We start from the raw sequence: 110,714 nt of genomic DNA on the forward strand, positions 1-110,714 counted from the left end.
GGCGGGGCGGCGGCTCGCGCGACCCGGGCGGGCGGCGGCGCGCTCGATCTGCGCGCCCTCGCCGCCACCGGCGCGGACTTCAAGGCCGCGAGCGCGGCGGCGGGGGCCGCGGAGACCGTGCGGCTGATGCGCTTCGTGCGTTCGGGCGACGATCTCGCCGACCTGGCGCCGTTCGCGCGCCGGTTTGGAGCGCGCTCGCGCGCGGTCGCCGAGCTGGTGGGACGCGCCAGCCTAAGGGCCTTCCGCGCCACGACGCGCCTGACCGAGCTGCTGCTCGAATGGCTGGGTGCCGTGATCGCGTGGTTCGCGGCGCTCGCCGCGGGCGCGGTCGCCGATCTCGGACGCCGCGGCGCGCGGCTCGTCGCCGCGCGCGTCTGACGTCCCGCCGCCTTAGCGGAGGGCGGCGCTCTTCGACTCTTCCGCCTTCTTCAGCAGCGCCTCGAACTTCTTTTTCGCGACGCCGGTGAACTTCACGCTCTTGGCGGCCTCGAGGTTCGGGTAATTGGAGCCCACCGCGATCAGCGCGACCATGCCCATGCCGAGATGCGGCAGGCACTTCACGCCGTAGACGCCTTCCTTGTCGACGGTGACCGAGATGTCCTTCGAGAACTCGCCCTTGAACGCCTCGGCGCCCTCGGGGATGAAGCCGGGAATGCTCTCAGCGTTGTGGCTTGGGTCGGTGGCGACGAACTTGATGACGTCGCCCGGGTTCGCCTTGATGAAGGACGGCTCGAACACCATGCGCCCTTCGGCGCCCTGGTTCAGCATCTTCACCTCGATCTCGGCGGCTTCGGCGCCCGCGACCATGATGATCAGCGAAGCGGCGGCGACCATAAGGCCTTTCAGCATGCGTCCTCTCCTACAGCACGGCGACCAGTCGACAGCCGGTCGATCCTTGGAGGCGAGACGTATTCCCGTCCGCCGGACGCGAGTAATAACGTTCTCGTGACAGATTTCAACGCCAAATAGCTAACACATAATTCGCTTATAAGAAGTTCTTACTTCCAGAATTTTAATAACACCAAGGCAGGCGAAGCATCTTTTGCAGGACGGGGACTTAAGCGCGCGCCGACGCGGCTGAGGAGCGAGCGCTTGCTCCGCGGCCGCAGGCCTTCGCGTCAGTACGCCGCGGCGGCGCTCACAGCCGCTGGGCGGCGAAGGTGTTGCACTGGCGCGGGTCGCCGGTCGTGAGCCCGGTGCGGAACCATTGCACCCGCTGGGCGGAGGAGCCGTGGGTGAAGCTGTCGGGCACGACCTCGCCGCCGGAGCGCCGCTGCAGCGTGTCGTCGCCGATCGCGGTCGCCGCCTTCAGCGCGCCCTCGACGTCGCCGGGCTCGATCACGTTGAAGCGCTTGTTCGCCCAGTAGCCCCAGACGCCGGCGAAACAGTCCGCCTGCAGCTCGATCCGGACCGAGATGGCGTTGGCCTCCTCCTCCGAACGCGCCTGCCGGCGGCGGTCGTTGGCCATTTTCATGATGCCGAGCTCGTTCTGCACGTGATGCCCGATCTCGTGGGCGATGACGTAGGCGCGGGCGAACTCGCCGGGCGAGCGGAACTTGCGCGACAGCTCGTCGAAGAACTCGGTGTCGAGATACACGCGCTGGTCGCCGGGGCAGTAGAACGGCCCCATGGCGGCGCTGCCCATGCCGCAGGCGGTGCTGGTGCGGCCGGAAAAGAGCGTCAGGCGCGGGCGCTCATAGCGCTTGCCGGAATCCTGGAACAGCTTGTCCCAGACATCCTCGGTCTGGGCCAGCACCGCGCGCACGAACTCGCCCTGGCGCTTCTCCTCCTCGGAAAGCTGGCTCGGATCGCCCTGCGGCCTCTCCTGCTGGGAATAGCCCGACCCGCCGCCGCCCTGGATGGTCTCGAGGCCCGCGAGGATCAGCCGCGGATCGACGCCGAGCGCCCAGGACACCAAGCCCACCACGATCAGGCCGCCGATGCCGACGCCTCCGCCGCCGCCGGGAAACCGGAATCCTCCGCCTCCTCCGCCGCCGCGCTCGTCGTCGACATTGTCGCTTCGGCGGAAATCATCCCAACGCATGGCCGGCCCTCGGAACGCCCTCTCGGTTCCGGAAACTAGCGCGCTTCGCGTCGGCGCACACGGGAGGAATCCGACGGAGGTGTTCGTTCGTTGACAGCGGCGAGAGCGGGATGTGAACCTTCCGAGCAGACGACGGGGGGAACAACCACAAGATGAGCCATCCTGCGCCATCCGTCCCGGCTTCGGCGAGCTTTCCCGTCGTCCCGCCCGACCAGCACGCCCATTTCAAAGCCAACGGCTTCAGCCTGCGCCGCAGCCTTCTGGACGCTGACGAGACGCAGGCGCTCTCCGCGCGGCTGCGGGAGACCTATCTCGGCGAGCAGCTCAAGTTCCTGCGCAACGACATCGCCAACAACGTGCCCGAAGTGACCCACTACATCTGGGACCCGCGGGTGGTGGAGTTCGTCGCGGCCTCGATCGGCGGTCAGCCGAAGTTCCTGCAGGCCTCGGACTTCCAGATCAATCACAACGTGTTCGGCTGGCACCGGGATTCCCCGAGCCGCAAGTTCGGCGGGGTGGACTGGCAGGAGTTCGACGGGCCCTACGCCTGCGTCAAATGCATTCTCTACCTCGACGCCACGGATTTCGGCCTCGGCGTGGTGCCCGGCAGCCACCTGCACCCGATCCCGGTCGAGGACGTGCATCGCTACAAAGGCGAGACGGTGACGCTGGCGGAAGGCGACGCGCCCGACTTTGGCTATGGGCTCGACGACTGGCGCACCGTCAACGTGGTGGTCCAGCCGGGCGACGCCCTGCTGTTCGACCAGCGGCTCTATCATCGCGGCTGGCCCACCGCCCGCCGCAGCGCCGAGGAGCGGCGCCTGCTCAGTCGCACGGGCCAGTACAAGTATTCGGGCGGCAAGATCACGCTCGCCCTGTGCTACGGCCTCGATAACTTCCACTCGCACCGCTACTACAGCGCCTTCCGCTTCCACCGCGTGGACCTGAAGTTCCAGGACCTGCCACCGGAAACGATCGAGAAGCTCGACGAGCACGACCTGCTGCTGTCCAGCATGGGCCGCAATCTCTTCGAGGACGACGAGACGGCGAGCCAGGATCTCTACTCCTCGCTCAAGATGGCGCTGGCGGTGGAGAAACTGCCCGAGGCCGAGGACGTGGTGTTCGAGACCCCGCCGGCCACGCGGGCGGATGGACGGATCAAGGGCGAGGCCCTGACCCGCCCGTTCATCCGGTTCCACCGGCAGGCGTGCCCCGCCTGCGGCTCCTCCGAGCCTGCGCTCACCAGCAACTATCCCTCCGGCAATCAGGAATTCTTCGCCAACCTGACCGTGCACGGCTGCGCCGACTGCGGCTTCGCCTTCGTGCCGAACCGGGTGCTGGGCCTGTCCCGCTTCCGCCGGAGAGCCGCGCCGGAGGGCGCGCTCGAAGACCCGGCCGCCATCGCGCGGTTTCGTCCCGACCATTCCTTCGCCGCCGCCTGGCCGGACGTGACCGCGAATCTCGACGGCCGCACCGTGCTCGACATCGCCTGCGGCTACGGCGCGGCGCTCGCGGAGTTCGCCGGCGCGCGCCGGGTCGGCGTCGAGTTCGATCCGGAGATCGCGGCGGTCGCCCGCGCGGGCGGCGTCGAGACGGTCTCGCGCCTGTCGCAGGTGGAGCCCGGCTCCGTCGACATCGTGATCGCCGACCGCTGGCTCGAATCGCTGCCGCCGAAGGAGCTTCTGGAGGAGCTGAAAGAGGCCCGCCCCAAGCTCAAGCCCGACGGCGCGCTGCTGCTGAAGGTCAGCAACGCCTCGCTGCTCCGGCTGAACGCCAAGCGCGCCCGCCACAGCCCCAATCTCAGCTTCTTCTCCGCGCGGTCGCTGAGGGCGACGCTGAAGAAGGCTGGCTACGGAGCGACGGTGGTGCGCTCCGCCGGCGAGGACTTCCAGCTCCATCGCGCGCCGATCCACACGCCGGCCGAGCCCGACGACGACGTGCGCGGCGAATGGCTGATGGCGCTCGCGCGGCCGGCGCCGGACCCGAAGCCGCAGCCCACGCCAAGAACCGCGCCTCGCAAGGGGTTTCTGGCCCGGCTGAAGCGCAAGATCTACCGGGGTTAAGCGTCGCGCGCGGCTGCTCTTAGGGAGCCGAAGCCGGCTCCGGGCTGGGAGCGCCCGCGGTTTCGAACCGTTCAAAGGGAGGCCTGTCCAAGCCGGCGCGGCGTCCCTATGGTCGGCGCGGAAGGCCGCGGCGCCGCGCGGCCGACTGAACCGGAGACGCCGGATGGACTTCGACGCCACCTTTCTCGCGCGGCTTCAGTTCGCCTTCACGGTCTCGTTCCACATCGTGTTCCCGGCGTTCTCGATCGGCACCTCGGCCTACATCGCGACGCTGCTGCTGCTGTGGTCGAAGACGGGGGCGGAGCGCTACCACCGGCTGGCGCGGTTCTGGACCAAGGTCTTCGCCGTGTCCTTCGCCATGGGCGTCGTCTCCGGCATCGTGCTGAGCTACCAGTTCGGCACCAACTGGAGCCGGTTCTCGGAGGTCGTCGGCAACGTTATCGGGCCGTTGATCGGCTACGAGGTGCTGACCGCCTTCTTCCTCGAGGCGACCTTCCTCGGCATCATGCTGTTCGGCTGGACGCGGGTTCCGTCCTGGCTGCACGTCACCTCGGCCTGCGTGGTCGCGGTCGGAACCGCGATCTCGGGCTTCTGGATCCTGTCCGCCAACAGCTGGATGCACACGCCGGCGGGCTTCGAGATGAAGGACGGCGTCGCCCACCCGGTCGACTGGCTGCAGATCGTCTTCAATCCGTCCTTCCCCTATCGCTTCACGCACATGATGATCGCGGCCTATCTCACCACCGCGGTGGTGGTTCTCGCGGTCGGCGCCCGCTACCTGCTCGCGAACAGGTTCGGCGAGGACGCCCGCACCATGGTGCGCATGGCGGTCGGCATGATCGTTGTGGTGGCGCCGCTGCAGGCCCTGGTCGGCGACGCCCACGGCCTCAACACGCTCGAGCACCAGCCGGCCAAGATCGCGGCGATGGAGGGCCACTGGGACGGCTCGGAGCCGGTGGCGCTGTCGCTGTTCGGCTGGCCGAACGCCGCGACCGAGCGCACCGACTTCGAGCTCGCAATCCCCAACCTGTCGAGCCTGATCCTGACCCACCACTGGGACGGCAAGATCAAGGGGCTGAAGGATTTCCCGCCGGAGGACCGGCCGCCTCTGCTCGCGCCCTATTTCGGCTTCCGCATCATGGTCGCGATCGGGATGCTGTTCATCGCGACCGGCGTGGTCGGAACCTGGCTGCTGTGGAAGGAGCGCCTCTGGGAGGCGCGCTGGTTCCTGTGGCCGGCCTCGCTGATGTGGCCGCTCGGCTTCGTCGCCATTCTGTCGGGCTGGATCACCACGGAGGTCGGCCGCCAGCCCTGGGTGGTGCACGGCGTGCTGCGCACCGCCGACGCGGTCTCGCCGATCTCGCTGACGAGCGTCGCGATCTCGCTCGCGCTGTTCGTGGTGGTCTACTGCGTCGTGTTCTCGATGGGCGTGTTCTACGTCAACCGGCTGATCAACCGCGGCCCGGACGCCACCGTCACCGCCCCGCCGCGCCACGGCCAGCCGAGCCGCCCGCTGTCGGCGGCCGAAGAGGCCACGCGCGGCGCGATCGAACCGGCCCAAGGCTGAAGGAGCGCCGCCCATGGAATGGTACCTGCCGCTCGCCTGGGGCCTGATCATCGGCGCCGCCGTCGCGATGTATGTGGTGCTCGACGGCTTCGACCTCGGCATCGGGATCCTGTTCCCGTTCACCAGGAACGAGCACGAGCGCGATCAGATGATGAACACGGTCGCGCCGTTCTGGGACGGCAACGAGACCTGGCTGGTGCTCGGCGGCGGCGGCCTGTGGGTGGCCTTCCCCAAGGCCTACGCGGTGATCATGCCGGCGCTCTACCTGCCGGTCATCGTGATGCTGCTGGCGCTGATCTTCCGCGGCGTGTCGTTCGAGTTCCGCTGGGTGGCGAAGCCGAACAAGGGCGTGTGGAACATCGCCTTCGCCGGCGGCTCGATTGTCGCGGCCTTCTGCCAGGGGCTGATCCTCGGCGGGCTGCTGCAGGGCGTCGAGACGGAGGTGGTCCCCGGCCGCGGCGCGCAGTTCGCCGGCGGCGCGCTCGACTGGCTGACGCCGTTCTCGCTGCTCTGCGGCGTGGGGGTCACGCTCGGCTACGCGCTGCTCGGCGCCACCTGGCTCAACATGAAGACCGATGGCGAGGTCGCCCGCCGCTCCCGCGCGCAGGCCGTTCCGCTGCTGGCGGCCACGCTCGTCGCCATGGCGCTGGTCAGCCTCTGGACCCCGTTCGCGATCGACCGGATCTGGGAGCGGTGGTTCTCCTGGCCCAACATCGGCCTGCTGTGGCCGATCCCGCTCGTCACCGCGGCGGTCGCGTGGGGCGTGTGGAAGGGGCTTGAGAACGGGCGCGAAATCGGCCCGTTCCTAGGCTCGATCGCGCTGTTCTTCCTCGGTTTCCTCGGCCTCGCGATCTCGGTCTGGCCCTATCTGGTGCCGCCGACGCTGACCTTCTGGGACGCCGCCGCCGCCCCCGCCTCGCAGATCTTCATGGCGGCCGGCACCATCGTGCTGTTCCCGATCATCATCGGCTACACGGTGTTCGTGTACTGGCTGTTCCGCGGCAAGGTGCGCGAGGGCGAGGGCTACCACTGAGTCTCGCGGGGCGCGGCGGGGCCTCCCGCCTCATTCCCCGTCGAGCGCGCGGCGGATCGCCTTCAGGTCGCGCCAGGCGAACTTTTTCTGCGCGGGGCTGCGCAGCAGATAGGCCGGGTGCAGGGTCGCGATCGCCTTGATGCGGCGCGGGCCGGCGTCGTAATCGAGCCAGCGGCCGCGCAACCTCAGAATGCCTTCCTTCGCGCGGAACAGGGTCTGCGCCGCGGCGCCGCCGAGCGCCACCAGGACGTCGGGCTCCGCGAGCTCGATCTGCCGGCGGATGAAGGGCAGGCAGGTCTCCGTCTCCTGCGGCGTCGGCGTGCGGTTGCCGGGCGGGCGCCACGGGATCACGTTGGCGATGTAGGCGCTCGAACGGTCGAGCCCGATCGCGGCCAGCATGCGGTCGAGCAGCTGCCCGGAACGACCGACGAAGGGCAGCCCGGACAGGTCCTCCTCGCGCCCCGGCGCCTCGCCCACCAGCATCACCCGCGCGCCCGGCGTGCCGTCCGCGAACACGGTGCGGCTCGCGGTCGCCTTGAGCGCGCAGCCGTCGAAGCGCTCCAGAATGGCGCGGAGCTCGTCCAGCGTCTCGGCGCCGGCGGCCGCGGCGCGAGCGGCGGAGGCGGTCTCCTCCGCGGAGCCGAGCGCAGCATCCGCAGGGCCCGGCCGCAGCAGCGGCGCGGGCTCGGCGGCGGGCGCGCGCGGACTTTGCGTCGCGCGGGGCGGCGGAGCGGCGGCCTTGCGCGCGGCGGTCTCGGCGAAGCGGTCCTGCGGCGTCTCCTCGATCCCGACGTCGACGCCCATCGCCGCGTACCAGTCGAGCAGCGCGCGGGCGTCGTCGGGGGAAAGAGGCGAGTGTTGGTCCATCGCCGCGCACCCTAGAGGCTGTCGGGGAGCATGGACAGCCTCCCGCGCTGTCGCGCGCTCAGGCGGCGACAGCCGTTCCCGCCAGTTCGGCCGCGAGCGCGTCGACCGCCCGCTCGGCCTCCTCGCGCGAGCGTGCGAAACGACCGTCGCCGAACTCCTGATATTCGACCGCCACCGTCCGGATCGCGCCCGGCGCGACGCCGAGATAGGGCGCGACGGTCGCAAGATGCGGGTCGAGATGGTTGCGCGCGGCGCGCTCGCCCCCGGCCCCGAAGCCGAACTCGCCGCGCGCGCTCAGGACCACGAGACGCTTGCCCGCAAGGATCGGCTCGATCGGCTGGTCGCCGCGGGCGAGGTCGAAGGAGAAGGTGCGGCCGACCCGCACGACCTGATCGACCCAGGCCTTCAGCGCAGCCGGCATGCCGTAATTGTACATCGGCGCGCCGAGCACGATCACGTCCGCCGCGGCGAGTTCGTCGATGGCGGCGTCGGAGTAGCGCAGCGCCTCGCGGGCCGCGGCGTCCCGCGCCTGCGGCTTGGCGAAGGCGGCGGCGATCCACGCTTCCGACATCAGCGGCGGCGGGTCTTTGGCGAGGTCGCGGCGGATCACCCGGTCGCCCGGCCGCGCCGCCAGCCAGCCCTCGACGAAGCGGCGCGACAGCGCCCGGCTGAGCGAGCGCGTAGCGCGGCCGCTGGCGTCGATGTGGAGCAAGGTCGACATCGCTCCTCTCCCCGTCACGCCGAAGCGAGCTTCAGGCCGGCGACGCCCCCGACGATGGCGAGCGCGGAGACCACCTTGACCGCCGTCAGCGCCTCGCCCAGCAGCGCGACGCCGAGCACCACCGTGCCGAGCGTGCCGACCGCGGTCCAGATCGGATAGGCGACGCTGACCGGCAGCGTCTTCAGCGCGAGCGTGAGGAAGCCGATGCCGCCGGCGACCGCGACGACGGTGACGAGCGTCGGACCAAGCTTCGAGAAGCCGTCCGCATATTTCATGCTGAGCGCGAAGATGACCTCGAACACCGCCGCGATCCCGAGAAACACCCAGGCCATGGACTGAACTCCCGTGACTGGACTGAGACAGGCTCAGTCGTTTTTTCATGCCGGAGAGCTAGGCGCTGGTTTCCGAGGCGACAAACGACGATTTCTCAGGATATGAATGAATTTGAATCATCTATTATGAGGGAGACGCCGCGATGCGCCGCCTGCCGCCGCTGGGCTCGCTCCGCGCCTTCGAGGCCGCCGCGCGCCGGCTGAGCTTCAAGGACGCCGCGGCCGAGCTCGGCGTGACGCCGACCGCGGTCAGCCACCAGATTCGCCAGCTCGAGGACGGGCTCGGCGTCGCGCTTTTCGAGCGGGGCCCGCGCCAGGTCGCGCTGACGCCGAAGGGCGAGGCGCTGCTGCCGCCGCTGCGCCGCGCCTTCGACGCCATGGCCGACGCGGTCGAGGACGCGCGCCGGCGGCCTTCGCGGCGGGTCGCGACTCTCTCCGCCACCGTCGCCTTCACGGCCAAACTGCTGGTGCCGAAGGCCGCGCGGTTCCGGGACCTGAACCCGGACTGGGACCTGCGCCTCCACGCCGCCGACAGCGTGGTCGATCTCGCCGGCGGCGAGGCCGACGCCGCGATCCGCTACGGCGTCGCGCCGCGCCCCGGCCTCACGAGCCTTCCGCTGATGACGGACCTGTTCGCGCCGCTGGCGAGTCCGCGGCTCGGCCTCGCCACGCCGGCCGACCTCGCGCGCGTCGCGCTGATCCATTTCGACTGGCGCGTCAGCGGCGCGAGCACCGTGCCGTCCTGGCGCCTGTGGGGCGAGACGGCCGGCGTCTCCGGCGTCGACTGGGAGTCCGGCGTCGCCTTCAACGACGAGGCGAGCGCGATCCAGGCCGCCGTCGCAGGCCAAGGCGCGGCGCTGCTCAGCCGCGCCCTCGTCGCGGACGAACTCGCCTCCGGCGTGCTGGCCCAGCCCTTCGGGCCCGAACTCGGCGGCTTCAGCTACGATTTCGTCTGCCCGCAAGGCGCCGAGGACCGCCCCGCCGTCGCAGCGCTCCGCCGCTGGATCGAGGCGGAAGTGGCGCCGGGTCGACAGCCGCCGTCCGATTTGCTGTAAAACGGACCGCGCTTCGCGGGGAGGCGACGGGGGGACGATGCAGCCGGACGCGCTGAAGACGGGCGGGGAGCCCGCCCGCCGGCCGATCGCAAGCAGGTCCTCCGGCTGGGCGATCGCGCTGTCGCGGCGGCTCGCGGCCTCCTCGGTCACGCCGAACCAGATCTCGGTCGCCTCGGTGGTTTTCGCAGGCTTCGGCGCCGCGCTGATCGCGCTCGGGGCGACGCCGCTCGCCTGGCTCGCGGCGGCGGTCTGCGTCCAGCTCCGGCTCGTCTGCAACCTGCTGGACGGCATGGTCGCGGTCGAGGGCGGCAAGAAATCGGCGGTCGGGGCGATCTACAACGAGTTCCCGGACCGCGTCGCCGACACATTGCTGCTCGTGCCCGTCGGCTACGCCGCCGGCTTGCCCTGGCTCGGCTGGGCGGCCGCGCTTCTCGCCGCGCTAACCGCCTATGTGCGCGTGTTCGGCGGTTCGCTCGGGCTCGCCCAGAGCTTCGACGGCGTGATGGCCAAACAGCGGCGCATGGCGGCGCTGACGCTCGGCCTCGTGGCGCAGAGCGTGGAGTGGACCGTCTCCGACACGCGCTGGTCGCTGCTGATCGCGATCGCGGTCGTCGCGGCGGGGAGCCTCGTCACCTGCTGGACGCGCTCCGCCGCGATCGCCGACGGACTGCGCCGCGCATGACCGACCTCGTCCGCCAGATTCTCGTCATCCTCGTGCGCATCCTCGTCGGCGCGCGCGGCGAGTGGATCGGCTCCGCGCCTGAAACCCGCAGCCGGATCTACTTCGCCAACCACACCAGCCATTTCGACACCCTCGCCATCATCTCGGCGCTGCCGCTCGGGGTGCGCCGGCGCACCCATCCCGTCGCCGCGCGCGACTACTGGGGCTCGTCCGCGTTCAGGCGCTTCATCGCCGAGGGCGCCTTGCGCGCTGTGCTGATCGACCGCGACGGCTCCGGCGGCGGCGACCCGCTCGCGCCGGTCCACGCCGTGCTCGACCGGCGCGACAGCGTGCTGATCTTCCCTGAGGGCACCCGCGGCGCCGGCGAGGAGATCGCGCCCTTCCGCAGCGGGCTGCACCGGCTGGCCGAGGCCTATCCGGACGCCGAGCTCATCCCCGTGCACCTCGAAAACCTCGCCCGCGTCATGCCGAAGGGCTCGTTCCTGATCGTGCCGATCACCTGCACCGCCCGCTTCGGCGCGCCGCTCACCCAGATCCCCGGCGAACCGAAGGCGGCGTTTCTCGAGCGCGCGCGGGCCGCGGTCGCAGGCCTCGCGCGCCCGCGCAACGGAGGCGCGGCGTGAGCGGCGCGTTCGGCTGGGTCATCGTCGGCGTCATCGCGATCCTCACGGTCGCGACCGTGGTCGGCCGCACGCTGGAGCGGCGCGCGACCACTCCGGAAGGTCGCGCCACGATCGCGAACCTCAACGCCCGCACCCGCTCCTGGTGGGTGATGGCGGTGGTGTTCGGAGCCGCGCTCGCGCTCGGCCCCGTGGCCACCACCCTGCTGTTCGCCGGCCTGTCCTTCATGGCGCTGCGCGAGTTCTGGACGCTCGCCCCCTCGCGCGCCGGCGACCACCGCGCGCTGTTCCTGTCGTTCTTCGTCGCGCTGCCGATCCATTACCTGCTGCTGGGCACAAGCTGGTACGGCCTCTTCGCGGTGTTCATCCCGGTCTACTGCTTCCTCGCCCTGCCCGCGGTCTCCACGCTCGCCGGCGACGTGACCGACTTCCTCGCGCGCCAGGCCCGGGTGCAGTGGGGGCTGATGCTGACCGTCTACATGCTGAGCCACGCGCCGGCGCTGATGATGCTCGACACCGGCGCCGACCCCGCCCTGCTGGTGCTCTACCTCGTGGTGGTGGCGCAGCTTTCCGACGTCGCGCAATACGTCTTCGGCAAGCTCGTCGGCCGCACCCGGTTCTCGCCGAACGTCAGCCCGTCCAAGACGGTCGAGGGGCTCATCGGCGGCTGGGCGACGGCGGTGCTGATCGGCGTGGCGCTGCACGGGCTGACGCCCTTCACCGCGCTGCAGGCGGCGGGCATGAGCCTCGTCATCGTGGTGGCCGGCTTCTTCGGCGGCTTCGTGCTCTCTGCGGTGAAGCGCGACCTCGGCGCCAAGGACTGGGGCTACGTCATCGCCGGCCACGGCGGCGTGCTCGACCGGGTCGACAGCATCATCTTCGCCGCCCCCGTGTTCTTCCACCTCACCCGCTACTGGTTCACGCCGTGACAGAACGAGACCTTTCGTCTCAGCCTGTTTTTTAATCACGCCCTTTTAATCAGCCGATAATCATCGCTCCGCCAACGTGCGCCCGCGGGACTTCTTGATCGGGGCGGATGACATGACGGAGCAGGCGGGCGACCGTTCGCTGGCGCAGATCGTCGGCGGCGCGGCGGACACGCTCAAGGACGCGGCCTGGGCGAACATCGCGGCCATTCGCGGCATCACCGGGCGCATGCGCCTCCTGGCCCTGAACGCGCTGATCGAGGCGGCCCACGCCGGAGACAAGGGCGCCGGCTTCTCGGTGGTGGCGCAGGAGGTCAAGGAGGTCGCCGCCGAGATCGAGCGTCTGGCGGCGGGGCTCGGCGAGGACGTCGGCGCGCGGGCCGAGAATCTGCGGCAGGCGGTCGCCGCGCTGTCGGCGGAGGCGCAGGCCGAGCGCTACACCGACCTCGCGCTCAACGCCGTCGAGATCATCGACCGCAACCTTTATGAGCGCACCTGCGACGTGCGCTGGTGGGCGACGGATTCGGCGATGGTGGACTGCGCGCTGGCGCCCACACCCGAGAACGCCGCCCACGCCTCCCGCCGGCTGGGCGTGATCCTGTCGTCCTACACGGTCTATATCGACCTGTGGCTCTGCGATCTTTCGGGCAAGGTGATCGCCAACGGCCGCCCCGACCGCTTCCCCGGCGTGATCGGGCGGGACGTGTCGTCGGAGCGCTGGTTCGCCGCGGGCCGCAACCTCGCCTCCGGCGACGAGTTCGTGGCCGCCGACATCGAGCGCTCGGCCGGCCTCGAAGGCGCGCAGGTCGCGACCTACGTGGCGCAGGTGCGCGAGAACGGCGACGCCCACGGCCGCCCGCTTGGCCTGCTCGCGATCCATTTCGACTGGGAGCCCCAGGCCCGCGCCGTGGTGCGGGGCGTACGGCTGGCGCCGGCCGAGGCCGCGAACAGCCGCGTGCTGCTGCTGGACGCCCGCGGCCGCGTCATCGCCTCCTCCGACGGCCGGGGCGCGCTGCAGGAGATGTTTCCGCTCGAAACCGCCGCCGGCCCCTCCGGCGCCTACCGGACGCAGAACGGCCGGCTGATCGCCTATCACCTGACGCCCGGCTACGAGACCTATCGCGGGCTCGGCTGGTACGGCGTGATCGAGCACCATCAGGAGCGCGGCGCCGCAGCGCATCGATCGGCCGCGTAAGCGCCCGGTCGACGCGAACTATCCGCAGGTCGGATAAACGAATTGCTCGTCTTCGACGATCCTCCCGATAGCCTCGGGCGCGCTAAAATGCGAACCGTTCCAACGTGCTTCGCAGCGCAACAGGATTTGTCGAGGGAGTTTCGCGGATCATGACCGACACCACGGCTTCGGCGGAGCTGCCCGAGCGGGAAGGCATGGACTACGACGTCGTCGTGGTCGGCGGCGGCCCGGCCGGCCTCAGCGTCGCGATCCGCCTGAAGCAGATCGACCCCGAGCTCACCGTCGTGGTGCTGGAGAAGGGCTCCGAGGTCGGCGCCCACATACTCTCCGGCGCGGTGGTCGATCCGATCGGCCTCGACGCGCTGCTGCCGGACTGGCGCGCCGACGAGAGCGCCTTCACCCGGACGCCCGTCGCCGACGACCGCTTCCTCTACCTCACGGAAAAAGGCTCGTTCCGGCTGCCGAACTTCGGCATGCCAAAAATCCTGTCGAACCACGGCGCCTTCGTCGTCTCGCTCGGCGACGTCACGCGCTGGCTGGGCCAGCAGGCCGAAGCGCTCGGGGTCGAGATCTATCCCGGCTTCGCCGCCAATGAGATCCTGTTCGACGCGGCCGGCGCCGTCACGGGCGTCGCGACCGGCGACATGGGCGTGGGGAAGGACGGCGAGCCCGGCCCGAACTACACCCGCGGCATGGAGCTGCGCGGCAAATACGTGATCTTCGCGGAAGGCGCCCGCGGCCAGCTCTCCAAGCAGCTCATCGCCCGCTTCAAGCTCGACGAGAACGCCGAGCCCCAGAAATACGGCATCGGCCTGAAGGAGCTGTGGCAGGTGGCGCCGGAAAAGCACCAGCCCGGCCTGGTGCAGCACTCCTTCGGCTGGCCGCTCGACGACAGGACCGGCGGCGGCTCGTTCCTCTACCATTTCGGCGACAACCTCGTCGCCGTCGGCTTCGTGGTGCACCTCAACTACGAAAATCCCTACCTCTCGCCCTTCGACGAGTTCCAGCGCTTCAAGACCCATCCCGCGATCCGCGACGCCTTCGCGGGCGGAAAGCGCCTCTCCTACGGCGCGCGCGCCATCACAGAGGGCGGCTTCCAGTCGGTGCCGAAGCTTAGCTTCCCCGGCGGCGCGCTGGTGGGCTGCGCGGCCGGCTTCGTCAACGTGCCCCGCATCAAGGGCAGCCACAACGCGGTGCTGTCGGGAAAGCTCTGCGCCGAGCACGTGGCGGAAGCCCTGAAAGCCGGCCGCGCGCAGGACGAGCTCGCGGGTTACGACGCCGCCTGGCGCGACAGCGCCATCGGCCGCGACCTGAAGCCGGTCCGCAACGTCAAGCCGCTGTGGTCGAAGTTCGGCACCCGCGTCGGCGTCGTGCTGGGCGGCCTCGCCATGTGGGCGGAGCAGTTCGGAATCCGCCTGTTCGGCACCCTGCCCCACGGCAAGCCGGACTACGCCGCCACCAGGCCGGCCAAGGAGTTCGAGAAGATCGCCTACCCCAAGCCGGACGGCGTGCTGACCTTCGACAAGCTCTCGTCGGTGTTCCTGTCGAGCACCAACCACGAGGAGGACCAGCCGCCGCACCTCAAGGTGAAGGACCTGTCCCTCCAGAAGTCCTCGGAACACGACGTTTATGCCGGCCTCAGCCAGCGCTACTGCCCGGCCGGCGTCTACGAATGGGTGGAGGACGGCGCCTCAGGCCCCCGCTACCAGATCAACGCGCAGAACTGCGTGCACTGCAAGACCTGCGACATCAAGGACCCGAATCAGAATATTGTGTGGGTCGCGCCCGAGGGGGGCGGCGGGCCGAATTATTCGGGGATGTGATTAGTTTCTGCGCATTGCACGATAAACGTCGCGCCTTCAGCTCTCCGCACAGCGTCTGTTCGTGCAGCTGTGTAGAGGTAAATACAGCAGACGAACGCTTCCATTTAGGAGACCGGATGTGGAAATCGACGATGCTGTTCGGTGCGCACTGGATGGAAACGCAGTTTTGTTCGTGGGCGCGGGGGTCTCGTTCTTATCAAAGAACAAGTCGGGCTCGGTCATTCCCGATGGACGCTCGCTCGTCGATCTTTTGCTTGAACAATCTGAAGGAACGGGCTCGCCGCACCCTCTAGAAAGAGTTGCTGGCCATGTTGTTCGCAAAAAGGGCGTTGATTTTGTTGTTGATTTACTAAAAAAACACCTGAACTGCGGCGTTGTAGATGAGCGGCTATCACGTCTTTATTTGTTGCCTTGGCGCCGAATTTATACAACGAACTACGATAACGTCATTGAGGAAGCATTGAAAGGTCATAGACCCGTATCCAGTATCACGCTGGATAACGAGATTGGTAATGCGGGCCCTGGATCGGTTGTGCATCTTAATGGTTATGTAGGAGATGTGTCTCCAGCGACACTTCAGCAGAGGCTTGTCCTCACGGATTATGCCTATGGCACATCGCGCCTTCGTGACTCGGAGTGGTTCAAATTTTTCCTCCGAGACCTTAGAGCGGCACGCGCGATCATATTTGTGGGTTACAGCCTTGCTGATTTGGACATTCAACGCGCACTTATTGTAGACGACAGCCTCACGCGGAAGACATTTTTCTTCATATCCCCTGATGCCGATGAACTTGAGACGTCGGCGCTATCGGACTACGGCACCCTTTGTCCTGGGGGTTTTGATGAACTTTCACAGACCGTTGATCTTGTAAGCTCAGATTATCAAAGTGTTCGGTTTTCTACGGCTTTTCTATGTCTCTCAGAGATTACTGTTGATGCTGCGCAGCCAATAGGTTCAACCAACGTCGAGAAACTGACTTCTCAGTTGGTTTACGGGCGCCTGCCTGAGCACGAAATTTTGCTCAAGACACCTGTTTTCGGATCTCAACGCTTTACCGTCGTACGAAAGCAAGATGCGAACGCAATGGAAGCCGTACGAGTTGGACCGTGGCGGGACGTCCTTTACACTGGTGAGCTCGCGTCAGGGAAGACTGTGAGTGTCCTTAATCTAACATCTCATTTCATAGATAATGGCTATCGGGTTTTCTACGCAACAAAAGGCAGAACGCTCAACGATGAGTTGCGGAAAATCTCAAGAATAGCGGACAAAATCGTAGTTATATTTGAAAATTACTACTCCCTAAGAGAAGAAGTAAGAGAATATGTTGCCTCTAGGCCAATGAATCATAGAGTTATTCTGACTGAACGAAGCGTAACTCATGATTTAATTTCCGACTTTGTTGATCAGACACCTCATCTTGGCCCGACTTTTGAGGTGACGCTCGATCGTATAGAGGCGAGCGATGTTCCAGCCTTTGAGGCTTTAGTAAACTTCGGTGGTTTTTGGGGCGATCGATCCGGGGCTGGCGAGAGCGCTCGCCGAGCTTTCATAAGCACCAAACTCGAGAGTTCGCTCTATAAGCTTCTAATCGAGATCATTAAATCTGAAAAAGTACAGAACGAAATTCGACTTTTGCTAAACCCTCTTCGAAAAGACAAAAGAGTTTTGAAGCTTTTTGTGTCGTCATTCATAGTAAATGTTCTTGGTTTTAGATTTTCGCTGAACGACTGGCAAACTGTTTTCGACGGCCAATGGGTTAGACAAACCATGCGAGCCTATCACGAACAGGTACAGCATTTTCTCAGCATGCAAGGTGACACAATATTCCCCCGAGCAGGTCTCCTCAGCGCGCACATCCTAAGTACGGTATCAGATGACAGTTTGGTCAAAGAAAGTCTAGTCGACCTTTACGAGCGTGCATCGCGTGCGGGAGACGCAGATCCTGAATTTGTGTCTCTGAGGATCGCACTCACACGGTATGGCTCCATAGAGCCGGTGTTCTCCGGTACTAAGAAAGCTGATTCGATATTGCAATATTATGAAGACATCCGAGTATTTGGTAATACGCGGAATAATTCGGATTATTGGCTGCAGGTTGGGATTGCGGCAACGATACACGACCGATTGGGTATTGCGGAGACGGCTTTCTCGAACGCTTATGCGCGGGAGAAGGCGAAGACGAGGCCGAATCTCGTTAAAATCGACAATTACTTTTCTCGTTTTCAGATGAGAAAGGCTATCGAGACTAATGATCATAAGGAGGCCTTCACGACTTTCGTCCAGGCGAACGAGCGGCTTAAGAAGCAAATATTCTTAGAAGAGAACCGACATTATCCATTCAAGACCGGACGTTACTACACTGACATAGCAGCAAAACACTACAGATGTTGGAATGAAAATCAGCAGAGGCAATTTGTACAGGAGGCGGAAGAAATTAGAGAGCGCGCCCTATATTGGAGACAAACACATAAAGAATTTAGTACTGACGTAGAGATACTAATTCGCGAAACGTCGACTTTGCTGGAGAAGGTCGACGAAAATCTGTTGTGACGTCGGCAGGCTTTATCTCCCGCCGGGCTCTCCAGAATGTGGAAGGCGGAGAACGCTGCCACTGCCGACGTGTCGACGCTATAGCTCTTCAGCTCAGCTCCCTGTGAAGGACATGAATACAAGATGTGTAATCAGATCGCGGACATCGCAACGATCATCGGTGGCGGCGGTGCTCACTAAACAACGATCTCGCCCTCGTCCTCGCCGTCCCACCAGTGGATGCGCTCTGCGCGCACCTTGATCAGCACGATCCCGGGCGTGTCGATCCCGTTCGGGAACCAGCGGTCGATGTCCTTGGTCCAGTGCGCCGCGAAGGCGGCGCGGTCGCGGATCAGCTCGGCTTCGCCTTCAAAGCAGGAGAAGAACGGGCGCAGGCCGATGGATGCCCGGGTCAAGCCCGGGCATGACGACGGAGGCGGCTCGCGCAGCGGTCCAAGGAACATATTCCTTGACATTCCCGCCATCCGCGCGCAGGGTTCCAAGACCCTTCCCCGTCACGGGAGGCGTGTCCGGACCGGCCGGCCATGCGGGGACAGGGGCGGCGCCTGCGGGTTCGGCTCTACCGGAAGCCGCGCCCCCGGGACGTCGGACGGAACGTTCGGCGCGCTACGCCGGTCTGGGGGAGGTTCAAATCCCCTCGGACGGAGGTTCGCGCCGGGCGTGAGCGACCCGCCCTGCACTATGACGGGGCCGCGCCTATGCAGAGGCGCCATAAGGCCGGAGACGGTCTCGAAGCCCTTGGGCTCAGACCGTCTTCGACGCCGGAGAGCCGCTTTCCGTCCGATGCGAAACCGTCGCGCGTGGAACGCCGGGCGACCGGCATTCTGAACTACAGAGCATTCGGTGGCCCGGCGTTCCGCGCCTCCTCCGACCTCGAGCCTGCGTGCCGAACCAGCGTTTTGACCGCCAGCACCCGCCCGCCGCCGGAGGCTTTCGCTCCCGCGACGGCGGAGACGCGCGCGCTCGTCTCACGCTCAGCCATCATGGCCGGGCTTGACCCGGCCATCCATCCCTCGCACGGCCGCGTCCGCGCCGATGGATCCTCGGGTCAAGCCCGAGGATGACGGAGAGTGAAAGGCCTCAGATCAGGCCGCGGTCGGAGGCGAGCTGGCGGAGTTCGACCAGCGGGCGGGCGCCCACATGGGAGATGACCTCGGCCGCGGCGAGGGCGCCGAGCTCGGCGGAGCGCTTGAGGCCGAGGCCGCGCACATGGCCGAACAGGAAGCCGGCCGCGAACAGGTCGCCGGCGCCGGTCTTGTCGACGATCGCGCCGTCGACCGGGGCGGCGGGGACCGCCACGCGCTCGCCGTCCGCGAGCACCACGCAGCCCTCGGCGCCGAGCGTGACGGCGGCGAGCTTGGCGTCGGCCGCGACCGCCTGCAGCGCGGCCTCGATGTCGCCGGTCTCGTAGAGCGACTTGAGCTCGCTGTCGTTGGCGAACAGCAGGTCGACGGTGCCGCCGCGGATCAGCTCGAGGAACTCGGGCCGGTAGCGGTCGACGCAGAACGAGTCCGACAGCGACAGCGCGACCTGCCGGCCGGCGGCGTGGGCGATCTCCGCGGCCTTGCGGAACGCCTCCTTGGCCGCGGGCGGGTCCCAGAGGTAGCCCTCGAGATAGGTGACGCTCGCGGCCTCGACGGTCGCGGCGTCGATGTCGTCGGGGCCGAGCGCCTGCGCCGCGCCGAGGAAGGTCGACATGGTGCGCTCGCCGTCCGGCGTCACCAGGATGAAGCAGCGGGCGGTGGCCGCGCCGCCGGCCGCGGCCGCGGTCGGGAAGTCGACGCCGATCGCCCGGATGTCGTGGCCGAACACCTCGCCGAGCGGGTCGGCCTTGACCTTGCCGATGAAGGCGGCCCGCCCGCCGAGCGAGCCGAGGCCCGCGAGCGTGTTGGCGGCCGAGCCCCCGGAGGCCTCGATCGCCGGCCCCATGCGGCCGTAGAGCGTCTCCGCGCGGGCCTCGTCGATCAGCGCCATGGAGCCCTTCACCAGGCTCTCGGCGACGAGGAAGTCGTCCTCGGTCCGGGCGATCACGTCGACGATCGCGTTGCCGATGCCGAGGACGTCGTACTTCGCTTCAGACATGCGGAAAGCTCTCCGATCGGGGCGCGCGCGCGGGGCGGGAGCGGGCCTTGCGCAGGGGACCTCCGGAGGCCATAACGCGGCCTCGTTCACGAGGCAAATGCGAGATGGCGAGCGTGTCCCAGCGGGTGTTCTCCGGCGTCCAGCCGACCGGCAATCTCCACCTCGGCAACTATCTCGGCGCGATCAAGCGCTTCGTGGAGCTGCAGAACGGCTTCGACTGCATCTACTGCGTCGTCGACCTGCACGCGATCACCGTCTGGCAGGATCCGGTCGAGCTGAAGCGTTCGATCCGCGAGGTCGCGGCGGCCTTCCTCGCGGCCGGCGTCGACGGCTCCAAGCACATCGTCTTCAACCAGAGCCAGGTGCCGCAGCACGCCGAGCTCGCCTGGGTGCTGAACTGCGTCGCCCGCCTCGGCTGGCTGAACCGCATGACCCAGTTCAAGGAGAAGGCCGGCAAGGACCGCGAGAACGCGAGCGTCGGTCTCTACGCCTATCCCAACCTGATGGCCGCCGACATCCTGGTCTACCGCGCGACCCACGTGCCGGTCGGCGAGGACCAGAAGCAGCATCTGGAGCTCGCCCGCGACATCGCGCAGAAGTTCAACAACGACTTCGCGGCCTCGATCGCGGCGAACGGGCTCGCGGAGAAGTTCTTCCCGCAGCCGGAGCCGCTGATCGCGGGCCCGGCGACCCGCGTCATGTCCTTGCGCGACGGCGCGAAGAAGATGTCGAAGTCCGACCCGTCGGACGCCTCGCGCATCAACCTGACCGACGACGCCGACCAGATCGCGGCCAAGATCCGCAAGGCCAAGACCGACCCGTTACCCCTGCCGGAAAGCGTCGAGGAGCTGAAGGCGCGGCCCGAGGCGGACAATCTCGTCGGCATCTATGCCGCGCTCTCGGACGGCGACGCCGCGTCGGTGCTGAACGCCTTCGGCGGCGCGCAGTTCTCGGCCTTCAAGCAGGCGCTCGTCGACCTGACGGTGTCGAAGCTCGGGCCGATCAACGCCGAGATGAAGCGGCTCGTGGCCGATCCCGGCCACATCGACCGCGTGCTGGGCGACGGCGCGGCCCGCGCCGAGGCGATCGCGGCCGAGACCATGACGCACGTCAAGGACATCGTCGGCTTCGTCCGGCGCTGAACGGCGGATTGCGGCGAGGCCCCGCCTCGCGCATCCTCGCGCCATGACCGCAGCGCCCCGCCGCTCCTACGAGGCCGGCCACCGGCCGAAGTTCCTCGTCGTCGTGGACGACACCGAGGAATGCGACCGCGCGGTCTATTTCGCGGCACGCCGCGCCGGCCGCGTCGGCGCCGCGCTCGCGCTGCTCTCTGTGGTGACGCCGGGCGAGTTCCAGCACTGGTTCGGCGTCGGCGACGTGATGCGGCAGGAGGCCGAGGCGACGGCGCGCGCCCACCTCGCCCGCGTCGCGGACCGCGCCCGGGACGTCTCCGGCGTCGAGGCCGAGCAGGTGGTGCGCGAAGGCCAGCGCAGCGACGAGCTGGTCGCCTTCATCAACGAGGACGAGGACATCGCCCTGCTGGTGCTCGCCGCCGGCGTCGGCGCGGAAGGTCCCGGCCCGCTGGTGGCCTCGATCGTGGGAAAATGGGCCGCGACCTTCCCGATCCCCGTCGCAGTGGTGCCCGGCCATCTCAGCGACGCGGAAATCGACGCCCTCGCCTGACCTTCTATCCGACCGGACGCCGCACGCTCGTCACCGGCCCATCGCTCGCGAGGATGCGCGCGAGCGCGGCGTCGAGCGGCTCGAGCGCCGTCGCCATGTGGAAGGCGTTGGCGTGCACCAGCGTGCGTTCGTCGCGCAGCATCGCCACATGGCCCTTCCAGAACAGCAGGTCGCCGCGGCGGGCCTCGGCGAGTTCGATCGGACGGCCGACCGCGCGCTCCTGCATGTCGGCGTCGCGCGGCGCGGCGACGCCGCAGGCGGCGAGCGCGGTCTGGACCAGGCCGGAGCAGTCGAGTCCAAGGCTGGTGCGGCCGCCCCAGAGATAGGGCGCGCCGATGAAGCGCTCGGCGACCGCCGCCGCGTCCGTCTCGACGGCGTCGAGCGGGGCGAGATGGCGGGCGATCGCGAAGGCGCCGGTGTCGAGGGTCGCGAACCGACCTTCGCTCGCGACGACGTTCAGCCGCGCGCCGGTCGAGAGCGCGTCGAGCGGCGGAACCTTGATCGAGGGCTCGGGAAACAGCAGCGTCCGCAGCGCCGCGACGCGGTGCGTCGGGCCTGAGCCGAGCTCGGCGCTGAGCGCGGCCGAGGGCATGTAGCCGACATAGCCGTCGCCCGAGAGCTGCGCCCAGGCCCATCCCTCGAGCTCGTCGTAGACGACGACCTCCTCGCCGAACAGCGCCTCGGTCTCGAGCGAGGCGTCCGGCTGGGGCGCGCGGCGAAGGCCGGCGTGGCCGACCGCGACGCGGCGGCGCTCGCCCTCGACGAGGCGCAACGCCTCCACCTGCCCGCGCAGATGGGCGGCGGCGACGTCAGGACGGGCGGGCGTGAGGCGACGGTCGAACGGCGTTGTCATCGCGCGGAAGTCTAGCCGGAATTCGTCAACGGCGCGTCGCCGCGGTCATCCCTTGAACAGGTAAGGCGCCGCGACGAAGCCGAGCACGACCAGGACAAGCGAGACCCAGAACACCTGGTTCAGCCGCGTGTCCATCAGGCGCTTGGCCTGCGGCCCGAACTTGTAGAGCAGCGCGCAGGGCAGGAAGAAGCGCACGCCGCGGGCGACGACGCTGGCCGCCACGAAGGTGACGAAGTCGAGCTGGGTGAGGCCGCTCGCGATGGTGATCACCTTGTACGGGATCGGCGTGATCCCGCCTCCGATCAGCACCATCAGCCAGCCGTACTCGTTGTACTTGCCGGCGATCTGCTCGAAGTCGCCGGTCATGCCGTAGAGGTTCAGGATCGGCTGGCCGACGGCCTCAAACAGGAAGTAGCCGATGAGGTAGCCGGCGACGCCGCCGATCACCGAGGAGATCGTGCAGATCGCCGCGTAGCGCCACGCCTTCGCCCGTTCGGCGAGGATCATCGGCAGCAGCATCACCTCCGGCAGCGCGGGGATGAACGAGCTCTCCGCGAAGCACAGCGCGGCGAGCGCCCGTTCGGCGTGCCGATGGCGGGCCATCCTCAGCGACCAGTCGTAAACCCGTTTGAGCATCGTACCCCGCGCCTGTTTGCGCGAGGGTTATGGCCGATGCGGACGCCGCCCGTCCGCCCCGAAACGTCGCTCCAACGCCTTCGTGAAGGCGGGAAACGTTCAGCTCCGCGCCTTGACGGCGCCGGACACGTAGACGGAATCGTCGTGCGTCTTCGTGGCCAGGTCAAAGTCGTCGACGTCGACGAAGCCGCCGAGCCACGCCAAGATCTCGTCCGCGCTATGGCCGCGGTGGGCCGCAAGGTCGATCGACAGCGGCGCCTCGAACGCGACGTCGAAGCGCGAGCCAAGCTCGGTCTCTCCCTCGGCCTTGACGGCGAACACGCCCCCGCTCCGATGATCGAGCGCGATCCGCGCCGAGCGGAAGCCTTCCTGTCCGTAGAAGGTTACAAGGCCCGGCGTTTCGAACCAGTCCTCCTTCGTCAGGGCGTTCAGCGTACCGAGGCCTGCAAAGTCCACCCGCAGCCCGTCGAGGTCGCGAAAACTGCTATTCGGGAAGGCCTTCGCGGGAAGATCGAGCCATTCGGTCAGCAGGTGCGGACTGAGCCAGCTCGCCACATCGTCGTCGTCGACAGTCGCGGTGTCCGCATTGTTGGGGTTGAAGAAGAACCTGGGCGATTGCACGCTGATCACAAGGTTTACGGTCTCTCTCGGCGTCTGGCCCGGCCAGCGGCCGAGGCCTCCACGCAGCGAGACGGCCGCCGCCTCGACAGGCAGGTCGAGCGGAAAGCCCTGGTAGGTCCCACGGAAGCTTGGCATCGGCTCCGCCCCTCAGCCTGCGCGACCGTAGCGCGCGGCGAGCAGCGCCGTGAGCGCGCGGGCGCCCTGGATCTCGCCGCCTTCCGGCCGCCCCGGCTTCGCCGAAGGGTTCCACGCGAACACGTCGAGATGGGCCCAGGTCCTGGCGCGGCCGACGAAGCGGCGCAGAAACAGCGCCGCCGTGATGGAGCCGGCGAAGGCGCCGCCCGAGATATGGTTCACGTCGGCGATCTTGGACGACAGCAGGTCGTCATACGGGTTCCAGAGCGGCATGCGCCAGAGCGGGTCCCGTTCGGCGGCCGCATGGGCCAGAAGCTCGGCCGCGAAGGCGTCGTCGTCGCAATAGAGCGGCGGCAGCTCCGGGCCGAGCGCGACGCGGGCGGCGCCGGTCAGCGTCGCGGCGTCGACGATCAGCTCGGGCGCCTCCTCGTCGGCGAGCGCGAGCGCGTCGGCGAGCACGAGGCGACCCTCCGCGTCGGTGTTGCCGATCTCGACGTTCAGGCCTTTGCGGCTCGGGATGACGTCGCCCGGCCGGAACGCGTCGCCCGAGATCGCGTTCTCGACCGCGCCGACGATGAGCCGCAGCCGCACCGGCAGCTTCGCGCCCATCACCATGTCGGCCGCCGCGATCATGGCCGCCGAGCCGCCCATGTCCTTCTTCATCAGCAGCATGGAGGCGTCGGGCTTGATGTTCAGTCCGCCGGTGTCGAACACCACGCCCTTGCCGACGAGCGTGATCTTCGGCCCGTCTTCCGGCCCCCAGACGAGATCGACGACGCGGGGGCCGCGATGGGCCGCGGCGGCGCGGCCGACCGCATGGACGAGCGGGAAGTTGGCCGCCAGCAGGTCGTCGCCGACGATCGAGGTCACGGACGCGCCATGGCGCTCGCCGAGCGCGCGGATCGCGGCTTCGAGTTCGGCAGGGCCGAGATCGTTCGCCGGCGTGTTGACGAGATCGCGGCCGCGGGCGACCGCCGCGACGGTGCGCTCGACCTCGCCCACGTCGACGCCCTGGGGCGGGACCAGCCGGATCGCCTCGGGCGCTGGCTTGCCGTAACGCCGGAAACGGTACTGTCCGAGCCCGATGGCGAGCGCCGCCAGCCGCGCGTCGCCAGCCGCGCCTTCGAAACGATAAGTCCCCTCGGGAAGCGCGCCGACGAGCTTGCCGGCGAGAAAGGGATCGCGGTCGCGGGCGTCCGTCGCCTCCACGACGAACACCACGCCGGCGAGCCCGCCCTCCGCGGTCGGCGTGACGAGGATCTTGCCCGGCCCCGGCTCGAAGCCGGTCGCCGCGGCCCAAGCGCGCGCTGCCTCCGGCAGCGGCTCGCCGGCCGGCGTCAGCCAGATCGGCGTCGAAGCCTCGGAAGCGGCGGCGAAGATGGTGGACATGAGCGCTCCAGCGTCGGATCGGGACCCGCGCCCTATTCGCATATTTTGCGCCCGCCGGGGACACTGTCTGGGAATGCGAGGCTTGCCCCGTCGCGGCGGGCGCGCCAAACCATGCCCCCCGTCCGCACAACGAGGATGAACGTCCCGATGACCAGCCTGCCTTCCGACATGGCCTTCGTCCGCGCCGACGGCGCCGGAGCGCCGGACGTGCTCAAGCCCGCCCGCGGTCCCCTGCCCGAACCCAAGGACAGCGAGGTGCTGATCGAGGTCGCGGCGGCGGGAGTGAACCGGCCGGACGTCATGCAGCGCAAGGGCATGTACCCGCCGCCTCCCGGCGCGCCGGAGACTCTCGGGCTCGAAGTGGCGGGCCGGGTCGCGGCGCTGGGCGCCGGCGTCGACGCGCTGAAGGTCGGCGACGAGGTCTGCGCGCTGATCGCCGGCGGCGGCTACGCCGAGTACGCGGTCGCCCACGCGTCCAACTGCCTGCCGGTTCCAAAAGGCCTGTCGCTCGTCGAGGCGGCCGCGCTGCCCGAGACCTTCATGACCGTGTGGTCGAACGTGTTCGAGCGCGCAGGCCTGAAGGAGGGCCAGAGCTTCCTCGTCCATGGCGGCACCAGCGGCATCGGCGTGACCGCGATCCAACTCGCGCGAGCCCGCGGGGCGACCGTGTTCGCAACCGCCGGCGGCCCGGAGAAGGTCGCCTTCTGCGAGACGCTCGGCGCGAAGGGGATCGACTACCGCGCGCAGGACTTCGTCGAGATCGTCAAGGAGGCGACCGGCGGCAAGGGCGTGAACGTCATCCTCGACATGGTCGGCGGCGACTACACGGCGCGGAACATCAGGTCGCTGGCGCCGGACGGCGTGCTGGTGCAGATCGCCTTCATGCAGGGGCCGAAGGTGCAGATCGACCTCACCCCCATCATGCTGAAGCGCCTCACCGTCACCGGCTCGACGCTGCGGGCCCGGCCGACCGCGCAGAAGGCCGCCATCGCCGAGGTGCTGAAGCGCGAGGTCTGGCCGCTGATCGAGGACGGCCGGATCAAGCCCGTCGTGCACGCGACCTTTCCGCTGGAGCGGGCGGCCGAGGCGCACGCGCTGATGGAGGCGAGCTCCCACATGGGCAAGATCATGCTGACGACGGGGAAGGCCTGACCGCAGGCCTCACGTTCCGCGCGGCTTGGCGCGGCTCGTGGCCGCGGCGGACGCCGGGTCCTCCGGCCAGACGTGCTTCGGGTAGCGGCCGCGCATCTCGGAACGCACGTCGCGCCACGAGCCCGCCCAGAACGCCGGCAGGTCGCGCGTCACCTGTATTGGGCGGTGCGCGGGCGACAGCAGCCGCAGCACCAGCGGCGCCCGGCCGCCGGCGACCGCGGGGTGCCGGGTGACCCCGAACAGCTCCTGCACCCGCACGTCAAGCGCAGGCCCGTCCTCTCCGGCGTAGTCGATTGGCAGCCGGGAGCCGGACGGCGCGTCGAAATGGGTCGGCGCTTCGGCGTCGAGCCTGCGCCTCAGGGCGTATGGCGTCAGGGCGTCGAGCGCAGCCGCGAGGTCGCCTTCGCCGATGTCGCGAAGCGCCGTCGCGCGGAAAAGGAAGGGCGCGAGCCACTCCTCCACCGAAGCCGACAGCGCGGCGTCCGACAGATCGGGCCAGCCGCCGTCGGGCTCGACGCGGCGCAGGAAACGGACGCGTTCGATCAGCGCACGCATCGGCGGGGTCCAGGGCAGCCGGTCGAGCCCAACCTCGGCGACGCCTCGGGCCAGCGCTGACGCGGTCTCCGGACCGGGCGACACCGGGGTCGGCGCCTCGCTGAGCGTCAGCGCGCCCAGCCGCCGCCGTGCTCGGCCGCGCACGGCCATCGCCTCGGCCGAGAAGGCGACGTCGACGCGGCTCTCGATCGCGCCGCCTGCGGCTTCCGCCACCGCGGCCTCGTCGAGCGCCGCGGCGAGCAGGATGCGGCCTTCCTGCGCGACGCCGGTGAGATCGACGACGGCGAGATAGGACGCGCGAGACAGCGGGTCCGCCGGGTCGACCGCCGCGCCGCGCCCGTTCGCGAGCAGGAAGGCCCCGTTCCGGTCGCGCGACTTGGCGATCCGGTCCGGAAACGCCCGTGCGATCACGAGGCCCGCCCGCGCAGGATCCACCATGCCGGGGCGTCCGCCCGCGGCCGCGAGCCAGCCCGCCGCCAGCCGGCGCGCCGCCTCGGCCCGCGGCCCGCGTTCGCGCCGAAAGCGGTCGAGGCGCGCGCCGATGTCGGCGCTGTCGCCGCCAAGGCCGCGCTCCACCGCAAGCAGCGCGATCTCGGCGCCAAGCGCGCCGTCGCCGGTCGCGACCGCGTCGACGACCAGTCCGCTAAGCCTCGGCGGCAGCGCGATCCGCCGCAGCGACCGGCCGCCTGGCGTGATCCGGCCGTCGGCGTCGAGCGCGCCGAGCGCGCGAAGCGTGACCCGCGCTTCGGCGACCGCGGCCGCAGGCGGCCGGTCGAGAAACCGCAGCGCGGCCGGATCGGTCACGCCCCAGGCCGCGAGATCGAGCAGCAGGCTCGCGAGGTCGGACGCCAGGATTTCAGGCCGGGCGAACGGCTCGAGGCTCTGCGTCGCGGCCTCTTCCCAGAGCCGGTAGCAGACGCCCGGCTCGGTCCGGCCCGCGCGGCCGCGCCGCTGGTCCGCGGAGGCGCGCGACACCCGCACCGTCTCGAGCCGCGTCAGCCCGAGCGCCGGGTCGTGCGCCGCCACGCGGGCGAGGCCGGAATCGACCACGACGCGCACGCCTTCCAGCGTCAGCGAGGTCTCCGCGATCGACGTGGCGAGCACGACCTTGCGGTGTCCCGGACCGGCGGGGGCGATCGCCTCGTCCTGCGCGCGCGGATCGAGCCCGCCATGGAGTTCGATGACCTCCACCTCCGGGCCGAGCTGCACCTCCGCGAGCCGCTCGGCGACCCGACGAATCTCGCCGCGGCCCGGCAGGAAGACCAGCACGCCCCCGGGCTCCTCGGCGAGCGCGCGGCGCACCGCCGCCGCGACGGCGTCCTCGATCCGTCGCCGGGGATCGCGCGGCAGATGGCGGGTCTCGACCGGAAACGACCGGCCCTCGCTTGCGATCACTGGCGCGTCGTCCATCAGCGCGGCGACGCGCGCGCCGTCGAGCGTCGCCGACATCACCACCAGCCGCAGATCCTCGCGAAGCCCGCCCTGCGCGTCGAGCGCCAGCGCGAGGCCGAGATCGGCGTCGAGCGAACGCTCGTGGAACTCGTCGAACAGCACCGCGGCGACGCCCGAAAGCTCGGGATCGTCGACGATCATGCGCGCGAAGACGCCGTCGGTGACGACCTCCACGCGCGTGCGGGAACTGACCTTCGACCCGAGGCGGACCCGAAGCCCGACGGTCTCGCCAACCGATTCGCCCAAGGTGCGGGCCATCCGCTCGGCCGCGGCGCGGGCGGCGAGGCGGCGCGGCTCCAGCACGAGGATGCGGCCGTCCCCTCGCCACGGCGCGCCGAGCAGGGCGAGCGGCACGCGCGTGGTCTTGCCGGCGCCGGGCGGCGCGGCCAGCACGGCGCTCGAACGCCGCTCCAGCGCCGCGAGCAGCTCCGGCAGCACGTCGTCGATGGGCAGGCGATCAGAGGTCATGCGCGTCTTGCCATGCCCGCGCGCGGCGGGCCGCGCAAGCCGGCGTCAGGAGTCGTCGGACAGCGGGCGCGCGCGGGCCGCGATCCGGCGCTTCAGGTCGACCCGCTCGCGAGTGGAGACGCCCAGCAGCTCGGCGACGCGCCACACCACATTGTCCTCAAGCTCATGCACGGCGCCGTCGGCGAACACCAGCTCCCACATCATCTCCACGACGCCGGCCCGCCCCGGCCCGTCGAGCGCACGTTTCAGGACGCTGGTGAAGGCGTAGAGGTCGACCGACTCCTCGTCGCGCCGGCGCGCCAGGGCGATGAGTTCGTCGGTCTCGGCGTCGGAAAGACCGAAGCGGCTCTTGAGGATGTCGTGGAGCCGCTCGCGTTCGTGCGGCTCCGCGACGCCGTCCACGTCGATCAGGTGCACAAGCAGCGCGGCGGTCGCGACACGCGGGTCGGAGGCCGCGAAGCGGGACCCGAATTCGTCGCCCGCGCCGGCGAGCTCGGCCATGAAGGAACGGATGGAATCGAACATGGGCGCCCACGGCAGGATCGGGGCTCGCGACGCGCGAGCCTTATCATCCGATATATGCCGAAGGCCCGCGGACGCGAGGCGCCGCGGCGCAACACCGCCGGGTAAAACGTCACAGATCGAGGAGATGGTGCCGCTTACGTGACTCGAACACGTGACCCCATCATTACGAATGATGTGCTCTACCAACTGAGCTAAAGCGGCGACGGCGCTGTCCTAGCGAAACCGTCGCCGCAATGCAAGGCGGCCGCGCTCAGTACGTCGGGCGGTTCGCCGGAAAGGCGCGGGCGGCCGGCGCGTCGACAGGCTCGACCGCGTTCGGTCCCGGATCGTCGGGCGCACGCGGCAGCGGGAACACCGCGGCGGTCGGACGCGGCGGCGCGGCGCGCGGCTCGATCACCTCCACCTTGGCCGGCGCGACGAGCGGAGCGGGCTCCGGCGCGGGCGGCGCCTTGGCTTCGGGCTTCGGTTCAGGCTTGGCCTCGGTCTTCGCCGCAGGAGCGGGCGACGGCGCGGCCGGCGCGTCGTCCTTGAGCTCCGGCATCCTGCGCGGCAGCACCGACGCCGGCGCGGACACCGCGACCGGCAGGTTCGCGTCGCGGGGCGCCTGCTCGAGCCAGGCGTCGGCCGCGAGCTTCGGCCTGCTCTCCTCGACAGGCGTCTTCCAGACGAAAGCGTCGAGCTGGCCCGTCACCGGCGACACCGGCGCCCAGATCTCGCTCGCCACGCCGTCCGCGACCCAGATCGGATCGCGCGGCGCGCGCAGCGCTCGGGCGAGCCATTCGCGCGACGCGCCGGCGTCGCCGCGCTCCAGATCCTCGAGCTCAGCCATCAGCAGGCAGGCGCGCGCCGTCGGGCGCTTCGCCAGCAACTTGTCGAGCGAGCCGCGCGCGACATCGAACTCGCGGGCCGCGAGAGCTGCCCTCGCCACGGCGATCAGGCCCTCCGGATCGTCGCCGGACCGCTCGCACAGCGCCTTGGCGCGCTTCAGCTTGTCGCGCGCCGGATCGCCCGGCCGAACATGGACATAGACCTCGGCGAGATCGGGATGGGTCGCCTTGCTCCACGTCGCCTCGACGATCTTGGAGGCCTTGCGCGGCTCGCCCTGCTCGGCGAGCAGCCGGCCGGCGAGCGCGGCGGCGGGCGCGAAGTCGGGCGCAAGGCCATGCGCCTCGCGCGCCCGCTTGATCGCGAGGGTCGGGTCGGACACGGCGCCGTCGGTCGCCTGGGCCGTCAGCAGCACGGCCCGGCGGCGCTTGGCGTCGGCCTTCTCGATCAGACGGTTCGCGGACATGCGCTCGAGCGTGGACAGAGCGCCGGCCCAGTCGCTCTCGGCGCACTGGAAATCGAACAGCGCCTGCGCCGCCCACGGCGTCTGCGGCGACTGGCGGGCGGCCTCCTCGGCGAGCTGCTTGGCGGCGGCGCGGTCTCCCCGGCGCTCAGCCTCGATGAAAAGGCCGCGCAGGCCGAGCGCGCGGGTTTCCGGCGCGTCGGTCATGGCGCGGAACGCGGCCTCGGCGCCGTTGCGGTCGCCGGAGAGCTGCGCCGCCTGCGCCGCGAGCACCAGCGTCAGCGGCTCCTTGCCGAGCAGCTTGCGCGCTTCGGAGGCTTCACGGTTGGCGAGGCGCGCGTCGCCCGTGCCGACCGCGACCACGCCGCGGGCGATCGCCTGATAGCCCTTGGAGCGCCGCCGGTTGCGCCGGAACAGCGCGAAAGCCTCCGGCCCCGCCAGGATCCAGCGCATCACGTTCCAGAGGATCACCGTCGCGCCGGACACGACCGCGATGAAGGCCGCGGCCACGGCGACGCTGGTCTCCAGGCGGTAGCCCTGCCAGGTCAGCACGATCTCGCCGGGCCGGTCGACGATCCATGTGGCGGCGAAGGCGAAGACGCCGACCAGAGCGAGGTACAGCAGGACGCGGATCATTGTCGGCGGACCCTCAGTTCGAGCCGAGACGGGAGAGCGCGGCGGATCGGGCGTCGCCCACCGCCGCTTCCGCGTCGAGGCGGGCCTTGGCCTTGGCCGCCCATGCGTCCGTCGCCGATTTCGCGGCGTCGTCGAGCCCGTCGCGCTCGGCGAGCGCCCCGGCGAGGTCGCCCTTCGCGGCCTTCGCGACGATTCGCAGACGGACCTCCGCGGGCGAAGAGCCGGCCGGCGCTTCGGCCGGCGTGACCTTCACGACCGATCCCGCGCTAGCGAGGAAACGGTCGAACACCGACGCGCCTTCGGCCGGACGGATGGGCGGGAGCGCGGCGACGACGTCCCGCAGTTCGGCCGCGAGCGCGGCGCGCGTGGGCGCGCCGGCGGCCGCGGTCGCGTCCAGCGGAGCGAGCGGATCGCCGCCCCCGGCCGCCTTCGCCGCGGCGAGCTCGTTCGCGAACGGCCGTCCGGCGGCGAGCGCCTGGTCGAGAGCGCCGAGCGCCACCACGAGCCGGGCGTCCGGATCGCCCACCGGCCGGGCCTTCAGCTCGGTCTCCAGCGCGCCGATCTTGTCGGAGATCGGCCGCAGCGCCTGCTCGATGGCGGCGCCGATCCCGTCGATGCGCGCCCCGACCTGCTGCAGGGCCTGCGCCGAGGCGGTGTCGCCGAGCTTGCCCTCGATCGTGTCGATCCGCTTGCCGAGCGCGTCGACCGCGCCGGTGTCGACCTGAACGGCCGGGGATCGGTTCGCGATCTCCTGAAGCTGCGCTTCCAGCGCCCGCGAACGGTCGGCCGCAGCCTTCGTCAGTTCGTCGATCTTGGCGTCGATGGCGCTGGTGTCCGCCGCCGGCGCCGGCTGGCCGGACTGCTCCCGCAGCGCCGCGAGTTCCCGCGCGACCGCGTCGAGCTTCGCCTCGGTCGCGACGAGCCGCGAGCTATCGGCCGGCGGCGCGCCGATCAGGTCGCGCCCGAACAGCGCGACGGCGCCGACGGCGACGCCCGCGCCGATCAGTCCCGCAAGAGCGAGACCGAGGACGCCCGCGCCGCCCGAAGTTGCGGGCGCCGGTTCGGTCTTCGGCGCAGACGACGGAGACGTGACGCCTGCGGACGGCTTCGCCGACTGCGAAGCGGACGAAGCCGAAGAGGTGGTCGAAGGGCCGGACGTCGGCTTGGCGGCGGCGGACGAAGCGCTCGTCGCGCCCGGCGCGGCGGCGCCCGAGGCGGCGGGGCCTGACGAAGGCTTCGCTCCGGTCTCGCCCGGCTTCGGCGCGGACCCTGTCGCCGCCGGCGCGGTCGACGTCGACGAGGGGGAAGCTCCCGTCCCGCCGGCCGCAGGGGAAACCGGCGTCGTCCTGGCGGCGCCCGTCGAGGCCACAGACGCCGCAGCGGCCGTCGAGGGCGCGGCGGCCGGCTTCGACTCGGCCGGCTTGGGCGCGGGCTTCGCGTCCTCAGGCTTCGCAGCGGCCGACGGCCCGGACTTCGGAGCCTCCTTCGGCGTCACGTCGGTCGCGGAAAGGTCGAGCGTCGGCGACTTCGGCCGGGCGGGAGAGCCGGTCGATCCCGTCTTCTGCTCGGGGCCTTTCGGATCGGCCATGGGGGCTGCTCCTTCGAGTCGCGGAAGACGAAGACTGAGCCGCGGCGCAGGCTCGACGCCCTACTTAGAACGCCCCGCGCCGGAAGGCGAGGCGTCGCGGATCAATCGGTCGAGCGCGGCGAGCAAAGCAGGCTCGTCGGGACGGTCGGCGACCGCGACCGATGGGCAGCCCGCGGCCAGCAGAGGTTCGGCGACGCGCAGCGCGAGCGCGGCGTGCGGCAGCGCGCGGACGGCGTCGCCGAGCCCGATCGCTTCCGTGAGCGAGATGAAGGTCTCGGCGATGCGCCGCGAATGGTGCAGCACAGCGGCGGGCCGCCCGGCGCGCAGCGTCTCGATCGCCGGCTCCGGCAGTCGCGTCGCCGCGACGGCGCGGTACAGCTCGACCACGTCGACCCTGTGACCATGCGTCCCGAGCGCGCCCGCGACGTCGAAGGCCCGGTCGGCGCCCGCCGCGTGCAGGAACCGCGCGGGCGCTGAAAAACGCGCGACCGCCTCGGCCACCAGCGACCGCCCGTCGCCGTCGGCGACATGGACGACGGCGAATCCGGCCTCACGGCCCGCCGCCGCGGTGCGGTCGCCGACCGCGATCAGGGGAGCCTCGACGAGGCCCGCGATCTCGGACCGGTTTCTCAGCTTGCGCAGGCCGTTCGCGCTCGTGGCGAGCACAGCGTCGAACGGACCTTCGGGTATGGGCGAATCCATCGCCTCGATCGACAGCACCGGCGCGAGCACGGCGCGGAAGCCGAGCCGGTCGAGCGCCTCCGCGGTGCGGGCCGCGGCGCGTTCGGGCCTTAGAACCAGAACGTCCATCGGTGTCCGCCTCAGCCGAAGGCCGCGAGCAGGTCGGGCGGCGTGCGCCCCTTCACGTCGCGCCCGACCTCCGCGCCGATCAGCGCCGCGTCGGCCGCCGAGCCCGCCCCCTCGCCCTCGACTGTCCGGGCGCCGTCGCCGGAGAGCACCAGCCCGCGGAACGAGAGCCCGCCGCCGGCGTCGACCCGCGCGAGGCCCGCGATCGGCGTGCGGCAGGAGCCGTCGAGCACGGCGAGGAAGGCGCGTTCGCAGGCGAGCGCCGCCGCGGTCGCGAAATGGTCGAGCGGCGCCAGCGCGGCGCGGACGCGGACGTCGGCGGCCCGCGCCGTGACCGCGATCGCGCCCTGCCCGAGCGCCGGCGGGAAGATCGCCTCGTCGAGGATCTCGGTCGCGTGGTGGGCGAGACCAAGCCGCGTGATGCCGGCGAGCGCGAGCAGGGTGGCGGCCACCTCGCCGCGGCCGAGCTTGTCGAGCCGCGTCTGAACGTTGCCGCGGAACGGCACGATCTTCAGATCCGGGCGCCGGCGGAGCGCCAGCGCGCCGCGCCGAAGCGAGGCGGTGCCGACGATCGCTCCTTCCGGCAGCGCGTCGAGCGTCGGCGCCGCGCCGCCGATGAGGACGTCGCGCACGTCGGCGCGCTCGAGCGTCGCCGCAAGCGCCGTTCCCGGCGCGAGCTCCGTGGGCAGGTCCTTCGCCGAATGCACCGCGAGGTCCACGCGGTCGTCGAGCAGCGCCTCGTCGATCTCCTTGACGAACAGACCCTTGCCGCCGGCCTCGCTCAACGGGCGGTCCTGGATGGCGTCGCCGGTGGTCTTGATGCTGACGATCTCGACCGCCTCCGGCGCAAGGCCGTGCGCGGCGACCAGGTCGTCGCGCACGCGGTTGGCCTGCCAGAGCGCGAGCGGGCTGCCGCGCGTGCCGATGCGGAAGGAAGAAGCCATGTCGGGAACCGGGACGCCTCGAACGCCTATTGGGAAAACGCGGCCTGTTTTGAGGGGCGGCGCGGAGCGGGTAAACCCCCAGGGTGAGGAATTCGTCCTTTCGTTAATTCCCTAAATCGTTAAGTCCTGCGCTCGCGATCCCGCAATCCCCGCCTGTCCGGGGCAATCGAAGCCTGAAGCCCATGCTCGTTCTCGGCATCGAGACCACCTGCGACGAGACCGCCGCCGCCGTCGTGCGCCGCGAGGGCGAAGGCCCCGGCGTGGTGCTTTCGAACGTGGTGCGCGCGCAGCTCGACGAGCACGCGCCGTTCGGCGGCGTGGTTCCGGAGATCGCCGCTCGCGCCCATGTGGACGCGCTCGACGGCGTCACGGCGAAGGCGCTCGCCGACGCCGGCGTGGCCTTGAGCGATCTCGACGGCGTCGCGGCGGCCGCTGGGCCCGGTCTTGTCGGCGGCGTCATTGTCGGCCTCACCGCGGCGAAGGCGCTGGCGCTGGCGGCGGGCAAGCCGTTCTCCGCGGTGAACCATCTCGAAGCGCACGCCCTGACCGCGCGGCTGACCGACGGCGTGGGCTTTCCCTACCTGCTGCTGCTCGCCTCCGGCGGGCACACCCAGCTTCTCGCCGTGCTCGGCGTCGGCCGCTACGTCCGGCTCGGAACCACGCTCGACGACGCGCTCGGCGAGGCGTTCGACAAGGTCGCGAAGATGCTGGGCCTCGGCTATCCCGGCGGCCCGCACGTGGAGAGCCGGGCCGCGGCCGGCGATCCCGCGCGCTTTTCCCTGCCGCGGCCGATGTTCGGGCGGGCGGAGCCCAACTTCTCGCTGTCCGGCCTCAAGACCGCCGTGCGGCTCGAGGCGGAGCGCGCGGCGCCGCTTTCGGAAGGCGACGTCGACGACCTCTGCGCCGCGTTCCAGGCGGCGATCGTCGACGTGGTGGCCGACCGCGCCGGCGCCGGCGTCCGCGCCTTCGCCGAGCGCTTCGGCGCGCCCACGGCGCTGGTGGTGGCCGGCGGGGTCGCCGCCAACGGACCGATCCGCGCGGCGCTGAAGAACCTCGCGGAGCAGATCGGCGCGCGGCTGGTCGCGCCGCCGCTCGCGCTCTGCGGCGACAACGGCGCCATGATCGCTTGGGCCGGCGCGGAGCGTCTGGCGCTCGGCCTCGCCGATCCGCTGGACTTCGCGCCGCGCCCGCGCTGGCCGCTCGACGCCGCGGCCGCCCTGCCCGGAGCCAAGGCGTGAGCGGCGTCGCCGTCGTTGGCGCTGGCGCCTGGGGGACCGCGCTCGCGAACGTGGCGGCGGACGCCTCCGCGGCGCCCGTCACCCTGATCGGCCGCGACGCCGCGGCCATGGCCACGATCGCGGCGGCGCGTGAGAACGCCCGCTATCTGCCGGGCGCGCCCTTGAACCCGCATGTGACGCCGACGGCCGCGCTCGACGCCGTCGCCGGCGCCGAGATCGTGCTGCTCGTCACGCCGACGCAGACGCTGCGCGCCGTCGCGGCCGAACTCGCGCCGCGGCTCAAGGCCGGCGCGGCGGTCGTCGCCTGCGCCAAGGGCGTCGAGCGCGGGGCCAACGCGCTGCCGCCCGAGGTGTTGGCCGAGGCGCTGCCGGGCGTCGCGCTCGCGCTGCTGTCGGGCCCGAGCTTCGCCGACGACGTCGTCCGCGGCCTGCCGACCGCGGTGACGCTCGCGGCGTCCGACGAAACGCTTGCGGCGCGGCTCGCGGCGCGGCTCGCGACCCGCAGCTTCCGGCCCTACACCTCGACGGACATGACCGGCGTCGCGCTCGGCGGCGCGGCCAAGAACGTGCTCGCGATCGCGGCCGGCGCGGCCGAGGGCCGCGGCCTCGGTGCCTCGGCGGTGGCGGCGCTGATCGCACGCGGCTTCGCGGAGCTCGCGCGTCTAGGCGCGGCGCTCGGCGCGCGGCCCGAGACGCTGTCCGGTCTGTCCGGCCTCGGCGACCTCGTGCTGACCGCGACGAGCCCGAAGTCCCGCAACTTTGCGCTCGGCCGCGCGCTCGGCCGCGGCGAGCCGGCGCCGGCCAAGCTCGCCGAGGGCGCCGCGACCGCGAGCGCGCTGGTGGCGCTGGCCGACGCCCATGGTGTCGAGCTGCCCATCTCGCGGGCCGTCGCCGCGGTGGTCGCGGGACGCGTCAGCGTCGCGGAGGCGATCGAGAAGCTGCTCGCCCGCCCGCTCAAGGCCGAGGCCTGAGCGCGCCCCGGATGACGCGGTTTTACGGATGGCCGCGGCCTCCGTCGTTCAGGACTTGGGGGGCGGCGTCCGCACGTCGCCCCTTCTGCCAGTCCCACGACCATCGCGGAGGAGGAATGGACGCCATCATCCGGGCCATGCGGGCCGAAGACGTCAGCGACATCTACGAGATCGTCAGCCAGCGCGCGTTCCGCTACTGGACGCTCGCCCTGCCATACGAGTCCTTCGAGGCCGTGAGGCGCTGGCTGGAGACCACGTCGCCGCGCGACCTGCTGCTCTCGGCCGAGATCGACGGCCGCGTCGTGGGCGCCTCGGCGCTGCGCCCGTTCTACGGCCGCCGCTCCCACGCGGCGGAGTTCTGGATCGGCGTGCGGGAGGAGCACGCCGGCAAGGGCGTCGGCTCGCAGCTCCTCGCGGCGATGATCGACACCGCCGACAACTGGCTGAACGTCACCCGGCTGGAGATGACGGTGTTCACCGACAACGAACGGGCGATCGCCCTTTACAAAAAGTTCGGCTTCGAGATCGAGGGCACCCACAAGGCCGCGACCTTCCGCGACGGCGCCTTCGTTGACGCCTACGCCATGGCCCGCCTGCGCTGAGCCCGGCCTCCACCCGTACGGGGCGTCCTCGGCTCAGAGGATCTGGCCGAGGAAGGCGCGGGTGCGTTCGTCCTTCGGGGCGGCGAAGAATTCGGCGGGGGGGCCGTGCTCCACGATCACGCCGCGGTCGGTGAAGTAGATGTGGTCGGCGAGCGAGCGGGCGAAGCCCATCTCGTGGGTGACGAGGATGCAGGTCATCCCCTCCTCCGCGAGCTCGCGGATGGTGACGAGCACCTCCTTCACCGTCTCCGGGTCGAGCGCCGCGGTGACCTCGTCGAACAGCATCACCTCGGGCCGCATGGCGAGCGAGCGGGCGATCGCCACGCGCTGCTGCTGGCCGCCGGAGAGCTCGCCGGGATAGGCGTTCTCCTTGCCCGACAGGCGCACCTTGGCGAGCAGGGCGCGGGCGCGGGCCTCGACCTCGCGCTTGTCCTGCTTCAGCACCTGCACCGGCGCCATCATGACGTTCTGCAGCGCGGTGCGGTGCGGGAACAGGTTGTACTGCTGGAACACCATGCCGACCGTGCGCCGGAGCGCGAGCTTGTCGAGCTTCGGGTCGTTGACCTCGCGGCCGGCGACCGTGATCGAGCCGGAATCGACGCCGACCAGCGCGTTGACGCAGCGGATCAGCGTCGACTTGCCCGAGCCGGACGGGCCGATGACGCAGACCACCTCGCCCTTGCGGACGTCTAACGACACGCCCTTCAGCACTTCGAGCGCGCCGAAGGACTTGCGCACGTCGCGGATGCTGACGATCGGCTGGTCCGGCGTCCATCCGGGCGCCGCGGGCGAAGCTGGGCTGGTCAGGGCGTTGGCTCCCATTGCGTCAGGACTTGACGTTGAAGCGGCGTTCGAGGCGCTGCGTCAACCGCCCGATCGGGTAGCAGTAGAGGAAGAAGCACAGCATCGCGAAGCCGTAGAGCGGCGCGAGCAGCTCGGGCCGGCCGCCCTCGGCGGCGTGGACCTCGGAGGTCAGGGTCAGCATTTCCGACACGCCGACGATCGAGGCCTGCACCGTCGCCATCGTGACGAGCGAATAGAGGTTCATCCACGGCGGCAGCATGCGCTTCACGCATTGCGGCAGGATGATGCGCCACAGCGTCTGCCGCCGCGAGAAGGCGAGCGACTCCGCGGCCTCCCACTGGCCGCTCGGCAACGAACGCACCGCCCCGCGCAGGATCTCCGAGACGTTCGCCATCACCGGCAGCGAGAAGCCGATCACCGCCTTCACCCAGTCCGGAAACGGGATGACGTAGCCGAAGACCCGGAACTGGAACGGGATCATGAACATCGCGAAGAACAGCAGCACCAGCCAGGGCGCGTTGCGGAAGAACTGGGTCGCGGCCCAGGCGACCCGGGCGAGCGGACGGTTCGTCCCGATCTGCGCGAGGCCGAGCGCGAGGCCCGCGACCGTGCCGAGCGTCATCGCGAGCAGCGAGATCGCGACGTTGAACAGGAAGCCCTGCAACAGCAGCGGGGACCATTTGAGGATCACCTCGAACGCGGAGGGCGCCGCCGGCGCGCCTTGCGCGTGCGCCGCGCCGCCGACCAGCGCGAGCGCGCCGACGATCCCGACGCAATGGACCAGCGTCAGTTTCGGGAAGCCGCGCGGCGCGGGCGGCGCGACCGGATGCAGAACCGCGAGGGGCCGGCCCGTCATCGCGCCGCCCCCTGGCCATAGCCCGGAATGGCGAGCCGGCGCTCCCAGCGGTGCATAATCCAGACCAGCACGCCGACGAGCGCCACGTAGACCAGCAGCAGCACGATCATCATCGTCGGCACGTTCTGCGAATCCGTCCATATCTGCTTCGAGACGTAGAGCGTCTCCGGCACCGCGATGGCGTAGGCGAGCGTGGTGGTCTTCAACAGGTTGACAAGGTTGTTGTTCAGCGCCGGCAGGCAGACGCGCAACGCGAGCGGCAGCACCACATGCAGGTACACGCCGAGCCGGCTGTAGCCGAGCGACTCCGCCGCCTCGATCGTGGAGCGCGGCACGGCCTCGATCCCCGAGCGGAAGATCTCGACGTTGAACGCGCCGGCGAACAGCGACAGCGAGATGATCGCCCACTGCACGTTGCTGAACAGCGGCGCCCGCATGCCGTCCATGTCCTCGACGTAGGGCAGCAGAGGGCTGAGGCCGAAGTAGAAGAAGAAGATCTGCACCAGCGGCGGCGTGTTGCGGAACACGACGACGAAGCCGTCGACCAGCCCGCGCAGAAGCCGCAGCGGCGAGCCCTGCGCCCAGGCGCCGACCGCGCCGATCACGATGCTGATCAGCACGCTGGCCGTGCTGAGATAGATCGTCATGCCGAGACCGGAGACGAACCTCTGCCGGTCATAGGCGTCGTAGACGATGGTGAGGTTTACGCCCGTGGTCTCATAGAGCGTGCGGAACCACTCAGCTAACGCGTCCATCGATGCTCGCGGTCAGACGACATGCGGCCGGGCGCGGGAACGCGCCCGGCGGAAGACGTTCGCACAGGGCGCTCAGCTGCCCTTGTGCTGCTCGTGCATGCGCTTGGAGTAGTCGGTCGGCTCGATGCCGTACTTCTTCTCCAGCGCGACGACGGCGCCGGTCTTCATCCAGTCGAGAGTGATCGTGGTGAGCTCCTTGGCGAAGGCGTCCTCGCCGTTCTTCACCGCCATGATCCACGGCGCCTCGAGAATGCCGGGCAGCGGCATCCCGTAGCCCTCGTTCCATTCGGCGTCGATCAGCTTCCCCTGCACGAAGGTCTGGTCGTAGAGGTAGCCGATGCACTCGCCCTGCTTGAGCGCGAACAGCGGCTTCTCAGACCCGTCGAACGCCTTCACGTCCACGCCGTACTTCGCCGAGACCTCCTTGTTGTACCAGGCGCCGGAGGTGGCGCAGAGCGTCTTGCCCTTCAGCTCGTCCCAATTCGTATACTTGGCCTTCTTCGACATCAGCACGTTGACGCTGTCGGAATAGTACTGCGGGTCGATCGCCTGCACGCTCTTCCGCCGCTCCGGCTTGTCCGACATGGTGGCGATCATCAGATCGATCTTGCCCTGCTGCAGGAACTCGATGCGGTTCGCGGACATCACGGGAACCAGCTCGAGCTTCACGCCAAGGCGCTTGGCGACGTCGGCCGCGAGATCCGGCTCGATGCCGACGATCGCGCCGGTCGGGTCGCGATATCCGAAGGGCTTGTAGTCGGCCTTCACCCCAACGACGAGGACGCCCTTCTCCTTGACCTGAGACAGAACGTCAGCCGCGGCGGGAGCGGCGCCGGCGACCAGCGCCGCGCAGGCCGCGAGTACAAGCTTCATCATTGGGTAGGCCCTCAACCATGCGCGACCGCCCGCATCGGCGGCTCGCCTAAAGTCTAAGCCTACTCAATTTGACGCCTGCGTCAATACGCGGGTCCGGATTGTCCGACGTTTTGTGATCGGCCGGCCCGGCCTCAGGCGCCGGACCAGGCCGGAATCCGGCGCCCCAGCCGCTCCTCGATCGCCTCGACCGTCGGGCGCAGCAGGCTTCGCAGTTCGGCGATCGTCGCGGACGAGACCGGATTGCTCTCCCTCAGCTCCGCGTCGCCTTCGTTGGAATGCGGAAAGCCGACCTTTGCCGGCGCCCGGACGCCGAGAAACCCGAAGGTCTCCGCGATGTCGGGTCGCGCGCCCTCGAGCACCTCCTCGAAGATCAGGATCCGCATCTGCCCGCTCGGGAAGCGGGCGAAATTGTCGAGATGCTTCTGGTACTCGGAGCGATAGACATAGGCCGTCTTGGCGTTGCGGCGTTCGAGCGCCACGCGGTTGTCGATCGCGTGCTCGAGCGCGGGCGCGTCGTCGCGACGGCGCCGGGCGTGGTAGTAGTTCGACACCGCGCGCGCCACCGGGTCCCTGAAGATCCAGAGGATCCGAGCGTCCGGATTGTAGTCGGCGATGCGCGCCGCCCCTTGCGCGGAGAAGCCGTAGGACGGGCTCTTCTCGCCGCGCCGCACGCCGGGCCGCGCCGGCCCGAACTGGGCGTGGTACCAGTCGAACCCGCGCGCGAAATTGTCGTCGTTGTCGAAGAAATGCATCTCGCGCGGACAGGCGTCCACGTCCGGCGAGCGCCCCAGCACCGACCTCAGGCTGGTGGTCCCGGACTTCATCGCGCCCACGATGAAGAAGTCGACCCGATCGCTCGTCATAGGTCCCGTCCCCGAGCGCCCGCCGTCTTTGTCACTCAGCCGCGTCCTTGACGGGGCGCGCCGTGGCGAGCTTGAGCCGCGCCCGGCGCCCGGCGGGCACCTCGACCGTCGCCCCGGATCGATCGACCCGCGTGCGGGCCGGCGTTTCGCGCATGTCGAACGCGCCGAAGCCGCGGATGTTGACGATGCGGCCCTGGTCGAGCGCCTCGGCGATCAGGTTGAAGGTCGCGTCCATCACCTTGAGCGCCTCGGCGCGCGGCACGCCCGTGGTCTTCACGACGGCGTCCGCCAGATCGCGTCGGGTGACTTTGCCCAGGTTGTCGCTCATGTCCGTCTCCTCATCGTCTTGTCCGGTCGGCGGCCGTCACTCGTCGTCGAGCGCGACATCGGTCCGGCCGGCTTCGAAGCGCCCGCTCTTGATCTTGTCGCGCAGCTTCTGCGCGCGCGTCTGGCGCGGCCTTATCTCGACGGCGTCGTCGAGCAGGCGAAGCGCGATCTCGGTCCGGCCCGCGCGGGCGTGCAGCGAAGCGAGCGCGCACAGCGCCGCATAGTGCTTCGGCCGCACTTCGAGACAACGCTCATAGGCCGCCAGCGCCTCGTCGTACATTTCGCGCCGCAGGAACAGGTGGGCCTGGAAATCGGCGAAGGCGATCGAGCCCGGCGCCCGCTTCGTCGCCTTCGCCGCCTGCTTCGCGGCCTCCTCGAGCTTGCCCTGGTCCGCCCAGACGCGCGCCAGCATGTAGTTCGCCGCCGGCCAGTCGGGCTGGAGCGCGAGCGTCGCGCGCGCGTAGCGTTCGGGGTCGTAGGCCGGGTCCTCACGGTAGACGCCCTCGACGAGGCGTCCGACCAGGCCGCGCAGGAGGGGATCGTCGCAGCGGCGGTCGAGCGGCGTGGAGCACGCGTAATCGCGACCCGCGAGGATCGCGTCGACGCACCGCTCGAACTCGCCGTTCTTCATCAGGTGATGCATGACCATGTGGTCCTGGCCCGCGATCGGCAGAAGCGTCAGGCCGTCCTGCGGCATGCGGTAGACATTGTAGATGTCGACCATGTCGGCCGAGCCGAAGAACACATAGGTCTTCCGCCTCGGCGCGGGAGCGGGCAGGCCGGACAGGTCATCGTAGGGCCCGTTTGGGGCCGCCGCCGGCGTGTGCGGCAGGCGCGGGTCGAGCAGCGTCTGCGGGCAGATCGACACCACGGCGTCGACGTCGAGCTTCTGCCCGAACAGCAGGCTGGCGTAGCCGCCCATGGACGAACCGAAGGCGATCGTCGTGGAAGGCTTCAGGACGCGCAGAACCTCGGCGAGGTAGGCCGCCAGCGGCTCGACGCCCGACAGTTCGGCCGACACGCCACGCTGGTACCAGAGGTTGTCCGGATCGCGCAGGAAGACGCGGTTCAGGGGCCGCGCCATGAACATCTTGTAGTAGCTGAACGAGCGCGCGTTGACGGCGCTGAACACGATCGCCGTCGGCGCGCCGGGCTCGACGACGTCGATCAGCGCCGTGTCGCCGATCGTGATGCGCTCGGGACCGCGTCCATGGGGCAGCGGCGCGCCCCGCGCGGCGAGGCTGACCACGCTCACGACACCGCCTCGAACGGAACGGCCATGCGCGCGCGACGCGCACGCTCCGCGGCGCGCACGAGATCGTCCATGGCGATCTTCCCGATCTCGAGACCGCCGCCGACGGTGGCGTCGACCATCTCGACGCCGCGCCGGGCCAGCGCCTCGCTGACGACGTCGTAGGCGAAATGGCCGGCGCCGCCGGGAGCCCATGTCGCGGTCAGCGAATCCGCCCGCGTCGAAGGCGAGGTGTGCAGCGTCGCATCGTAGAAATAGTTCGAGCCATGGCCGGCGCCGCCGGCGTTGTAGTTGCTGTCGCAGCCGACCAGAGCCATCCGCCGGAAGCCGAGCGCCGCCGCGATCGGCGCGCCGAAGCTCAGGACGCCGGTGCGCCCGTCGTCGAGAAAGCCATCGATGTCGCAAGGCGTCGCGCCCAGGCTGTCGATGAAGCGCTTGAACGGCTTCTCGAACAGCAGGTAGTTGACCTCGAACTCTTGCGACAGTCCGAGCTCATCGAACAGCGGCTTGAAGTAATAGGACGTCCAGAGCGCGGGCCTGTGCTTGAGCTCGCGCAGGCGCGCGAGGTAGCCGGACGGGAAGGCCGGTTTCTGCGTGTTCCAGCCGCCGAAGAACATGTGCGACGCCAGCACGAGATGCTCCGGCGCGACCTGCTCGAAGCGCTCGTGCAGGATGAACCAGTTGAAGCAGAACTTCTCCAGCCCGTGCAGCCGCTCCAGCGGCGTCTCCGCGATCGACGGGCCGTTGCCGATCATGACGCAGGTCGGCTCCTCGCCCGCGATGGGCGCGAGCACAGGCGTCCGGCGGTCGTTCGCCGTGTCCCGGCGGAAGGATTTCAACCTGCTGCGATACAGCAGCCGCCTGTACTGGTCCGTCCAGATCTTCGGATAGGGGAGCGCCTTGACGTTGTATTCCTGCACCAGCTCGTCGTTCAGATAGAGCTGCGTGTTCCAGGGCTTCGCGCCGGCGAAATGGACGATCGACACGCCCTCCAGATTCCCGCCGAGATGCCGGATCACGTACTTCACATTGCAGTTGTAATTGGTCTCCAGCAGCGTCAGCGGCTTGTCCCGCAGCAGCATGTTCCAGGTCTTCTGGTCGGCGAAACGGTCGATCAGATCGTTGAGCGGGAGAAGGCTGGCCTTGGCCGTCTCCCTCGCCTCCTCGAAAGCCTCGGCGGTGAGCTGGCTCTTCGGGATCGAGATCACCCCGCTGTTGACGATGTAGGCGCCGGTGTAGGGCGACATCGCGACGTACTCGCGGTCGCCGCAGTCGAGGCAGGCGCGGAAGTCGTCGCCGCCGCCCTCCCACAGCGCGCTGATGTCGTCGATGACCAGAAGGTCGCTGTCGAAGACGACCACGCGCTCGTATTCGCCGTGCGTGAAGGCGAACAGGTTCATGTAGCCGAGCTTGCCGATGCGCTTGTGGTTGTCGCTCTCGCGGGCGGTCAGCTCCAGCCAGTCCATGTCCGGCGTGAAGAAGCGGATGCGGGGATAGACGTCGAGCAACTGGCGCTGAAGGAACCCGGTCAGCGTGCCGTCGTGGTAGACGAGCACGTCCGACGCGAAGTCGGGATAGACGTCGAGCAGCGACAGCAGCAGTCCTGTGAGGCCGGGCGCGAAACGGTCGTTCGCGACGGTCAGGAACGCGACCTCTGCGGGCGGCGTGCGCCGTTCCGGAAGGCGCTTGTGCATCAGCGGCGTGTGGCGCTGGACCAGCAGCTCCTGCTCGGTCGTGCTGAGCTTCTCGCCCTGCTCGAGCCTCGCCCGCACTTCGGGCGCCCGCTGCCGCCGCAGATGCTCGAGCCGGTGGAAATTGGCGTAGGAGAACAGCTTGGCGGCGAGCTCCGCCGGGGCGAGCGCGACGGGCTTCGCCGTTTTCTCGCGCGCCGGCAGGCCAAGCTCCCGGCCGAGCCGGTCGAGCGCCGTCTGCAGCGCGTCGACGCCGGACGCGACCCGCTTGGCGTCGAAGTTCTCGAGGACCGGACGGGCGGCCTCCGCGGTTTGGCGCGCCTCGACGTCGAGCATGCGGAGCTCGAGCTCCTTCAGCCGCTCGCGCAGTTCGTCGCGCTGCTTGCGCATGCGCGCGCGCTCGACCTTGGCCTCGTCGCGCTCCGCCCGCGCCTTGTCCCGCTCCGCGATGGCCTTGTCGCGCTGGCGCGCGGCCTTGCCCGGACGCTTGATCTCTTCGGAGAGCCCTTCGCCCGCCTCGCCGGACGGGACGTCCTGCTGGGATGATGCGGAAACCGTAGGTTCGCCGTCGTAGGACCGAGACTTTTCGTCGGCCTCCGGCTTGGGCGCCGCGGCGCGCCGTTCCGCAGCCGTCGGCTTCAGTATCGCCGACACGACCGATCCCATCCCCATGCGCCGGGACACGAGCTTCACAAGACCGCCGGAGCGAGCGGGCGCAGGGCTATCCTGGGGCGTGCTCGTGGCGTCGGCGTCCGGCCCCGCAGCGTCATGCTCGGCCTGCGTCTTCGACTGGGCGTCGTGTGCGGTCATGCATCCGGACTGTTGCGCGATCGTGCCAGGCCGGGCGCAATCGCCAGCCTCGCCGCATCCGACAGTGCGACGCACGATCTCTTGAGCCCCAACTCATCTATCATCGTGGGATGATCTCGTTCAACCATGACGTCCTCATGGCCGCCCAAGCAAGATCACGAATGTCACCTTATTTTTTCTGTCATTTATATATAGATATAAGCCTCCCGAAGTCGCGAGAAACCAGACCGGCATGCTGACCCGGCGCAGATTCGCGGCGCTCGGCGCCGCGGCTCTCGCCTCGCCGGCATGGGCGCGGACGGGCGCGGGGCTGGACCTGAAGGCGTTCGGCGCGGTCGGCGACGGGACCTCGGACGATGGGCCGGCGCTTTCCCGAGCGCTCACGGCCGCAGCCGAATCCGGCGCGCCGCTGATGATCCCGCCGGGCCGCTACCTCATCGCCTCGCCGGTCGGGCGCGCGGCGCCGGGCGATCCGCGGCCGGCGCTAAGGGGCGGCCGGATCGAGATCGTGGGCGCCGGCGCGGACCGGACCACGCTCGTCGGCCCGCCGCTCGAATCACGCGCATCCGGAATCGACCCCGTCTCGCGCGCGCTGCTGCGCATGGTCGGCGTGGAACGCGCGCATATCCGCGACCTCACTCTCGACGGCGGCGTCGGCGCGGCGGAGCGTCGGGCGGCCAACGGCTTCTCCGCCGAAGACGCCTCCGCCCTGCTCGAGATCGACGGAGCGGCGGACGTGAGGCTCGAGCGGGTGACGACGACGCGCAACCGCCACATCCGCCTGCGGGACGACCGCACCGGCCGCCTGATCGGCCGCAGCGGTCCGGTGCTCGTCATCGGCTCTTCGAACGTGCGCGTCGTCGACTGCGCCTCGGTCTATCCCTCCTTCACCGAGGGCTGGTGGATCTTCGACTGCCGCGGCGTCGTCGTGGAGCGCTTTCGCCACGTCGGACCCGAGCGCTTCAATCCAGCGGCGACCACGAGCCCGCTCAACATCTTCGGGCCGCGGACCGAGGATGTCACGATCCGCGGCTGCGATGTGCGGAACGCGCTCGGCTCCTCGCTCAATCTCGGCGGACGCGGCCGTTTCCGCGTCGTCGACAACCGCTTCGCCGGCGTCATCGCCGCCGAGGGCGGCGCGCCCGGCCGGGCCGCCGCGCGCCCGCACGAGGGCGCGTTCGGCAAGGGGATAGATCTCGGCTCCGAACACCAGGAGGACTACTTCCCCGATCATCCGCCGATGCGCGACGTCGAGATTTCGCGCAACCGCTTCGAGAACCTGTTCAGCTACTCCGTCGGGATCACCAAGACGGCGGCCTGCCCGCTGACGGGCTTCGTCTTCCGAGACAACGAGATCGTCCACGGATTCCGCGGCCTGATGCTGCGGGGCGTGAACGAGGCGCAGATCGCCGGCTGCGGCTTTCGCCGGATCGTGCGCTACGAGGGCGCCGACCGCCGCGCCTTCGGCGTGACCATGAGCGTCGAGCAGTGCCGCGGCGTCGCGTTGGAGAACGCGACGCTCGACGGTTCGGCGCGGCCGCGGCTCGGAACCCTGGGCGAAGGCGTCTCCGACGTCGGCCTGATGATCAGCCGCTCGGACGACGTTCGCCTGACGGGCAACCGCTTCGGAGGCTACGACAGCTATCAGTTGCTCGCGGACGTCGGCCCCGACGACGACCTGCGCCATGGCGGCTTCGAGGTGCTGGACAACGCCTTCGAGGCGGCGCCCGGCGAAAAGTACCAGCCGATCGCCATGCGCCTCGGCCGGTCCGCTGCGCGGCGGCTCGCCCGCGTCACGGTCCGCGGCAACCGCTTCGCGCCGGAAATCGAAGACCGCGTCTCGGTGTTCTCGGGATGAAGCGGTCTCAAGCCGCCGTCAGATAGAAGGTGGCGTAGCGCGAGTTCGGGTTGATGTGGTCGATCTTCAGCACCGCGAAGCCGGCCTCCCCGCAGGCGGCGCGGAACTCGTCGATCCCGTAGGCCGTCGCGGTGACGAAGCGGCGGGCGTAGTCGGCGAGATCCGGCTCGCCCGCGGCGTGGGCGTCGTCGGCGAAGCGGATCTGAATCAGCCCGATCGCGTCCGGCGCGGCGAGCTTGCGCATGGTGCGCAGCACCCGCAGGCCGTAGGCGCGGGAAGGAAAGTGCTGGAACACCGCGGTGCTGAGCAGGATGTCGATCGGCTCGGTCACGGCGGCCTCGACCTCCGCCGGCTCGCCCTCAACCAGAACCGGCCGGAAGCCGGAATAGCCTTCGAGGGCGATCATGCGCTGCGCCTCGTCCAGGTTCCGCTGCGAGATGTCGACGCCGTAGTAGCGCGCGGCCACGTCGCGGAAGGCGAAAAGGTTCGCGCCTCCGCCGGGGCCCCATTCCAGCATGGCGCGCGGCCGGTCCCACAGCGTCCGCCCGGTCAACGCGGCGAGCCGTTCGAGCCGCCGGCGCGAGCGCACGCCCACATTGCGCCACTTCTCGTCGTCGGCCCATTTTCCGGCGCCGCGCCAGTGCGACAGCTCGGCCCGCCGCGCCTCGTCGTCGTAGCGGTCCCAGACGGCGGCGCTGACTTTGGTTTCGTCGGAGAGGTTCGGCATGCGGTCCTCGATATGCGCTCCCGCATCCTGGCGCGGGGGCGCCACTTTACCCGCGAACGGCCGGATGGCGATGACGCTTCAGGGGTACGGCTAAGTCCGGAGCGCAGCGTAGGACGGCGGTCCGGCTACCCGGCGCCGCCCGTCGCGGATGACGATCCGGTCACTCTGGGGACGCGCGAGCACCTGATCCATGCTCCAGGCGTCGAGCAGGATGAGGTCCGCCGGCCCGCCCGCGCGGATCACGCCGTGATCGGACAGGCCCATCACGTCCGCCGGGACGGGCCCCGCAAGCGCGGCCGCTCGGCCGAACGGATGGTCGAGGTGCAGGATCTTCACACCCTGGCGGAAGGTGTCGAGCATGTCGTGGTCGCCATAGGCGTAGAACGGGTCGCGGCAGTTGTCGCCGGCCACCGCCACGCGCACGCCGCCGGCCATGAGCTCCTGAACCGGCGTCACGCCGCGCCAGCGGGGCGTGCGGCCGGCCCGCCGATCCTGCAGGTACATGTTGACGGTCGGCAGCGTCACGACGGCGACGCCGGCGTCGCCGACCAGCGCGACATGGTCGGCGAGCGTCGCATCGTCCTGCAGCGCCAGGCTGCAGCAGTGGCCGCAGGCGACCCGGCCCTCATAGCCGTGGCGCAGCGTCGCCCGCGCGATCGTCGGCAGCGTGGCGCGCGCCGTGTCGGCCGATTCGTCCACATGCAGATCGACGTCGAGGCCGCGCGCGGCCGCGAGCGTGAACATGCGGTCGAGCAGCGCGTCGAGCGCCGCGAGATCGTCCTGCGGCGAAGCCCCGGCGAGACGCGCGACGCCGCCGAGCAGGCCGCCTGTGTCGGCCACGATGTCGGCCAGCGTCTCGGCGTAAAGGGTGGCGTAGATCTCCATCGGCGCGAGCGCGACCGCCTGCAACGCGACGCGTCCGGCGAAAGCGTCGCGCGCCGCCCGGAACGCGCCCCAGGTTTCGGGGCCCTGCCCCTCATGGCTGTCGAGATGGGTGCGGATCGCGGAGACGCCGTGGGCTTCCGCGCAGGCGAGGCCGAACGACATCCGTCGCACCAGGTCGTCGTGATGCCAACGCGCCTCGCGGTCGACCCCGGTCGCCGCGGCCGCGGCCTCATGCGTGCCGTCGGGATTGGGCGCGCGGTCGACGATGTGGCCCTTGTCGAGATGGGCGTGCATGTCCACCAGCGTCGGCCAGACATGGCGGCCGTCGAGATCGACCTCGATCGTCCCCTCCGGCGCAGGCGCCGCGCCGGAGCGCGCGACCGCGGCCACCCGTCCGTCGGCGACCAGAATGTCGACCAGCGCCGCGCCGTCGCGATCGACCGGCGCGTCGCCATGATCCGGCAGAAAGGGCGCAGGCGTCCGCGCGCCGCGCAGCACGACGGGGCGCCCGGACTCGAAGGCATGCTCCGGCAGTTCGATCATGACGGCGCCCACGCTGTGAAAGAGAGCGGCGAGGCCTTCCGGCGGCTCCGCCCCCGCATGTCTATGGCGCATTCCGGGGCCGATCAAACGACCGCGTCCCTGCCCGACTGAAACAAATCGCCGGAGCGCCCCCGCGGCGGCGGGACCGGGGTAAAACGTTCGCGGACGAGGTCGGCGGAAGGCTACGTGTTCCATCCCCGCGACGCGTCGGGCCGCTGAGCTGACGCCCGCCGCGCGAAAAGAAAAAGGCGGCTCCGACATCGCCGGAGCCGCCTTTTTCGAATGGTGGGCGTGACAGGGATCGAACCTGTGACCCCTACGATGTCAACGTAGTGCTCTCCCGCTGAGCTACACGCCCGTGACGGCCGCGAGGCGTCCGTCGAAACCTAGTTTGCGCCGCCTGCGGGCGACGGCGCGAACAGAGTGGCGGCTATATCGGATCGCCCCGAGGCTGGCAAGCGGGGAAGCGAGGATCAATCCCGACCGCCTTTTTCGGACCGGCTACGACGCCAGAGACCGAGCAGCCAGATCGGCGCGCACACGGCCGCGCCGAGGAGCAGACCATCGCCGAGGCCTTCGAGGCCGGGACGGTCCAGCACACCCGAAAGCCCGAGCGCCACGGCGACGACCAGCATCGCCGGCGGCGCGATGTCGCGCGGGCCCAACGTCAGCTGCGCCCGGACGTCACGCCGCGAGCAGCTTGTCGACCTCGCTCACCAGCTCGCGCAGGTGGAACGGCTTCGACAGGATCTTCGCGTCCTTGGGCGTCTGGCTGTCGGGGTTGAGCGCGACCGCGGCGAAGCCGGTGATGAACATCACCTTGATGTCGGGGTCGAGCTGGGTCGCGCGGCGCGCGAGCTCGATGCCGTCCATCTCGGGCATCACGATGTCGGTCAGCAGCAGTTCGAACGGCTCTTCGCGGAGCCGGTGATAGGCCGAGAGGCCGTTGTCGAACGACACGACCGAGTGGCCGGCGTTCTCGAGCGCCTTGACCAGGAAGCGACGCATGTCGTCGTCGTCTTCGGCGAGCAGGATCTTGGTGTTCGGAGTCACTGAAATCGAACCGGATTGCGAGGAGCCGCAACGAGTCATTCCATAAGTCACCGCTTTGGTAAACAGAACGTTGCCGGTCTGGCCGATGGACAGGAGCGTCATCCATCGGCAACAATCGGGGAACGCCAGCGCCTTGCAGACCCGGATCGCCGCCGACGTGACGATGTCTTCCCCGACAGACCTACCGGACCCGCCGTTCGACGTCGCGTCGCCGGCGCAGGCGACCTCGCCCGCCATATTCAATTCGCCGCACTCCGGCTCGCGCTATCCCGCAAGCTTCCTGGCTTCCTCCCGGCTCGACGCGCGCGCGCTGCGGCGGTCCGAAGACGCTTATGTGGACGAACTGTTCGCGGCGGCTCCGAGCTACGGCGCGACCCTGATGCGCGCGCATTTCCCGCGCGCCTTCCTCGACGTGAACCGCGAGCCCTACGAGCTCGATCCGCGCATGTTCGAGGGGCGGCTGCCGCCCTTCGCCAACACGCGCTCGGTGCGCGTCGCGGGCGGTTTGGGAACGATCGCGCGGGTGGTCGGCGAGGCGCAGGAGATTTATGGCGCGCGGCTGCCCGTGGAGGCGGCGCTCGCGCGGATCGAGACGCTCTACAAGCCCTACCACCGCACGCTCGGGAGGCTGATCAGCCGCGCGCATCGCAGCCACGGCGTGGCGCTGCTGATCGACTGCCACTCGATGCCCTCGACCGGCGGCGTGCGCGACGAGCGTCCGGTCGCCGACGTGGTGCTGGGCGACCGCTACGGCACGAGCTGCGCCCCGGCGATCGTGGATCTCGCCGAGCAGACCCTGCGCGAGGCCGGCTTCGTCGTCACCCGGAACCGCCCCTACGCCGGCGGCTACATCACCGAGCATTACGGCGCGCCCGCGAGCGGCTTCCATGCGCTTCAGGTCGAGATCAACCGCGGGCTCTACATGGACGAGCGCACGCACGCGAAGACCGCCGGCTTCGAACCGCTGCTCGACCTGCTCACGACCTTCGTCCGGGTCATGGCGCAGGCCCCGCTTGGCGCCCTCACGACGGTGCGCGCCGCTGCGGAATGAGGCGTTTCCGCGGCTTGACGCGATGCGCCTATCGTCTGATCGGAAAAACGCTTGCAAACGCGACGAACTGTCGCCAATGTCCCGCCTGCCTGGACGCCAATAAGAAAAAAGGGCCGCCTGCAAAGCAAGCGGCCCAAGTCTAGGGAGGAAACGCCCAAGGAGGGCAGCGGCATCGCGAGGGATCGCATTGCCGCGCTGCAATAAGATGCGGCCGCGCCGCACAAAAAGCAAGGCCTAAGGCCACCTATCGCCGGCTGCGACCGCGTGTCGCGTAAGCCGGCGTTTTATTTTAAGCGTTTCGCACCTCGTGTCCGGCCGCCGCTCCGCCGCCTCTTGCCCGCCGCGCTCTTTCGCGCTCTTTCGAGCCGCCGGCTTTCCTTCGCCGGCGCGGAACCGGAGCGCCCCTCATGACGGCCGTAGACTTTTCCGCCTTCGTCGACCGTCTGGCGCAGGATTCCGGCGAGGCGATCCTGCCGTTCTTCCGCACCTCGATCGGCGTCGAGAACAAGCTGCGCGAAGGCTTCGACCCGGTCACCGCCGCCGACAAGGCCGGCGAGACCGCGATGCGGGCGCTGATCCGGCGGACCTTTCCGGAGCACGGCATCGTCGGCGAGGAACATGGCGACGACCGGCCGGACGCCGAGTTCGTCTGGGTGCTCGATCCGATCGACGGCACCCGCTCCTTCATTCTCGGCATGCCGATCTGGGGCACGCTGATCGGGCTCACGCGCGGCGGAACGCCCTGCTTCGGCATGATGAACCAGCCCTTCATCGGCGAGCGCTTCTTCGGCGACGGCTCCAGCGCGAGCTATCGCGGGCGCGGAACGGAACGCCGTCTGCGGACGCGGGCCTGCACCCGGCTCGAGGACGCGATGCTGATGTCCACCTCGCCGACCATGTTCACGCCGGAGGAGCGCGAGACCTTCGAGCAGGTCTCGACGGACGTCCGCCTGACCCGCTGGGGCGGCGACTGCTACGCCTATGCGATGCTGGCGAGCGGCCATGTCGACCTCGTCATCGAGGCCGACCTCAAACCGTTCGACATCGTCGCGCTGATCCCGATCGTCGAAGGCGCGGGCGGCGTCGTCACGACCTGGGACGGACGGCCTGCGACCGATGGCGGCCGCATCGTCGCCGCGGGCGACAAGCGCCTCCACGAACTTGCGCTCGAACGGCTATCGAAGCTCGATTGAGGCTTCAAGCCAGCGCGCCGCTTCCGGGCACGAAGGCGTCGAACGCCGCCCAGAACAGGCCCCGCAGATCGTCCCGCTCCATCAGAAGCTCATGCTTCGCGCCGCGGAGCTGCAGGTGGCCACCGCCGCGGATGCGAGCCGCGAACCGCTCGCTCGCCCGCGGATCCACGATCCGGTCGGCCCCGGCCGTCAGCACCAGCGTCGGGGTCCTGACGCTTTCCGGCACGCCGGGCAGCGCGGTTGCGGTCATCGCGCGGAAGGCGGCGTGTACCCAGCCGATGGTGGGCGAAGCGATCGCGAGCCGCGGCTCGCGGGTGATCAGGCTGACGGAGCGCGCGTAGCGCGCCGCGTCCGACGTCACAGGATTGGTCTCGAACGGCCGCAGCGCGAGAATCCGATCCGCCCCGCTCGGGATGTAGGAGCCGGAGAAGCCGAGCCGCCCGAGGCCGGTGGCCAGGCCGCGGGCGAAGAATTCGGCGCGGGCGAGCGGCAGGCCGATCATCGGCGCCGCCAGCACCATGCGGTCGAACCACTGCGGCTGCCGGAGCGCGAGCGCGATCAGCACCGGGGCCGACATGGAGTGGCCGAGCGCGAAATAGGGCGGCGGACAGTGCGGCATCACCGCCTGCCGCATGAAGGCCTCGGCGTCGGCGCGGTAGTCGCCGAAATCGTCGACGTGGCCTTTGAGCGGATTGGACACCAGCCGCTGCGAGCCGCCCTGCCCCCTGAAATCGAAGGTCGCGACCGCGAAACCGCGCGCCAGCAGGTCGTCCGCCACTTCGGCGTATTTCTCGACGAACTCCGCCCGCCCCTGGAACACGCAGACCGTGCCGCGCGGCGTTCCGGCGGGCCGCCAGGTCGCCGCGCGCAGCCGCACGCCGTCGGCCGACGTCACCACATGGAGCGACGCGCCGGGCGTCATCGCCGCGTCGGGCGCCTCGACGAAATCCTCGCGCACGGGAAGCGGCTGGGGGCGGGACGGCATGCGGGCGGGCGGGGGCTCGGAGCAGGAGGTCGTGCGTCCTGCCTATCAGACGGCGCGCGCCCGAACCACGCCGCGATGGCGGAGCCGGCGCCCCTTGCAGGCCGGATTTCGCGTTCCTAACTCAGTTTCGTCGCAGGCCAAACGGCTGCGGCGCTTGAGAAAAGGCCCGGCCAAACCGGCGGGCCGAACCATGTCGCTTGATCAAAGGATGTGACCCATGCGCCAGTTCGATCTTTCCCCGCTCTATCGCTCGACCGTCGGTTTCGACCGCCTGTTCTCGCTGCTCGACAACGTCGCCGGCGGCGCCGAGGCCGCGCCCGGCTATCCGCCCTACAACATCGAGCGCACCGCCGAGAACGCCTACCGCATCACGGTCGCGGTCGCCGGCTTCGCCGAGCAGGACCTTACGATCGAGGTCAAGGAGAACGCGCTTTCGGTCCGCGGCGAGAAGCAGGCGGAGGAGCGTAAGGGCGAAGTGCTTCATCAGGGCATCGCCGCCCGCGCCTTCGAGCGCCGCTTCCAGCTCGCCGACCATGTGCAGGTGACGGGCGCGAGCCTCGAGAACGGCCTGCTGCATGTGGAGCTGGTGCGCGAGGTGCCGGAGGCCAAGAAGCCCCGCACGATCGCGATCAACGCCAGCCAGCCGAAGGCGATCGACGCCAAGGTCGCCGAAGCCGCGTAAGCGCGCCGGCCCCGTATAAAACGAACGAGCGCCCCGGGAGACCGGGGCGCTTTTTTTACGCCACGCGCTCGCGATCGATCACGGCGAGAAACGCTGCGATATCGTCGTCCGGCGTGGCGAACGAGCAGATCAGGCGCGCGAGGCGGTCGCCGACGCGGCCCGAGCGTTCGGGCGCGATCGATTCGCTCGACCAGGCGTAGAAGGCCGCCCCCGCCGCGCGCAGGGCGTCGTCGGCCGACGGCGGCAACCAGACGAAAACCTCGTTGGCCTCGACCGGGAAGGCGAGCCGCAGGCCGCGGCTCTCCAGCCCCGCCGCCAGACGGCCCGCCGTCGCGTTGGCGCGCGCCGCAAGGTCCAGCCACAGCCCGTTCTCCAGCAGCGCCTCCACCTGCGCCGCGATGAAGCGGCCCTTCGACCACAGGTGGCCGCCGCGCTTGCGGCGCTCGGCGAGGTTCTTCACGAGATCCTCGGCGAACACAATCACGGCCTCCGCCGCCATCGCGCCGTTCTTCGTGAAGCCGAACGACAGGATCTCGACGCCGGACCGCCAGGTCAGCTCCGCCGGCGCCGCGCCGGTCGCGGCCGCCGCGTTCGCGAAGCGCGCGCCGTCCATATGAACCCGGAGCCCATGCGCCTTCGCCACATCCGCGATCGCCGAGATCTCCGCCGGCCGGTAGAGCGTGCCGGCTTCGGTCGCCTGGCTGATCGTCACGGCCGCGGGCGCGACGTGGGTCGGCGGCGTCCAGAAGTCGCGCGCGAGCAGCGCCTTCAGCCCGTCGGCGGTCATCCTGCCGTCGAGTCCCGGCACGCCGACAATTTTGGCACCGGCAGTGAAGAACTCCGGCGCGCCGCACTCGTCGTGCATCACATGCGCTTCGGCGTGGCCGATCGCGGCGCCCCAGGGCGGCGTGATCTGCGCCAGCGCCAGCGCGTTCGCGGCGGTGCCGGTCGTCACGAGAAAGACGCCGACCTCGCGCCCGAACAGCTCGCTGAACATCGCCTCGACGCGACGCGTCGGTTCGTCGCGGCCGTAGGGCGCGGACGCGCCCGCATTGGCGCGCGCGAGCGCCTGGAGCACTTCTTCCGCGGCCGGAGCCGCATTGTCGCTGGCGAGATACATGCGCTTACGCCTCATAAACGAGCGACCGCTTTTAGGCGCGGAAGCGCGCAGCGTCGATGCGGAAGGCCGAAAGTCGGGCGTATGCGCCGAAAGTTGCGAAATGACCTCCAATGACGACATTTTGTTGCGGCGGGACGCTTCGTCACGGCAGAAAAACGCCGCGCGACCTCGCATCGGCGCTTGTCGCCACCCACCTTTTCTGACAATGTGCGCGGCGCAATAGGACAGTAAGGCTGTCCATTTGCGCATCGGCGTCGTTCCTTATTCACTCAAGAACGGTTCCAGGCAGGAGCGTGCGGCGCGTCCTGACCGGGCCGATCGCGTGTGGCGGGACCGCGCGCAGCATTCGATGCGGGACGACTGACACGCCGGCTTCGCGGCCGGCGGCATCTTGGGGTTGGCCATGACCGACGAGAGCAAGAGCGACATCCGCAACATCGCGCGCGAAAGCGTCGCGACCGACGCCGCTCGCGCCGCCGCGACCAAAACCGTCGCGCTCGACCATGGGCTGCCGCAGGCGCACGGCCTCTACGATCCGCGTCACGAGAAGGATTCGTGCGGCGTCGGCTTCGTGGCCGACATGAAGGGCCGCAAGAGCCACGCCATCATCGAGCACGGAATCCGGATTCTCGAGAACCTCGAGCATCGCGGCGCCGTGGGCGCGGACCCGCGCGCCGGCGACGGCGCCGGCATGCTGGTGCAGATCCCCCACAAGTTCTTCGCGGCGGAGGCCGAGCGGCTCGGCTTCGCGCTGCCGGAGCCCGGCTTCTACGCCGTCGGCCACATCTTCGCGCCGCGCGATCCGGCCGCGGTCGCGAACGTCAAGGCGGTGTTCGAGCGCGTCATCGTCGAGGAGGGCCAGACCTTCCTCGGCTGGCGCGACGTGCCGACCGACAACTCCTCGCTCGGCGAAAGCGTCAAGCCGACCGAGCCGGTCCAGCTCCAGATCTTCATCGGCCGCTCGCCCTCGATCGACAACGAGGACGATTTCGAGCGCAAGCTGTTCATCCTGCGCAAGGTGGTCTCCAACGAGATCTACGGCGCGGACCCGCGCGCCTCGTCCTACTACCCCGTGTCGCTGTCGTGCCGGACCATCGTCTACAAGGGCATGTTCCTCGCGGATCAGCTCGCGGCCTATTACCCCGACCTGAAGGACGAGCGGTTCGAGAGCGCGCTCGCGCTCGTGCACCAGCGCTTTTCGACCAACACCTTCCCGGCCTGGTCGCTGGCGCACCCCTACCGCATGGTCGCGCACAACGGCGAGATCAACACGCTGCGCGGCAACGTCAACTGGATGGCGGCGCGACAGGCGTCCGTCGACAGCGAGCTCTACGGCAACGACATCTCGAAGCTCTGGCCGATCTCGTATGAGGGCCAGTCCGACACCGCCTGCCTCGACAACGCCCTCGAGTTCCTCGTGGACGGCGGTTACGGCATGGCGCACGCGGTGATGATGCTCGTGCCCGAGGCCTGGGCCGGCAACCCGCTGATGGACGACGAGCGCCGCGCTTTCTACGAGTACCACGCCGCCGTCATGGAGCCGTGGGACGGCCCCGCCGCGATCGCCTTCACCGACGGCCGCCAGATCGGCGCGACGCTCGACCGTAACGGCCTGCGTCCGGCCCGCTGGTACCAGACCGACGACGATCTCGTCGTGATGGCCTCCGAGATGGGCGTGCTGCCGATGCCGGAGGAGAAGATTGTCCGCAAGTGGCGGCTGCAGCCCGGCCGCATGCTGCTGATCGACCTCGCCGAAGGCCGCATCGTCTCCGACGAGGAGATCAAGTCGAGCCTCGCCAAGGCCCGCCCCTACAAGGAGTGGCTGGCCAAGACGCAGCTCGTGCTCGAGGACCTGCCCGACGCCCCGCCGCCGCGCCCGCGGCCGGCGGTGAGCCTGCTCGACCGGCAGCAGGCCTTCGGCTACACGCAGGAGGACGTGAAGCTGCTGATGGCGCCGATGGCGACCACCGGCCAGGAGGCGGTCGGCTCCATGGGCACCGACACGCCGCTGTCGGCGCTCTCCACGCGCTCCAAGCTGCTCTACACCTACTTCAAGCAGAACTTCGCCCAGGTCACCAACCCGCCGATCGACCCGATCCGCGAGGAACTGGTGATGAGCCTCGTGTCCTTCATCGGACCGCGGCCGAACCTGTTCGATCTCGACGGCTCTTCGAAGAAGAAGCGGCTCGAGGTGCGCCAGCCGATCCTCACCAATGAGGATCTGGAGAAGATCCGCGCGATCGACGATCTGGCCGAAAGCCAGTTCCAGTCGCGCACGCTGGACACGACCTACCCGGCCGAGAAGGGCGCCGGCGGCATGGAGGACGCGATCGAGCGGCTCTGCGAGCGCGCGACCGCGGCCGTCCACGGCGGCTTCAACATCGTCGTGCTGTCCGACCGGCTCGTCGGCCCGGGCCGCATCGCGATTCCCGCCGCGCTCGCCACCGCCGCCGTGCACCATCACCTGATCCGCAAGGGCCTCCGCACCTCGGTCGGCCTCGTGGTGGAATCGGGCGAGCCGCGCGAGGTGCATCACTTCGCGGTGCTGGCGGGCTACGGCGCCGAGGCGATCAACCCGTATCTCGCCTTCGAGACGCTCGCCTCGATGCATCAGGCGCTGGACTTCCCCGAGCGCGTCGACGCGACGGAGGTGCGCACGCGCTACATCAAGTCGATCGGCAAGGGCCTGCTGAAGGTCATGTCCAAGATGGGCATCTCGACCTACCAGTCCTATTGCGGAGCGCAGATCTTCGACGCGATCGGCCTCTCGAAGGACTTCGTCGACAAGTTCTTCACCGGCACCGCGACGCCGGTCGGCGGCGTCGGCCTGGCGGAGGTCGCGGAGGAGACGGTCCGCCGCCACACGCTCGCCTTCGCGGACGTCCCCGTCCTGCGCTCGGCGCTCGAGGTCGGCGGCGAATACGCGTACCGCATCCGCGGCGAGGACCACGCCTGGACGCCGGAATCGGTCGCCGACCTGCAGCATGCGGTCCGCGCCCGGTCCTTCGCCAAGTACGAGGACTTCGCGCGCGACATGAACGAGCAGGCGGAGCGGCTGCTGACGCTGCGCGGCCTGTTCCGCATCAAGTCCGCGAAGGAGCGCGGCCGCGAAGCCGTGCCGCTCGATCAGGTCGAGCCCGCGGCCGAGATCGTGAAGCGCTTCGTCACCGGCGCGATGTCGTTCGGCTCGATCAGCCGCGAGGCGCACGAGACGCTCGCCGTCGCCATGAACCGGATCGGCGGCAAGTCGAACACCGGCGAGGGCGGCGAGGAGCCGGAGCGCTTCGTTCCGCTCGCCAACGGCGATTCGAAGCGCTCGGCGATCAAGCAGGTCGCCTCGGGCCGCTTCGGCGTGACGACCGAGTACCTGGTCAACGCCGACACGATCCAGATCAAGGTGGCGCAGGGCGCGAAGCCCGGCGAAGGCGGCCAGCTGCCCGGCCACAAGGTCGACGCGGCGATCGCCAAGGTCCGGCGGTCCACGCCGGGCGTCGGCCTGATCTCGCCGCCGCCGCACCACGACATCTACTCGATCGAGGATCTGGCGCAGCTCATCTACGACCTGAAGAACGTCAACCCGGCGGCTGACGTGTCGGTGAAGCTCGTCTCCGAGGTCGGCGTCGGCACGGTGGCCGCGGGCGTCGCCAAGGCGCGCGCCGACCACATCACCATCTCCGGCTTCGAGGGCGGCACGGGCGCGTCCCCGCTCACCTCGCTGAAGCACGCCGGCGGCCCCTGGGAGACCGGCCTCGCCGAGACCCAGCAGACACTGGTCATGAACCGCTTACGCGGTCGCGTCCGCCTGCAGGTCGACGGCGGCCTGCGCACGGGCCGCGACGTGGTCGTCGGCGCGCTGCTCGGCGCGGACGAGTTCGGCTTCTCGACCGCGCCGCTGATCGCGGCCGGCTGCATCATGATGCGCAAGTGCCACCTGAACACCTGCCCCGTCGGCATCGCCACGCAGGACCCGGTGCTGCGCAAGCGCTTCAAGGGCACGCCGGAAAACGTGGTCGACTACCTGTTCTTCGTGGCCGAGGAGGTCCGCCAGCTCCTCGCCGAGATGGGCGCGACCACGCTCGACGAGATCGTCGGACGCTCCGACCTGCTCGACAAGCGCGAGGCCGTAGCGCACTGGAAGGCCAAGGGACTCGACTTCTCGAAATTGTTCGCCAAGCCCGTGGTCGGCGCGGACGTCGCGATCCGTCACGCCGAGCTTCAGGACCACCATCTTGAGGCGGTGCTCGACCGCGACCTGATCGAGGCCGCGAAGCCGGCGATCGAGAACGGCGAAACCGTCGTGATCGAACGCGCGATCAAGAGCCGCAACCGCTCCGCGGGCGCCATGCTCTCGGGCGCGGTGGCGAAGGCGCACGGCGCGGCCGGGCTGCCGGACGACACCATCACGGTGAAGCTGACCGGCACCGCCGGCCAGAGCTTCGGCGCGTTCCTCGCCGCCGGCGTGACCTTCGACCTGACGGGCGAGGCCAACGACTATGTCGGCAAGGGCCTTTCGGGCGGACGCATCATCATCCGTCCGGCGGCGAACGCCGGCGTGGTGGCCGAGGAGTCGATCATCGTCGGCAACACCGTGCTCTACGGCGCGATCGAGGGCGAGTGCTACTTCCGCGGCGTCGCGGGCGAGCGCTTCGCGGTCCGGAACTCCGGCGCGATCGCGGTCGTCGAAGGCGCCGGCGACCATGGCTGCGAGTACATGACCGGCGGCGTGGTGGTGGTGCTCGGCAAGACCGGCCGCAACTTCGCCGCGGGCATGTCGGGCGGCGTCGCCTATGTGCTCGACGAGGCGGGCGACTTCGCCGCGCGCTGCAACCTCTCGATGGTCGATCTCGAGCCGGTGCCCGAGGAGGAGGAGCTGCTTGAGGAGCTGCACCACCACGGCGGTGATCTCGAGTTCAAGGGCCGCATCCATGTCGATCCGGACATGACCCGGCACGACGAGGACCGCCTGAAGCATCTCATCTCCGCGCACCTCGCCCACACCGAGTCCACGCGGGCCAAGGCGATCCTCGACGACTGGGCGAGCTACCGGAACAAGTTCGTGAAGGTGATGCCCGTCGAGTACCGCCGGGCGCTCCGCGAGATGGAGAAGGCGCGCGCGCTGCAGGCGGCGGAGTGAAGAGCGGGCTTCCGGCTCGCGCAGGACATCGTCGTTCCGGACGGCCCCCGAGGGTCGCTCCGGGACCGTCATCAAGGTAGAGCTTAACGCCGTGGACGATCGGCCTTGCGCTTCCGGCGCAGGGCCGGACGCCACCTGCAGGCGGGCTTGCGACAAGGACCTCCGGGCGGAGGAGACCATACGATGGGCAAGGTCACAGGTTTTCTCGAGATCGACCGGCAGGAGGCGCGGTACCAGCCGGCGTCCGACCGCATCCGGCATTATCGCGAGTTCACGCTGCCGCTGTCGGACGCGGAGGTCGCCGGCCAAGCGGCGCGCTGCATGGATTGCGGCATTCCGTTCTGTCACGGGCCGCAGGGCTGTCCGGTCAACAACCAGATCCCGGACTGGAACGACCTCGTCTACGCCGACGACTGGGAGGAGGCCTCCCGCAACCTCCACTCCACCAACAATTTTCCGGAGTTCACCGGCCGCATCTGCCCCGCGCCGTGCGAAGAGGCGTGCACGCTGAACCTCGAGAACATTCCGGTCGCGATCAAGACCGTCGAGCAGGCCATCGCCGACAAGGCCTGGGCCAACGGCTGGATCGTGCCCGAGCCCGCGGCCGCGAAGTCCGGCAGCCGGGTCGCGATCGTGGGCTCCGGTCCGGCCGGGCTCGCCGCCGCCCAGCAGCTCGCCCGCGCGGGGCATGAGGTCCATGTCTACGAGCGCGAGCCACGCGCCGGCGGCCTGCTCCGCTACGGCATCCCGGACTTCAAGATGGAGAAGCGCCATATCGACCGGCGCGTCGAGCAGATGGAGGCCGAGGGCGTCACGTTCCACTACGGCGTGAACGTCGGCGTCACCCTGCCCGTCTCGGAGCTGACCGACGGCTACGACGCGGTCCTGTTCGCCGGCGGCGCCGAGAAGCCGCGCGATCCGCAGCTGCCGGGGCAGGACCTGCAGGGCGTGCACTACGCCATGCCGTTCCTCGTGCAGCAGAACCGCCGGGTCGGGTTCGAGAACGAGATTCCCGAGACGACGGTCGAGGCGACCGCGAAGCACGTCGTCGTCATCGGCGGCGGCGACACCGCCTCCGACTGCGTCGGAACCTCGTTCCGGCAGGGCGCCATCGTGGTGACCCAGCTCGACATCCGTCCGACGCCTCCCAAGGTCGAGGACAAGCTGCTGACCTGGCCCTACTGGCCGACCAAGTTCCGCACCTCCTCGAGCCAGGCCGAGGGCGCGGAGCGCGAGTTCGCCGCGGTCACGCTCGGCATCGAGGGCAAGAACGGCAAGGTCGTGGGCGTGCGTTGCGCCCGCGCGGACGCCAAGCGCCAGCCGATCCCCGGCACCGAGTTCCTGATCAAGGCCGACCTCGTCTTCATCGCGCTCGGCTTCTCCGGGCCGCGGATCGAAGGCCTCGTCGAGCAGTCGGGCGTCGCGCTCGACAAGCGCGGCAACGTGCTGGCGGACGAGAGCAGCTACGTCACGTCGAATCCGAAGGTCTTCGCGGCGGGCGACATGCGCCGCGGCCAGTCGCTGGTGGTGTGGGCCATCCGGGAAGGCCGTCAGGCCGCGGCTGCGATCGACACGTTCCTGACCGGCTCGACCAAGCTGCCGCGCTGACGCCCTAAGCGGCCATCCGGGCCGCGCCGGTCACGGACGAGGCGCGGCGTCGGGTTTCGGCGGCGCATCGCCGTCGGGACCCGCCGCGGCGGGCCAGCGGTGGTCGTCGAGCCGTCCCGGCGTCGGCGCCGGCGCTTCGCCGCGGACCAGCAGCGTTTCGGCCGTGGCCGGCGACCCCGCTCCCAGCAAGGCTCCGCCCTGCGTCGTCCGCGGCGCGGTCAGCACCATCAGCGGGCCTGCGAGCGGCTTCGGCCGCACCGCCAGCGGAGCGGCGTCCGGAGCGGCGGCGTCGGTCGCCGTCCCCGCGGCGACCGCCTCGGCGGGAGCGATGGGCTTCGGCGTGTAGACCTTGCGGAGCTCCTGCTCGACATAATGCGCGAGCTTCCGGGCGCCGGCCTTCGAGAAGTGCACCCCGTCGTCCAGCCTCAGCTTCGCGGTCTGGCCGTCGAGCTGCGGTCCGACCGCGGCGTAATCGCCGGCTTCGTCGACGAAGCCCTCCCAGACATCCACGTAGGTGCCGCCGGCGGCCTCCACGCGCTCGCGCGCCAGCGCGTTGAGCGCCGTGTGGTCGGAGCTCGCCCGGACGCTTTCGCTCGGCGCGAGCCCCACCCAGTAGATCGGTATTTTGCGCTCTTTGAACGGCGCCAGCAGCGCGTCGATGCGTTGCGCGTAGCGCTCCTTCCACCGCGGCGACAGCGGGGCTGCGTCGCGCATGTCCAGGAAAGGCTGGCGATCGTTCACGCCGACGTCGAACACAGCGTAGGTCACCGGACCCGCACCGAGGGCTTCGCGCGCCGCGGCGACGAAGTCGTGGTAGTCGACGCGCACGAGCCCGGCGTTGGGCTTCGTCACGCGCTTCACGGCGAGGTCGGGGGCGTCCACGAAGGCTTCCGTCAATCCCGCCGCCAGCCCGTCGGCGATGCTGTCGCCGATGACGGCCACGAAGGTCGACGGCGGCGCCGCGGGCGGCGCGGCCGCGACCTCGGGCGGCGTGACGGCGGGAGGGGGCGTCACCGCCGGCGTCGCTTCCGGCGGCCGGCGACGGATGCGCTTCGGCTTCGGGCGGACCTCGACCGCGCCGGGATCGGTCCGCGCGCTCCAGCGCTCGTCGACCTCGGGGCGCGATCCGCCGAACAGGCGCTGCAGCAGAGGCACCCCGAAACCGCTGCGCCGGCGCTGCTCGCGCTGCGCCGCCTCATAGGCCGCGCGCCGCTCGGCCTCACGGCGCAACACGGCGCTGTCGCGGCGCATGGCGCGCAGCCGCTGCTGAACGTAGCGCTCGTCCTCGTCGTAGTAGCGGCGTTCGACCCGCGGCGGATCGTAGTAGCGGCGCTGGTAATAGCCGTCCTGCGCCAACGCGCCGGGAGCCGCCGTCAGAGAGGCGAACGGCGCGATCAATGCCACCAGGAGCCAACGGACGAGCCGTGTCATGGTCGACAGATTAGCACGGCGGCGCGGCGGCGGCCACGCCCCGCTCAGCGAGCCGTCCGCAGCCGCCTCAGCAGCGAGACGCCGGCGTAGCCGTCGGGCGCGAGGCCCTGCGCCTGCTGATAGGACATGATCGCCTCGCGCGTCGCCGGACCGATCTTGCCGTCGGGCTCCCCGACGGCGAAGCCGCGGCGGGCGAGCAGCGCCTGCAGCTCGAACCGCTCCTGCTCCTCGAGCGGCTTGTCGTGGTTCGGCCACGGGGTGCGGATGGGGCCGCCGCCGCGGATCCGGTCCGCGAGGTGGCCGACCGCGAGCGCGTAGCTGTCGGCGTTGTTGTAGCGCTTGATGACGCGGAAGTTGCCGGTGAGCATGAAGGTCGGGCCGTTCGGCCCCACGGGCGCAAAGCGCTTCGACGCCGCCGCCGGCAGCGCGCCGCCGTCGACGCGGCGGGAGCCGCCGGGCGTGACCTCGTAGCCCCAGCTGTAGCCGCTGCGCCAGCCGTGCTTCTTCAGGTAATTGGCGGTCGAGGCGAGCGCGTCGGGGATCGAGGTCCAGATGTCGCGCTTGCCGTCGCCGTTGTAGTCGGCGGCGTAGGCCTTGAAGCTCGTCGGCATGAACTGGGTGTGGCCCATGGCGCCGGCCCAGGAGCCGATCATGTTCTCGGGAGAGACGTGGCCCTGCTGCAGGATCTGCAGCGCCGCGATCAGCTCCTTGCGGAAGAACTCGGGCCGGCGCGTCTGGCAGCACGCGAGCGTCGCCAGCGCCTCGATGACGTTGTGGTTGCCCATGGAGGCGCCGTAGTTGGTCTCCATGCCCCAGACCGACAGGATCACGTAACGGTCGACGCCGGTCGAGCGCTCCAGCCGGGCGAGCGTGTCCTTCCACTGCTCGTAGTTCTGCCGGCCGGCCGCGACGCGGGTGTCGGACACGCGGGTGTCGACATACTGCGCCATGGTGGTCCGGAATTCCGGCTGGTACTGCGACTTGGCGATCGCCTCCTGGTCGACCTTCAGGCCGCGGAAGGCGCGGTCGAAGGTCGCCGGGCTGACGCCCGCGGCGACCGCCTGCGGCTTCAGGCGGGCCACGAAGGCGTCGAAACGGGCGTCCAGCGGGCTAGCGGCGGCCGGCGCGCTCCACGCTCCAAGGACTGCGAACGCCGCCGCGGCGGCTTGGACGATGATGCGGTGACGCGCGGACATCTCGCGTTCTCCTCGCGCCTCCGCGGGGCGACGGCGGCGGATCGGGTTCAGACTGCGTTCACCAAATTTACGCTTGAGAGTTTGCATTCGGTTAACCGCGTTGGTCACCCCCGCGTGAGCCTGACGACGGCATACGTGGAAACCTGACCTTTACCTCAGCGCCAGACATGCCAGTTTACGCGCCGACCGCGGCCATTGTTCGGCGGCGGCCGCGTGACCAGAAGCCGGAGACCTTATGCCCCGCCCGATTCGTAAAGCTGTGTTCCCCGTCGCCGGCCTCGGCACCCGTTTCCTGCCGGCGACCAAAGCCGTTCCGAAGGAGATGCTGACCGTCGTAGACAAGCCGGTGATCCAGCATGTGGTGGACGAGGCGCGCGAAGCCGGGATCGAGCACTTCATCTTCGTGACCGGCCGCAACAAGGCGGTGATCGAGGACCACTTCGACAAGCAGTACGAACTGGACGACACGCTGCAGCGCCGCGGCAAGACCGAAGCAATCGAAATTCTGCGCAAGCAGCTCCCCGCCGCCGGCCAGACCAGCTTCACCCGCCAGCAGGAGCCGCTCGGGCTCGGGCATGCGGTTTGGTGCGCCCGCGACATCGTCGGCGACGAGCCGTTCGCCCTGATCCTGCCCGACATGCTGCACAAGGCGAAGCGCGGCTGCCTCGCCGAGATGATCTCGGTCTATGACGAGGCCGGCGGCGGCAACGTCGTCGCGGTCTACGAGGTGCCCGACGACCAGACCCACCAGTACGGCATCGTCGGCCGCGGCGAGGCGATCGGCAAAGGCTTCAAAATGACCTCGATGGTCGAGAAGCCCGCCAAGGGCACGGCCCAGTCCAACCTCGCCATCTCCGGCCGCTACATCCTGCAGCCCGAGATCTTCGACCTGCTGTCGAAGCAGAAGCCGGGCGCAGGCGGCGAGATCCAGCTCACCGACTCCATGCTCACGCTCGCCGAACAGCAGCCGTTCTCGGGCTACGCCTTCCCCGGCGACGTCTACGACACCGGCTCCAAGCTCGGTTTCCTGAGCGCGAACGTCGCCTATGCGCTCGCGAGCGAGGAGCTCGGGGCGGCGTTCCGCAAGGAGCTGGAAGCCCTGCTCAAAAGCTGAGGCGCCTCCGCCTCAAGGCGTCAGGTTCATCGGCAGCGAGCCGGGGGACGCCGTCAGCGAGATCGTCACGCGCCTGTTGGCGGCGATCTGCGGCGCGTCGGCGAACATCGGCTCGCTCGCCGCCTTGCCCTCGACACCGGTGAAACGCGCGTCCGGAACGCCGGAAGCCGCGATCAGCTCGCGGACCGCGTTGGCGCGGTCCGCTGACAGCTTCCAGGGGTCGGTGTTCTGGCCTTCCGCCATGCCCGACGCAGTGTGGCCCGCGATCGAGATCGGATAGGCGAGCGCGCGGAAGGTCGGTCCCATAGCCATGACGGCTTCGGCGATGCGCCGGGACGGCGCGGCCGAGCCCGGCGCGAACATCGAGCGCCCGTCCTGGTCGACGATCGAGATCGCGACGCCCTCGGACGAACTCTCGATCATGATCTGGTTCGAGACCTCGGCGATCTCCGGCATCGACCGCAGCGCCTGACGCAGGCTTGCCGCGGCCTGGGCGAAGCCGCGCGCGGCGGCCTCCGTGTCGGCGCGGTTCTTGGACAGCGGCCCCGCGAGGTTCGCCGCCTCGCCCGGCGTGCGGGCGGAATTGTTGAGCAGCTCGGTGCGGGCCGGCGTTCCGCCGATGTCGACGATGCCGGCCGCCATGATGTCGCGCTGCGAGCCGAAGGCCTCGCGCATCGAGCCGGCCACGATCTGCATCTTCTTCTTGTCCTGCGTCGAGAAGGCGACGAGCACGACGAAGAAGGCCATCAGCAGGCCCATCAGGTCGGCGAAGGTGACGAACCAGCCATGGCCGCCGCCGTGATCGGCGTGCTTTTTCTTCGCCATCTCAGGCGGCCGCCTCGACCAGCTCGGCCCGATGCTTCTCGGGCAGATAGGCGAGCAGCATCTCCTTCACGACCGCGGGGCTTTTGCCCTGGCGGAGGCTCAGCACGCCGTCGATGACGAGGGTCTGGTTCAGCTCCTCATGGCCGAACTTGATGGTGATCTTGTCGGCGATCGGCAGGAAGAAGAAGTTCGCCACCGCCGCGCCGTAGAGCGTCGCGAGCAGCGCGATGGCCATGAAGGTGCCGAGCTTCGACGGGTCCGACATCTCGGCGAACATCTGCACCATGCCGATCAGCGTCCCGATCATGCCGAAGGCCGGGGCGCAGTCGCCGATGCCGCGGAACACCTTGGCCGCCATTTCGAGGCGGTGCAGGTTCAGGTCGCGCTCGCGCTCCAGCGTCTCGCGGATGAAGGCCTCGTCGAAGCCGTCGGCCACGTAGCGCACGCCCTGCGCCAGGAACTTGTCGTGCGGCGTCGCCTTGTCGAGGCCGACCGGACCGGACTTGCGCACGATGGCCGCCATTTCGGCGATCTCGGCGATCAGGTCGCGCGGGCTCGAATGGCCGCCGCCGAAACAGGTCTTGATCGCGGTCGGGAACGAGCCGAGGAAGGCGCTCATCTCGAACCGGATCAGGGTGGCGGTGACGGCGCCGCCGAAGATGACGATCGCGGCGTGGGACGACCAGTAACGCTCGACGCCGCCGCCGTCGTAGATCAGGAAGCCCAGCACGCCGACGCCGCCGACGAAGCCGATAATCGACGCGATATCCATGGTCGCCCCTTGAGCGCCGCGACGGAATCCTTCCGCGGCTTCGGGGGCGGATGGTGAAGATTTCCGGTTAAGGGGCGGTGAAGGCGCAGGTTAACTCAAGCGCAACGGCCTCTGGCGTCACGCGATCCCGAGCTTCAGCAGGTCGTGGATGTGGACCAGCCCGACCGGCTTGCCGCGATCGACCACGAACAGCGCGGTGATCGCGCGGCCCTGAAGCGAGCTCAGCGCGTCGGCCGCGAGATCGTTGGGACGGACGACCTTCGGAGACCGGGTCATGACCTGGTCGACCGCCATGCCGGTGAGGTCGGGACCCATGTGGCGGCGGAGGTCGCCGTCGGTCACGATGCCAACGAGCCCGCCGTCCCGGTCGACGACGCCGACGCAGCCGAAGCTCTTGGCCGTCATCACGAGCAGCGCCTCGGACATCCGCGCGCCCTCCCCGATCAGCGGGACGGCGTCGCCGGAATGCATGACGTCGCGCACGAAGGAGAGCACCGCGCCGAGCTTGCCGCCGGGGTGGAAGCGCTTGAAGTCGGTCGGCGTGAAGCGGCGGCTCTCCAGCAGCGCGACCGCGAGCGCGTCGCCGAGCGCGACCTGCATGGTGGTCGAGGTCGTCGGCGCGAGCCCGTGCGGGCAGGCCTCGGCCGACCGCGGCAACACCATGACCACGTCCGCCGCCTGGCCGAGCGCGCTGTCCTCGCGGGAGGTGATGGCGATCAGCGGCACGCGGAAGCGGCGGGCGTAGTGCAGCATGTCGCGCAGTTCGGTGGTCTCGCCGGACCACGACAGCGCGAGAATCACGTCGTCCGACGTGATCATGCCGAGGTCGCCGTGGCTCGCCTCGCCGGGATGGACGAAGAAGGCCGGCGTGCCGGTGGAGGCCATGGTGGCGGCGATCTTGCGCCCGACATGGCCGCTCTTGCCCATGCCGGTGACGATGACGCGCCCGCGGGCGGCCGCGATCACCTCGACGGCGCGCGCGAAGGGCGCCCCGAGCTCTCCGGCGAGCGCCTCCGCGAGCTGCGCCATGCCCGCCGCTTCGAGCTCCACCGTGCGCACGGCGGAGGCGATCGCCTCGTCGGGCATGGTCGCGCGCGGCGGCGCGGCGACGTCACGCCCCTGCGGGGGCGTCGCGAACGGCGGGACGGGGGAAGGAGTGTTCATGCGGACCACGGATCAGAAAACGCGTTGGCCGACTACGAGCCAATCGGGCGCAAGCTCTACCACCATGCCGCGAGGCGCGCCAATGCCGGGACCGGGAGGCCGTCTCCCCGGGGGCGGCGGCAAGCCTTTCTTAACCATGCCCGTTTCAAAGTCGTTAACCATCCGGCTCGGGCGTCGCCGCCTGCCGGTCGAACGACCGTGGTGACAAGGACGGCATGCCCACGCGCCGCGCGCTTTCCACAGCCGCCCTGGCACTCGCCGCGCTCTGCGCGGCCGCCGGCGCGCGCGCGCAGGAGAGCGGCGACCTTGGCCTCCGGGGCGGCGCGACCACGGCCGATGCGGCCAACGCCGGCGCCGCCGACGAACCCCTGCGCCGCCTGGACGACCGCGCCCTCGCCGGCGGCGACTATGGAACCGCCGACGCGCCGCTCGCGGGCGGCGGCTATGGCGGCGAGCCCCAGCCCGACCGCCGCGCGACGGAACCGCCCGCCTCCGCGATCGACGTCGGCGATCCGTTCGCCCGCCGCCCGGCGCTCAGCACGGGCGCGAACGCGCTGCGGCCGCGGCGCAGCATCCCGGCGGACGACCCCTACGCCCCCACCGGTGTGCGCGCGGGGTCCTTCACGCTGCGCCCGACGCTGGAAAGCGCCGTCGGCTATGATTCGAACCCGGATCGCGATCCGGTCGGCGGCAAGAGCTCCAAGTTCTACCGCCTGCGGGGCGACATCGAGGCGACGTCGGACTGGTCGCGCCACGAGCTGAGAGCGCAGGCCACCGGCCAGATCCGCCGCTATGTCGACCTGGACGCGCCCGGCTACGAGCCCGAGGTCAACGCGACCGCGGACGGCCGGATCGACGTCACCGAACGCACCCAGATCGTGACGCAGCTGCGGGCCTCGATCACCACCTCGCGGCCGGGCGACCCCGACACGCCGACCGACATCGACGGCGACGAGATCTCGCGCTCCTACGGCGCGACGCTCGGGGTCGCGCAGCGCTTCAACCGCCTGAGCCTGCGGCTCGACGGCCTCGCCGACCGCTACCTCTACGACGACTCCAAGCTGCTCGACGGTTCGACCCTCGACAACTCCGACCGCGTCTACAACGCCTACCAGCTTCGCCTGCGGGCGGCCTACGAGGTCTCCCCCGCGCTCGCGCCCTTCGCCGAGGTCGCCGTCGACACCCGCGACTACGACCGGCGCTTCGGCGACGACATCGTCGGCGACGGCGCGGACGCCTCCCGCCGGCGGCTCGGCTCGGACGGCTGGGCGCTCAGGGGCGGCGCGCGCTTCGAGGCGACGCGCCTCGTCACGGGCGAACTCGCGGTCGGCTACGGCCGCCAGACGCCGAAGGACGACCGGCTGAAGCCGGTCGACGGCCTGCTGTTCGACGGCAGCGTCGCCTGGGCGCCGACCGCGCTGACCACGGTGCGCCTCAACGCCCGCAGCTCGATCGACGAGACCGTCACGGAAGACTCCGGCGGCATTCTCCGCCGCAGCGTCGGGGTCGCGGTCGAGCACGCGCTCCGCCGCAACCTGCTGGTGACCGGACGGGTCGATTACGAGAGCGCGGACTACAAGGGCGCCGACCGGACCGACGACACGCTGGTGCTTGGCCTCGAGGCGGAATACCGCCTGAACCGCACGCTGGCGTTGATCGGCAGCTTCCAGCACGAGCGGCGCTACAGCAACCTGCCGGGCGAGGACTACGACGCCTCGATCATCGAGTTCGGCCTCAGGGTCCGGCAGTAGGCAGCATCGCTCAGGCGTAGGCCGAGATCAGCCGTCCGGGACCAAGCCCCCGCGCCGCCGCGCGCTCGGCGTAGAGCCGCGAGGCCGGCGAGCCTTGCGCCCGCGCCAGCATTTCGGCGGCGTCCCGGGCCTGGCGCAGCGCGACCGCCGCCTCCGCGGGCGTCACCGGCGCCGCGCCCTTTACGGCGGCGACCAGCGTCGACAGCTCGCCTGCGGCCGGATCGGCGCTCACGACCGAAAAGACGGAAGCCTGCCGGACCACGACCGTGCGGGCGTCGTCGTCCGGACGGCCCGGCTCGCGGGCGGCCTGCGAAGAAGGGGACACCGTCATGCGCGCTCCCGCGACAGCGGCGTCGTCCGCCACGCGGAGACGCTCCGGCCGATGGTTCAGCCGGAGGTCCGAAGAAAGCGCTTCAGATTTCGTTAGGATTTAAGAGACCGCGGGTCTCACCAGTCGAACGAGTAGGCCGCGCCGAGACCGAAGGTGAAGTTGTCCTTCGAGTCCAGCCGCTTCACGATCGGGCTGTCTTTGGCGTCGCCGGTCAGACGGTTGTAGGCGCCGAAGGCGGTCGTGCTCCAGTTCGGCGTCCAGTCGTAGGTCACGGCGCCCGCGACGCCGACCGACTTCACGCCGCCGTCCGCCTTGTAGGCGTCGAGCCGGCCGTTGCGCGCCGACTCGCGGGCGCTGACGCCGTAGTACTCGTTCATGAAATCGCTGTCGCCGAGGGCGAGGCGCGGACCGAACGACACGGTGAACCGGTCGAACCTCTCGATCCAGTCGGCCGCGATGTCGCCGACGAAGCCGTCATGGCCGCCGATGCCGTGGCGCACCTCGGCGCGGATGCGGGTCTTGGTGGTGGGGTAGAACTCGACGAACAGGCCAGGCTCCACCGCCCAGTCGATGTTGGACAGGCCACGGATCTTGCGCTCGTCGCTGCTGTCGCGCTCGCTGCGCAGACGGGCGACCGGACCGATCTGGAACAGGTCGGTGTCGATGATCGCGAAGCCGAAGCCGTCGTCGGGCGCGCCGAACTTCCACGGCTGGCCGGGACGGCGGATGCTCAGGCCGGGATAGCCGGAGATCGCATAGTCCTTCGCGCCCTCGAACTCCGGCTGGATGACGCCGGTCGCCTTGATGGTCACGCGCCAGTCGGCCTGGCCGATGCCCTCCGCCGGCGCCACGACGCTCGTCCCATAATCGGCGGGCGCGTCGGCGGCGAACGCCGGGGCCGCGGCGGCCGCGACGACGGCGGCGAGCAGGACGACGGTACGATGGCTCATCGGCGGAACGCTCCGAAGGAGACCCGTCCCGGACAGGACCGGGAAAACGCGGGAGATGGTGCTGTGATAACGCCTCCATTGTCGCTTGAGCACCCCCTGGACACAAACTAATCGACAGCGTGGCGGAACCGCCGCACTGCGGCGCCAGCGCGCACCCCGCCGCCGCGCTGCGGCGGCTTGCCCGGCGGAGGTTTCCCCTCCTAGGGTCGCTCATGCCATCAGACGCCTGCCCAGCTCCCGTCGCGCGCGCCGTCCCCGCATGAAGCGCCGGACGCTCGTGACCGGCGGCTGCGGCTTCATCGGCTCTGCGCTGACGCGGCGGCTCGTCGCGGACGGCCGCGACGTGCTGAACCTCGACGCCCTGACCTACGCCGCCAGCCCCGAAGCGGTCGCGGAGTGCGCGACGTCCGGCCGCTACGCCTTCCGGCGCGCCGACATCTGCGACGCGGACGCAGTCTCGGAGGCGCTCGCCGCGTTCCGGCCGGACGGGATCGTACACTGCGCCGCCGAGACCCATGTGGACCGTTCCATCGACGCGCCGGAAGCGTTCGTTCGGACCAACGCGCTCGGAACGGAGCGCCTGCTGAGCGCGACGCTGGCGCATTGGCGCCGTCTGCCGCCGGACGAACGGGAGAGCTTCCGTTTCGTGCAGGTGTCGACCGACGAGGTGTTCGGCGCGCTCGGTCCCGACGATCCGCCGTTCACGGCCGCGAGCCGCTACGCGCCGCGCTCGCCCTACGCCGCGTCGAAGGCCGCCGGCGACCACATCGCGGAGGCCTTCCGCGCCACCTTCGGCTTGCCGACGCTCACCGTTCACGGCTGCAACGCCTACGGGCCCTGGCAGGCGCCGGAGAAGCTCGCTCCGCTGACCATCGCGCGGCTGAGGGCGGGCGAGCCGGTCGAGCTTTACGGCGACGGCCGCCAGCGGCGCGACTGGCTGTTCGTCGACGACGTCGCAGAGGCGCTGGAGCGCGCGCTCGACCGCGGCGCGCCCGGCGACCGCTTCCTGATCGCCGGCGGCGCGGAGCGCGAGAACCGCGAGATGGTCGGGCTGATCTGCGATCTCGTCGACGCACGGCTCGGTCCCCTGCCCGGCGGCGCGCGGCGGCGGACACTGATCCGGCGGGTGGCGGACCGGCCGGGCCACGATTTCCGCTACGCGCTCGACGACGCCGCGACCCGCGCCGCCCTCGGCTGGACGCCGCGCGTCGGCTTCGAGCAAGGCCTCGCCGCGACCGTCGACTGGTGCCTCCAAAACGCCGAATGGCTCGACTCTGCGAGCCTGCGGCTCGGACGCGGCAGGCGCGGCCTCGGCGGCGGCTGAACGGCGCGGCCGGACGCCCTGCCGAACGTCGCGATTGCGGCGGCGCTCCAGCGTGTCATCCTCCCGGCAAAAGAATGAACAATCGGGAGGACTTCGCATGGACCGGCTGACGCCGCGACAACAGGAGATCGTCGCGCTGGCGCGCAGCACGGGGCGCGTGGTCGTCGACGATCTCGCCGCGCGCTTCGACGTCACGCCGCAGACGATCCGCAAGGACCTGAACGAGCTCTGCGACCGCCGCCTGCTCGCCCGCACCCATGGCGGAGCGACCGTCGCCGGCGGGCTCGACGACGTCGACTACGAGGCGCGCCGCTTCCTGGCGCAGGACGCCAAGCGCGCCATCGGACGGGCGGCCGCGCGGCTGACGCCGCAGGGGGCCTCGCTGTTCCTCAACGTCGGCACCACCACCGAGGAGGTGGCGCGGGCGCTGTCCGACCATGACGGGCTCACGGTGGTGACCAACAGCCTCAACGTGGCGTCGCTGCTGCACCGCCATCCCCGCATCGACGTGGTGGTGGCCGGCGGCTCGGTGCGGCGCGCCGACGCCGGCATCGTCGGCGAGCCGGCGGTCGATCTCGTCAACCGCTTCAAGGTGGACGTGGCCGTGCTCGGCGTCTCGGCGATCGACCCGGAGGGCGCGCTGCTCGACCACGACTACCGCGAGGCGCTGGTGAGCCAGGCCATGATCGCGAACGCGCGCGAGGTGTTCCTCGTGGCCGACCGGCTGAAACTGCAGCGCACCGCGCCGGTGCGCATCGGCCACCTGTCGCAGATCGACGTGTTCGTCACGGACCGCGTCGACGCCCCGGCCTTCGCGGCGCTGTGCCGCCAGCACGACGTCCGGGTCGTCGAGACGGAGGCGCGGATCGCGCCGCAGGCGCCGGCTCAGGCGTCGGCGGGATCGACGGCGCGCGCCTCGGCCGCGGACGCGTAGGCGCGCCGCCGGTAGAGCAGCCCCTCGCGCTCCGACTCCGGCGCGGAGACCCCGTCGAGCTCGACCATCAGCACCACATGGCTGCCGACCTCGTGGCTCGCGGTCACCCGGCCCTCGAAGCTCGCGATGGCGTCGACGAGCACCGGCGCGCCGGTGATCCGCCGCTCCCAGCGGCCGACGTCGAAGCGGTCGTCGGGCCGTCCGCCGGAGGAGCGGGCGAAGGCGCGCGCGACCGGCTCGTGATCCTCACCGAGCGCGCTGACGGCGACGAGGCCGTTGGCGAGGGCCTTGGCCGCGATCGCGCTCGTCCGGTTCAGGCAGACGAGCAGCGTCGGCGGCGCGTCCGTCACGCTCGCCACCGCCGTCGCGGTCGCGCCGTGCCGACCGCCCGGCCCGTCGGTCGTCACCACATGCACCGCCATCGGCACGCGCGACATCGCCTCGCGGAACCGCGCGGCGTTCTTGTCCGTAACCGTCAAGCCCGATGCTCCGTCGGGGGCGTCGCCCGCACGCGGCCCGATCGGCCGCCATCCCCGCTCATATAGCGATCCGCGGCCGCCGCGTCAGCCGGGGCGTTGCCGGCGCGGCCCGCGCCGCCGTACTCTCCGCGCCCGCCGGCCGCCCATCGCCCGAGGAGCCACGACGCCGATGCAGACCTTCTATGTCCAGATCAAATGCGAACTCGGCCGCACCTACGAGACCGCCGAGCATCTGGCCGACCTGGAGCTGCATTCCGAGATCTACTCGACCGCCGGCGACTACGACCTGATCGTCAAGTACCATGTCGAGGACGGGGTGGACGTCGGCCATTTCGTGGGCCGCAACGTGCAGACTGCGCCGGGCGTGCGCGACACGCACACGCTGATCACCTTCAAGGCCTTCTAGCGGTTTCGCCGCGCCGCGGGCGCGCGCCGGCGGGCCGCTTCCGCGAGCGCTTCGCAGTCGCGAAGATACCGGTTGAAGACTCGCGCCGCCGCGTCTAAGCGCAGCGCTCGCGCGACGAAGGACCGGGGGAGCGGGGCATGGACCAGACGCAGCGCATCGCGCTCGGCAGCGTCGTCGTGGGCCTGCTCGTGCTCGGGCTCAAATCGGCCGCCTACCTGCTCACCGGCTCCGTCGCGCTCTATTCGGACGCCGCCGAGAGCGTGGTGAACGTGGCCGCCGCCTGCGCCGCCTTCGTCGCGGTCAGGATCGCCGCCGCGCCGCCCGACCGCGAGCACCCCTACGGACACCACAAGGCGGAGTACATCTCCGCCGTTGTGGAAGGCGCGCTGATCATCATCGCCGCCTTCGCGATCCTCAACGAGGCGTGGTCGGCGTTCCGGTCGCCGCGGCCGGTGGACCTGACGCCGCTCGGCGTCGGCGCGAACGTCCTGGCGAGCGCGATCAACGCGGCGTGGTGCTGGGTCCTCTTCAGCCGCGGCCGGGCGCTCCGGTCCCCGGCGCTGGTCGCCGACGGCAAGCACCTGCTGTCCGACGTCGTGTCCTCCGCCGGCGTGCTGGTCGGCATCGGGGCCGCCTTCGCTTTCGGCCAGGCCTGGCTCGACCCCGCGATCGCCTGCCTCGTGGCGCTGAACGTGCTGTGGTCCGGCGCGCAACTGGTGCGCAGCTCCGTCGGTGGGCTGATGGACGAGGCCGCGGACGAGCGGCAGATCGCGCGCATCCGGACGACGATCTCGGAGACAGCCGAGGGCGCGATCGAGGCCCACGACCTGCGCACGCGGCAGGCGGGACGGCTGACCTTCCTGGATTTCCACCTCGTCGTGCCGGGCGACATGCGCGTGTCCGCCGCCCACGACATCTGCGACCGCATCGAGCGCGCGCTGCACGCCATGGACGGCGACATGATCGTCACGATCCATGTGGAGCCGGACGACAAGGCCAAGCACGCCGGCATCGTGGTGTTGTGAAGCGACGGCCCGGACCGGAGGCGCGATCTTAACCCGCCCTTCGCCATGTCCGCGGAACATCCGTGCCGTGAACGCGTCGCCCGCCCTCCTCGCCTTCATCGCCGCCGCCGCGCCGTTTGGCGCGCGCGCCGCCGACGCGCCCTGCCGGCTCGCCGCGCCGCCGGAGGCGGTGACGGCCGCGCGCGCCCTGGACGGCGAGACGCTCGCGCTTGCGGACGGACGCGAGGTGCGGCTCGCCGGCGTGCTGGCGCCGCGGCTCCCGCTCGAACGCGACGGCGACTGGCCGGCGGGCGAGGAGGCCCGTCGCGCGCTCGAGGCGGCGGCCGCGGGCCGGACGCTGGTTCTCCGGGCGGCGGACCGGCCGGATCGCCACGGCCGCCTCGTCGGCTACCTCGCCGCTCCCGACGCCACGGACCACGCCGGACTGTCCGCGCGGCTGGCGCGAAGCGGCGCGGTCCGCGTCGCGGCCGACCGCGCCGGGCGTGACTGCGGCGCCACGCTCGCCGCGGCGGAGTCCGTCGCGCGCCGCCAGCGCCTTGGTTTGTGGGCTTATCCATACTACGAGGTTCGCGACGCGGCGGACGCCGGAGCTTTCGCCGACTCGACGGGCCGTTTCGAGCTCGCCGAAGGGCGGGTGGCGAGCGTGAGGTCGGCCGGCGGCCGCACCTATGTGAACTTCGGCGCGCGATGGCGCGACGCGCTGGCGCTCACCATATCCGGGAACGCGCTTGCGCGGCTCGGCGGACTGGCGGCGCTGCGGATCGAGCCGGGCGCGCGGCTCAGGGTGCGGGGCGTCGTGGAGCGGCGGCTCGGGCCGACGATTTCGATCACGGAGGCGGCGCAGGTCGAGCGTCTTGCGAACGTGGTCGGCAGATGATGGGAGCGTTGTCGGGCATGCGGTGTTTCGGACGAGGCGCACTTGCGATCGTCTGCCTCGCCGCGCTCGCGGGCTGCGGCAGCTTCAACGCCGAGAAGCCGGCGCCCCAGCCGATCGTCCCGCCGTCCGCGCCCAAGGTCGTGGGCCCCCCGACGGCGGTCAGCCAGGAGCAGGCCCGCATCGCCGCGGCCTATGGCGGCGTCTATGACAAGCCCGAGCTCACCGCGCTGCTGAACAGCGTGGCCGACCGGCTGGCCGCGACCTCCGACCGGCCGGACCTGCGCTACAAGGTGACCCTGCTGAATTCGCCGCTCGTGAACGCCTTCGCGCTGCCGAACGGCAGCCTCTACGTCACGCGCGGCCTGCTCGCGATCGCGAACGACACCTCCGAAGTGGCCGCGGTGCTGGCGCACGAGATGGCGCACGTGACCGCGCGCCACGCCTTCCAGCGCGCCGACGAGGAGCGCAAGGCCGTGCTCGTCAGCCGCGTGGTGTCGGACGTGCTGGAGGACCGCGAGGCCGGCGCGGTGGCGCTCGCCAAGAGCAAGCTGTCGCTCGCGAGCTTCTCGCGCTCGCAGGAGCTCGAGGCCGACCGCATCGGCGTGCAGAACATCGCCCGCGCCGGCTTCGACCCCTACGGCGCGTCGCGCTTCCTGCTGTCGATGGGCCGCCAGACCGAGCTGCGCAGCGCGGCGCTCGGCCAGAAGCCGGCGCAGCCCGGCCTCGATTTCCTGTCGACCCATCCGTCGACGCCCGAACGCGTGCAGCTCGCGGTGTCGGCCGCGCGCCAGATCGGCGCGCCGGGCCTCGGCGAGCGGGACCGCGACCGCTACCTCGCCGCGCTCGACGGCCTCGTCTACGGCGACGACCCCTCCCAGGGCTACGCCCGCGGCCGCCGCTTCCTGCACCCGCGCCTCGGCTTCACCTTCATGGCGCCCGAGGGCTTCATCTTCGAGAACGGCTCCGAGGCGCTGCTCGGCGTCGCCCCGGACGGCCGCGCGCTCCGTCTCGACGCCGCCCGCCTCGGCTCGGGCCAGAGCCTCGACGGCTACATCCAGGAGGGCTGGATCGAGGGCACCGAGCCCGGCCCGGTGGAGCGGCTCGACATCAACGGCATGGAGGCGGTGACCATCGTCGCCAAGGGCAGCGAATGGACCTTCCGCTTCGTGGCGGTGAAGTTCGGCGCCGACGTCTACCGCCTGATCTTCGCCGCGCGCGAGCTGACGCCCGAGATCGACGCCGGCTTCCGCGCCTCGCTGTCCTCGTTCCGCCGGCTGTCGCAGGCCGAGATCGACAGCGCGCGGCCGCTCCGGATCGAGACCGAGACCGTGCGTCCGGGCGAGACCGACGCCACCTTCGCCGCCCGCATGGCGCTCCCGGACCGCGCCGTCGAGCGCTTCGCGGTGCTGAACGGCTTCGCGCCGGGCGAACCGCTGCGGGCCGGAGCCAAGGTCAAGGTCGTCCGGGAGTAAGGGTCAGGCGCGGGCCTCAGGGCCGGCCCGGCTCCTCCGGCGCGCGGGCGTCGATCGCGAGCGCGTGGACGGGGCCTGCGAGCTCCTCGGCCAGCAGCGCGTTGACCCGGCGGTGGCGGTCGACCCGGCCGACGCCGGAGAACGCCTGCGACACCAGCCGCACGCGGAAATGGGTCTCGCCCTCGGGCCGCGCGCCGGCGTGCCCCGCATGGAGGTGGCTCTCGTCGATCACCTCGAGCCGGATGGGGGCGAAGGCCTGCGTCAGCTTGGCCTCGATGCGCGCGCGGACCGTCATGGCGCTTCCTCCCTCACGTCGCGAAGCAGCGCGGATCAGGACTGCGGCCGGCTCCCGCGTCAAGCCCGCATCACGCCTCAGCGGGTTTGCAGTCCGCGTTCTTGTTCCCTCCCGTCGCCCCACCCATAATGACCCCGTGATGAAGCTCGACAGCCCCTGGTTCGATAGAATCCGCGTCTCGAAGGCGACGGCGGAGCGGCCGCAGCCGCAGACGCCGCGCTGCGACCATCCCGGCTGCCGCCAGCCGGGCGTCCATCGCGCGCCCAAGGGACGCGACCGCGAGAACGAGTACTGGCGCTACTGCCTCGAGCATGTGCGCGCCTACAATCAGAACTACAATTTCTTCTCCGGCATGTCCGACGACGCCGTGATCGCGTACCAGAAGGACAGCCAGACGGGTCACCGGCCGACTTGGCAGATGGGCCAGAACGGCGCGACCGCGACGCCGGAGGCCCGCGCCAAGGCCGGGAGCGGCCGTCGCGGCCGCAACCGCGGCTGGGCGGGCGACCACGTCTTCGAGGACAATTTCGACCTGTTCGGCGAACAGGGCGCGACGCCGCGCCCGGAGAAGCCGAAGCGCGAGGTGCGCAAGGTCGAGCTCAAGTCGCTCGAGGCGCTCAATCTCGGCGCCGGCGCGTCGCGCGAGGAGATCAGGGCCCGCTACAAGGAGCTGCTGATCCGGTTCCATCCCGACACCAACGGCGGCGATCGCGGCGCAGAGGACAAATTGCGCGAGATCATCCAAGCCTATAACTATCTTCGATCCGCCGGCTTCTGCTGACCTGACCGCACTTTCCGCGCGCCCGCGCGCCGCCGGACCCCGCATCACGACGTGCGGGTCCGCCTGGAGGCTCCATGACCACCGTCGCTCTTGAAACGTCCGCCGACGCCCCCGCTCCGACGCCCGACATGAAGGTCTCGGTGCGCCAGACGTTCGGCATCGACAGCGACCTCGAGGTTCCGGCGTTCAGCGAATCCCACGGCGCCGTGCCGGATCTCGATCCCGACTACCTGTTCGACCACGACACCACGCTCGCGATCCTCGCGGGCTTCGCGCGCAACCGCCGCGTCATGGTCACGGGCTACCACGGCACCGGCAAGTCGACTCATATCGAGCAGGTGGCGGCGCGGCTGAACTGGCCCTGCGTGCGCGTGAACCTCGACAGCCACGTCAGCCGCATCGACCTGATCGGCAAGGACGCGATCGTGGTCAAGGACGGGCTGCAGGTGACCGAGTTCCGCGACGGCATCCTGCCCTGGGCGCTGCAGAACAACGTGGCGCTGGTGTTCGACGAGTACGACGCCGGCCGCCCGGACGTGATGTTCGTGATCCAGCGCGTGCTGGAGCAGTCCGGCAAGCTGACGCTGCTCGACCAGCGCCGGGTCATCCGCCCGCACCCGGCCTTCCGCCTGTTCGCGACGGCCAACACGGTCGGCCTCGGCGACACGTCCGGCCTCTATCACGGCACCCAGCAGATCAACCAGGGCCAGATGGACCGCTGGTCGATCGTCACCACGCTGAACTACCTCGCCCACGACCGGGAGGTGGACATCGTGCTGGCCAAGTCGCCGCTCTACCAGCGCGAGAAGGGCGGCCGGGACACCGTGTCCAAGATGGTGCGCCTCGCCGACCTGACCCGGCAGGCCTTCATCAACGGCGACCTTTCGACCGTCATGAGCCCGCGCACCGTGATCACCTGGGCCGAGAACGCCGACATCTTCGGCGACGCCGGCTTCGCGTTCCGCCTCACCTTCCTGAACAAGTGCGACGAGCTGGAGCGCAGCCTGGTGGCCGAGTTCTACCAGCGCTGCTTCGGCCGCGAGCTGCCGGAGAGCGCGGTCAACGTGGCGATGAGCTGACGCGCGGCGCGAGCGCTGGAGACCTCATGGCGACCGCGGCGGATATCGCTCCCGGACATGCGTGGAGCTATCGCGGCGCGCAGCTTCCGAGCTCGCGGGTCGTGATCGGCCGGATCGACATCGCCGGCGCGACGACGGTGGCGTCCGTCTCGATCGTAGACGCGCCGTTGCCGGATCCGGAGACGGGCGCGCTGGCGCCCCGGCTCGTGGAGCACGCACCGATCGCCATTGAGGCGCTGCTCCCGAGCCTGCTGCGGCGCGAGGGCGACGCTCCGATCCCCGATGGCTTCGACGGCGGCTACCGCGTCTGGCGGAACGCCTTCGACGCAGGCCAGGGCGGCTTCTTCACGCTCGGCGTCGAGGAGATCGTTCGCATGTTTCAAACCGCCCTCGCCCCCCAGCGCGCGGCGCATTAGCGGAGGCGTCCCATGTCCGGATCCAACCGCAAACCCGGCGAGAAGGTCGCGCCGCCCGCCGAGCCGTTCAAGCGGGCGGTGGCCGGCTGCCTGCGCGCGATCTCCGGCGAGCCTGAGATCGAGGTCGTCTACGCCTCCGAGCGGCCGTCGCTGACGCCCGACCGCGCCCGCCTGCCGGAGCCGCCCCGCCGCCTCACCCCTCAGGACGTCGCGATCCTGCGCGGCCACGCCGATTCGATGGCGCTGCGTCTCGCCTGCCACGACAACGCCACCCACGCCCGGCTCGCGCCTCAGGGCACGGAGGCGCGCGCCGTGTTCGACGCCGTCGAGCAGGCCCGGGTCGAGGCGATCGGCGCCCGCCGCATGACCGGGACCGGCGACAACATCGCCGCCATGCTGGACGACCGCTACCACCGCGGCCCCTACGCCGAGGTCACCGACCGGGCCGACGCGCCGCTGCAGGACGCCGTCGCGCTGCTGGTGCGCGAGAAGCTGACCGGGCGGAAGCCGCCGGAGGCCGCGCAGAAACTGGTCGAGCTGTGGCGGCCCTGGATCGAGGACAAGGCCGGCGGCGATCTCGCCCGCCTCGACCGCGTGCTCGAGGATCAGGACGCCTACGCCCGCACGATCCGCGAGCTGCTGTCGTCGCTCGACATGGGCGAGGAGCTCGCCGCCGAACGGCAGGACAGCGAGGAGGAAGGCGATCCCGACGGCGAGGACGCGCCCCCGCAGGACGGCGAGGCCGCCGACGCGCCCGAAGACGTCGACGACGGCGCCGATCCCTCGGAGACCGATTCCTCCTCCGAGATCGACGACGACGCCGAGCAGATGGAGGCGGCCGACGCGCCGCCGACCGACGCGCCGGACGACGACGAACTCGGGGAAGCCGAGGAGGCGACCGAACCGTGGCGGCCCGCCGACGACAAGCGCAACGAACGCGAGCGGCTCGAGTATTCCGCCTTCACCACCAAGTTCGACGAGGAGGCGCTGGCCGAAGAGCTGTGCGATCCGGACGAGCTCGCGCGGCTCCGGTCCCATCTCGACAAGCAGCTCTCGGCGCTTCAGGGCGTCGTCGGGCGGCTCGCCAACCGGCTGCAGCGCCGGCTGCTGGCGCAGCAAAGCCGCTCCTGGGACTTCGATCTCGAAGAGGGCGTGCTCGACCCGGCGAGGCTGTCGCGCGTGGTGGTCGACCCCTTGAGCGCGCTCACCTTCATGCGCGAGCGCGACACCGAGTTCCGCGACACGGTCGTCACGCTGCTGCTCGACAATTCCGGCTCCATGCGCGGCCGCCCGATCACGGTCGCGGCCACCTGCGCCGACATTCTGGCCCGCACGCTGGAGCGCTGCGGCGTGAAGGTCGAGATTCTCGGCTTCACCACCCGCGCCTGGAAGGGCGGCCAGTCGCGCGAGCAGTGGCTCGCCTCGGGCAAGCCGATGGCGCCGGGCCGCCTCAACGACCTGCGCCACATCATCTACAAGGCCGCCGACGCGCCCTGGCGGCGCACGCGCAAGAACCTCGGCCTGATGATGCGCGAGGGGCTGCTGAAGGAGAACATCGACGGCGAGGCCCTGGCCTGGGCGCATGAGCGCCTGCTGCGGCGGCCCGAGCAGCGGCGCATCCTGATGGTGATCTCGGACGGCGCGCCGGTCGACGACTCGACGCTGTCGGTCAACGCCGGCAACTTCCTTGAAAAGCACCTGCGCCGCGTGATCGAGGAGATCGAGACGCGCTCGCCGATCGAGCTGATCGCGATCGGCATTGGCCACGACGTCACGCGCTACTACCGCCGCGCGGTCACGATCGTGGACGCCGAAGAGCTTGGCGGGGTGATGACCGAGAAGCTCGCCGAACTGTTCGACGACGCGCCGCCGGCGCGCCGCACCCGCCACTGACGTCTGTGCGGCGCTTTCTCACGGCCGTCGCCGCGCTGTTCGGGATCGCTCTCGCATTCCCGTCCGAAGCCGCGCGGGCGCAGGAGACCGCGATCGACGTGGCCGCGACGCGGATCGACCGCTTCGACATCGGCACGCCGGCCGGCGCCCGCTATGGCGAGCTGGTGTTTCTCGGCGGCCTGCGCCTCACTTCGACCGATCCGGCCTTCGGCGGACTTTCGGGCCTGCGCCTGTCGGAGGACGGCCGGCGCTTCACCGCCATCAGCGACCGCGGTAACTGGTTCCGCGGCGCGCTCGTCTATGACGGCCGCGCGCTCGCCGGCGTCGGCGACGTCACGCGGGAGCCGATCCGCGGGCCGCGCGGCCCCCTGCCCGGCCGGCGCGGCTCCGACACCGAAGCGCTCGAAATTCGGGGGTCGAGCGCCTGGATCGCCTCGGAGCGCGTGAACGAGGTTCTGCGCTTCGCTCTGGAAAAGGATGGGCGGGCGGGACCGGGACGGCGCGTCGCGCTGCCCGAGGAGGCGCGAAAGGCGCCGTTCAACGAAGGCTTCGAGGCCATCGCCACGACCCAGGGCGGCGCGCTGCTGATGGTGGCGGAGAAGTTCCTCGACGCGAACGGCGACAACCGCGCCTTCGTGGTCGGCGCGAAGAGGCCGTTCGCCTTCTCCGTCCGGCGAACCGAGGATTTCTCGCCGACCGATCTCGCCCGGCTGCCGGGCGGCGGCTTCGTGCTGCTGGAGCGCCGCTACGTGCCGCCGTTCTCGCTCACGATCCGGATGCGGCGGCTGGACGAGGCGGACATGCGGCCCGGCGCCGTCGTCGACGGGCCGGTGCTGATGACCGCCTCGCTGATCCAGACGATCGACAATTTCGAGGGCGTCTCGGCGCACCGGGACGCCTCGGGCGTGACGGTGATCACCGTCGTCTCCGACAACAACTTCTCGCTGCTGCAGCGCACGCTGATGCTGCAGTTCGCGCTGCCGGACTGAGGCGGCCTCACGCCGTCAGGCCAGCCCAGCCGGCGGCGTCGATCAGCGACGGGCGCTCGACGCCCCACGCCGCGGGATCGGCGCCCCAGCTCGCGAACAGCGCCAGAAACGCCAGCGCGACGAGGGCCACGGCGACGCCGAGCGGCTCGACGCGAACGCGCCCGCCGGCGGGCGAAAGACGATCGAAATCGATGGCGGCCATGACGTGGTCTCCGTGTTGGGGCCGCTGGAGCGGCTTGACGAAGACGACGTTAGCGCCGATGAATTGACCCGATAATCAGATTGTTTTTGACTCATCATTCGGATTTTTGAGATCAAAGGTAATGCGGCCCAACCTCGACATCGACAGCCTCCGGATCTTCGCGGAGGGCTTCGCGCTCGGCAGCTTCGCCAGGGCGGCGGACCGGCTCGGGCGGTCGCAGTCGGCCGTCAGCGCCCAGCTCAAGAAGCTGGAGGAGCGCGTCGGGACTCCGCTGACCCGCAAATCCGGCCGCGGCCTCGCTCTGACCGACGCCGGCGAAGTGCTGCTCGGCTACGCCCGCCGCATCCTCGAACTGAACGACGAAGCCGTGGACCGGGTCGGCCGCCCGGACCTGGAGGGCTGGGTGCGGCTCGGCCTGTCGCAGGATTTCGCGGAGGCGTGGCTGCCCGCCGTGCTCGCGCGTTTCGCCCGCGCCCATCCGAAGGTGCGCATCGAGGTGCGGGCGGAGCGCAACGCCGAGCTGATCGCGCGCGTCGGCGCCGGCGACCTCGACCTCGCGCTCGCCTGGGAGAGCGGCGAGCCCGACGGCCGGGCCGAAACGGTCGGCGCGCTGCCGCTGGTCTGGATCGGCGCGCCCGGCGCGTCCCGGCGCCTGTGGGACGGCGAGCCTCTGCCGCTGGTCGCCTTCGACCTGCCCTGCATCTTCCGCAGCGCCGGCGTCGCGGCGCTCGATCGCGCAGGGATCGCTTGGCGCGTGGCCTTCACCAGCCCGAGCCTCGCGGGCCTGTGGGCCGCGGCGGAAGCCCGCCTCGGCGTCACGCTGCGCACGCCGCTCGGCCTGCCGCGCGGGCTCGCGCCGCTCGATCCCGCCCGCGCCGGCCTGCCGCCGCTGGCCGATGTGCGGCTCGCGCTGCACCGGGCGGAGGCGCATCCGGCGCCGGCGGTCGCGCGGCTCGCCGAGATCCTGCGCGAGACGATCGCGGACGCGACGGCTCGGGCGGCGGACGCCGCCTGAGCCGTCGTCTCACTCCACGAACGAGCCTTCGAGTTCGTCCTCGATATGGGCGCGCACGATCGCCTCGAAGTCGGCGTCGGCCGTGAAGCCGAGCTCCAGCGAGCGCTTGGCCTCGAACGCCTCGGGCCAGCCGGAGATGATCTTCGACACGGCCGGGTCCGGCTCGCGGCGGATGCGGCTCGCGACCGTCTCGCCCGCGACTTTCTTCAGCCCCTCGATCATCTCGCCCACCGTCACCTCCACGCCCGGCAGCGTGATGTTGCGGCGCGGGCCGATCGCGGCGCCGTCGAGGCCGGCCGCGTGGACGAGGAAGCCCACCGCCGCGCGCGGGCTCGCCAGCCAGTGCCGGACGTCGTCGCCGACCGGCAGCACCGCCTCGATGCCCGACAGCGGCTCGCGGATGATGCCGGAGAAGAAGCCCGAGGCCGCCTTGTTCGGCGCGCCGGGCCGCACGACGATGGTCGGAAAGCGCAGGCCGACGCCGTCCACGAAGCCCTTGCGGGTGTAGTCGGCGAGCAGCAGCTCGCAGATCGCCTTCTGGGTTCCGTAGGAGGTGAGCGGCGTCAGGTTGAAGTCGTCGGGCACGCGCGAGGCCGGGAACGGCGCGCCGAACACCGCGATCGACGACGTGAACACCAGCCGTGGGACGTAGGACGCCTGCCGGATCGCCTCCAGCAGGAAGCGCGTGCCGTCGAGGTTGATCCGGTAGCCCTTGTCGAAGTCGGCCTCGGCCTCGCCCGAGACGATGGCCGCGAGATGGAAGATCACGTCGGGCTTGTCGGCGACGAGCCGCGCGGCGACAGCGGGCTCGGACAGGTCGGCGGCGGCGACGTCGACCTCGAACGCCACGCCCGAGGGGGCCTTCGGCGCCGCCACGTCGACGAGGTCGAGCCGTTCGATCGGCCGCCCGTTGAGCGCGCCGTCGCGCGCCAGACGTTCGGTGAGCTTGCGGCCGATCATGCCGGCGGCGCCGATGATGAGAATGTGCATGCGCAGGTCCCGGGAGTGAGAGGGCGGCGGGCCGATGAGGCTCAGAGCGCCGCCCTGATGTCGTCCAGCCGGCGCTTCTGGGCGCCGTCCGGACCGAAGTTCGCGGGGTCGAGCCACCGCTCGAAAGCCGCCATCACGCGCGGCCAGTCGTCGTCGGTGATCGCGAACCACGCCGTGTCGCGGCTGCGGCCCCGAACGATCATGTGCTTGGCGAACACGCCCTCGAACCGGAAGCCGAAGCGCGCGGCGGCGGCGCGCGACGGCGCGTTGAGCGCGTCGCACTTCCACTCGTAGCGCCGGTAGCCGAGATCCTCGAAGGCGTGGCGCGCCATCAGGTACATCGCCTCGGTCGCAGCCGGGGTGCGCTGGAGCGCGGGCGTGAACAGGATCGAGCCGACCTCGACGACCCGGTGCCGCGGCTCGATCCGCATGTAGCTCGCGCGCCCGACGGTCCGCCCGGAGCGCGCGTCGCGGATCGCGAGCGGAACGACGTCGGGCGACGCCACGGAAGCGTCGATGTCGGCGCGGAAGGCGGCCTCGTCCGCGAACGGGCCGGTGAAGAGATAGGCGAACAGCCGGGCGTGCTCGGGCCCCGAGGTGGCCGCGAACAGCTCGGCCGCGTCCTTCGCAGGCTCGACCGGCGCCACCACCACATGCCGCCCCGCGAGCGTGACCGGCTCAGGCCGGCGGGCGGGCGCGGCGTCGACCACGGGGCCGAGCGGCGGATCGTCGGCGCGCGTCATGGCCGCCTGACGAAACGTGACGCAAGGAAAAGCATCGATCGCGACCCCGGCGAAGGCGGAACGACTGGCGCCGGAGCGGCGCGGCGGGAGCGGGACAATGCCCGGACGGTCGCGCCGTATCAAGCCGCCGGAACTCAAGTGCAGGCGGCGGACGATCGTTTGAACGTGAAAGCGCCCGCCCCGCGGCTGCGGGACGGGCGCCTTCTGCCGCGCGTGGGGCGCGTCAGCTGCGGTTGTTGGTCGGACCCAGCGGCTTGCCGTCCTTCGGAGCGGAGCCGGCACCATGCGGCGTGGCGGTCTCGTGCTTGCGCGTGGCGTCGGACTCGGCGCGATCCTTGAGCGCGCGCTCGCCGCCGGTCGCCTTGGCGTTGTCGCCCGGCCCGCGGACCGAAGACTTGCCCATCGGAGCGGTGGTCTGGCCCTCGCGGGCGGCGTCGGATTCGGCGCGGTCCTTCTCGAAGGTGGCGCCGCCGGTCGAGGTCGCGGACGGCGAGGTCTGCGCCATCGCGGCGGGCGCGGCGACGACGCTGGCGGCGAACAGGGCGCAGGTGGCGGCGCGAACGAAGGTCTTCATGGCTTTTCTCTTTCGTCTCTGGGCCATACCGTGGGCGTCGGGAGAAAACGACGCGCCAAGGGAGGCGGAATGACTGCTCTTGAAGGTGGACCGGCCGGCTGGAAGCTGACCGTTCCGGTGGTGAATCTGCCGGGCCCGCAGCGCACCGGCGGCTCGTGGGTCGCAGCGATCGCGGACGAGCTGTCCGCCCGGCGGGCGATACCGTTCGGCAGGGCGGTGCCCAGCGCGCGGCTGCAGCCGGTCTCGCAGGCCGAACTGGACCGCTACGGGGTCGCGCCCGGCGAAGTGCTCAAGGTCGGTTGACGTCGATCAGGCGGCGGACCGCGACTGGCCGGAATGGCGGCCTTCCGCGAATTCCTCGATGACCTTGGCGTTGAAGGCCGGGATGTCGTCCGGGTTGCGGCTCGTCACTAGCCCCTGGTCGACGACCACGGGCTCGTCGCTGACGTCCGCGCCGGCGTTCTTCAGGTCGACCTGGATGGCGGCGTAGCCGGTCATCCGGCGGCCCTTCACCAGCCCCGCCGAGATCAGCACCTGGGGTCCGTGACAGATCGCGGCGACGGGTTTGCCGCCGTCGAAGAAGGCGGAGGCGAAGCGCAGTGCGGCTTCGTCCTGCCGCAGGGCGTCGGGGTTGAACAGCCCGCCTGGAATGAGCAGGGCGTCGAACGCCGCGGGATCCGCGGCGTCGAGGGTCACATCGACGGGGACGGTGGCCCCCGGCCGATCGTGCTGGAATCCCTGAATGGAGCCGGCTTCGGGACTGACGACCTTCACCTCGGCGCCCGCGTCCCGGAGCGCCTTCGCCGGGGCGGAGAGTTCGATCTCCTCGAATCCGTTGGTCGCGAGAATCGCGACTTTCCGTCCGTCGAGACGGTTGGCCATTGCTGACCTCCTTGACTTGATGTGCGGTTGAGCGGCTGAGATGCGCCGCGCGGTCGAGTTGTCGACCGTCTTCATCCGAACAACTCGCCAAGGGCGCTTCCGTTCCCTGCGCCTCACACAACCGTGCATCCGGAGCAGCCTATGACCTCGCTCACGACCGTCGCGGCGTTCGACCGCATCGGCGAGGAGAACGCCTTCGCCGTGCTCGCCCGCGCGACGGCCCTCGCCGCGCAGGGCCGCGACATCGTCAATCTCGGCATCGGCCAGCCGGACTTCCCAACGCCGCCGCATGTGGTCGAGGCGGCGGTCAAGGCGCTCCGCGACGGCCAGCACGGCTACACGCCGTCCGTCGGCATCCTTCCGCTGCGCGAGGCGGTCGCCCGCGATCTCCACCGCCGGTTCGGCGTCGAGGTCGATCCGGACCTCGTGATGATCGTGCCCGGCGGCAAGGTGACGATGTACGCCGCCATCCGGCTGTTCGGCGAGCCGGGCGCGGAGATTCTCTATCCGGACCCCGGCTTCCCGATCTACCGCTCCATGATCGAGCACACCGGCGCGACTCCGATCCCGGTCCCCGCGCGCGAGGAGAACGGCTTCGCCTTCTCGGCGGAGGAGCTGCTGGCGCTGATCACGCCGAAGACGCGGCTGATCATCATCAACTCGCCCGGCAACCCGACCGGCGGCGTCACTCCCGCCGCCGAGATCGACAAGCTCGTGAAAGGGCTCGCGGCGCATCCGAACGTGGCGCTGATGTCGGACGAGATCTACGACCAGCTCGTCTTCGACGGGCTCGAGCACCGCACGCTGCTGGCCTATCCCGAGATCCGCGACCGGCTGATCGTGCTGAACGGCTGGTCCAAGACCTACGCCATGACCGGCTGGCGGCTGGGCTGGTCGGTCTGGCCGAAGACGCTGTACGAGAACGTGCGCAAGCTCGCGGTGAACGCATGGTCCTGCGTCAACGCCCCGACGCAGTTCGCCGGCATAGCGGCGCTCGACGGGCCGCAGGACGCGGTCGCGCATATGCGCGAGGAGTTCGACCGCCGCCGGAAGCTGGTGACCGAGGGGCTGAACAAGCTGCCGGGCGTGAGTTCGGTCTCCCCGAAGGGCGCGTTCTACGCCTTCCCCAATGTCGGCGAAACCGGATGGAAGGCGAAGCCGCTCGCGTCCGCCCTGCTGGAGGAGACCGGCGTCGCCACCATCGGCGGGCCCGATTTCGGCGTGCACGGCGAAGGCTACATCCGCCTGTCCTACGCCAATTCGGCCGAGAACATCGCCCGCGCGCTGGCGCGGATGGGCGACTTCCTGAGCAGCCGCCGGCCGGGCTGATCGGAGCGGGCCCAACGCGATCCCAACGCGGCGGGCCATACGGCACCCTCGATTCCTTACGGGCGGGCGACGACCTTCGTGGCGCGGTCCCCAGACGGATCGCGTCACCCGAAGGCTTCGATGCCCTACGTTACCGAACCTCCGCAACTGATCCGCGTCGACGCGGCCAGCCGTCCCGAATTCATCGTCGGGCAGAGCCCGGAAGGCTGGTGGCTCGCCGTCGAGACCCATGGCCGCGGCGGCGGCATCTTCCGCGACCGCGATTCCGCGATCGCCTATGTGGCGGAAGAAACCGGGTCGATGCCCGGCTCCGTCGCGATCGCGACGGCCCCTGTCGCGCTAAAGATGTGACGCCATGCGCGGCGTTCGTTCCGGGATCGGCGGCTGCATCGCGGCCTTGCCGAGCTTTTTCACCTCCGACGGCCGCCATCTCGACGAGGCCGCGGTCGACCTTCACGCCCGCAGGCTGCTGGCGCAGGGCGTCGGCGGGCTGGTGTGCTGCGGGGCGGTCGGCGAGGGCGCGACCCTGACGTTCGCCGAGCGGTCGCGCGTCGTCGCGGTCGCGGTCGAGGCCTCGGCGGGACGCACGCCGGTGATCGCCGACGTCAGCGCCTGCGGAACGCGGGCAGCGGTCGAACTGGCGCGCGCCGCCAAGGAGGCGGGAGCCGACGCGGCGATGGTGGTGACGCCCTGGTACAGCCGTCCGACCCAGCGCGGCGTGATCAGGCACTTCGAGGATATCGCGCAGGCCGCCGTGCTTCCGGTCATCGCCGCCGCGGACCCGCGCCGCGCGGCGATCGACGTGGAGCCTGCGAGCGCATGGCGGCTTCAGGAGCTTCCCGGCGTGATCGGCTTCGCCGACATGGCGGGCTGTGCGGAACGGCTCGCCGAGCGGAAGCGCCGATCCGGCGGCGCTTTCGTCTGGTTGACGGGGGATGACGCCTCAGCCCTGTCCTTCCACCTCGCGGGCGGAGACGGCGTCGTGTCCGCCGCGGCGAACCTCGCGCCTGCGGCCTGCGCTGCGTTTGCCGCGGCGTGTCGCGACGGCGACTTCAAGCGCGCCGTCGATCTTCACCGCGGGCTGGCCGCGCTGGTCGGCCTTCTCGGACGCAAGCCCTGCGCCTCGCTCGTCAAAGCCGCGCTGGCGACCGCCGACCCGCGCCTGTCGCCAGCCGTGCGCCTGCCGCTTGTGCCGCCGCCGCTGGCGGCCGTGGCGCGGCTGATCGCGGCGATGGCTACCGCCGATGTTCCCCGGACGCGGGCGGCGGCCTGAGGAGGTCGGTCCTCACTCGCGGTCGGGCGTCTGTTCGCGGTCTCCGCGGTCGGTCTGCAGCCCCGGGAACTCGCCCAGGTTCTCCTGCAGCTTGGCCTCCTCGACCGGCTGGCCGCGCTCGGCCGGCGTCACCACGCCGTCGGCCAGCGGGTTCGGCTCGAGCCCGGCCTCAGGGTTCGATTCGAGCCCCGCCAGTTCCTTCGCGCGCTCCAGATAGTCGGCCTCGCGGCCTTCCGGGGAACCGGCGTCGATCCAGAGCTTCCTGGCGCGCTCGCGCAGCTTCGGGGTGACGGGCGTTTCGGACATGATGATCTCCTCGCATGCGGCTTGACCGGAGCGCCGAGGGCAACTCCGCGGCTGGGCTCATGGTTCCTGCGCGACGCGCCGCGGCCGGGAAAAACAGCGAAGGCCCGGGGCGTCGCCCCGGGCCTTCCGATGTCGCACGAAACGACGCTGATCAGTGATTGTAACGGGGCCGGCGGCGCGCGCTGCGCTGCGCGAACTTCTTCGTGATCCAGCCCATGAACAGAACCTTCAGAATGTTCTTCAGCATTCCTGCCTCCTTCATGTCTCTCGGCAGGACAACTGACGACACGGCGCTTCGGTTCCTCTAGCGGCTCGACGACGACCGACTTGCGTTCAACATGTCGTTATCAGCCGGAAACGACGCCTCAACCCGTCGTGACGCCGCCCTGCTTGGCCTGCGCGGCGGTCGCTTCGAGATGGGCCACGAGCTCCCGGTCGAGCTTGAGCTTCGACGCGAGCGTTTCCAGGAAGTAGCGCTCGCCGGACGTGTCGGGCTCGATCGTGAGGCGGGCGGCGAGCCAGACCTCGGAGGCGAGCTCGGGCCCCTGCGCCTCGGCGGCGATGGCGTCGAGATCGTCCGGCTGGCCGAGATGCTCCAGCAGGAAGTTCTCCTCGTCGTCCTCCGAGCCGGCCGCCTTCAGCGCCTCGCGGATCTTGGCGATCTCCTCGCGGTCGATCTTTCCGTCCGCGCGGGCGGCGGCGATCATCGCGCGGATCAGCAGCAGCCCGAGCTGCTGCTCCTCGGCCTGGCTCGACGGGGTGAACGGGGTGGAGGACGGCGGCGGCGTCACCTCGACAGGCGCGTTCTGCGCCTGAGGCGCGTGATGCTCGACCTGCGGATAGGGGTAGGGAGCGCCCGGCTGCGGCGCCTGCTTCTGCTGGTAGTTCTGCCACGCCTTGTAGGCGAGCCCGCCCAGAATCGCGAGGCCGCCGAGCTGGACGGCCGAGCCGCCGAGCTTCTTGACGGTTTTGCCGCCCTTGCCGCCGAGAAGCACGGAGGCGAGCGTTCCCGCGAGCGCGCCGCCGGCGACGCCGCCGAGACCGCCCTTGGTCAGGCCGCCGAGGATGTCGCCAACGCCGCCCCCGCCCGCGGACGGCTGCGACGGCTGGCCGGGGCGCGCCGGCGTCTGCGGTCCGCCGATCTTCGCCAGCGCGTCGCCCACGGCTCCGCCGAGCCCGCCGCCGCGGGACGGCCCGGAGCCGCTCCCGGCGCCGAGGAACTGGTCGAGAATCTTCTTGGCGTCGAGCACGGGGGCTGCCTCCGATCATCGTTCTTGGATGTCGGACGTAGGGTTGCGGCGCCCCCGCCGCAAGGCGAGCGGACTACCGCGCCTTCAGCGCGGACGCCTCCTTGGCGAGCGCCCGGATCGCGGCCCAGTCGCCGTTGCGGATCGCGTCCGTCGGCGCGACCCAGGAGCCGCCCACCGCCGCGACGTTGCGGACGGCGAGATAGTCCTGCGCGTTCTTGAGCGTGATGCCGCCGGTCGGCACGAAATGCAGGTCCGGCAGCGGCGCGACGAGCGCCTTGAGGTAGTCGGGGCCGCCGGCGGGACCGGCGGGGAAGAACTTCGCGAAGGTCGCTCCGCGTTCGGCGAGCTGCATCGCCTCTGAGGCGGTCGCGACGCCCGGCATGAACGGCACCGGCGCCTCGGAGCCGGCGGCGAGCAGCCGCGAGCTGACGCCGGGGCTGATCAGGAAGGCCGCGCCGACGCGGACCGCGTCCTGCACATGCTCGGGCTCCAGCACCGTGCCGGCGCCGACGGTCACGCCCTCGACCTCGTCGATGATCGCCTTGAGCGCCTCCATGGAGGCGGGCGTGCGCAGCGTGACCTCGAGCACCTTGAGGCCGCCGTCGCGGAGCGCCTTGGCGGTCTCGACGCCGCTCGCGGCGTCCTCGAAGGTGAGAACCGGGATCACCGGACTCTGCGACAGGATCGCGGCGAGACGTTCGGTCTTTGCGAGCGTGAACGACATGGCTTCTCCTCGCAGATTGTGGCGGTCGCCGGACGCTCCATCGCGCCCCGAAGCCGCGACGTCAAGCGCGCGGCGCGCAACGGGGCCGTGCGCGGCCGCCGGAACGGGGCCGCTCGCGGGCCGTACGCCGCCGCGCTATGGTGAACGGTACGGTCCCGCGCGGACCGCCCGGAGGCCGGCGATGACACGACATCTCGATCTCGACGCGCTCGCGACGCTCATCGCCGTCGTGGACACCGGCGGCTTCACGGCCGCGGCCAACCGGCTCGGCCGCACGCAGTCCGCCGTCAGCGCCAAGATCGCGACGCTGGAGGCCGAGCTCGGCCACCGTCTGCTCGACCGCGGCCGCGGCGGCGCGGCCCCGACCGAAATGGGCTCCGTGCTGCTCGGCTACGCCCGCCGGCTGCTTCAGGTCGAGGACGAGGCGCGGCTCGCGCTCGGCGGCGAGAGCCTGCAGGGGCGCGTGCGGCTCGGCATGCCGGACGACTATGTGGAGCCGTTCGGCGCCCTGCTGCTCAACCGCTTCGTCGCGGCCCATCCCCGCGTCCAGCTCGAGGTGCGCTGCGACATCAGCCAGCGGCTGGAGCGGGAGCTCGCGCAGGCGGCCATCGACGTCGCAGTCATCACGCGCGATCCGGCGCGGCCGACCGGCGAGCTGCTGCGCTACGAGCCGCTGGTGTGGTGCGCGCCGCCAGACCATCGGCCGGAGCTCAGCGATCCGCTGCCGCTCGCCCTGTTCTCGGAGGGCTGCCGCTTCCGCAACGTCATTCTGAGCGCGCTCGAAAGCGTGGAGCGGCCCTGGCGGATCGCCTACGCCTCGTCGAGCCTGCACGGGCTGCTGTCGGCGGTGAACGCCGGTTTCGCCGTCACCTGCGTCGCGGAAAGCTCGATGCCCGCCGGCTGGCGCCGGCTCGGCGCGGCCGAGGGGCTGCCGTCGCTGCCTCCCGCCGAGATCGGCCTGCTGGTGCGGCCGGACGCCGGCGTCGCCTCGCGCACGCTCGCCTCCGCCATCCGCTCCGCGCTGTCGCGCCTCGATCAGGCCGCCTGAACCGGCATGCTCATCGGACTCGACTGGGGCGGCACGAAGATCGAGGCGATCGCGCTCGACGATTCCGGCCAGACGCTGCTGCGACGGCGGATCGCGACCCCACGCGACGATTACGACGGCGGCGTCCGGGCCGCCGCGGCGCTCGTCCAGGGCATCGAGAGCGTCACCGGACGGAAGGCGACGGTCGGCGTCGGCATCCCCGGCTCGCTGTCGCCGGCGACGGCGCTCGTCCGCAACGCCAACTCCACCTGGCTGAACGGCCGGCCCCTGCGCGACGATCTGGAGCTCGCGCTCGGCCGCCCGGTGCGGATCGAGAACGACGCCAACTGCTTCGCCGTCTCCGAGGCGACCGATGGCGCGGGCGCCGGCGCCGCGGTGGTCTGCGCCGTCATCATCGGCACCGGCTGCGGCTCGGGGATCGCCATCGGCGGCCGGCCCTGGCGCGGCCGCAACGGGGTCGCCGGCGAGATAGGCCACAACCCGCTGCCCTGGGCGCAGGGCGTTTCGGAGCAGCCCGGCCCGGCCTGCTGGTGCGGCAAGCGCGGCTGCGTCGAGAGCTTCGTGTCCGGGCCCGGCTTCGCGCGGGCCCACGCGCTCGCGACCGGGGCCGTGATGCAGGCCGAGGCGATCGTCGAGGCCGCCCGCGCCGGCGACGCAGAAGCCGGCGCCTCGCTGGAGGCCTACGCCGGCCGTCTCGCGCGCGTCCTCGCCGTCGTCGTCAACACCCTCGACCCGGACGTGATCGTGCTCGGCGGCGGCATGTCGAACGTGGCGGAGCTCTACGAGGCCCTGCCCGCTCTGATGCGTCCTTACGTGTTCTCCGACGTCTGCGTCACGCCGGTCCGACAGGCGGTCCACGGCGATTCGTCGGGCGTGCGCGGCGCGGCCTGGCTGTGGGCGTCGTGACGCGGGAGCCGCCCGAGACGCCCGGGCGCGAAAGCGCGCTGGAACGCAGGCTATGGATAGCCGGCTATATCGTCATTATGCTCGCAGTGGGCGCCGGGGCCCTGCGGCAGATCCTGAAGCTGGTCGGCTGAAACCGGCGCTCAGTGGGTCAGCAGGCGCGCGACGTCGACCAGATTGACCACGAGCCACAGACCGACGCCCCAGGAGGCGACGAGAGCCGCCGAGGCGCTGTAGTCTGCGGCTCTGCGGCGGCGTTCGAATCGGATGAGTGTGCGGTCGATCATGATCAGGTCCCCCCGCCGGCCCGCGCCGGCGCCTTCAGCGCCCTCGTCGTCCAAACGTGGCGACGCCGCGGCGGTTCCACACGATTTCGCCATTTTTCCGTCCCCGGCGGGCGTAGGGTCGTGAACGCCGGCGGCGCGCCGCTCTATCTCGGCGTCGACGGCGGCGGCACGCGCTGCCGCGCGCGCATCCGCACCGCCGACGGCCGCCTCGTGGGCGAAGGCCTCGCGGGCGCCGCCAACGCGCGCCGCGGCGCGCGGGCCGCGATCGAGGCCAGCGTCGCGGCGGCCAAGGCGGCGCTCAGCGCCGGAGGGCTTGGGGAGGATGCCCTCGGGCGGCTCCACGCCGGGCTCGCGCTCGCGGGCGTCTGCCAGCACGAGGGCCGCGAGGCCGCGCTCGCCGAGCCGCATCCCTTCGCCCGCCGCGAACTCGCCACCGACTTCGCCGCCGCCTGCCTCGGCGCCCATGGCGGCGGCGACGGCGGCGCCGTCATCCTCGGAACGGGCAGCGTGGCCTACGCCCGCCGCGACGGCCGCGAGATCCGCCTCGGCGGCTGGGGCTTCGAGGTCAGCGACGAGGGCGGCGGCGCGCCGCTCGGCCGCGCCGCGCTGCGCCACGCGCTTCGCGCCGCCGACGGGATCGAGCCGCGCGGGCCGCTCGCGGACGACGTTCTCGCGCGGGTCGGCGGAGATCAGGACGCCGCCGTCGCCTGGGTGGGGCGCGCCGGCCCGGCCGAGTTCGGGACGCTCGCCCCGCTGGTGATCGCCCACGCCGCCGCCGACCCCGCGGCGGAAAAGCTGCTGGAGCAGGCAGCGATCGAGATCTCCGCGCTTGTGGTCCGGCTCGGCGCATGGGGCGCCGGCGCGGTCGCGCTGGTCGGCGGCCTGTCCGGGCCTTACGCGCCGCGACTCAGCCCGGCGGCGCAAGGCCTGCTCGTCGCGCCGCAGGGCGACGCGCTGGAGGGCGCGATCGCGCTCGCCCGCATGGGCGCGGGAGCCGCGCCATGAGCGCGGTCGCGCTCGTTCCCGACCGGCTGTTCGACGGCGACGCTATCCACGAAGGCCGCGCGGTCGTGATCGAGGACGGCCGGATCACGGCGGCGCCCGCCGCGGCCGATCTGCCCGCCGCGATCCCGCGGGAGCCGCTCGCCGGCCTTCTGGCGCCGGGCTTCGTGGACGTGCAGGTCAATGGCGGCGGCGGCGTGCTGCTAAACGACGATCCGAGCCCCGAAGCCCTCGCCGCCATCGCTGCCGCGCACCGCCGCTTCGGGACCACCGGCCTGCTGCCGACGCTGATCACCGACACGCGCGCCGCCATGGCGCGGGCGCTCGACTCCGCTCGGGCGGCGATCGCCGCCGGCGCGCCGGGCGTGCTCGGCGTCCACATCGAGGGGCCGTTCCTCAACCCGCTGCGCAAGGGCGTGCACGACCCCGCGCTGATGCGCGCGCCCGACGCCGAGGACGTCGCGCTGCTGACGGCCGGCGGCGCGGGCGTCGTCGTGGTCACGCTCGCGCCGGAGCGGGTGGGGCGGGACGCGATCGCGGCGCTCGCCGGGGCCGGCGTGCGCGTCGCCGCCGGCCACACCGAGGCGACCGCCGCCGAACTGGCGGCCGCGCGGGCGGCGGGCCTCAGCGGCTACACCCATCTCTTCAACGCCATGCCGCCGTTTCTCGGCCGGGTTCCCGGTCCAGTCGGCGCGGCGCTGTCGGAACGCGACACCTTCTGCGGCCTGATCGTCGACCTGCACCACGTGGCGGAGGAGTCGCTCAAGGCGGCGATCCTCGCCAAGGGCCGGGACCGGATCATGCTCGTCACCGACGCCATGTCCACGGTCGGGAGCGACATGGACGAGTTCCGCCTCCAGGGCCGCCGCATCCTGCGCGGCGGAGGGCGCCTCACCACCGCCGACAGCGTGCTGGCCGGCTCCGATCTCGACATGGCCTCCGCGGTCCGGAACACGCGCCGCGCGCTCGGGGTCCCGCTCGAAGACGCGCTGGCCATGGCCTCGCGCACGCCCGCGGCCTGGCTCGGGCTCGACGGCGAGATCGGCCGCGTCGCGGCCGGGTTCCGCGCCGATCTCGTGCTGCTCGACGACGACCTCAACGCCGCCGCCACTTGGATTTCGGGCGCGCGAGAGGACGCGTGACGCAAAAGCCTGGATTGCGTTAGGCTGAAGCCCGCAGGTTTTGCACGGGCAGGCGCATTGTGACCGAGACGTTGGACGATCCGCCGGGATCACGGCCTCACGGAGGCCTGTCCCGGCTCGGCCGTTTCCTCACCTCTCCGCTTCGTCGCCTTCTCGCGAACGCCGACGATCCGGCCACGGTCCGCGCCCGCACCATGTCCGACGCCGAACTCGCCGAAGCGCTGGGGCGCGAGGTCTACGCCGCCCAGAACGCCGACGACGAGATCTGGGTCGAGGGCATGGCGCTGGTCGAGGAGGCCGCGCGCCGCCTCGCCGGCCGCGAGCGGCCGTGACGGCTCACTTCGTCCCGTAGAGGCGGTCGCCGGCGTCGCCGAGGCCCGGCGTGATGTAGCCGATCTCGGTCAGCTTCTCGTCGATCGCCGCGGTGAACAGCGGCACGTCCGGATGCGCCTCGGTGAAACGCTTCACGCCCTCGGGGGCGGCGAGCAGGCACACGTAGCGCAGGTCGCGCGCGCCCTTGGCTTTCAGCAGGTCGACGGCCGCCACCACCGAATTGCCGGTCGCGAGCATCGGATCCACCACGATCACCAGCCGGTCCTCGAGATTGGTCGGCGCTTTGAAGAAGTACTGCACCGCCTCGAGCGTGTCGTGGTCGCGGTAGAGCCCGACATGGGCGACGCGGGCGGAGGGCACGAGGTCGAGCATGCCGTCGACCAGCCCGTTGCCGGCGCGCAGGATCGAGGCGAAGACGAGCTTCTTGCCGGCGATCTTCGGCGCCTTCATCGGCGCGAGCGGCGTCTGGATGTCGACCAGCTCGGTCGGCAGGTCGCGCGTGACCTCGTAGGCCAGCAGCAGCGCGATCTCGCGGAGCAGCGTGCGGAACGCCGCCGTGGAGCGCTCCTGCTCGCGCATCAGCGTCAGCTTGTGCTGCACCAGCGGGTGCTCGATCACCGTCACCTGCGACATGCGCGTCCCCGTCTCCTCATGATCACGTCAGTCTCTCGCGAATAAGCGGCTGCGGCGAGCCCTCGTCGCCCAGCCGGTAGGCGGCGCGCACGGCTTCGGCGGCGCGGGCCGCGGCGGCCTCGTCGCGGGCGTGGACGACGCCGAGCGGCGCGTCCGGGCCGACCGCGGCGCCGACCGCCGCCAGCCGGTCGAATCCCACCGAGAAGTCGATCGCGTCGTCGGCCCGCCTGCGCCCGCCGCCGAGCGCGACCACGGCGAGGCCGAGCGCGCGGACGTCGACGCCCGCGATCACGCCGGCGCGCTCCGGCGCGATCTCCCGCACGACCTGGGCTTTGGCGAGATGGGCCTCCGGCCGCTCCATCAGGTCCGTCGGCCCGCCAAGCGCCGCGGCCATGCGTCCGAAGCGCTCCGCGGCGGCGCCGGAGGCGAAGGCGCGCTCGATCCTTGCGCGCCCTTCCGCGACGTCGGCCGCGAGCTTGCCGAGCACGAGCGCCTCGGCCGCGAGCGCGACGGTCACCGCCATCAGCCGGGGATCGTCGCGGCGGCCGGCGAGCACCTCGATCGCGTGGGCCGTCTCCAGCGCGTTGCCGGCGACGGGGGCGAGCGGCTCGTCCATGTCGGTCACGAGCGCGACCGTCGGCATGCCGGCCCCGTTCGCGACGTCGACGATCGAGCGCGCCAGAGCGCGCGAGCGCTCGGGTTCGGTCATGAAGGCGCCCGAGCCGGTCTTCACGTCCATGACCAGCGCCGAAAGCCCGGCCGCGAGCTTCTTCGAGAGGATCGACGCCGTGATCAGCGGGATCGACTCCACCGTCGCGGTCACGTCGCGGATCGCGTAGAGCCGCCGGTCCGCCGGCGCGACGTCGGCGGTCTGGCCGATGATGGCGCAGCCGACGTCGCGCACCGCCTTGCGGAAGATCGCGGTCTCCGGCCGCACGGCGTAACCGGGGATGGCCTCCAGCTTGTCGACGGTGCCGCCGGTGTGGCCGAGGCCGCGGCCGGCGATCATCGGCACGAAGGCCCCGCAGGCCGCGAGCGCCGGCGCGAGCAGCAGGCTGACCGTGTCGCCCACGCCGCCGGTCGAATGCTTGTCGACCGCGGGCCCCGGCAGGTCGGTCCAGTCGAGCGTGCGTCCCGAGGCCGTCATCGCCCGGGTCAGCGCCACGGTCTCGTCGCGGTCGAGCCCGTTGAGGAAGGCCGCCATGGCGAAGGCGCCGACCTGCGCGTCCGACAGCGTCTCCGACGCGATCCCGGCGACGATCGCCTCGATCTCGCCGGCCGAAAGCCGTTCGCCGTCGCGCTTGGCGCGGATGATCTCCTGGGGCAGCGCGTCAGTCATGGAGCGATCCGATCAGGCGGGCGAGCAGCCGGCGCAGCGCCTCGGCGCCCGTCGCGGCGACGGCCTGGGTCTCGGCGTGGCTCGGACCCGCCGGCCCGAGGCCCGCCGCCATGTTCACGACCACCGAGACGGCCGCGAGCTCAAGTCCGAAATGGCGCGCCAGCACCGCTTCCGGCGCGACCGACATGCCGACGAGGTCGGCGCCCAGCGCCCGGGCCGCGCGGATTTCGGCCGGCGTCTCGAAGCTCGGACCGGGAAACCACATCAGCACGCCCTCCCCGAGCGCGATCCCTTCCGCCGCCGCGGCCCGGCCGAGCGCCGCGCGCAAGCCGGGCGAATAGGCGTCGACCATGTCGACGAAGCGGGCGTCGCCGCCGACGCCCGTCAGCGGGTTCAGCCCGGTGAGGTTGATGTGGTCGGAGACCGCGACCAGCGTTCCCGGCGCGAACGCCGGATCGAGCGCGCCGACGGCGTTGGTGAGCAGCAGCCGGGTCGCGCCGAGCGCCTTCAGGGTCGCGATCGGCGTGCGCATCGCGCCGGCGTCGCCGGTCTCGTAGGCGTGCGCGCGCCCCTCCAGCGCCGCGACCCGGCGGCCTGCGAAGCGGCCGACAATCACGCGCTTCGCGTGACCGGACACCGCCTCGGCCGGAAAGCCGGGGAGATCGGCGAAGGCGACGCGATGCGCGTCCTCGAACGTCTCCGTCAGCCCGCCGAGCCCGCTGCCGAGCACCAGCGCGAGCGTCGCCGGCTCGTCGCCCGCGACGGCGCGGATGCGGGCCGTCGCGGTCTCGGCGTCGCTCAACGTCCGCCTCCGGCGGCGTCGAGGACGTCCGGCCCGAACGAGGCCGGCAGCAGCTCGCCGAGCGTGAACGACCGGCGCACCCCCTCGGGGCCGGCCACGAGCACCACGGCATCGTCTGCGGCGAACTCGCGGATGCGCTGGCGGCAGGCGCCGCAGGGCGTGCAGAGCGCGTCGCCGCCGCCGAGCACGAGGATCGCCGCGATGCGGCGCCCGCCGGCCGCGACCATGGCCGAGATCGCGCCGGCCTCGGCGCAGGAGCCGACGGGATAGGCGGCGTTCTCGACGTTGCAGCCGGCGTGGATCGCGCCCTCGGGCGTCACGAGCGCGGCGCCGACCGCGAAGCGGGAATAGGGCGCGTAGGCCTGCGCCCGCGCCGCGGCGGCGGCGGCGAACAGGGCGTCGACGGCGGCGTCGTCGATCACGGGCGGTCTCCCTCGGCGAGGCGGCCACGATAGCCCGGCGCGCGCGGCTGCGGGAGCCTGCGTCGCATCGCAGCGGTGGATGATGCGTCGCAGCGCTGGCGAAGCGGCGAATCGGGTGGCACCATGGTGGGTAGCTACCGTGACGCGAGCTTCGAAGGAGCGGGCCGATGGGGGTGGACGAGCGGACGACGCGTCGTGGCCCTCTGCGCTTGCTCACCCTTCTCGCCCTCGCCGCACTGCTCGCCGCCGCGCCGCGGGCGACGGCCGCCGACCTCGGGCAGGTGGACCTCGAGCTCGTGCTCGCCGTCGACATCTCCTACTCCATGGACGTCGAGGAGCAGCAGGTGCAGCGCGACGGCTACGTCGCCGCCATCACCTCGAAGCCGGTGCTCGACGCCATCCGCGACGGCCTGCTCGGCCGCGTCGCGGTCGCCTATGTGGAATGGGCGGGCGCGGACGAACAGCGCACCATCGTCCCGTGGCGGCTGATCGACGGCCCGGCGAGCGCGCAGGCCTTCGCCGACGAACTCGCCGCCCAGCCGCTGCGCCGCGCCTACCGCACCTCGATCTCGGGCGCGCTGACGCACGCCGTCCGCATGTTCGACGGCAACGGCTATGACGGCCTGCGCAAGGTGGTCGACGTGTCGGGCGACGGCCCGAACAACCAGGGCGCGCCGGTGGAGAACGTCCGCGACGAGGCGATCGAGCGCGGCGTCGTCATCAACGGCCTGCCGCTGATGCTGAAGCGTCCGTCCTACGCGATGATGGATCTGGTTGATCTCGACGTCTATTACCGCGACTGCGTGGTCGGCGGCCCCGGCGCCTTCGTGCTGCCGGTTCGCGCCATCGAGCAGTTCGCGGAAGCCGTCCGCACCAAGCTCGTGATGGAGATCGCGGGCCTGCCGCCGGAGGCGCCGGCGATCGGCCTCTCCACCGCGCCGCGCGTCCAGCCCGCCGCCGACGATCCGACGAGCTCCTGCACCGTCGGCGAACAGCTCTGGCGCGACCGCTTCGGCAACTGAGCCCCCGCTCCGCCCGAGGTTCTCGCGCGCGCCAAAAAGTGCTACCGGCCGGCCGACCGCACCCGTCGAAGGCCCGAAGCCCCCATGTCCGAACGCCCCGTCGCCCGCGCGCTGCTCTCCGTCTCCGACAAGACCGGGCTGATCGACTTCGCCCGCGCGCTGCACGAGCGGGGCGTGGCGCTGGTCTCCACCGGCGGCACCTCGAAGGCGATCGCCGAGGCCGGGCTGCCGGTGCAGGACGTCTCCGACCTCACCGGCTTTCCCGAGATGATGGACGGCCGGGTGAAGACGCTGCACCCGAAGGTCCATGGCGGCCTGCTCGCGATCCGCGGCGACGCCCGCCACGAGGCCTCCATGGCCGAGCACGCCATCCTGCCCATCGACCTGCTGGTGGTGAACCTCTACCCGTTCGAAGCCGCGCTCGCCCGGCAGGCGGACTACGACGACATGGTCGAGAACATCGACATCGGCGGCCCGGCCATGATCCGCGGCGCCTCCAAGAACCACGCCCATGTGGCGGTGGTGGTGGACGTGGCGGACTACGCCGCCGTGCTGGCGGATATGGACGCCCATGGCGGCGCCACCTCCTTCGCCTTCCGCAAGCGCCTCGCCGCCAAGGCCTTCTCCCGCACCGCGGCCTATGACGCCGCGATCGGGACCTGGCTGTCGGGGGAAGCGGGCGAGACGACGCCGGCCTTCCGGGCGCTCGGCGGCGCGCTGGCGCAGGGGCTGCGCTACGGCGAGAACCCCCATCAGCAGGCGGCCTTCTACCGCACGGCGGAGGCCCGCCCGGGCGTCGCGACCGCCGTCCAGCTCCAGGGCAAGGAGCTCAGCTACAACAACCTCAACGACACCGACGCGGCCTATGAGCTCGTGGGCGAGTTCGACCCCGCCCGCACGGCCGCCTGCGTGATCGTCAAGCACGCCAACCCCTGCGGCGTCGCCGAAGGCGCCTCGCTGAAGCAGGCCTACGAGCGGGCGCTGGCCTGCGATCCCGTCTCCGCCTTCGGCGGCATCGTGGCGCTGAACCGGACGCTCGACGCCGAGGCCGCCGCCGAGATCGTGAAGATCTTCACCGAGGTCATCATCGCGCCCGACGCCACCGACGAGGCCCGCGCCATCGTGGCGGCGAAGAAGAACCTGCGCCTGCTGGTCGCGGGCGCCCTGCCCGATCCGCGCGCCGGCGGCCTTGCGATCAAGACCATCGCCGGCGGCTTCCTGGCCCAGACCCGCGACAACGCCGTGGTCGACGATCTCGAGCTCCAGGTGGTGACCAGGCGCGCGCCGACCGAGGCCGAGCTCGCCGACCTGCGCTTCGCCTTCCGGGTGGCGAAGCATGTGAAGTCCAACGCCATCGTCTACGCCCGCGACGGCGCCACGGTCGGCGTGGGCGCCGGCCAGATGAGCCGGGTGGACTCCGCCCGCATCGCCGCCCGGAAAGCCGCCGACGCGGCCGAAGCGGCGGGCGCGGCGGAGCCGCTGACCCGCGGCGCGGTGGTCGCCTCCGACGCCTTCTTCCCCTTCGCGGATGGGCTCGACGCCGCGATCGAGGCCGGGGCCACCGCCGTGATCCAGCCCGGCGGCTCCATGCGCGACGCCGAGGTGATCGCCCGCGCCGACGCGGCCGGGCTCGCCATGGTGTTCACCGGCGTGCGGCATTTCCGCCACTGAAGCCGACCGCCGAAACGCCGTTCACGGCGAGTTCAACATCGGGGATTCTGCGCACCTGACTTTTGGATGAGAGCCATGCTAATGGAGGCTCATGGAGGGACCTTGATACCCCCTCCGTGACCGCAGCGTTCTCCCCGACCAGCCAGAGGTCCGCATGGCGTCCGCCGTCTCCCTGCTCCGCGCCGGTCTGCTCGCCGGTTTCGCCATGCTCGGCGGTTCCGCCGGCGTCGCCGAACCGGCCCGCCCCTGCAAGGTGGCGGACGAGCACCTCGCCATGACCGGCAAGCTCGACCGGGCTATTGCGCAGATCAAAAGCGGCGACGTCTTCAAAATCCTGGTGATCGGCTCGTCCTCGACCGCGGGCGTGGGGGCCACGGCGCCGGAGAAGGCCTACACCGAGCGCTTCGAAGAGGAGCTGGAGCGTCGTCTCGCCGGCGTCGACGTCGACGTGGTGGCGCGCGGCATCGGCGGCGAGACCGCCGCTGGCGCGGACGCCCGCCTCGAACGCGAACTCGCCGCGGTGAAGCCCGATCTCGTCGTCTGGCAGATCGGCACCAACGACGCCGCCCGCCGCGTGGCGCTGGACGGCTTCCGCGAAACCACCGCGCGCGGTCTGAAGCGCATCGCCAAGGCCGGGATCGACGTCGCCCTGCTCGACCCGCAATTCGTGCCGCAGGATGAGGCGGTCTACGCGCCCTACATCGCGGCGCTCGACCAGCTTTCGGCCGCGACGGGCGTTCCGGTCGCCCACCGCTACGCCGCCATGCGGGCGCTCGCCAAGGCCGGCGCCGCCGACATGCTGTCGCGCGACCGGCTGCACATGAACGACGGCGGCCACGCCTGCGTCGGCGCGTTCCTCGCCGAGGCTCTCGGCCGCAAGCTCGCCCCGCTGCCGGCGGTCGCCGAGGCCACGAAGCGGTCGTAAGCGCCCTTCACGGCCGCCCCCGGCGTTCCCATTTTCCCCGAGACGCCGCGCGGGGGAGAACGCCATGCTAATCACCACCACCAACACCGTCGAGGGTCGCCGGATTCTCGAATATCAGGGCCTCGTCACCGGCGAGGCGATCCTCGGCGCCAACATCTTCCGCGACCTGTTCGCGGCGGTGAGCGACGTCGTGGGCGGCCGCTCCGGCGCCTATGAGCGCGAGCTCAAGAACGCCCGCGACATCGCGATCGAGGAGATGGCGGCCGAGGCCCGCTCCCGCGGCGCGAACGCCGTCATCGGCGTCGATCTCGACTACGAGACTGTCGGCGGCAAGGGCTCCATGCTGATGGTCTCCGCCTCCGGCACCGCCGTGCTGCTGGGCTGAGGCCCTACCGGTCGTCCGGCATCCGCACCGCCGACAGCAGCGCGCCGCCGGCGAGGAAGAAGCCCATCAGCACCGCGACGCCGACGCGCTGGCTGTCGGTCAGCGCCGTCACGATCGCGACCAGCGTCGGCCCGAGAAACGAGGTCACCTTGCCCGACAGCGCGAACAGGCCGAAGGCCTGCGTCAGCTTGTCGGGCGGGGCGAGCTTCACCAGCATGGTGCGCGAGGCCGCCTGCAGCGGCCCGCCGGCCGCGCCCAGCACCAGCGCGACCGCGACGAACAGGCGCTCAGGCGTCGAGCCGAACAGCGCGTCGTCCGCCACCGGCGGCGCGACCGGCACCACGAACAGCACCCGCGCGCGCTCGATCGAGACGATCACCACCGCCGAGGCGACCAGCAGCGCCAGCGAGCCGGCGACCACCTTCTGCGGCCCGATACGGTCGTCCAGCCAGCCGCCGACCAGCGCGCCGACCACGCCCGAGATGATCACGAGGATGCCGAACACGCCAAGCTCGATCACGCCCCAGCCGAGCGCGCCGGCGCCGTAGATGCCGCCGAAGGCGAACAGCGCCGTCAGCCCGTCGACGTAGAGCATGTGCGCGAGCAGGAAGAGCGCGAGGTCGCGCGAGCCCCGCAGGTCGAGGATCGTGCGCTTGAGGTCGGCGAGGCCGGCGCGGACCGCGCGGCGGATCGGCATGCCGCGCGGCTCGTCCGGCGCGAACAGGAACAGCGGCGTCACCAGAACGAGGTACCAGAGCGCGGCGAAGGGACCGACCGCGCGATCGCCCTCGAAGCTGCGGGGATCGAGCCCGAACAGCGGCGCGATCCCGATCAGGGTCTCGCCGTCGCGCGGGTCGGCCGACAGGAAAAAAAGCGCGAACACCAGCGCGACGAGCCCGCCCACATAGCCGAGCGCCCAGCCAAGGCCGGACAGACGGCCGAGCGCTTCCGGCCGCGCGAGCGACGGCATCATCGCGTTGGTGAAGGCGGTCGCGCATTCCGCGCCGATGGTCGCCACCGCGAAGCCGCCGAGCGCGAAGGCCATGGCGTAGGGCGCGCCCGGCTCCGCGAACCACAGCGCCCAGGAGCCGAGCACAAGCGGGACCGAGAACGCCGCGAGCCACCATTTCCGCCGCCCGGTGCGGTCGGCGATGGCGCCGAGCGGCGGCGACAGCACGCCGATCGCAAAGCCTGCGGCGCCCGCCGCGAACCCCCAGGCGGCCTGGCCCTCGGCCGGGTTCTCGGCGATCTGCGCCGCGAAGAACGGCGCGAACACGAAGGTGGCGATCAAGGTGAAGATCGGCTGGGTCGCGGCGTCGAACATCGCCCAGGCCCAGACCGCGCGGCGCGGCGCGGGGGATGTGGTCATCGCGTCAGCACCATGTCGTCGAAGGGAAGCCGGTCCTGCCAGCCGGCGCGGACCAGCTCGGGATCGTCGTGCTCCTCGACCGGGCGGCCCAAGCAGAGATAGCCGACGAGACGCCACGAGGCCGGGACGCCGAGCAGCGCGTGGACGCGCGCGGGGTCGAGGATCGACACCCAGCCGAGGCCGAGCCCTTCGGCGCGGGCGGCGAGCCAGAGCGTGGCGATAGCGCCGGCGACGGAATAGCTCAGCGTCTCCGGCATGGTCATGCGTCCGAGCCCGCAGCCGACCGGCGTCTCCTCGTCGCAGAAGGCGGCGATGTGGACCGGCGCCTCGGCCATCCCCTCGAGCTTGAGCGAACGGTAGAGCGCGGCGCGCTCGCCCTCGTAGGTCTCGGCCGCGGCAGCGTTGGCGGCGAGCGAGCAGTCGCGCGCCGCGCGTCGGGTATCCGGGTCCTCCACCAGCACGAAGCGCCAGGGCTGGCTGTTGCCGACCGAGGGCGACAGGGCCGCGAGCGCGAGCAGCCGCCTGACCTGTTCGGGCGGGATCGGATCGGTCCGGAACCGCCGCACGTCCCGCCGCCAGGCGATCAGGTCGGCGAGACGTTCGCGGAAGCCGTCGTCGAACGCGGGAGCCTCGCCGGTCGTCACTCGACCTCCCGTGCGAGGTCGGCGAGCAGGCTCGACGCCACCGAGAGCCGCGCGAGCGTCAGGCCGGAGCCCGCGATCTCGGTGACGGCGCGGCGCACCCGCGCGGCGTCGGGCGAGGCCTCCGCCCAGCGGACGACGGCGGCGGGACCGGCCTCCTGCGAGGCGCCGAGCGCCGCCACCGCCATGGCGCGCGCGGCGACCCCGATCTGGTCGAGCGCGCGGTCGAGCGCCAGCCGCTCGTAATAGTCCGCCGCGGTCACCGCCTGGGCGGCGCGCACGATGCGCGAGAGCTGGAACTGGTCGGCGACCGCGAACAGGGCCGCGGCCGCGTCGGCGATCGACCGGCCGGTCTTCTCCGCGATCAGCACCGCGTCGCTGGCGCCCTCGATCGCGAGCAGCGCCGAAAACCGGTCCGCGAGCGTCGCGGGCAGGCCGGCGCGGGCAAGCTCGGCCGCGCGCTCGGAGCGCCGCTCCGCCGCCTCCTGCCCCAGCGAGGCGTCGAGATTGGCCGCGACCGCGTCGACGCCGTCCCGGAAGCGGCGCGCGAGCTGGTCGAGCCCGCTGTCGAGATCGACGTTGCGCAGGAACCAGACCATGCGGTGCAGCAGCAGGTCGCGCATGCCGGCGTAGAGCGTGAGCTGAAGATCGCCCGGGATCTTGGTGTCGAGCGCGTCGATCTCCTCCTGGACCTCGTCCATGCGGAAGGCGTCGCGCGCGACGGCGAAGGCGGCGGCGACGCGCGAGGCCGGCGCGCCGGTCTGGTCGGAGAGCCGCACCACGAGCGCCGGTCCGCCGCGGTTGATCATGGCGTTGGCGAGCGCTGTCGCGACGATCTCGCGCTTCAGCCGGTGGCCGGCGATGGCGGAGGCGAAGCGCTCGCGTATCAGGCTTGGGAAGTAGCCGGCGAGGTCCCGCCGGAAATAGGGATCGTCCGGCCGGTCCGAGGCCAGCAGGTCGTCGTAGAGCGCGATCTTGGCCCAGGCGAGCAGCACCGCGATCTCAGGCCTCGTCAGCGGATCGCCCGCCCGCGCGCGTTCAGTGAGCGTGGCGTCGTCCGGCAGCGCCTCGACCGAGCGGTCGAGCAGTCCGCGCCCCTCCAGCGTCTGCATCAGGCGCGCCTGGAATCCGGCCTCCTCGACGCCGGCGCGCTGGCTGAGCGAGATCGCCAGCGTCTGGTCGTAGTTGTTGGCGAGCACGAGCTCCGCCACCTCGTCGGTCATCTCGCTGAGGATGCGGTTGCGCTCCTCGAGCGCCAGCGCGCCGTCGCGCACGGGGCCGGCGAAGGCGATCTTGATGTTCACCTCGACGTCGGAGGTGTTCACGCCGGCCGAGTTGTCGATCGCGTCGGAGTTGATGCGGACGCCGGCGCGCCCGGCCTCGATGCGGCCCTTCTGGGTGACGCCGAGATTGGCGCCCTCGCCGACCACCTTCACCCGGAGCTCGGGCGCGGTGACGCGGATCGCGTCGTTGGCGCGGTCGCCGGCCTGCTCGTCGGTCTCAGTCGTCGCGCGCACATAGGTGCCGATGCCGCCGAACCAGAGCAGATCGGCCGGCGCCTTCAGGATGGCGTTCATCAGCTCCTGCGGCGTGGCGTAGGCCTTGTCGAGGCCGATCGCCGCGCGCGCCTCCGCCGACAGCGGGATAGTCTTCAGGCTTCGCGAAAACACCCCACCGCCGGCGGAGATCTTCGCCTTGTCGTAGTCCTGCCAGCTCGAGCGCGGCAGCGCGAACAGGCGGGCGCGCTCCTCGAACGAGGTCTTCGGGTCGGGATCGGGATCGAGGAAGATATCGCGGTGGTCGAAGGCCGCGACCAGCCTGATCGCGGGCGACAGCAGCATGCCGTTGCCGAACACGTCGCCGGACATGTCGCCGACGCCGACCACGGTGAAGGGCGTGGTCTGGATGTCGACGTCCATCTCGCGGAAGTGGCGCTTGACCGCCTCCCAGGCGCCGCGCGCGGTGATGCCCATGCCCTTGTGGTCGTAGCCGACCGAGCCGCCGGAGGCGAAGGCGTCGCCGAGCCAGAAGCCGCGCTCCTCCGCGATGCCGTTCGCGGTGTCGGAGAAGGTCGCCGTGCCCTTGTCGGCCGCGACCACCAGATAGGGATCGTCGCCGTCGTGGCGGACCACCTCCGGCGGCGGGATCAGGTCGTCGCGCCTGAGATCGTCGGTGACGTCGAGCAGGGCGTTGATGAAGATCTTGTAGGCGGCCGTCCCCTCCGCGAACCAGGCGTCGCGCGGGCCGGCCGGCAGCCGCTTCGGCACGAAGCCGCCTTTCGCGCCCACCGGCACGATCACCGCGTTCTTCACCTGCTGCGCCTTCACGAGGCCAAGCACCTCGGTGCGGAAGTCCTGCGGCCGGTCCGACCAGCGCAGACCGCCGCGCGCCACCTTGCCGAAGCGCAGGTGCACGCCCTCGACCCGCGGCGAATAGACGAAGATCTCGTAGAGCGGCCGGGGCGCCGGAAGCCCCTCCACCTTCGCGCTTTCGAGCTTGAACGCGAAGGTCGGCGTCGGGCGGCCCTGCGCGTCGGTCTGGTAGAGGTTGGTGCGGACGCAGGCCTGGATCAGGTTCAGGAACTTCCGGACGATGCGGTCCTCGTCCAGGCTTTCCACCTGGCCCAGCGCCTCGTCGATCTCGGCGGCGAGCGCCGCCTCCCGCGCCGCCCGGTCGCCCTTCGCGCCGGGATCGAAGCGGGCGTGGAACAGCGCCACGAGCTTAGAAGCGAGCGGGGCGTGCTTGGTCAGGGTCGCCCACATGTAGTCCTGGTCGTAGGCCGCCCGCGCCTGCCGGAGGTAGCGCGACAGGGCGCGGATCAGCGCCACGTCGCGCCAGCCGAGGCCGCCCTCGAGGGCGAGCGCGTTGTAGCCGTCGCTCTCGGCGTCGCCGTTCAGCACCGCGATCAAGAGCGCCTCGAGCCGGGCGTCGAGATCGCGCGTCAGCTCGATCGCCGCGCCGTTCGCGCGCTCGAGCGCCATGTCGTGGATGAAGACGTGGTCTTCCGGCCCAAGGCCGGCGGGCTCGGCCCGATAGCTCCGCTCGTCGATGACGCGGAAGCCCATGTTCTCGAGCATCGGGACGCGCCGCGACAGCGGGATCGGCGCGCCGCGCGAAAACACCTTGAGCCGCAGCTCCGGCTCGCCTTCGCGCCGGAAGAAGTCGATGGCGAAGCCGCGCTCGCCGGCGAGGCTCTCGATGTGGCCGACGTCGATCACCGCTTCGGCGGGTTCGGTGCGGGCCTCGTAGGCCGGGCCGAAGGCCTGGCCGTAGCGCGCGGCGATCGACCGGGCCTGAGCGCCCGAACGGCTCTCCAGCAGCTTCGCGCGCAGCCGGTCTCCCCAGGTCGCCGCCTGCGCCGCGATCTCCTCGTCGAGCGCGACCGGATCGACCTCCGGCGCCGGGCCGCGCAGGCCGATCACGAACTGGACGCGGGCGAGCGGTCCCTCGGGGAAGGCGGGATAGTAGGCCGACACGTGGCCGCCGAGCCGCTCGGCGAGCTTCCGGCCGATCCGCGCGCGCACCGCGGAGTCGTAGCGCTCGCGCGGCACGTAGACGAGCGCGGAGACGAAGCGCTCGAACCGGTCGCGCCGGAGCAGCACCTTCACCCGCGGCCGCTCGTAGAGCGCGAGGATCTCGAGCGCCGTGTCGAACAGGTCGCCGACGTCGATCTGGAACAGCTCGTCGCGCGGGAAGGTCTCCAGCACGGTCGCGAGCGCCTTGCCGGAATGGCTGTCCGGGTCGAAGCCGGCGCGGCGGACGACGAGGTCGATCTTGCGGCGGACGAGCGGCACGCTGCGCGCCGGGCGGTTGTAGGCCTC

At 70.8% G+C, this 110,714-nt stretch carries 105 protein-coding genes and 2 tRNA genes (1 of these 107 running past the window's edge); 49 read left to right on the forward strand and 58 right to left on the reverse strand.

Going from position 1 to position 110,714, the window contains the following annotated elements; genetic code table 11:
• Positions 1–390: 390 nt before the first annotated feature.
• Positions 391–849, reverse strand: a complete 459-nt coding sequence (locus ACFSCV_RS11705) for a pseudoazurin (RefSeq protein ID WP_378799762.1) — start codon at positions 847–849, stop codon at positions 391–393.
• A 289-nt stretch (positions 850–1,138) separates the two neighbouring features.
• Entirely contained in the window at positions 1,139–2,044 is a 906-nt protein-coding gene (gene ypfJ, locus ACFSCV_RS11710; protein WP_378799763.1) for a KPN_02809 family neutral zinc metallopeptidase, read from the reverse strand.
• Positions 2,045–2,196: 152 nt separating this feature from the next.
• On the opposite strand from ypfJ, the gene ACFSCV_RS11715 reads away from it, so the two are divergent.
• From ACFSCV_RS11715 to cydB, 3 genes are all read left to right on the forward strand, one after another.
• Positions 2,197–4,107: a methyltransferase domain-containing protein gene (locus tag ACFSCV_RS11715; protein ID WP_378799764.1), complete on the forward strand. Its 1,911-nt coding sequence runs from the start codon at positions 2,197–2,199 to the stop codon at positions 4,105–4,107.
• A gap of 163 nt (positions 4,108–4,270) precedes the next feature.
• Positions 4,271–5,674 (forward strand): cytochrome ubiquinol oxidase subunit I, encoded by a 1,404-nt coding sequence (locus ACFSCV_RS11720; protein ID WP_378799765.1) that lies wholly within the window; start codon positions 4,271–4,273, stop codon positions 5,672–5,674.
• 13 nt (positions 5,675–5,687) lie between these two features.
• A complete protein-coding gene (gene cydB, locus ACFSCV_RS11725; RefSeq protein WP_378799766.1) occupies positions 5,688–6,707 on the forward strand; it encodes a cytochrome d ubiquinol oxidase subunit II in 1,020 nt (339 codons plus the stop codon).
• Positions 6,708–6,737: 30 nt separating this feature from the next.
• On the opposite strand, the gene ACFSCV_RS11730 is transcribed toward cydB, so the two are convergent.
• From ACFSCV_RS11730 to ACFSCV_RS11740, 3 genes are read right to left on the reverse strand one after another with little or no spacing between them, the layout of a single operon-like run.
• The gene (locus ACFSCV_RS11730) at positions 6,738–7,574 is read right to left on the reverse strand and encodes a uracil-DNA glycosylase (RefSeq protein WP_378799767.1); all 837 of its coding nucleotides are present in this window, start codon (positions 7,572–7,574) and stop codon (positions 6,738–6,740) included.
• Between the two features lie 58 nt (positions 7,575–7,632).
• Positions 7,633–8,295, reverse strand: a complete 663-nt coding sequence (locus tag ACFSCV_RS11735; RefSeq protein WP_378799768.1) for an FMN-dependent NADH-azoreductase — start codon at positions 8,293–8,295, stop codon at positions 7,633–7,635.
• Positions 8,296–8,309: 14 nt separating this feature from the next.
• Positions 8,310–8,627: a DMT family transporter gene (locus ACFSCV_RS11740; RefSeq protein WP_378799769.1), complete on the reverse strand. Its 318-nt coding sequence runs from the start codon at positions 8,625–8,627 to the stop codon at positions 8,310–8,312.
• A 143-nt stretch (positions 8,628–8,770) separates the two neighbouring features.
• On the opposite strand from ACFSCV_RS11740, the gene ACFSCV_RS11745 reads away from it, so the two are divergent.
• The 7 genes from ACFSCV_RS11745 (at position 8,771) to ACFSCV_RS11775 (ending at position 17,479) form a co-directional block, all read left to right on the forward strand.
• Positions 8,771–9,682 (forward strand): LysR substrate-binding domain-containing protein, encoded by a 912-nt coding sequence (locus ACFSCV_RS11745; protein ID WP_378799770.1) that lies wholly within the window; start codon positions 8,771–8,773, stop codon positions 9,680–9,682.
• A gap of 37 nt (positions 9,683–9,719) precedes the next feature.
• Positions 9,720–10,364 (forward strand): CDP-alcohol phosphatidyltransferase family protein, encoded by a 645-nt coding sequence (locus tag ACFSCV_RS11750; RefSeq protein ID WP_378799771.1) that lies wholly within the window; start codon positions 9,720–9,722, stop codon positions 10,362–10,364.
• On the forward strand, positions 10,361–10,987 hold the full coding sequence (locus tag ACFSCV_RS11755; RefSeq protein ID WP_378799772.1) for a lysophospholipid acyltransferase family protein: 627 nt from the start codon (positions 10,361–10,363) through the stop codon (positions 10,985–10,987). The genes ACFSCV_RS11750 and ACFSCV_RS11755 overlap by 4 nt, the downstream gene beginning before the upstream one ends.
• Before the next feature lie 20 nt (positions 10,988–11,007).
• Positions 11,008–11,913: a phosphatidate cytidylyltransferase gene (locus ACFSCV_RS11760; protein ID WP_378799934.1), complete on the forward strand. Its 906-nt coding sequence runs from the start codon at positions 11,008–11,010 to the stop codon at positions 11,911–11,913.
• A 112-nt stretch (positions 11,914–12,025) separates the two neighbouring features.
• Entirely contained in the window at positions 12,026–13,105 is a 1,080-nt protein-coding gene (locus ACFSCV_RS11765) for a methyl-accepting chemotaxis protein (RefSeq protein WP_378799773.1), read from the forward strand.
• Positions 13,106–13,254: 149 nt separating this feature from the next.
• On the forward strand, positions 13,255–14,928 hold the full coding sequence (locus ACFSCV_RS11770; RefSeq protein WP_378799774.1) for an electron transfer flavoprotein-ubiquinone oxidoreductase: 1,674 nt from the start codon (positions 13,255–13,257) through the stop codon (positions 14,926–14,928).
• A gap of 118 nt (positions 14,929–15,046) precedes the next feature.
• Positions 15,047–17,479 carry an SIR2 family protein gene (locus ACFSCV_RS11775; RefSeq protein ID WP_378799775.1) on the forward strand — a complete coding sequence of 811 codons (2,433 nt, stop codon included), beginning with the start codon at positions 15,047–15,049 and terminating at the stop codon, positions 17,477–17,479.
• A 176-nt stretch (positions 17,480–17,655) separates the two neighbouring features.
• On the opposite strand, the gene ACFSCV_RS11780 is transcribed toward ACFSCV_RS11775, so the two are convergent.
• Together ACFSCV_RS11780 and ACFSCV_RS11785 are read right to left on the reverse strand one after the other, a co-directional pair.
• Positions 17,656–17,874 (reverse strand): pyridoxamine 5'-phosphate oxidase family protein, encoded by a 219-nt coding sequence (locus ACFSCV_RS11780; protein WP_378799776.1) that lies wholly within the window; start codon positions 17,872–17,874, stop codon positions 17,656–17,658.
• A gap of 685 nt (positions 17,875–18,559) precedes the next feature.
• The gene (locus ACFSCV_RS11785; RefSeq protein ID WP_378799777.1) at positions 18,560–19,561 is read right to left on the reverse strand and encodes an adenosine kinase; all 1,002 of its coding nucleotides are present in this window, start codon (positions 19,559–19,561) and stop codon (positions 18,560–18,562) included.
• A 104-nt stretch (positions 19,562–19,665) separates the two neighbouring features.
• On the opposite strand from ACFSCV_RS11785, the gene trpS reads away from it, so the two are divergent.
• Positions 19,666–20,703, forward strand: coding sequence for a tryptophan--tRNA ligase (gene trpS, locus ACFSCV_RS11790; protein WP_378799778.1), 1,038 nt, complete (start codon positions 19,666–19,668; stop codon positions 20,701–20,703).
• 43 nt (positions 20,704–20,746) lie between these two features.
• Positions 20,747–21,244 (forward strand): universal stress protein, encoded by a 498-nt coding sequence (locus ACFSCV_RS11795; protein ID WP_378799779.1) that lies wholly within the window; start codon positions 20,747–20,749, stop codon positions 21,242–21,244.
• A 4-nt stretch (positions 21,245–21,248) separates the two neighbouring features.
• Here ACFSCV_RS11795 and ACFSCV_RS11800 read toward each other — a convergent pair whose 3' ends face one another.
• From ACFSCV_RS11800 to ACFSCV_RS11815, 4 genes are all read right to left on the reverse strand, one after another.
• Complete coding sequence (locus tag ACFSCV_RS11800) at positions 21,249–22,097, reverse strand: C40 family peptidase (protein WP_378799780.1); 849 nt, start codon at positions 22,095–22,097, stop codon at positions 21,249–21,251.
• 45 nt (positions 22,098–22,142) lie between these two features.
• Complete coding sequence (locus ACFSCV_RS11805) at positions 22,143–22,733, reverse strand: YqaA family protein (protein ID WP_378799781.1); 591 nt, start codon at positions 22,731–22,733, stop codon at positions 22,143–22,145.
• A gap of 99 nt (positions 22,734–22,832) precedes the next feature.
• Complete coding sequence (locus ACFSCV_RS11810) at positions 22,833–23,489, reverse strand: hypothetical protein (protein WP_378799782.1); 657 nt, start codon at positions 23,487–23,489, stop codon at positions 22,833–22,835.
• A 12-nt stretch (positions 23,490–23,501) separates the two neighbouring features.
• Positions 23,502–24,878: a leucyl aminopeptidase family protein gene (locus tag ACFSCV_RS11815; protein ID WP_378799783.1), complete on the reverse strand. Its 1,377-nt coding sequence runs from the start codon at positions 24,876–24,878 to the stop codon at positions 23,502–23,504.
• A gap of 147 nt (positions 24,879–25,025) precedes the next feature.
• On the opposite strand from ACFSCV_RS11815, the gene ACFSCV_RS11820 reads away from it, so the two are divergent.
• Positions 25,026–26,030: an NAD(P)H-quinone oxidoreductase gene (locus tag ACFSCV_RS11820; RefSeq protein WP_378799784.1), complete on the forward strand. Its 1,005-nt coding sequence runs from the start codon at positions 25,026–25,028 to the stop codon at positions 26,028–26,030.
• 9 nt (positions 26,031–26,039) lie between these two features.
• On the opposite strand, the gene hrpB is transcribed toward ACFSCV_RS11820, so the two are convergent.
• From hrpB to hemC, 7 genes are all read right to left on the reverse strand, one after another.
• Positions 26,040–28,505 carry an ATP-dependent helicase HrpB gene (gene hrpB, locus ACFSCV_RS11825; protein WP_378799785.1) on the reverse strand — a complete coding sequence of 822 codons (2,466 nt, stop codon included), beginning with the start codon at positions 28,503–28,505 and terminating at the stop codon, positions 26,040–26,042.
• A gap of 45 nt (positions 28,506–28,550) precedes the next feature.
• The gene (locus tag ACFSCV_RS11830; RefSeq protein WP_378799786.1) at positions 28,551–29,030 is read right to left on the reverse strand and encodes a tellurite resistance TerB family protein; all 480 of its coding nucleotides are present in this window, start codon (positions 29,028–29,030) and stop codon (positions 28,551–28,553) included.
• A 125-nt stretch (positions 29,031–29,155) separates the two neighbouring features.
• Positions 29,156–29,231 (reverse strand) — tRNA-Thr (locus ACFSCV_RS11835).
• A 49-nt stretch (positions 29,232–29,280) separates the two neighbouring features.
• Positions 29,281–30,954 carry a heme biosynthesis protein HemY gene (locus ACFSCV_RS11840; RefSeq protein WP_378799787.1) on the reverse strand — a complete coding sequence of 558 codons (1,674 nt, stop codon included), beginning with the start codon at positions 30,952–30,954 and terminating at the stop codon, positions 29,281–29,283.
• 13 nt (positions 30,955–30,967) lie between these two features.
• On the reverse strand, positions 30,968–32,542 hold the full coding sequence (locus ACFSCV_RS11845) for a COG4223 family protein (RefSeq protein ID WP_378799788.1): 1,575 nt from the start codon (positions 32,540–32,542) through the stop codon (positions 30,968–30,970).
• A 60-nt stretch (positions 32,543–32,602) separates the two neighbouring features.
• Entirely contained in the window at positions 32,603–33,352 is a 750-nt protein-coding gene (locus tag ACFSCV_RS11850) for a uroporphyrinogen-III synthase (RefSeq protein WP_378799789.1), read from the reverse strand.
• Between the two features lie 11 nt (positions 33,353–33,363).
• Positions 33,364–34,293, reverse strand: a complete 930-nt coding sequence (gene hemC / locus ACFSCV_RS11855) for a hydroxymethylbilane synthase (protein ID WP_378799790.1) — start codon at positions 34,291–34,293, stop codon at positions 33,364–33,366.
• Between the two features lie 182 nt (positions 34,294–34,475).
• On the opposite strand from hemC, the gene tsaD reads away from it, so the two are divergent.
• From tsaD to ACFSCV_RS11870, 3 genes are all read left to right on the forward strand, one after another.
• Positions 34,476–35,531 (forward strand): tRNA (adenosine(37)-N6)-threonylcarbamoyltransferase complex transferase subunit TsaD, encoded by a 1,056-nt coding sequence (tsaD, locus tag ACFSCV_RS11860; RefSeq protein ID WP_378799791.1) that lies wholly within the window; start codon positions 34,476–34,478, stop codon positions 35,529–35,531.
• On the forward strand, positions 35,528–36,502 hold the full coding sequence (locus ACFSCV_RS11865; protein ID WP_378799792.1) for an NAD(P)H-dependent glycerol-3-phosphate dehydrogenase: 975 nt from the start codon (positions 35,528–35,530) through the stop codon (positions 36,500–36,502). Before tsaD ends, ACFSCV_RS11865 begins: the two co-directional genes overlap by 4 nt.
• A 116-nt stretch (positions 36,503–36,618) precedes the next feature.
• Positions 36,619–37,104 (forward strand): GNAT family N-acetyltransferase, encoded by a 486-nt coding sequence (locus ACFSCV_RS11870; protein ID WP_378799793.1) that lies wholly within the window; start codon positions 36,619–36,621, stop codon positions 37,102–37,104.
• Between the two features lie 33 nt (positions 37,105–37,137).
• On the opposite strand, the gene ACFSCV_RS11875 is transcribed toward ACFSCV_RS11870, so the two are convergent.
• From ACFSCV_RS11875 to ACFSCV_RS11910, 8 genes are all read right to left on the reverse strand, one after another.
• Complete coding sequence (locus ACFSCV_RS11875) at positions 37,138–37,926, reverse strand: amino acid ABC transporter ATP-binding protein (RefSeq protein WP_378799794.1); 789 nt, start codon at positions 37,924–37,926, stop codon at positions 37,138–37,140.
• A 4-nt stretch (positions 37,927–37,930) separates the two neighbouring features.
• Positions 37,931–38,764 carry an amino acid ABC transporter permease gene (locus ACFSCV_RS11880; RefSeq protein ID WP_378799795.1) on the reverse strand — a complete coding sequence of 278 codons (834 nt, stop codon included), beginning with the start codon at positions 38,762–38,764 and terminating at the stop codon, positions 37,931–37,933.
• Positions 38,761–39,519: an amino acid ABC transporter permease gene (locus ACFSCV_RS11885; protein ID WP_378799796.1), complete on the reverse strand. Its 759-nt coding sequence runs from the start codon at positions 39,517–39,519 to the stop codon at positions 38,761–38,763. The genes ACFSCV_RS11880 and ACFSCV_RS11885 overlap by 4 nt, the downstream gene beginning before the upstream one ends.
• A gap of 72 nt (positions 39,520–39,591) precedes the next feature.
• Positions 39,592–40,395, reverse strand: a complete 804-nt coding sequence (locus ACFSCV_RS11890; RefSeq protein WP_378799797.1) for a transporter substrate-binding domain-containing protein — start codon at positions 40,393–40,395, stop codon at positions 39,592–39,594.
• A gap of 131 nt (positions 40,396–40,526) precedes the next feature.
• Positions 40,527–41,258: a sulfotransferase family protein gene (locus ACFSCV_RS11895; protein ID WP_378799798.1), complete on the reverse strand. Its 732-nt coding sequence runs from the start codon at positions 41,256–41,258 to the stop codon at positions 40,527–40,529.
• Positions 41,259–41,289: 31 nt separating this feature from the next.
• Positions 41,290–41,586 (reverse strand): HU family DNA-binding protein, encoded by a 297-nt coding sequence (locus tag ACFSCV_RS11900; protein ID WP_378799799.1) that lies wholly within the window; start codon positions 41,584–41,586, stop codon positions 41,290–41,292.
• Between the two features lie 36 nt (positions 41,587–41,622).
• Positions 41,623–42,840 carry a tetratricopeptide repeat protein gene (locus ACFSCV_RS11905; RefSeq protein ID WP_378799800.1) on the reverse strand — a complete coding sequence of 406 codons (1,218 nt, stop codon included), beginning with the start codon at positions 42,838–42,840 and terminating at the stop codon, positions 41,623–41,625.
• Positions 42,837–45,338 (reverse strand): glycosyltransferase, encoded by a 2,502-nt coding sequence (locus ACFSCV_RS11910; protein ID WP_378799801.1) that lies wholly within the window; start codon positions 45,336–45,338, stop codon positions 42,837–42,839. The genes ACFSCV_RS11905 and ACFSCV_RS11910 overlap by 4 nt, the downstream gene beginning before the upstream one ends.
• Positions 45,339–45,570: 232 nt before the next feature.
• Between ACFSCV_RS11910 and ACFSCV_RS11915 the strand changes: the two genes are divergently transcribed.
• On the forward strand, positions 45,571–47,196 hold the full coding sequence (locus tag ACFSCV_RS11915) for a glycosyl hydrolase family 28-related protein (protein ID WP_378799802.1): 1,626 nt from the start codon (positions 45,571–45,573) through the stop codon (positions 47,194–47,196).
• Between the two features lie 7 nt (positions 47,197–47,203).
• Here ACFSCV_RS11915 and ACFSCV_RS11920 read toward each other — a convergent pair whose 3' ends face one another.
• From ACFSCV_RS11920 to cpdR, 5 genes are all read right to left on the reverse strand, one after another.
• Entirely contained in the window at positions 47,204–47,923 is a 720-nt protein-coding gene (locus ACFSCV_RS11920) for a class I SAM-dependent methyltransferase (protein ID WP_378799803.1), read from the reverse strand.
• Between the two features lie 90 nt (positions 47,924–48,013).
• Complete coding sequence (locus ACFSCV_RS11925) at positions 48,014–49,351, reverse strand: cytosine deaminase (protein ID WP_378799804.1); 1,338 nt, start codon at positions 49,349–49,351, stop codon at positions 48,014–48,016.
• Between the two features lie 283 nt (positions 49,352–49,634).
• Positions 49,635–49,709, reverse strand: a tRNA-Val gene (locus ACFSCV_RS11930).
• 115 nt (positions 49,710–49,824) lie between these two features.
• A complete protein-coding gene (locus tag ACFSCV_RS11935; protein ID WP_271199811.1) occupies positions 49,825–50,016 on the reverse strand; it encodes a hypothetical protein in 192 nt (63 codons plus the stop codon).
• A gap of 19 nt (positions 50,017–50,035) precedes the next feature.
• A complete protein-coding gene (gene cpdR, locus ACFSCV_RS11940; protein WP_271199812.1) occupies positions 50,036–50,443 on the reverse strand; it encodes a cell cycle two-component system response regulator CpdR in 408 nt (135 codons plus the stop codon).
• Positions 50,444–50,567: 124 nt separating this feature from the next.
• Here cpdR and ACFSCV_RS11945 point away from each other — a divergent pair, with 124 nt between their 5' ends.
• Entirely contained in the window at positions 50,568–51,455 is an 888-nt protein-coding gene (locus tag ACFSCV_RS11945) for an N-formylglutamate amidohydrolase (protein WP_378799805.1), read from the forward strand.
• A 407-nt stretch (positions 51,456–51,862) separates the two neighbouring features.
• On the forward strand, positions 51,863–52,648 hold the full coding sequence (hisN, locus tag ACFSCV_RS11950) for a histidinol-phosphatase (RefSeq protein WP_378799806.1): 786 nt from the start codon (positions 51,863–51,865) through the stop codon (positions 52,646–52,648).
• Positions 52,649–52,652: 4 nt separating this feature from the next.
• Here the strand turns inward: hisN and ACFSCV_RS11955 are convergent, their stop codons facing one another.
• Positions 52,653–53,633: an alpha/beta fold hydrolase gene (locus ACFSCV_RS11955; RefSeq protein ID WP_378799807.1), complete on the reverse strand. Its 981-nt coding sequence runs from the start codon at positions 53,631–53,633 to the stop codon at positions 52,653–52,655.
• A 217-nt stretch (positions 53,634–53,850) separates the two neighbouring features.
• On the opposite strand from ACFSCV_RS11955, the gene ACFSCV_RS11960 reads away from it, so the two are divergent.
• Positions 53,851–54,315: an Hsp20 family protein gene (locus ACFSCV_RS11960; protein ID WP_378799808.1), complete on the forward strand. Its 465-nt coding sequence runs from the start codon at positions 53,851–53,853 to the stop codon at positions 54,313–54,315.
• A 55-nt stretch (positions 54,316–54,370) separates the two neighbouring features.
• On the opposite strand, the gene ACFSCV_RS11965 is transcribed toward ACFSCV_RS11960, so the two are convergent.
• Complete coding sequence (locus tag ACFSCV_RS11965; protein WP_378799809.1) at positions 54,371–55,435, reverse strand: threonine aldolase family protein; 1,065 nt, start codon at positions 55,433–55,435, stop codon at positions 54,371–54,373.
• Positions 55,436–55,838: 403 nt separating this feature from the next.
• Between ACFSCV_RS11965 and gltB the strand changes: the two genes are divergently transcribed.
• Both gltB and ACFSCV_RS11975 read left to right on the forward strand, forming a co-directional pair.
• Positions 55,839–60,569 (forward strand): glutamate synthase large subunit, encoded by a 4,731-nt coding sequence (gene gltB, locus ACFSCV_RS11970; RefSeq protein ID WP_378799810.1) that lies wholly within the window; start codon positions 55,839–55,841, stop codon positions 60,567–60,569.
• Between the two features lie 183 nt (positions 60,570–60,752).
• Positions 60,753–62,177 (forward strand): glutamate synthase subunit beta, encoded by a 1,425-nt coding sequence (locus tag ACFSCV_RS11975; protein ID WP_378799811.1) that lies wholly within the window; start codon positions 60,753–60,755, stop codon positions 62,175–62,177.
• A 30-nt stretch (positions 62,178–62,207) separates the two neighbouring features.
• On the opposite strand, the gene ACFSCV_RS11980 is transcribed toward ACFSCV_RS11975, so the two are convergent.
• Both ACFSCV_RS11980 and ACFSCV_RS11985 read right to left on the reverse strand, forming a co-directional pair.
• Positions 62,208–63,581, reverse strand: coding sequence for an SGNH/GDSL hydrolase family protein (locus ACFSCV_RS11980; protein WP_378799812.1), 1,374 nt, complete (start codon positions 63,579–63,581; stop codon positions 62,208–62,210).
• 71 nt (positions 63,582–63,652) lie between these two features.
• The gene (locus ACFSCV_RS11985) at positions 63,653–64,804 is read right to left on the reverse strand and encodes a lytic murein transglycosylase (RefSeq protein WP_378799813.1); all 1,152 of its coding nucleotides are present in this window, start codon (positions 64,802–64,804) and stop codon (positions 63,653–63,655) included.
• A 235-nt stretch (positions 64,805–65,039) separates the two neighbouring features.
• Here ACFSCV_RS11985 and galU point away from each other — a divergent pair, with 235 nt between their 5' ends.
• On the forward strand, positions 65,040–65,918 hold the full coding sequence (gene galU, locus ACFSCV_RS11990) for a UTP--glucose-1-phosphate uridylyltransferase GalU (protein WP_378799814.1): 879 nt from the start codon (positions 65,040–65,042) through the stop codon (positions 65,916–65,918).
• Between the two features lie 12 nt (positions 65,919–65,930).
• On the opposite strand, the gene ACFSCV_RS11995 is transcribed toward galU, so the two are convergent.
• The 3 genes from ACFSCV_RS11995 to ACFSCV_RS12005 form a co-directional block, all read right to left on the reverse strand.
• Entirely contained in the window at positions 65,931–66,743 is an 813-nt protein-coding gene (locus ACFSCV_RS11995; protein WP_378799815.1) for an OmpA/MotB family protein, read from the reverse strand.
• A gap of 1 nt (position 66,744) precedes the next feature.
• Positions 66,745–67,515, reverse strand: a complete 771-nt coding sequence (locus ACFSCV_RS12000; protein WP_378799816.1) for a motility protein A — start codon at positions 67,513–67,515, stop codon at positions 66,745–66,747.
• Between the two features lie 117 nt (positions 67,516–67,632).
• A complete protein-coding gene (locus tag ACFSCV_RS12005) occupies positions 67,633–68,601 on the reverse strand; it encodes a KpsF/GutQ family sugar-phosphate isomerase (RefSeq protein WP_378799935.1) in 969 nt (322 codons plus the stop codon).
• Between the two features lie 293 nt (positions 68,602–68,894).
• On the opposite strand from ACFSCV_RS12005, the gene ACFSCV_RS12010 reads away from it, so the two are divergent.
• Positions 68,895–70,430, forward strand: coding sequence for an outer membrane beta-barrel protein (locus ACFSCV_RS12010; protein ID WP_378799817.1), 1,536 nt, complete (start codon positions 68,895–68,897; stop codon positions 70,428–70,430).
• 10 nt (positions 70,431–70,440) lie between these two features.
• Here the strand turns inward: ACFSCV_RS12010 and ACFSCV_RS12015 are convergent, their stop codons facing one another.
• Complete coding sequence (locus ACFSCV_RS12015; RefSeq protein ID WP_378799818.1) at positions 70,441–70,761, reverse strand: hypothetical protein; 321 nt, start codon at positions 70,759–70,761, stop codon at positions 70,441–70,443.
• 116 nt (positions 70,762–70,877) lie between these two features.
• Complete coding sequence (locus ACFSCV_RS12020) at positions 70,878–71,711, reverse strand: MipA/OmpV family protein (protein WP_378799819.1); 834 nt, start codon at positions 71,709–71,711, stop codon at positions 70,878–70,880.
• A gap of 259 nt (positions 71,712–71,970) precedes the next feature.
• Here ACFSCV_RS12020 and ACFSCV_RS12025 point away from each other — a divergent pair, with 259 nt between their 5' ends.
• Positions 71,971–73,035 (forward strand): dTDP-glucose 4,6-dehydratase, encoded by a 1,065-nt coding sequence (locus ACFSCV_RS12025; protein WP_378799820.1) that lies wholly within the window; start codon positions 71,971–71,973, stop codon positions 73,033–73,035.
• Positions 73,036–73,132: 97 nt separating this feature from the next.
• Complete coding sequence (locus ACFSCV_RS12030; RefSeq protein WP_378799821.1) at positions 73,133–73,969, forward strand: DeoR/GlpR family DNA-binding transcription regulator; 837 nt, start codon at positions 73,133–73,135, stop codon at positions 73,967–73,969.
• On the opposite strand, the gene ACFSCV_RS12035 is transcribed toward ACFSCV_RS12030, so the two are convergent.
• Positions 73,921–74,448 carry a flavin reductase gene (locus tag ACFSCV_RS12035; protein WP_378799822.1) on the reverse strand — a complete coding sequence of 176 codons (528 nt, stop codon included), beginning with the start codon at positions 74,446–74,448 and terminating at the stop codon, positions 73,921–73,923. The two genes, ACFSCV_RS12030 and ACFSCV_RS12035, sit on opposite strands and share 49 nt — an antisense overlap.
• A 169-nt stretch (positions 74,449–74,617) precedes the next feature.
• Between ACFSCV_RS12035 and ACFSCV_RS12040 the strand changes: the two genes are divergently transcribed.
• From ACFSCV_RS12040 to ACFSCV_RS12055, 4 genes are all read left to right on the forward strand, one after another.
• Positions 74,618–74,854 (forward strand): Lrp/AsnC ligand binding domain-containing protein, encoded by a 237-nt coding sequence (locus ACFSCV_RS12040; RefSeq protein WP_271199830.1) that lies wholly within the window; start codon positions 74,618–74,620, stop codon positions 74,852–74,854.
• Between the two features lie 137 nt (positions 74,855–74,991).
• Positions 74,992–75,879, forward strand: a complete 888-nt coding sequence (locus ACFSCV_RS12045; RefSeq protein WP_378799823.1) for a cation diffusion facilitator family transporter — start codon at positions 74,992–74,994, stop codon at positions 75,877–75,879.
• A 67-nt stretch (positions 75,880–75,946) separates the two neighbouring features.
• Positions 75,947–76,756, forward strand: a complete 810-nt coding sequence (locus tag ACFSCV_RS12050) for a thermonuclease family protein (RefSeq protein ID WP_378799824.1) — start codon at positions 75,947–75,949, stop codon at positions 76,754–76,756.
• Positions 76,757–76,773: 17 nt separating this feature from the next.
• Positions 76,774–78,228: a M48 family metalloprotease gene (locus ACFSCV_RS12055; RefSeq protein ID WP_378799825.1), complete on the forward strand. Its 1,455-nt coding sequence runs from the start codon at positions 76,774–76,776 to the stop codon at positions 78,226–78,228.
• 16 nt (positions 78,229–78,244) lie between these two features.
• Here ACFSCV_RS12055 and ACFSCV_RS12060 read toward each other — a convergent pair whose 3' ends face one another.
• Positions 78,245–78,523: a BolA family protein gene (locus ACFSCV_RS12060; RefSeq protein WP_378799826.1), complete on the reverse strand. Its 279-nt coding sequence runs from the start codon at positions 78,521–78,523 to the stop codon at positions 78,245–78,247.
• Positions 78,524–78,662: 139 nt separating this feature from the next.
• Between ACFSCV_RS12060 and ACFSCV_RS12065 the strand changes: the two genes are divergently transcribed.
• From ACFSCV_RS12065 to ACFSCV_RS12085, 5 genes are all read left to right on the forward strand, one after another.
• The gene (locus ACFSCV_RS12065) at positions 78,663–79,304 is read left to right on the forward strand and encodes a J domain-containing protein (protein ID WP_378799827.1); all 642 of its coding nucleotides are present in this window, start codon (positions 78,663–78,665) and stop codon (positions 79,302–79,304) included.
• Between the two features lie 74 nt (positions 79,305–79,378).
• The gene (gene cobS / locus ACFSCV_RS12070; protein ID WP_378799828.1) at positions 79,379–80,383 is read left to right on the forward strand and encodes a cobaltochelatase subunit CobS; all 1,005 of its coding nucleotides are present in this window, start codon (positions 79,379–79,381) and stop codon (positions 80,381–80,383) included.
• A gap of 26 nt (positions 80,384–80,409) precedes the next feature.
• On the forward strand, positions 80,410–80,799 hold the full coding sequence (locus ACFSCV_RS12075; protein ID WP_378799829.1) for a hypothetical protein: 390 nt from the start codon (positions 80,410–80,412) through the stop codon (positions 80,797–80,799).
• A gap of 12 nt (positions 80,800–80,811) precedes the next feature.
• Complete coding sequence (cobT, locus tag ACFSCV_RS12080) at positions 80,812–82,692, forward strand: cobaltochelatase subunit CobT (RefSeq protein WP_378799830.1); 1,881 nt, start codon at positions 80,812–80,814, stop codon at positions 82,690–82,692.
• A 5-nt stretch (positions 82,693–82,697) separates the two neighbouring features.
• On the forward strand, positions 82,698–83,681 hold the full coding sequence (locus ACFSCV_RS12085; protein ID WP_378799831.1) for an esterase-like activity of phytase family protein: 984 nt from the start codon (positions 82,698–82,700) through the stop codon (positions 83,679–83,681).
• Positions 83,682–83,688: 7 nt separating this feature from the next.
• Here the strand turns inward: ACFSCV_RS12085 and ACFSCV_RS12090 are convergent, their stop codons facing one another.
• The gene (locus ACFSCV_RS12090; protein WP_378799832.1) at positions 83,689–83,883 is read right to left on the reverse strand and encodes a hypothetical protein; all 195 of its coding nucleotides are present in this window, start codon (positions 83,881–83,883) and stop codon (positions 83,689–83,691) included.
• A 121-nt stretch (positions 83,884–84,004) separates the two neighbouring features.
• Here ACFSCV_RS12090 and ACFSCV_RS12095 point away from each other — a divergent pair, with 121 nt between their 5' ends.
• A complete protein-coding gene (locus ACFSCV_RS12095; RefSeq protein WP_378799833.1) occupies positions 84,005–84,898 on the forward strand; it encodes a LysR substrate-binding domain-containing protein in 894 nt (297 codons plus the stop codon).
• A 9-nt stretch (positions 84,899–84,907) separates the two neighbouring features.
• Here the strand turns inward: ACFSCV_RS12095 and denD are convergent, their stop codons facing one another.
• From denD to ACFSCV_RS12110, 3 genes are all read right to left on the reverse strand, one after another.
• Positions 84,908–85,888 carry a D-erythronate dehydrogenase gene (gene denD, locus ACFSCV_RS12100; protein ID WP_378799834.1) on the reverse strand — a complete coding sequence of 327 codons (981 nt, stop codon included), beginning with the start codon at positions 85,886–85,888 and terminating at the stop codon, positions 84,908–84,910.
• Between the two features lie 41 nt (positions 85,889–85,929).
• On the reverse strand, positions 85,930–86,631 hold the full coding sequence (locus ACFSCV_RS12105; protein ID WP_378799835.1) for a GNAT family N-acetyltransferase: 702 nt from the start codon (positions 86,629–86,631) through the stop codon (positions 85,930–85,932).
• Positions 86,632–86,854: 223 nt separating this feature from the next.
• Entirely contained in the window at positions 86,855–87,205 is a 351-nt protein-coding gene (locus ACFSCV_RS12110; RefSeq protein ID WP_378799836.1) for a hypothetical protein, read from the reverse strand.
• 69 nt (positions 87,206–87,274) lie between these two features.
• On the opposite strand from ACFSCV_RS12110, the gene ACFSCV_RS12115 reads away from it, so the two are divergent.
• A complete protein-coding gene (locus ACFSCV_RS12115; protein WP_378799837.1) occupies positions 87,275–87,508 on the forward strand; it encodes a hypothetical protein in 234 nt (77 codons plus the stop codon).
• A 6-nt stretch (positions 87,509–87,514) separates the two neighbouring features.
• Here the strand turns inward: ACFSCV_RS12115 and ACFSCV_RS12120 are convergent, their stop codons facing one another.
• Entirely contained in the window at positions 87,515–88,087 is a 573-nt protein-coding gene (locus ACFSCV_RS12120) for a type 1 glutamine amidotransferase domain-containing protein (protein WP_378799838.1), read from the reverse strand.
• 141 nt (positions 88,088–88,228) lie between these two features.
• Here ACFSCV_RS12120 and ACFSCV_RS12125 point away from each other — a divergent pair, with 141 nt between their 5' ends.
• The 3 genes from ACFSCV_RS12125 (at position 88,229) to ACFSCV_RS12135 (ending at position 90,689) form a co-directional block, all read left to right on the forward strand.
• Positions 88,229–89,416, forward strand: coding sequence for a pyridoxal phosphate-dependent aminotransferase (locus ACFSCV_RS12125; protein ID WP_378799839.1), 1,188 nt, complete (start codon positions 88,229–88,231; stop codon positions 89,414–89,416).
• 120 nt (positions 89,417–89,536) lie between these two features.
• Positions 89,537–89,767 (forward strand): RAG2 PHD domain containing protein, encoded by a 231-nt coding sequence (locus tag ACFSCV_RS12130; protein ID WP_378799840.1) that lies wholly within the window; start codon positions 89,537–89,539, stop codon positions 89,765–89,767.
• 4 nt (positions 89,768–89,771) lie between these two features.
• A complete protein-coding gene (locus ACFSCV_RS12135) occupies positions 89,772–90,689 on the forward strand; it encodes a dihydrodipicolinate synthase family protein (RefSeq protein ID WP_378799841.1) in 918 nt (305 codons plus the stop codon).
• 12 nt (positions 90,690–90,701) lie between these two features.
• On the opposite strand, the gene ACFSCV_RS12140 is transcribed toward ACFSCV_RS12135, so the two are convergent.
• The 3 genes from ACFSCV_RS12140 to eda all read right to left on the reverse strand — a co-directional run bounded on the left by ACFSCV_RS12140 (position 90,702) and on the right by eda (position 92,969).
• On the reverse strand, positions 90,702–90,995 hold the full coding sequence (locus tag ACFSCV_RS12140; protein ID WP_378799842.1) for a hypothetical protein: 294 nt from the start codon (positions 90,993–90,995) through the stop codon (positions 90,702–90,704).
• Positions 90,996–91,360: 365 nt separating this feature from the next.
• Positions 91,361–92,245, reverse strand: coding sequence for a DUF533 domain-containing protein (locus tag ACFSCV_RS12145; protein WP_378799843.1), 885 nt, complete (start codon positions 92,243–92,245; stop codon positions 91,361–91,363).
• A gap of 73 nt (positions 92,246–92,318) precedes the next feature.
• Positions 92,319–92,969 carry a bifunctional 4-hydroxy-2-oxoglutarate aldolase/2-dehydro-3-deoxy-phosphogluconate aldolase gene (gene eda, locus ACFSCV_RS12150; protein WP_378799844.1) on the reverse strand — a complete coding sequence of 217 codons (651 nt, stop codon included), beginning with the start codon at positions 92,967–92,969 and terminating at the stop codon, positions 92,319–92,321.
• Positions 92,970–93,150: 181 nt separating this feature from the next.
• Between eda and ACFSCV_RS12155 the strand changes: the two genes are divergently transcribed.
• Positions 93,151–94,017: a LysR substrate-binding domain-containing protein gene (locus ACFSCV_RS12155; RefSeq protein ID WP_271199848.1), complete on the forward strand. Its 867-nt coding sequence runs from the start codon at positions 93,151–93,153 to the stop codon at positions 94,015–94,017.
• 6 nt (positions 94,018–94,023) lie between these two features.
• The gene (locus ACFSCV_RS12160; RefSeq protein ID WP_378799845.1) at positions 94,024–94,923 is read left to right on the forward strand and encodes an ROK family protein; all 900 of its coding nucleotides are present in this window, start codon (positions 94,024–94,026) and stop codon (positions 94,921–94,923) included.
• 140 nt (positions 94,924–95,063) lie between these two features.
• Here the strand turns inward: ACFSCV_RS12160 and ACFSCV_RS12165 are convergent, their stop codons facing one another.
• Entirely contained in the window at positions 95,064–95,207 is a 144-nt protein-coding gene (locus ACFSCV_RS12165) for a hypothetical protein (RefSeq protein WP_378799846.1), read from the reverse strand.
• A gap of 120 nt (positions 95,208–95,327) precedes the next feature.
• Between ACFSCV_RS12165 and ACFSCV_RS12170 the strand changes: the two genes are divergently transcribed.
• From ACFSCV_RS12170 to ACFSCV_RS12180, 3 genes are read left to right on the forward strand one after another with little or no spacing between them, the layout of a single operon-like run.
• On the forward strand, positions 95,328–96,212 hold the full coding sequence (locus tag ACFSCV_RS12170; RefSeq protein WP_378799847.1) for a glucosamine kinase nucleotide-binding domain-containing protein: 885 nt from the start codon (positions 95,328–95,330) through the stop codon (positions 96,210–96,212).
• Positions 96,209–97,351 carry an N-acetylglucosamine-6-phosphate deacetylase gene (nagA, locus tag ACFSCV_RS12175; protein ID WP_378799848.1) on the forward strand — a complete coding sequence of 381 codons (1,143 nt, stop codon included), beginning with the start codon at positions 96,209–96,211 and terminating at the stop codon, positions 97,349–97,351. Before ACFSCV_RS12170 ends, nagA begins: the two co-directional genes overlap by 4 nt.
• Before the next feature lie 59 nt (positions 97,352–97,410).
• On the forward strand, positions 97,411–97,683 hold the full coding sequence (locus tag ACFSCV_RS12180) for a hypothetical protein (RefSeq protein WP_378799849.1): 273 nt from the start codon (positions 97,411–97,413) through the stop codon (positions 97,681–97,683).
• 4 nt (positions 97,684–97,687) lie between these two features.
• Here ACFSCV_RS12180 and upp read toward each other — a convergent pair whose 3' ends face one another.
• Genes upp through ACFSCV_RS12200 form a run of 4 tightly spaced genes read right to left on the reverse strand, consistent with a single transcriptional unit; the run spans position 97,688 to position 100,880 of the window.
• Complete coding sequence (gene upp / locus ACFSCV_RS12185) at positions 97,688–98,317, reverse strand: uracil phosphoribosyltransferase (protein ID WP_378799850.1); 630 nt, start codon at positions 98,315–98,317, stop codon at positions 97,688–97,690.
• 22 nt (positions 98,318–98,339) lie between these two features.
• Positions 98,340–99,656: a thymidine phosphorylase gene (gene deoA / locus ACFSCV_RS12190; RefSeq protein ID WP_378799851.1), complete on the reverse strand. Its 1,317-nt coding sequence runs from the start codon at positions 99,654–99,656 to the stop codon at positions 98,340–98,342.
• A complete protein-coding gene (locus ACFSCV_RS12195) occupies positions 99,649–100,458 on the reverse strand; it encodes a purine-nucleoside phosphorylase (RefSeq protein WP_378799852.1) in 810 nt (269 codons plus the stop codon). Before ACFSCV_RS12195 ends, deoA begins: the two co-directional genes overlap by 8 nt.
• Positions 100,455–100,880: a cytidine deaminase gene (locus tag ACFSCV_RS12200; protein WP_378799853.1), complete on the reverse strand. Its 426-nt coding sequence runs from the start codon at positions 100,878–100,880 to the stop codon at positions 100,455–100,457. Before ACFSCV_RS12200 ends, ACFSCV_RS12195 begins: the two co-directional genes overlap by 4 nt.
• Before the next feature lie 167 nt (positions 100,881–101,047).
• On the opposite strand from ACFSCV_RS12200, the gene ACFSCV_RS12205 reads away from it, so the two are divergent.
• The 4 genes from ACFSCV_RS12205 to ACFSCV_RS12220 all read left to right on the forward strand — a co-directional run bounded on the left by ACFSCV_RS12205 (position 101,048) and on the right by ACFSCV_RS12220 (position 104,883).
• Positions 101,048–101,902 (forward strand): DUF1194 domain-containing protein, encoded by an 855-nt coding sequence (locus tag ACFSCV_RS12205; RefSeq protein WP_378799854.1) that lies wholly within the window; start codon positions 101,048–101,050, stop codon positions 101,900–101,902.
• Between the two features lie 84 nt (positions 101,903–101,986).
• A complete protein-coding gene (purH, locus tag ACFSCV_RS12210; RefSeq protein ID WP_378799855.1) occupies positions 101,987–103,573 on the forward strand; it encodes a bifunctional phosphoribosylaminoimidazolecarboxamide formyltransferase/IMP cyclohydrolase in 1,587 nt (528 codons plus the stop codon).
• 154 nt (positions 103,574–103,727) lie between these two features.
• A complete protein-coding gene (locus ACFSCV_RS12215; RefSeq protein ID WP_378799856.1) occupies positions 103,728–104,498 on the forward strand; it encodes an SGNH/GDSL hydrolase family protein in 771 nt (256 codons plus the stop codon).
• Between the two features lie 64 nt (positions 104,499–104,562).
• Positions 104,563–104,883: a heavy metal-binding domain-containing protein gene (locus ACFSCV_RS12220; protein ID WP_378799857.1), complete on the forward strand. Its 321-nt coding sequence runs from the start codon at positions 104,563–104,565 to the stop codon at positions 104,881–104,883.
• A 4-nt stretch (positions 104,884–104,887) separates the two neighbouring features.
• Here ACFSCV_RS12220 and ACFSCV_RS12225 read toward each other — a convergent pair whose 3' ends face one another.
• The 3 genes in view from ACFSCV_RS12225 to ACFSCV_RS12235 are tightly spaced (each overlapping or abutting the next) and all read right to left on the reverse strand, a layout consistent with a single transcriptional unit that may run on beyond the window.
• Positions 104,888–106,252, reverse strand: a complete 1,365-nt coding sequence (locus ACFSCV_RS12225) for an MFS transporter (protein WP_378799858.1) — start codon at positions 106,250–106,252, stop codon at positions 104,888–104,890.
• On the reverse strand, positions 106,249–106,896 hold the full coding sequence (gene bluB / locus ACFSCV_RS12230; protein ID WP_378799859.1) for a 5,6-dimethylbenzimidazole synthase: 648 nt from the start codon (positions 106,894–106,896) through the stop codon (positions 106,249–106,251). Before bluB ends, ACFSCV_RS12225 begins: the two co-directional genes overlap by 4 nt.
• On the reverse strand, positions 106,893–110,714 hold the 3' portion of the coding sequence (locus ACFSCV_RS12235; protein ID WP_378799860.1) for an NAD-glutamate dehydrogenase. 990 nt of this gene lie beyond the right edge of the window; 3,822 of the gene's 4,812 nt are visible here — the last part of the coding sequence; its start codon lies beyond the right edge, outside the window; its stop codon occupies positions 106,893–106,895. The genes bluB and ACFSCV_RS12235 overlap by 4 nt, the downstream gene beginning before the upstream one ends.

This window comes from Methylopila henanensis (assembly GCF_042681025.1).
In the GTDB taxonomy this organism is placed as follows: Bacteria; Pseudomonadota; Alphaproteobacteria; order Rhizobiales; family Methylopilaceae; genus Methylopila; species Methylopila henanensis.

Bases quoted from the DNA above. Each gene is read 5' to 3' on its own strand.
- ACFSCV_RS11705 (WP_378799762.1), bottom strand. From the start codon at position 849: ATGCTGAAAGGCCTTATGGTCGCCGCCGCTTCGCTGATCATCATGGTC.
- ypfJ (WP_378799763.1), bottom strand. From the start codon at position 2,044: ATGCGTTGGGATGATTTCCGCCGAAGCGACAATGTCGACGACGAGCGC.
- ACFSCV_RS11715 (WP_378799764.1), top strand. From the start codon at position 2,197: ATGAGCCATCCTGCGCCATCCGTCCCGGCTTCGGCGAGCTTTCCCGTC.
- ACFSCV_RS11720 (WP_378799765.1), top strand. From the start codon at position 4,271: ATGGACTTCGACGCCACCTTTCTCGCGCGGCTTCAGTTCGCCTTCACG.
- cydB (WP_378799766.1), top strand. From the start codon at position 5,688: ATGGAATGGTACCTGCCGCTCGCCTGGGGCCTGATCATCGGCGCCGCC.
- ACFSCV_RS11730 (WP_378799767.1), bottom strand. From the start codon at position 7,574: ATGGACCAACACTCGCCTCTTTCCCCCGACGACGCCCGCGCGCTGCTC.
- ACFSCV_RS11735 (WP_378799768.1), bottom strand. From the start codon at position 8,295: ATGTCGACCTTGCTCCACATCGACGCCAGCGGCCGCGCTACGCGCTCG.
- ACFSCV_RS11740 (WP_378799769.1), bottom strand. From the start codon at position 8,627: ATGGCCTGGGTGTTTCTCGGGATCGCGGCGGTGTTCGAGGTCATCTTC.
- ACFSCV_RS11745 (WP_378799770.1), top strand. From the start codon at position 8,771: ATGCGCCGCCTGCCGCCGCTGGGCTCGCTCCGCGCCTTCGAGGCCGCC.
- ACFSCV_RS11750 (WP_378799771.1), top strand. From the start codon at position 9,720: ATGCAGCCGGACGCGCTGAAGACGGGCGGGGAGCCCGCCCGCCGGCCG.
- ACFSCV_RS11755 (WP_378799772.1), top strand. From the start codon at position 10,361: ATGACCGACCTCGTCCGCCAGATTCTCGTCATCCTCGTGCGCATCCTC.
- ACFSCV_RS11765 (WP_378799773.1), top strand. From the start codon at position 12,026: ATGACGGAGCAGGCGGGCGACCGTTCGCTGGCGCAGATCGTCGGCGGC.
- ACFSCV_RS11770 (WP_378799774.1), top strand. From the start codon at position 13,255: ATGACCGACACCACGGCTTCGGCGGAGCTGCCCGAGCGGGAAGGCATG.
- ACFSCV_RS11785 (WP_378799777.1), bottom strand. From the start codon at position 19,561: ATGTCTGAAGCGAAGTACGACGTCCTCGGCATCGGCAACGCGATCGTC.
- trpS (WP_378799778.1), top strand. From the start codon at position 19,666: ATGGCGAGCGTGTCCCAGCGGGTGTTCTCCGGCGTCCAGCCGACCGGC.
- ACFSCV_RS11795 (WP_378799779.1), top strand. From the start codon at position 20,747: ATGACCGCAGCGCCCCGCCGCTCCTACGAGGCCGGCCACCGGCCGAAG.
- ACFSCV_RS11800 (WP_378799780.1), bottom strand. From the start codon at position 22,097: ATGACAACGCCGTTCGACCGTCGCCTCACGCCCGCCCGTCCTGACGTC.
- ACFSCV_RS11805 (WP_378799781.1), bottom strand. From the start codon at position 22,733: ATGCTCAAACGGGTTTACGACTGGTCGCTGAGGATGGCCCGCCATCGG.
- ACFSCV_RS11810 (WP_378799782.1), bottom strand. From the start codon at position 23,489: ATGCCAAGCTTCCGTGGGACCTACCAGGGCTTTCCGCTCGACCTGCCT.
- ACFSCV_RS11815 (WP_378799783.1), bottom strand. From the start codon at position 24,878: ATGTCCACCATCTTCGCCGCCGCTTCCGAGGCTTCGACGCCGATCTGG.
- ACFSCV_RS11820 (WP_378799784.1), top strand. From the start codon at position 25,026: ATGACCAGCCTGCCTTCCGACATGGCCTTCGTCCGCGCCGACGGCGCC.
- hrpB (WP_378799785.1), bottom strand. From the start codon at position 28,505: ATGACCTCTGATCGCCTGCCCATCGACGACGTGCTGCCGGAGCTGCTC.
- ACFSCV_RS11830 (WP_378799786.1), bottom strand. From the start codon at position 29,030: ATGTTCGATTCCATCCGTTCCTTCATGGCCGAGCTCGCCGGCGCGGGC.
- ACFSCV_RS11840 (WP_378799787.1), bottom strand. From the start codon at position 30,954: ATGATCCGCGTCCTGCTGTACCTCGCTCTGGTCGGCGTCTTCGCCTTC.
- ACFSCV_RS11845 (WP_378799788.1), bottom strand. From the start codon at position 32,542: ATGGCCGATCCGAAAGGCCCCGAGCAGAAGACGGGATCGACCGGCTCT.
- ACFSCV_RS11850 (WP_378799789.1), bottom strand. From the start codon at position 33,352: ATGGACGTTCTGGTTCTAAGGCCCGAACGCGCCGCGGCCCGCACCGCG.
- hemC (WP_378799790.1), bottom strand. From the start codon at position 34,293: ATGGCTTCTTCCTTCCGCATCGGCACGCGCGGCAGCCCGCTCGCGCTC.
- tsaD (WP_378799791.1), top strand. From the start codon at position 34,476: ATGCTCGTTCTCGGCATCGAGACCACCTGCGACGAGACCGCCGCCGCC.
- ACFSCV_RS11870 (WP_378799793.1), top strand. From the start codon at position 36,619: ATGGACGCCATCATCCGGGCCATGCGGGCCGAAGACGTCAGCGACATC.
- ACFSCV_RS11875 (WP_378799794.1), bottom strand. From the start codon at position 37,926: ATGGGAGCCAACGCCCTGACCAGCCCAGCTTCGCCCGCGGCGCCCGGA.
- ACFSCV_RS11880 (WP_378799795.1), bottom strand. From the start codon at position 38,764: ATGACGGGCCGGCCCCTCGCGGTTCTGCATCCGGTCGCGCCGCCCGCG.
- ACFSCV_RS11885 (WP_378799796.1), bottom strand. From the start codon at position 39,519: ATGGACGCGTTAGCTGAGTGGTTCCGCACGCTCTATGAGACCACGGGC.
- ACFSCV_RS11890 (WP_378799797.1), bottom strand. From the start codon at position 40,395: ATGATGAAGCTTGTACTCGCGGCCTGCGCGGCGCTGGTCGCCGGCGCC.
- ACFSCV_RS11895 (WP_378799798.1), bottom strand. From the start codon at position 41,258: ATGACGAGCGATCGGGTCGACTTCTTCATCGTGGGCGCGATGAAGTCC.
- ACFSCV_RS11900 (WP_378799799.1), bottom strand. From the start codon at position 41,586: ATGAGCGACAACCTGGGCAAAGTCACCCGACGCGATCTGGCGGACGCC.
- ACFSCV_RS11910 (WP_378799801.1), bottom strand. From the start codon at position 45,338: ATGACCGCACACGACGCCCAGTCGAAGACGCAGGCCGAGCATGACGCT.
- ACFSCV_RS11915 (WP_378799802.1), top strand. From the start codon at position 45,571: ATGCTGACCCGGCGCAGATTCGCGGCGCTCGGCGCCGCGGCTCTCGCC.
- ACFSCV_RS11920 (WP_378799803.1), bottom strand. From the start codon at position 47,923: ATGCCGAACCTCTCCGACGAAACCAAAGTCAGCGCCGCCGTCTGGGAC.
- ACFSCV_RS11925 (WP_378799804.1), bottom strand. From the start codon at position 49,351: ATGATCGAACTGCCGGAGCATGCCTTCGAGTCCGGGCGCCCCGTCGTG.
- cpdR (WP_271199812.1), bottom strand. From the start codon at position 50,443: ATGACTCGTTGCGGCTCCTCGCAATCCGGTTCGATTTCAGTGACTCCG.
- ACFSCV_RS11945 (WP_378799805.1), top strand. From the start codon at position 50,568: ATGTCTTCCCCGACAGACCTACCGGACCCGCCGTTCGACGTCGCGTCG.
- hisN (WP_378799806.1), top strand. From the start codon at position 51,863: ATGACGGCCGTAGACTTTTCCGCCTTCGTCGACCGTCTGGCGCAGGAT.
- ACFSCV_RS11955 (WP_378799807.1), bottom strand. From the start codon at position 53,633: ATGCCGTCCCGCCCCCAGCCGCTTCCCGTGCGCGAGGATTTCGTCGAG.
- ACFSCV_RS11960 (WP_378799808.1), top strand. From the start codon at position 53,851: ATGCGCCAGTTCGATCTTTCCCCGCTCTATCGCTCGACCGTCGGTTTC.
- ACFSCV_RS11965 (WP_378799809.1), bottom strand. From the start codon at position 55,435: ATGTATCTCGCCAGCGACAATGCGGCTCCGGCCGCGGAAGAAGTGCTC.
- gltB (WP_378799810.1), top strand. From the start codon at position 55,839: ATGACCGACGAGAGCAAGAGCGACATCCGCAACATCGCGCGCGAAAGC.
- ACFSCV_RS11975 (WP_378799811.1), top strand. From the start codon at position 60,753: ATGGGCAAGGTCACAGGTTTTCTCGAGATCGACCGGCAGGAGGCGCGG.
- ACFSCV_RS11985 (WP_378799813.1), bottom strand. From the start codon at position 64,804: ATGTCCGCGCGTCACCGCATCATCGTCCAAGCCGCCGCGGCGGCGTTC.
- galU (WP_378799814.1), top strand. From the start codon at position 65,040: ATGCCCCGCCCGATTCGTAAAGCTGTGTTCCCCGTCGCCGGCCTCGGC.
- ACFSCV_RS11995 (WP_378799815.1), bottom strand. From the start codon at position 66,743: ATGGCGAAGAAAAAGCACGCCGATCACGGCGGCGGCCATGGCTGGTTC.
- ACFSCV_RS12000 (WP_378799816.1), bottom strand. From the start codon at position 67,515: ATGGATATCGCGTCGATTATCGGCTTCGTCGGCGGCGTCGGCGTGCTG.
- ACFSCV_RS12005 (WP_378799935.1), bottom strand. From the start codon at position 68,601: ATGCCCGACGAGGCGATCGCCTCCGCCGTGCGCACGGTGGAGCTCGAA.
- ACFSCV_RS12010 (WP_378799817.1), top strand. From the start codon at position 68,895: ATGCCCACGCGCCGCGCGCTTTCCACAGCCGCCCTGGCACTCGCCGCG.
- ACFSCV_RS12015 (WP_378799818.1), bottom strand. From the start codon at position 70,761: ATGACGGTGTCCCCTTCTTCGCAGGCCGCCCGCGAGCCGGGCCGTCCG.
- ACFSCV_RS12020 (WP_378799819.1), bottom strand. From the start codon at position 71,711: ATGAGCCATCGTACCGTCGTCCTGCTCGCCGCCGTCGTCGCGGCCGCC.
- ACFSCV_RS12025 (WP_378799820.1), top strand. From the start codon at position 71,971: ATGAAGCGCCGGACGCTCGTGACCGGCGGCTGCGGCTTCATCGGCTCT.
- ACFSCV_RS12030 (WP_378799821.1), top strand. From the start codon at position 73,133: ATGGACCGGCTGACGCCGCGACAACAGGAGATCGTCGCGCTGGCGCGC.
- ACFSCV_RS12040 (WP_271199830.1), top strand. From the start codon at position 74,618: ATGCAGACCTTCTATGTCCAGATCAAATGCGAACTCGGCCGCACCTAC.
- ACFSCV_RS12045 (WP_378799823.1), top strand. From the start codon at position 74,992: ATGGACCAGACGCAGCGCATCGCGCTCGGCAGCGTCGTCGTGGGCCTG.
- ACFSCV_RS12055 (WP_378799825.1), top strand. From the start codon at position 76,774: ATGCGGTGTTTCGGACGAGGCGCACTTGCGATCGTCTGCCTCGCCGCG.
- ACFSCV_RS12060 (WP_378799826.1), bottom strand. From the start codon at position 78,523: ATGACGGTCCGCGCGCGCATCGAGGCCAAGCTGACGCAGGCCTTCGCC.
- ACFSCV_RS12065 (WP_378799827.1), top strand. From the start codon at position 78,663: ATGAAGCTCGACAGCCCCTGGTTCGATAGAATCCGCGTCTCGAAGGCG.
- cobS (WP_378799828.1), top strand. From the start codon at position 79,379: ATGACCACCGTCGCTCTTGAAACGTCCGCCGACGCCCCCGCTCCGACG.
- ACFSCV_RS12075 (WP_378799829.1), top strand. From the start codon at position 80,410: ATGGCGACCGCGGCGGATATCGCTCCCGGACATGCGTGGAGCTATCGC.
- cobT (WP_378799830.1), top strand. From the start codon at position 80,812: ATGTCCGGATCCAACCGCAAACCCGGCGAGAAGGTCGCGCCGCCCGCC.
- ACFSCV_RS12090 (WP_378799832.1), bottom strand. From the start codon at position 83,883: ATGGCCGCCATCGATTTCGATCGTCTTTCGCCCGCCGGCGGGCGCGTT.
- ACFSCV_RS12095 (WP_378799833.1), top strand. From the start codon at position 84,005: ATGCGGCCCAACCTCGACATCGACAGCCTCCGGATCTTCGCGGAGGGC.
- denD (WP_378799834.1), bottom strand. From the start codon at position 85,888: ATGCACATTCTCATCATCGGCGCCGCCGGCATGATCGGCCGCAAGCTC.
- ACFSCV_RS12105 (WP_378799835.1), bottom strand. From the start codon at position 86,631: ATGACGCGCGCCGACGATCCGCCGCTCGGCCCCGTGGTCGACGCCGCG.
- ACFSCV_RS12110 (WP_378799836.1), bottom strand. From the start codon at position 87,205: ATGAAGACCTTCGTTCGCGCCGCCACCTGCGCCCTGTTCGCCGCCAGC.
- ACFSCV_RS12115 (WP_378799837.1), top strand. From the start codon at position 87,275: ATGACTGCTCTTGAAGGTGGACCGGCCGGCTGGAAGCTGACCGTTCCG.
- ACFSCV_RS12120 (WP_378799838.1), bottom strand. From the start codon at position 88,087: ATGGCCAACCGTCTCGACGGACGGAAAGTCGCGATTCTCGCGACCAAC.
- ACFSCV_RS12125 (WP_378799839.1), top strand. From the start codon at position 88,229: ATGACCTCGCTCACGACCGTCGCGGCGTTCGACCGCATCGGCGAGGAG.
- ACFSCV_RS12130 (WP_378799840.1), top strand. From the start codon at position 89,537: ATGCCCTACGTTACCGAACCTCCGCAACTGATCCGCGTCGACGCGGCC.
- ACFSCV_RS12135 (WP_378799841.1), top strand. From the start codon at position 89,772: ATGCGCGGCGTTCGTTCCGGGATCGGCGGCTGCATCGCGGCCTTGCCG.
- ACFSCV_RS12140 (WP_378799842.1), bottom strand. From the start codon at position 90,995: ATGTCCGAAACGCCCGTCACCCCGAAGCTGCGCGAGCGCGCCAGGAAG.
- eda (WP_378799844.1), bottom strand. From the start codon at position 92,969: ATGTCGTTCACGCTCGCAAAGACCGAACGTCTCGCCGCGATCCTGTCG.
- ACFSCV_RS12155 (WP_271199848.1), top strand. From the start codon at position 93,151: ATGACACGACATCTCGATCTCGACGCGCTCGCGACGCTCATCGCCGTC.
- ACFSCV_RS12160 (WP_378799845.1), top strand. From the start codon at position 94,024: ATGCTCATCGGACTCGACTGGGGCGGCACGAAGATCGAGGCGATCGCG.
- ACFSCV_RS12165 (WP_378799846.1), bottom strand. From the start codon at position 95,207: ATGATCGACCGCACACTCATCCGATTCGAACGCCGCCGCAGAGCCGCA.
- nagA (WP_378799848.1), top strand. From the start codon at position 96,209: ATGAGCGCGGTCGCGCTCGTTCCCGACCGGCTGTTCGACGGCGACGCT.
- upp (WP_378799850.1), bottom strand. From the start codon at position 98,317: ATGTCGCAGGTGACGGTGATCGAGCACCCGCTGGTGCAGCACAAGCTG.
- deoA (WP_378799851.1), bottom strand. From the start codon at position 99,656: ATGACTGACGCGCTGCCCCAGGAGATCATCCGCGCCAAGCGCGACGGC.
- ACFSCV_RS12205 (WP_378799854.1), top strand. From the start codon at position 101,048: ATGGGGGTGGACGAGCGGACGACGCGTCGTGGCCCTCTGCGCTTGCTC.
- purH (WP_378799855.1), top strand. From the start codon at position 101,987: ATGTCCGAACGCCCCGTCGCCCGCGCGCTGCTCTCCGTCTCCGACAAG.
- ACFSCV_RS12215 (WP_378799856.1), top strand. From the start codon at position 103,728: ATGGCGTCCGCCGTCTCCCTGCTCCGCGCCGGTCTGCTCGCCGGTTTC.
- ACFSCV_RS12220 (WP_378799857.1), top strand. From the start codon at position 104,563: ATGCTAATCACCACCACCAACACCGTCGAGGGTCGCCGGATTCTCGAA.
- ACFSCV_RS12225 (WP_378799858.1), bottom strand. From the start codon at position 106,252: ATGACCACATCCCCCGCGCCGCGCCGCGCGGTCTGGGCCTGGGCGATG.